104 protein-coding genes and 4 pseudogenes are annotated in these 112,589 nt (G+C 63.6%); 72 read left to right on the forward strand and 36 right to left on the reverse strand.

Features of this window, described 5'->3' with window-relative positions; all coding sequences use genetic code 11:
- Positions 1 to 1,185 precede the first annotated feature (1,185 nt).
- The 12 genes from IVA81_RS36940 to IVA81_RS36995 form a co-directional block, all read right to left on the reverse strand.
- On the reverse strand, positions 1,186 to 1,833 hold the full coding sequence (locus IVA81_RS36940) for a hypothetical protein (RefSeq protein WP_247327390.1): 648 nt from the start codon (positions 1,831 to 1,833) through the stop codon (positions 1,186 to 1,188).
- A gap of 57 nt (positions 1,834 to 1,890) precedes the next feature.
- A complete protein-coding gene (locus IVA81_RS36945) occupies positions 1,891 to 2,094 on the reverse strand; it encodes a hypothetical protein (protein WP_049814767.1) in 204 nt (67 codons plus the stop codon).
- Between the two features lie 282 nt (positions 2,095 to 2,376).
- A complete protein-coding gene (locus IVA81_RS36950; RefSeq protein WP_247327391.1) occupies positions 2,377 to 3,783 on the reverse strand; it encodes a hypothetical protein in 1,407 nt (468 codons plus the stop codon).
- A 395-nt stretch (positions 3,784 to 4,178) separates the two neighbouring features.
- A complete protein-coding gene (locus tag IVA81_RS36955; protein ID WP_247327392.1) occupies positions 4,179 to 4,964 on the reverse strand; it encodes a fumarylacetoacetate hydrolase family protein in 786 nt (261 codons plus the stop codon).
- Complete coding sequence (locus IVA81_RS36960; protein ID WP_247327394.1) at positions 4,964 to 5,983, reverse strand: 2-dehydropantoate 2-reductase; 1,020 nt, start codon at positions 5,981 to 5,983, stop codon at positions 4,964 to 4,966. Before IVA81_RS36960 ends, IVA81_RS36955 begins: the two co-directional genes overlap by 1 nt.
- A 226-nt stretch (positions 5,984 to 6,209) precedes the next feature.
- Entirely contained in the window at positions 6,210 to 6,638 is a 429-nt protein-coding gene (locus tag IVA81_RS36965; protein ID WP_247327397.1) for a CBS domain-containing protein, read from the reverse strand.
- Between the two features lie 176 nt (positions 6,639 to 6,814).
- On the reverse strand, positions 6,815 to 8,137 hold the full coding sequence (oxlT, locus tag IVA81_RS36970) for an oxalate/formate MFS antiporter (RefSeq protein ID WP_247327400.1): 1,323 nt from the start codon (positions 8,135 to 8,137) through the stop codon (positions 6,815 to 6,817).
- A gap of 250 nt (positions 8,138 to 8,387) precedes the next feature.
- Positions 8,388 to 9,677: an oxalate/formate MFS antiporter gene (gene oxlT, locus IVA81_RS36975; protein ID WP_247327401.1), complete on the reverse strand. Its 1,290-nt coding sequence runs from the start codon at positions 9,675 to 9,677 to the stop codon at positions 8,388 to 8,390.
- A gap of 402 nt (positions 9,678 to 10,079) precedes the next feature.
- On the reverse strand, positions 10,080 to 11,579 hold the full coding sequence (locus tag IVA81_RS36980; protein WP_247327402.1) for a tripartite tricarboxylate transporter permease: 1,500 nt from the start codon (positions 11,577 to 11,579) through the stop codon (positions 10,080 to 10,082).
- 43 nt (positions 11,580 to 11,622) lie between these two features.
- Positions 11,623 to 12,120, reverse strand: a complete 498-nt coding sequence (locus tag IVA81_RS36985; RefSeq protein WP_247327403.1) for a tripartite tricarboxylate transporter TctB family protein — start codon at positions 12,118 to 12,120, stop codon at positions 11,623 to 11,625.
- An 86-nt stretch (positions 12,121 to 12,206) separates the two neighbouring features.
- Positions 12,207 to 13,172 carry a tripartite tricarboxylate transporter substrate-binding protein gene (locus tag IVA81_RS36990; RefSeq protein ID WP_247327553.1) on the reverse strand — a complete coding sequence of 322 codons (966 nt, stop codon included), beginning with the start codon at positions 13,170 to 13,172 and terminating at the stop codon, positions 12,207 to 12,209.
- A 504-nt stretch (positions 13,173 to 13,676) separates the two neighbouring features.
- Entirely contained in the window at positions 13,677 to 13,814 is a 138-nt protein-coding gene (locus tag IVA81_RS36995) for a hypothetical protein (RefSeq protein ID WP_167406555.1), read from the reverse strand.
- A gap of 357 nt (positions 13,815 to 14,171) precedes the next feature.
- Here IVA81_RS36995 and IVA81_RS37000 point away from each other — a divergent pair, with 357 nt between their 5' ends.
- Complete coding sequence (locus tag IVA81_RS37000; RefSeq protein ID WP_247327404.1) at positions 14,172 to 15,503, forward strand: Hsp70 family protein; 1,332 nt, start codon at positions 14,172 to 14,174, stop codon at positions 15,501 to 15,503.
- A gap of 140 nt (positions 15,504 to 15,643) precedes the next feature.
- Here IVA81_RS37000 and IVA81_RS37005 read toward each other — a convergent pair whose 3' ends face one another.
- Positions 15,644 to 16,087, reverse strand: a complete 444-nt coding sequence (locus IVA81_RS37005; RefSeq protein WP_247327405.1) for an SRPBCC family protein — start codon at positions 16,085 to 16,087, stop codon at positions 15,644 to 15,646.
- Between the two features lie 210 nt (positions 16,088 to 16,297).
- On the opposite strand from IVA81_RS37005, the gene IVA81_RS37010 reads away from it, so the two are divergent.
- Positions 16,298 to 17,272: an alpha/beta hydrolase gene (locus tag IVA81_RS37010; RefSeq protein ID WP_247327406.1), complete on the forward strand. Its 975-nt coding sequence runs from the start codon at positions 16,298 to 16,300 to the stop codon at positions 17,270 to 17,272.
- A 253-nt stretch (positions 17,273 to 17,525) separates the two neighbouring features.
- Entirely contained in the window at positions 17,526 to 17,735 is a 210-nt protein-coding gene (locus IVA81_RS37015) for a cold-shock protein (protein WP_091953905.1), read from the forward strand.
- Positions 17,736 to 17,911: 176 nt separating this feature from the next.
- Here the strand turns inward: IVA81_RS37015 and IVA81_RS37020 are convergent, their stop codons facing one another.
- From IVA81_RS37020 to IVA81_RS37035, 4 genes are all read right to left on the reverse strand, one after another.
- Complete coding sequence (locus tag IVA81_RS37020; protein WP_247327408.1) at positions 17,912 to 18,109, reverse strand: hypothetical protein; 198 nt, start codon at positions 18,107 to 18,109, stop codon at positions 17,912 to 17,914.
- Between the two features lie 363 nt (positions 18,110 to 18,472).
- Entirely contained in the window at positions 18,473 to 19,750 is a 1,278-nt protein-coding gene (frc, locus tag IVA81_RS37025; protein WP_247327409.1) for a formyl-CoA transferase, read from the reverse strand.
- A gap of 61 nt (positions 19,751 to 19,811) precedes the next feature.
- Positions 19,812 to 21,545 (reverse strand): oxalyl-CoA decarboxylase, encoded by a 1,734-nt coding sequence (gene oxc, locus IVA81_RS37030; protein WP_247327410.1) that lies wholly within the window; start codon positions 21,543 to 21,545, stop codon positions 19,812 to 19,814.
- 61 nt (positions 21,546 to 21,606) lie between these two features.
- Positions 21,607 to 22,302 carry a GntR family transcriptional regulator gene (locus IVA81_RS37035; RefSeq protein ID WP_195799034.1) on the reverse strand — a complete coding sequence of 232 codons (696 nt, stop codon included), beginning with the start codon at positions 22,300 to 22,302 and terminating at the stop codon, positions 21,607 to 21,609.
- A gap of 351 nt (positions 22,303 to 22,653) precedes the next feature.
- Here IVA81_RS37035 and IVA81_RS37040 point away from each other — a divergent pair, with 351 nt between their 5' ends.
- The 11 genes from IVA81_RS37040 to IVA81_RS37090 all read left to right on the forward strand — a co-directional run bounded on the left by IVA81_RS37040 (position 22,654) and on the right by IVA81_RS37090 (position 35,878).
- Positions 22,654 to 24,783 (forward strand): acetate--CoA ligase family protein, encoded by a 2,130-nt coding sequence (locus IVA81_RS37040; RefSeq protein ID WP_247327411.1) that lies wholly within the window; start codon positions 22,654 to 22,656, stop codon positions 24,781 to 24,783.
- 99 nt (positions 24,784 to 24,882) lie between these two features.
- Positions 24,883 to 25,725, forward strand: a complete 843-nt coding sequence (locus tag IVA81_RS37045) for an IclR family transcriptional regulator (RefSeq protein ID WP_247327557.1) — start codon at positions 24,883 to 24,885, stop codon at positions 25,723 to 25,725.
- A 106-nt stretch (positions 25,726 to 25,831) separates the two neighbouring features.
- Positions 25,832 to 26,800, forward strand: a complete 969-nt coding sequence (locus IVA81_RS37050) for a tripartite tricarboxylate transporter substrate binding protein (RefSeq protein WP_247327412.1) — start codon at positions 25,832 to 25,834, stop codon at positions 26,798 to 26,800.
- Positions 26,797 to 27,282 carry a tripartite tricarboxylate transporter TctB family protein gene (locus IVA81_RS37055; protein ID WP_247327413.1) on the forward strand — a complete coding sequence of 162 codons (486 nt, stop codon included), beginning with the start codon at positions 26,797 to 26,799 and terminating at the stop codon, positions 27,280 to 27,282. The genes IVA81_RS37050 and IVA81_RS37055 overlap by 4 nt, the downstream gene beginning before the upstream one ends.
- Positions 27,282 to 28,781: a tripartite tricarboxylate transporter permease gene (locus tag IVA81_RS37060; RefSeq protein ID WP_247327559.1), complete on the forward strand. Its 1,500-nt coding sequence runs from the start codon at positions 27,282 to 27,284 to the stop codon at positions 28,779 to 28,781. Before IVA81_RS37055 ends, IVA81_RS37060 begins: the two co-directional genes overlap by 1 nt.
- A gap of 52 nt (positions 28,782 to 28,833) precedes the next feature.
- Entirely contained in the window at positions 28,834 to 29,628 is a 795-nt protein-coding gene (locus IVA81_RS37065) for an NYN domain-containing protein (RefSeq protein WP_247327414.1), read from the forward strand.
- Between the two features lie 85 nt (positions 29,629 to 29,713).
- Positions 29,714 to 31,516, forward strand: coding sequence for an adenine deaminase C-terminal domain-containing protein (locus IVA81_RS37070; RefSeq protein WP_247327415.1), 1,803 nt, complete (start codon positions 29,714 to 29,716; stop codon positions 31,514 to 31,516).
- A 152-nt stretch (positions 31,517 to 31,668) separates the two neighbouring features.
- On the forward strand, positions 31,669 to 33,453 hold the full coding sequence (gcl, locus tag IVA81_RS37075) for a glyoxylate carboligase (RefSeq protein ID WP_247327416.1): 1,785 nt from the start codon (positions 31,669 to 31,671) through the stop codon (positions 33,451 to 33,453).
- Positions 33,454 to 33,465: 12 nt separating this feature from the next.
- Positions 33,466 to 34,251, forward strand: a complete 786-nt coding sequence (gene hyi / locus IVA81_RS37080; RefSeq protein WP_247327419.1) for a hydroxypyruvate isomerase — start codon at positions 33,466 to 33,468, stop codon at positions 34,249 to 34,251.
- A gap of 243 nt (positions 34,252 to 34,494) precedes the next feature.
- A complete protein-coding gene (locus IVA81_RS37085) occupies positions 34,495 to 35,397 on the forward strand; it encodes a 2-hydroxy-3-oxopropionate reductase (protein WP_247327421.1) in 903 nt (300 codons plus the stop codon).
- Positions 35,398 to 35,494: 97 nt separating this feature from the next.
- Positions 35,495 to 35,878, forward strand: coding sequence for a DUF1236 domain-containing protein (locus tag IVA81_RS37090; protein ID WP_246922329.1), 384 nt, complete (start codon positions 35,495 to 35,497; stop codon positions 35,876 to 35,878).
- 45 nt (positions 35,879 to 35,923) lie between these two features.
- Here the strand turns inward: IVA81_RS37090 and IVA81_RS37095 are convergent, their stop codons facing one another.
- The 3 genes from IVA81_RS37095 to IVA81_RS37105 all read right to left on the reverse strand — a co-directional run bounded on the left by IVA81_RS37095 (position 35,924) and on the right by IVA81_RS37105 (position 37,551).
- Positions 35,924 to 36,301 (reverse strand): VanZ family protein, encoded by a 378-nt coding sequence (locus IVA81_RS37095; RefSeq protein ID WP_247327423.1) that lies wholly within the window; start codon positions 36,299 to 36,301, stop codon positions 35,924 to 35,926.
- A gap of 76 nt (positions 36,302 to 36,377) precedes the next feature.
- Complete coding sequence (locus IVA81_RS37100; protein WP_247327426.1) at positions 36,378 to 36,974, reverse strand: thiamine pyrophosphate-dependent enzyme; 597 nt, start codon at positions 36,972 to 36,974, stop codon at positions 36,378 to 36,380.
- A gap of 10 nt (positions 36,975 to 36,984) precedes the next feature.
- A complete protein-coding gene (locus IVA81_RS37105; RefSeq protein WP_247327429.1) occupies positions 36,985 to 37,551 on the reverse strand; it encodes a thiamine pyrophosphate-binding protein in 567 nt (188 codons plus the stop codon).
- A 239-nt stretch (positions 37,552 to 37,790) separates the two neighbouring features.
- Here IVA81_RS37105 and IVA81_RS37110 point away from each other — a divergent pair, with 239 nt between their 5' ends.
- Both IVA81_RS37110 and IVA81_RS37115 read left to right on the forward strand, forming a co-directional pair.
- A complete protein-coding gene (locus IVA81_RS37110) occupies positions 37,791 to 38,840 on the forward strand; it encodes a hydroxyacid dehydrogenase (RefSeq protein ID WP_247327430.1) in 1,050 nt (349 codons plus the stop codon).
- Between the two features lie 116 nt (positions 38,841 to 38,956).
- Positions 38,957 to 39,169: a hypothetical protein gene (locus IVA81_RS37115; RefSeq protein WP_247327431.1), complete on the forward strand. Its 213-nt coding sequence runs from the start codon at positions 38,957 to 38,959 to the stop codon at positions 39,167 to 39,169.
- Positions 39,170 to 39,172: 3 nt separating this feature from the next.
- Here IVA81_RS37115 and IVA81_RS37120 read toward each other — a convergent pair whose 3' ends face one another.
- The 3 genes from IVA81_RS37120 to IVA81_RS37130 all read right to left on the reverse strand — a co-directional run bounded on the left by IVA81_RS37120 (position 39,173) and on the right by IVA81_RS37130 (position 42,702).
- Positions 39,173 to 39,751, reverse strand: coding sequence for a GNAT family N-acetyltransferase (locus IVA81_RS37120; protein ID WP_247327432.1), 579 nt, complete (start codon positions 39,749 to 39,751; stop codon positions 39,173 to 39,175).
- 6 nt (positions 39,752 to 39,757) lie between these two features.
- Positions 39,758 to 42,115 (reverse strand): Orn/Lys/Arg decarboxylase N-terminal domain-containing protein, encoded by a 2,358-nt coding sequence (locus IVA81_RS37125; protein WP_247327433.1) that lies wholly within the window; start codon positions 42,113 to 42,115, stop codon positions 39,758 to 39,760.
- 107 nt (positions 42,116 to 42,222) lie between these two features.
- Positions 42,223 to 42,702 carry an Lrp/AsnC family transcriptional regulator gene (locus tag IVA81_RS37130; protein WP_247327434.1) on the reverse strand — a complete coding sequence of 160 codons (480 nt, stop codon included), beginning with the start codon at positions 42,700 to 42,702 and terminating at the stop codon, positions 42,223 to 42,225.
- A 145-nt stretch (positions 42,703 to 42,847) separates the two neighbouring features.
- On the opposite strand from IVA81_RS37130, the gene ald reads away from it, so the two are divergent.
- Positions 42,848 to 43,963, forward strand: coding sequence for an alanine dehydrogenase (gene ald, locus IVA81_RS37135; RefSeq protein ID WP_247327435.1), 1,116 nt, complete (start codon positions 42,848 to 42,850; stop codon positions 43,961 to 43,963).
- A 173-nt stretch (positions 43,964 to 44,136) separates the two neighbouring features.
- On the opposite strand, the gene IVA81_RS37140 is transcribed toward ald, so the two are convergent.
- Genes IVA81_RS37140 through IVA81_RS37150 form a run of 3 tightly spaced genes read right to left on the reverse strand, consistent with a single transcriptional unit; the run spans position 44,137 to position 48,181 of the window.
- Positions 44,137 to 46,047, reverse strand: a complete 1,911-nt coding sequence (locus IVA81_RS37140; RefSeq protein WP_247327436.1) for an NAD(P)/FAD-dependent oxidoreductase — start codon at positions 46,045 to 46,047, stop codon at positions 44,137 to 44,139.
- Positions 46,044 to 46,691 carry a TetR/AcrR family transcriptional regulator gene (locus tag IVA81_RS37145; protein ID WP_247327438.1) on the reverse strand — a complete coding sequence of 216 codons (648 nt, stop codon included), beginning with the start codon at positions 46,689 to 46,691 and terminating at the stop codon, positions 46,044 to 46,046. Before IVA81_RS37145 ends, IVA81_RS37140 begins: the two co-directional genes overlap by 4 nt.
- On the reverse strand, positions 46,688 to 48,181 hold the full coding sequence (locus IVA81_RS37150) for an AMP-binding protein (protein ID WP_247327440.1): 1,494 nt from the start codon (positions 48,179 to 48,181) through the stop codon (positions 46,688 to 46,690). Before IVA81_RS37150 ends, IVA81_RS37145 begins: the two co-directional genes overlap by 4 nt.
- A gap of 173 nt (positions 48,182 to 48,354) precedes the next feature.
- Between IVA81_RS37150 and IVA81_RS37155 the strand changes: the two genes are divergently transcribed.
- The 19 genes from IVA81_RS37155 to mmsB all read left to right on the forward strand — a co-directional run bounded on the left by IVA81_RS37155 (position 48,355) and on the right by mmsB (position 68,660).
- Positions 48,355 to 49,614 (forward strand): ABC transporter substrate-binding protein, encoded by a 1,260-nt coding sequence (locus IVA81_RS37155; RefSeq protein ID WP_247327444.1) that lies wholly within the window; start codon positions 48,355 to 48,357, stop codon positions 49,612 to 49,614.
- 90 nt (positions 49,615 to 49,704) lie between these two features.
- Positions 49,705 to 50,607 carry a branched-chain amino acid ABC transporter permease gene (locus tag IVA81_RS37160; protein ID WP_247327445.1) on the forward strand — a complete coding sequence of 301 codons (903 nt, stop codon included), beginning with the start codon at positions 49,705 to 49,707 and terminating at the stop codon, positions 50,605 to 50,607.
- Entirely contained in the window at positions 50,604 to 51,623 is a 1,020-nt protein-coding gene (locus IVA81_RS37165) for a branched-chain amino acid ABC transporter permease (protein WP_247327446.1), read from the forward strand. The genes IVA81_RS37160 and IVA81_RS37165 overlap by 4 nt, the downstream gene beginning before the upstream one ends.
- 2 nt (positions 51,624 to 51,625) lie before the next feature.
- Positions 51,626 to 52,381 carry an ABC transporter ATP-binding protein gene (locus tag IVA81_RS37170; protein ID WP_247327447.1) on the forward strand — a complete coding sequence of 252 codons (756 nt, stop codon included), beginning with the start codon at positions 51,626 to 51,628 and terminating at the stop codon, positions 52,379 to 52,381.
- Entirely contained in the window at positions 52,378 to 53,091 is a 714-nt protein-coding gene (locus tag IVA81_RS37175) for an ABC transporter ATP-binding protein (RefSeq protein ID WP_247327448.1), read from the forward strand. The genes IVA81_RS37170 and IVA81_RS37175 overlap by 4 nt, the downstream gene beginning before the upstream one ends.
- A 165-nt stretch (positions 53,092 to 53,256) precedes the next feature.
- Positions 53,257 to 53,475: a hypothetical protein gene (locus IVA81_RS37180; RefSeq protein ID WP_247327449.1), complete on the forward strand. Its 219-nt coding sequence runs from the start codon at positions 53,257 to 53,259 to the stop codon at positions 53,473 to 53,475.
- Between the two features lie 121 nt (positions 53,476 to 53,596).
- The gene (locus tag IVA81_RS37185; RefSeq protein WP_247327450.1) at positions 53,597 to 54,652 is read left to right on the forward strand and encodes a putative sulfate exporter family transporter; all 1,056 of its coding nucleotides are present in this window, start codon (positions 53,597 to 53,599) and stop codon (positions 54,650 to 54,652) included.
- 115 nt (positions 54,653 to 54,767) lie between these two features.
- Positions 54,768 to 55,940 carry a fumarylacetoacetate hydrolase family protein gene (locus IVA81_RS37190; RefSeq protein WP_247327451.1) on the forward strand — a complete coding sequence of 391 codons (1,173 nt, stop codon included), beginning with the start codon at positions 54,768 to 54,770 and terminating at the stop codon, positions 55,938 to 55,940.
- A gap of 378 nt (positions 55,941 to 56,318) precedes the next feature.
- Positions 56,319 to 57,284 carry a galactofuranose ABC transporter, galactofuranose-binding protein YtfQ gene (gene ytfQ / locus IVA81_RS37195; RefSeq protein ID WP_247327453.1) on the forward strand — a complete coding sequence of 322 codons (966 nt, stop codon included), beginning with the start codon at positions 56,319 to 56,321 and terminating at the stop codon, positions 57,282 to 57,284.
- Between the two features lie 114 nt (positions 57,285 to 57,398).
- Entirely contained in the window at positions 57,399 to 58,943 is a 1,545-nt protein-coding gene (locus IVA81_RS37200; RefSeq protein ID WP_247327561.1) for a sugar ABC transporter ATP-binding protein, read from the forward strand.
- A complete protein-coding gene (locus tag IVA81_RS37205) occupies positions 58,940 to 59,932 on the forward strand; it encodes an ABC transporter permease (RefSeq protein ID WP_247327455.1) in 993 nt (330 codons plus the stop codon). Before IVA81_RS37200 ends, IVA81_RS37205 begins: the two co-directional genes overlap by 4 nt.
- On the forward strand, positions 59,929 to 60,909 hold the full coding sequence (gene yjfF / locus IVA81_RS37210; RefSeq protein ID WP_247327459.1) for a galactofuranose ABC transporter, permease protein YjfF: 981 nt from the start codon (positions 59,929 to 59,931) through the stop codon (positions 60,907 to 60,909). The genes IVA81_RS37205 and yjfF overlap by 4 nt, the downstream gene beginning before the upstream one ends.
- Positions 60,906 to 61,682: a FadR/GntR family transcriptional regulator gene (locus IVA81_RS37215; protein ID WP_247327463.1), complete on the forward strand. Its 777-nt coding sequence runs from the start codon at positions 60,906 to 60,908 to the stop codon at positions 61,680 to 61,682. Before yjfF ends, IVA81_RS37215 begins: the two co-directional genes overlap by 4 nt.
- Positions 61,679 to 62,605 carry a Gfo/Idh/MocA family oxidoreductase gene (locus IVA81_RS37220; protein WP_247327465.1) on the forward strand — a complete coding sequence of 309 codons (927 nt, stop codon included), beginning with the start codon at positions 61,679 to 61,681 and terminating at the stop codon, positions 62,603 to 62,605. The genes IVA81_RS37215 and IVA81_RS37220 overlap by 4 nt, the downstream gene beginning before the upstream one ends.
- A 2-nt stretch (positions 62,606 to 62,607) precedes the next feature.
- The gene (locus IVA81_RS37225; RefSeq protein ID WP_247327467.1) at positions 62,608 to 63,684 is read left to right on the forward strand and encodes an aldose epimerase family protein; all 1,077 of its coding nucleotides are present in this window, start codon (positions 62,608 to 62,610) and stop codon (positions 63,682 to 63,684) included.
- Positions 63,684 to 64,562, forward strand: coding sequence for an SMP-30/gluconolactonase/LRE family protein (locus IVA81_RS37230; RefSeq protein WP_247327562.1), 879 nt, complete (start codon positions 63,684 to 63,686; stop codon positions 64,560 to 64,562). Before IVA81_RS37225 ends, IVA81_RS37230 begins: the two co-directional genes overlap by 1 nt.
- Positions 64,563 to 64,636: 74 nt before the next feature.
- On the forward strand, positions 64,637 to 65,710 hold the full coding sequence (gene chvE / locus IVA81_RS37235; RefSeq protein ID WP_247327469.1) for a multiple monosaccharide ABC transporter substrate-binding protein: 1,074 nt from the start codon (positions 64,637 to 64,639) through the stop codon (positions 65,708 to 65,710).
- Positions 65,711 to 65,895: 185 nt separating this feature from the next.
- Positions 65,896 to 67,473 carry a multiple monosaccharide ABC transporter ATP-binding protein gene (gene mmsA, locus IVA81_RS37240; RefSeq protein ID WP_247327470.1) on the forward strand — a complete coding sequence of 526 codons (1,578 nt, stop codon included), beginning with the start codon at positions 65,896 to 65,898 and terminating at the stop codon, positions 67,471 to 67,473.
- Positions 67,470 to 68,660, forward strand: a complete 1,191-nt coding sequence (gene mmsB / locus IVA81_RS37245; protein WP_247327471.1) for a multiple monosaccharide ABC transporter permease — start codon at positions 67,470 to 67,472, stop codon at positions 68,658 to 68,660. The genes mmsA and mmsB overlap by 4 nt, the downstream gene beginning before the upstream one ends.
- A 66-nt stretch (positions 68,661 to 68,726) precedes the next feature.
- Here the strand turns inward: mmsB and IVA81_RS37250 are convergent, their stop codons facing one another.
- Together IVA81_RS37250 and IVA81_RS37255 are read right to left on the reverse strand one after the other, a co-directional pair.
- Positions 68,727 to 69,152, reverse strand: coding sequence for a cupin domain-containing protein (locus IVA81_RS37250; protein WP_247327472.1), 426 nt, complete (start codon positions 69,150 to 69,152; stop codon positions 68,727 to 68,729).
- Between the two features lie 105 nt (positions 69,153 to 69,257).
- On the reverse strand, positions 69,258 to 69,413 hold the full coding sequence (locus tag IVA81_RS37255) for a hypothetical protein (protein ID WP_247327474.1): 156 nt from the start codon (positions 69,411 to 69,413) through the stop codon (positions 69,258 to 69,260).
- A 173-nt stretch (positions 69,414 to 69,586) separates the two neighbouring features.
- Here IVA81_RS37255 and IVA81_RS37260 point away from each other — a divergent pair, with 173 nt between their 5' ends.
- The 15 genes from IVA81_RS37260 (at position 69,587) to IVA81_RS37330 (ending at position 84,810) form a co-directional block, all read left to right on the forward strand.
- Positions 69,587 to 70,165: a cytochrome c oxidase subunit 3 family protein gene (locus IVA81_RS37260; RefSeq protein WP_247327476.1), complete on the forward strand. Its 579-nt coding sequence runs from the start codon at positions 69,587 to 69,589 to the stop codon at positions 70,163 to 70,165.
- On the forward strand, positions 70,162 to 70,425 hold the full coding sequence (locus tag IVA81_RS37265) for a cytochrome C oxidase subunit IV family protein (protein ID WP_247327478.1): 264 nt from the start codon (positions 70,162 to 70,164) through the stop codon (positions 70,423 to 70,425). The genes IVA81_RS37260 and IVA81_RS37265 overlap by 4 nt, the downstream gene beginning before the upstream one ends.
- 97 nt (positions 70,426 to 70,522) lie before the next feature.
- On the forward strand, positions 70,523 to 70,975 hold the full coding sequence (locus IVA81_RS37270; protein ID WP_247327479.1) for a cytochrome c: 453 nt from the start codon (positions 70,523 to 70,525) through the stop codon (positions 70,973 to 70,975).
- Between the two features lie 37 nt (positions 70,976 to 71,012).
- Entirely contained in the window at positions 71,013 to 72,359 is a 1,347-nt protein-coding gene (locus IVA81_RS37275; protein WP_247327480.1) for a cbb3-type cytochrome c oxidase subunit I, read from the forward strand.
- Positions 72,360 to 72,421: 62 nt separating this feature from the next.
- Entirely contained in the window at positions 72,422 to 73,231 is an 810-nt protein-coding gene (locus tag IVA81_RS37280) for a CbbQ/NirQ/NorQ/GpvN family protein (protein WP_247327482.1), read from the forward strand.
- 10 nt (positions 73,232 to 73,241) lie between these two features.
- Positions 73,242 to 75,161 (forward strand): VWA domain-containing protein, encoded by a 1,920-nt coding sequence (locus IVA81_RS37285; RefSeq protein WP_247327484.1) that lies wholly within the window; start codon positions 73,242 to 73,244, stop codon positions 75,159 to 75,161.
- Positions 75,162 to 75,235: 74 nt separating this feature from the next.
- Positions 75,236 to 75,898 (forward strand): HAD family hydrolase, encoded by a 663-nt coding sequence (locus IVA81_RS37290; protein ID WP_247327486.1) that lies wholly within the window; start codon positions 75,236 to 75,238, stop codon positions 75,896 to 75,898.
- A gap of 7 nt (positions 75,899 to 75,905) precedes the next feature.
- The gene (locus IVA81_RS37295) at positions 75,906 to 76,856 is read left to right on the forward strand and encodes a sugar-binding domain-containing protein (RefSeq protein ID WP_247327489.1); all 951 of its coding nucleotides are present in this window, start codon (positions 75,906 to 75,908) and stop codon (positions 76,854 to 76,856) included.
- A gap of 327 nt (positions 76,857 to 77,183) precedes the next feature.
- Positions 77,184 to 78,497: a sugar ABC transporter substrate-binding protein gene (locus tag IVA81_RS37300; RefSeq protein ID WP_247327492.1), complete on the forward strand. Its 1,314-nt coding sequence runs from the start codon at positions 77,184 to 77,186 to the stop codon at positions 78,495 to 78,497.
- A gap of 146 nt (positions 78,498 to 78,643) precedes the next feature.
- The gene (locus tag IVA81_RS37305) at positions 78,644 to 79,516 is read left to right on the forward strand and encodes a sugar ABC transporter permease (protein ID WP_247327495.1); all 873 of its coding nucleotides are present in this window, start codon (positions 78,644 to 78,646) and stop codon (positions 79,514 to 79,516) included.
- A gap of 4 nt (positions 79,517 to 79,520) precedes the next feature.
- Complete coding sequence (locus tag IVA81_RS37310) at positions 79,521 to 80,351, forward strand: carbohydrate ABC transporter permease (RefSeq protein WP_247327498.1); 831 nt, start codon at positions 79,521 to 79,523, stop codon at positions 80,349 to 80,351.
- A 15-nt stretch (positions 80,352 to 80,366) separates the two neighbouring features.
- Positions 80,367 to 81,374 carry an ABC transporter ATP-binding protein gene (locus tag IVA81_RS37315; protein WP_247327501.1) on the forward strand — a complete coding sequence of 336 codons (1,008 nt, stop codon included), beginning with the start codon at positions 80,367 to 80,369 and terminating at the stop codon, positions 81,372 to 81,374.
- 41 nt (positions 81,375 to 81,415) lie between these two features.
- On the forward strand, positions 81,416 to 82,189 hold the full coding sequence (locus tag IVA81_RS37320; protein ID WP_247327504.1) for an SDR family oxidoreductase: 774 nt from the start codon (positions 81,416 to 81,418) through the stop codon (positions 82,187 to 82,189).
- Positions 82,190 to 82,222: 33 nt separating this feature from the next.
- Positions 82,223 to 83,869 carry an FGGY-family carbohydrate kinase gene (locus tag IVA81_RS37325; protein WP_247327507.1) on the forward strand — a complete coding sequence of 549 codons (1,647 nt, stop codon included), beginning with the start codon at positions 82,223 to 82,225 and terminating at the stop codon, positions 83,867 to 83,869.
- 5 nt (positions 83,870 to 83,874) lie between these two features.
- Entirely contained in the window at positions 83,875 to 84,810 is a 936-nt protein-coding gene (locus IVA81_RS37330) for a carbohydrate kinase (RefSeq protein ID WP_247327509.1), read from the forward strand.
- Positions 84,811 to 84,814: 4 nt separating this feature from the next.
- Here IVA81_RS37330 and IVA81_RS37335 read toward each other — a convergent pair whose 3' ends face one another.
- On the reverse strand, positions 84,815 to 85,702 hold the full coding sequence (locus tag IVA81_RS37335) for a LysR substrate-binding domain-containing protein (protein WP_247327510.1): 888 nt from the start codon (positions 85,700 to 85,702) through the stop codon (positions 84,815 to 84,817).
- 122 nt (positions 85,703 to 85,824) lie between these two features.
- On the opposite strand from IVA81_RS37335, the gene IVA81_RS37340 reads away from it, so the two are divergent.
- The 14 genes and pseudogenes from IVA81_RS37340 (at position 85,825) to IVA81_RS37405 (ending at position 100,853) form a co-directional block, all read left to right on the forward strand.
- Complete coding sequence (locus IVA81_RS37340; RefSeq protein ID WP_247327563.1) at positions 85,825 to 87,246, forward strand: amidase; 1,422 nt, start codon at positions 85,825 to 85,827, stop codon at positions 87,244 to 87,246.
- Positions 87,247 to 87,330: 84 nt separating this feature from the next.
- Positions 87,331 to 88,281, forward strand: a complete 951-nt coding sequence (locus IVA81_RS37345; protein WP_247327511.1) for an ABC transporter permease — start codon at positions 87,331 to 87,333, stop codon at positions 88,279 to 88,281.
- Positions 88,278 to 89,165 (forward strand): ABC transporter permease, encoded by an 888-nt coding sequence (locus IVA81_RS37350; RefSeq protein ID WP_247327512.1) that lies wholly within the window; start codon positions 88,278 to 88,280, stop codon positions 89,163 to 89,165. Before IVA81_RS37345 ends, IVA81_RS37350 begins: the two co-directional genes overlap by 4 nt.
- Before the next feature lie 2 nt (positions 89,166 to 89,167).
- Positions 89,168 to 90,181 (forward strand): ABC transporter ATP-binding protein, encoded by a 1,014-nt coding sequence (locus tag IVA81_RS37355; protein WP_247327513.1) that lies wholly within the window; start codon positions 89,168 to 89,170, stop codon positions 90,179 to 90,181.
- The gene (locus tag IVA81_RS37360; protein WP_247327514.1) at positions 90,178 to 91,182 is read left to right on the forward strand and encodes an oligopeptide/dipeptide ABC transporter ATP-binding protein; all 1,005 of its coding nucleotides are present in this window, start codon (positions 90,178 to 90,180) and stop codon (positions 91,180 to 91,182) included. The genes IVA81_RS37355 and IVA81_RS37360 overlap by 4 nt, the downstream gene beginning before the upstream one ends.
- 56 nt (positions 91,183 to 91,238) lie before the next feature.
- A complete protein-coding gene (locus tag IVA81_RS37365) occupies positions 91,239 to 92,735 on the forward strand; it encodes an ABC transporter substrate-binding protein (RefSeq protein WP_247327515.1) in 1,497 nt (498 codons plus the stop codon).
- 204 nt (positions 92,736 to 92,939) lie between these two features.
- Entirely contained in the window at positions 92,940 to 94,580 is a 1,641-nt protein-coding gene (locus tag IVA81_RS37370) for an amidase family protein (RefSeq protein WP_247327516.1), read from the forward strand.
- A 174-nt stretch (positions 94,581 to 94,754) separates the two neighbouring features.
- A pseudogene (locus tag IVA81_RS37375) lies at positions 94,755 to 94,859 on the forward strand (alpha/beta hydrolase); the annotation flags it as partial.
- 143 nt (positions 94,860 to 95,002) lie between these two features.
- Positions 95,003 to 95,821: an alpha/beta hydrolase gene (locus IVA81_RS37380; RefSeq protein WP_247327519.1), complete on the forward strand. Its 819-nt coding sequence runs from the start codon at positions 95,003 to 95,005 to the stop codon at positions 95,819 to 95,821.
- Between the two features lie 294 nt (positions 95,822 to 96,115).
- Entirely contained in the window at positions 96,116 to 96,535 is a 420-nt protein-coding gene (locus IVA81_RS37385) for a CopG family transcriptional regulator (protein WP_247327522.1), read from the forward strand.
- 3 nt (positions 96,536 to 96,538) lie between these two features.
- Positions 96,539 to 97,735 (forward strand): PHB depolymerase family esterase, encoded by a 1,197-nt coding sequence (locus tag IVA81_RS37390; protein WP_247327524.1) that lies wholly within the window; start codon positions 96,539 to 96,541, stop codon positions 97,733 to 97,735.
- Positions 97,736 to 98,005: 270 nt separating this feature from the next.
- Positions 98,006 to 98,512, forward strand: a complete 507-nt coding sequence (locus IVA81_RS37395) for a phasin family protein (protein ID WP_247327527.1) — start codon at positions 98,006 to 98,008, stop codon at positions 98,510 to 98,512.
- A gap of 176 nt (positions 98,513 to 98,688) precedes the next feature.
- Positions 98,689 to 99,648 (forward strand): alpha/beta hydrolase, encoded by a 960-nt coding sequence (locus IVA81_RS37400; RefSeq protein WP_247327531.1) that lies wholly within the window; start codon positions 98,689 to 98,691, stop codon positions 99,646 to 99,648.
- A gap of 248 nt (positions 99,649 to 99,896) precedes the next feature.
- Positions 99,897 to 100,853 carry an ABC transporter substrate-binding protein gene (locus IVA81_RS37405; protein ID WP_247327534.1) on the forward strand — a complete coding sequence of 319 codons (957 nt, stop codon included), beginning with the start codon at positions 99,897 to 99,899 and terminating at the stop codon, positions 100,851 to 100,853.
- Positions 100,854 to 101,151: 298 nt separating this feature from the next.
- On the opposite strand, the gene IVA81_RS37410 is transcribed toward IVA81_RS37405, so the two are convergent.
- Positions 101,152 to 101,865 (reverse strand): Crp/Fnr family transcriptional regulator, encoded by a 714-nt coding sequence (locus tag IVA81_RS37410; RefSeq protein ID WP_247327536.1) that lies wholly within the window; start codon positions 101,863 to 101,865, stop codon positions 101,152 to 101,154.
- A gap of 1,174 nt (positions 101,866 to 103,039) precedes the next feature.
- Between IVA81_RS37410 and IVA81_RS37415 the strand changes: the two genes are divergently transcribed.
- From IVA81_RS37415 to IVA81_RS37425, 3 genes and pseudogenes are all read left to right on the forward strand, one after another.
- Positions 103,040 to 103,429: a phasin family protein gene (locus IVA81_RS37415; RefSeq protein WP_247327538.1), complete on the forward strand. Its 390-nt coding sequence runs from the start codon at positions 103,040 to 103,042 to the stop codon at positions 103,427 to 103,429.
- Between the two features lie 208 nt (positions 103,430 to 103,637).
- Positions 103,638 to 103,817: pseudogene (locus tag IVA81_RS37420) on the forward strand (hypothetical protein); the annotation flags it as partial.
- Between the two features lie 82 nt (positions 103,818 to 103,899).
- Positions 103,900 to 104,026 (forward strand): annotated as a pseudogene (locus IVA81_RS37425) (IS5/IS1182 family transposase); the annotation flags it as partial.
- A 196-nt stretch (positions 104,027 to 104,222) separates the two neighbouring features.
- Here the strand turns inward: IVA81_RS37425 and IVA81_RS37430 are convergent.
- Together IVA81_RS37430 and IVA81_RS37435 are read right to left on the reverse strand one after the other, a co-directional pair.
- The gene (locus IVA81_RS37430; protein ID WP_247327540.1) at positions 104,223 to 104,570 is read right to left on the reverse strand and encodes a nuclear transport factor 2 family protein; all 348 of its coding nucleotides are present in this window, start codon (positions 104,568 to 104,570) and stop codon (positions 104,223 to 104,225) included.
- A gap of 401 nt (positions 104,571 to 104,971) precedes the next feature.
- Positions 104,972 to 105,142, reverse strand: a complete 171-nt coding sequence (locus IVA81_RS37435) for a hypothetical protein (RefSeq protein ID WP_247327542.1) — start codon at positions 105,140 to 105,142, stop codon at positions 104,972 to 104,974.
- Positions 105,143 to 106,224: 1,082 nt separating this feature from the next.
- Here IVA81_RS37435 and IVA81_RS37440 point away from each other — a divergent pair.
- The 3 genes from IVA81_RS37440 to IVA81_RS37450 all read left to right on the forward strand — a co-directional run bounded on the left by IVA81_RS37440 (position 106,225) and on the right by IVA81_RS37450 (position 109,030).
- Positions 106,225 to 106,599: a hypothetical protein gene (locus IVA81_RS37440; RefSeq protein ID WP_247327543.1), complete on the forward strand. Its 375-nt coding sequence runs from the start codon at positions 106,225 to 106,227 to the stop codon at positions 106,597 to 106,599.
- 129 nt (positions 106,600 to 106,728) lie between these two features.
- Positions 106,729 to 107,358, forward strand: a complete 630-nt coding sequence (locus IVA81_RS37445; RefSeq protein WP_247327544.1) for a YjbE family putative metal transport protein — start codon at positions 106,729 to 106,731, stop codon at positions 107,356 to 107,358.
- A 208-nt stretch (positions 107,359 to 107,566) separates the two neighbouring features.
- Complete coding sequence (locus IVA81_RS37450) at positions 107,567 to 109,030, forward strand: CHASE3 domain-containing protein (protein ID WP_247327545.1); 1,464 nt, start codon at positions 107,567 to 107,569, stop codon at positions 109,028 to 109,030.
- 667 nt (positions 109,031 to 109,697) lie between these two features.
- Here the strand turns inward: IVA81_RS37450 and IVA81_RS37455 are convergent.
- The 4 genes and pseudogenes from IVA81_RS37455 to IVA81_RS37470 all read right to left on the reverse strand — a co-directional run bounded on the left by IVA81_RS37455 (position 109,698) and on the right by IVA81_RS37470 (position 111,095).
- Positions 109,698 to 110,027 carry a GcrA family cell cycle regulator gene (locus tag IVA81_RS37455; protein WP_247327546.1) on the reverse strand — a complete coding sequence of 110 codons (330 nt, stop codon included), beginning with the start codon at positions 110,025 to 110,027 and terminating at the stop codon, positions 109,698 to 109,700.
- Between the two features lie 34 nt (positions 110,028 to 110,061).
- Positions 110,062 to 110,265, reverse strand: a complete 204-nt coding sequence (locus tag IVA81_RS37460; protein ID WP_247327547.1) for a hypothetical protein — start codon at positions 110,263 to 110,265, stop codon at positions 110,062 to 110,064.
- Between the two features lie 144 nt (positions 110,266 to 110,409).
- Positions 110,410 to 110,719, reverse strand: a pseudogene (locus IVA81_RS37465) (hypothetical protein).
- A gap of 160 nt (positions 110,720 to 110,879) precedes the next feature.
- Entirely contained in the window at positions 110,880 to 111,095 is a 216-nt protein-coding gene (locus IVA81_RS37470; protein ID WP_247327549.1) for a dodecin domain-containing protein, read from the reverse strand.
- Between the two features lie 444 nt (positions 111,096 to 111,539).
- On the opposite strand from IVA81_RS37470, the gene IVA81_RS37475 reads away from it, so the two are divergent.
- Positions 111,540 to 112,352 carry a nickel-binding protein gene (locus IVA81_RS37475; RefSeq protein WP_247327551.1) on the forward strand — a complete coding sequence of 271 codons (813 nt, stop codon included), beginning with the start codon at positions 111,540 to 111,542 and terminating at the stop codon, positions 112,350 to 112,352.
- The last annotated feature ends 237 nt before the right edge of the window (positions 112,353 to 112,589 follow it).

The raw sequence follows: 112,589 nt of genomic DNA on the forward strand, positions 1-112,589 counted from the left end.
ATCATGCGGGGGTGAGGGGATTCCGTGGGGCGGATAATTGCGCTGCGGCGCGCGGAAGAGGCAGCGCCACTCGGTCTCGTGTCCCGGACGCGCTGCAACGCGTCGCTGCGCAGGGCCGGGACCCATGTCCCACGAGCGATCCCAGAGATGGGCCGCCGGCTCTGCAGCGCACCGTCCCGCTGGACGATGCTTCGCATCGCCAGGGAGACGCTGCGCTGCGTCCGGGGCACGGACAAACGATCCGCTGCTCATCTCGACAGCTTCCAAATCGCAGGCACACCTTCACCCTCTCGCGGCGCATTTCGCCCGAGTTTTGCTTGATCGCATCGCCCTTGCGGAGACAAAGGCGCAGGGAAGGCCGGGCGCCGGCTGGCACCCGCAGTCCGTGCGCGAAAAGATGCACACGGGGTGGACCACAGGTGAGCCGAACGCCCGGCCTTCCCTGCGCGATGGTTTACGGCGTACTTCGTGCTCTCCCCGGGGAGCGATGCACTATTGCCCCCGTCGCCATGCAGATGATCGATGCGCGCACCCGGTCGGGCCGCCACATCACCACAAGACTTGACGCACAGACCCCGGGCGTCAGGACCACACGACTTGGCCGTCCGCGCACGTCCTCGCATGTCGCTTCGAGTGCTGGCGTGTGCCCACGCCCGAAGCCACGCGAAGACGCTGTCGGCGCCGGGTCGTATGCGCGAAGCCCTTTGCTCACGGTTTCCCGCCCTGCAACGCTCTTCGCGCCCGACGCCGTCGCGTCCATCGCTGCCCAGCCCGCGGTTCGTGACGATCGCGATCCGCCCCTTGTCTCGGGCCGGGGTGTTTCGCTTGTACGACAAATCCGAATTTCGGTAAAGTGGAATATTTACGCGAGCGGGGCTTGACAGGCGGAGTGCGGGATTTGTGCGGGTGTGTTGCCCGACGGGCGAGGCGCCGCTTCGAACTCCGGCAAGCTATTCCGCGCGACTGCATCAACACCGTCATTGCGAGCAGTGAAGCATCCAGACCGTCTCCGAGGAGGGATTCTGGATTGCTTCGCTGCGCTCGCAATGACGGCGATGGAGGACGATCGAGGTTCGTAGCCCGGATGGAGCGAAGCGCAATCCGGGGCTGGCGCGACAAGCGAGGGCGGTCCCGGATTTCGCTGCGCTTCATCCGGGCTACAAGGCCGACGCTACAAGACTTCGTCTACTCCGCCGACAGCCGCACCATCTGGCGGCCGCCGTTCATTTCCTTGAGGCGGTTGACGAAGTTTTCCGGGCGCTGCCAGCGGTTGGGGACTTGCAAGCCCATGAACTCGGCGATGTCACCGATGAAGCCGGTGCAGTTGGCGGTCTCGGCGTTCCACACCGGCGAGCTCGCCTGCAATTTCTTGATATAGGCGAACACGCGCTTGGCGTCGGCCTCGTTGAGATAGACGCGATAGCTCGCGGTCAGATAGTCCGGATCGAGATCGCCGTAGCTCGCGCCGGTCTCCGACGGCACAAAGGTGATGTGGCCGAGCACGTAAGCGAGCGTGTCACCGGCAGGCGTCAGCCCTGCGACCTCCACGGCGCGCTCGCTGGTCTTGCCGTACCAGACGAAGGCGTGACCCCAGCTCGCGGCTGTGCGGGCGCGGAAGTCGACGTAATACGGACCCTTCTCCGCGCGCGCGACCGAGCGCCGCGTCGATGGCGGCGCCGGCCGTGATGTGGAGTCGGTCGTGGCAAGCGCATTGGCGTCAACGCGCTTGTTCGCTTCGTGCGCCGAAGCCGAGGGCATCAGGCATGCGATCATTGCCGCGAGCGCGAGCCCCGCAAGGATGCAGGATCCCGATCGATCAGATTTGTTCGTCACGCTGTGCCCCTCGACTGTCGGCCGCTTACGCTGGTTTTGCGCGTCTTGCGCGGCGCGTCAGTAGCGCGCTGCGACCGGGCCCGGCGCCTTACCGATCGGGGCCTTTCCGACCGGGCTCTTGCCAATTGGCATCTTGCCGATCGGGGCCTGCTCGGCCGGATAGACCGGCACGGGCTGGCGGCGCGGCAGATCCGCAGCGTTCGCAGCCGTCACCAGAGCAAGCGTGGCACCCAGAGCAATTACAATCTTCTTCACAGCGATACCCCTAGAAGGTTTGGTCCAAACACGGCAGTGCCGTGCCCCCAGACACGCCCCCCAGAAGGGCGTCCGAATACGTCCAAGTTGCGGCGCGCGCGGGGCATGTCGGCGGCATTGATCGGGCGCGCGGAGATGTGATGTGTCTGGATGTTTCGGAGGGGCGTGTGATGCGCTTTGCAGCGTGCGTTCTTGTAGCCCGCATGAGCGAAGCGATATGCGGGAGCTATTCGCGGAGCTTGCTTCCCGGATGTCGCTTCGCTCATCCGGGCTACGGCACCGATGTTCTCACCCGATTCGGTTGAGGCTATTCCTGATCGTCGCGAAGACGCCGCCGATGTCTTTGCGCAAGGCATCGAGAGCGTTGAAATTGTCGAAGATGCGGGCGAGGCGGTCTTCGACCTCGCGCTTGCTTTTGGTGAGCGCGTCGACGCGCGAGGCGAGGGTGACGTCGCCGTTGGCTTCGATCTCGCCGACGGTTTTGGCGAGGAGGTCCCGGGTGGTGCCGACGTCCGCGATCATGGCCTCGATGCCGAACACCGGGGCCTTCAGCGGGACGAGGTCGGCCTGCGACTTCGACAGCTCCGTCTTGAAGGCGTTCAGCGTCGCCAGCGTCTCCTGTAGCGCGCCGAGGCGCTGGCGCGACTGGAGGACGAAATCGTTCAGCGCGTTCTGGCGGTCAGCGAGGGTCTTGCCGTCAGCGTCCGTCTCGACGTCGGCGAGCGCGCGCTCGAGCTGGGCCCGGCGCTGGCCTAGCTCCTCGAAATCGAGCCGGATGCCTTTGAGAATGTTGAAGCTGTCGTCGATGCGGGCGAGGCGCTGCTCGATCTCGATCTTGTTCTTCGACAGCGTTTCGACGCGGGTGGGAAGCGGCGCTTCGCCGCCGGTCTCGAGCTCGTCGATGCTCTTCGCAAGGCGGTCGTGGCTGAGGCTGAGCTCGCCGATCAGGGCGTTGATACCGGCATCCGTTGATCGCAGCGGCACCAGCTCGGCGTGCGATTTCGCCAGATCCTCCTTGTACCGGTTCAGGGTCGCAAATGTCTCCTGCACCGCGTTCACCCGCCCCAGCAGTGCCGACACGTCGCGCGCGATGTCCCTCTGCCGGTCGGCGAGATTGTTCTTGCGGTCATCGGTCTCGAGGTCGTGCAGCGAGCGTTCGAGCTGGTTCTGGCGGTCGCGGATCTCGGTGAAGACGGGCTCGACCGCGCGGCGCTGATCGGCGACCTTGCCGACCATCTCGCGCAGCGCTTGCTGGCGGCGGCGGATCTCGGCGAGCTGGTCGTGCATGTCGGTGGATTCGTTGCGGCCCTGCTGGTGCCGCGCGCGCTGCTCGGTCTCGCCGAGCTTGTCGTGGAGGGCGGAGACCGCCTCCCGGGGATCGCTTTCGATCAGGTGCTGGACGGTGGCATCGAGGTGGTTTTGCAGGGCGTGGGCGACGACGACGTCCTCCCTGGTTTTCTTGAGGCGATTGCGCAAGGTGTCGAGGCGCCGGTCCTGGCGTGACAGCCGCCAGGCGGTTGCCCCGATCAGCGCCAGCGCAACGGCAAGGATCGCGCCGGTCGCGATGCGCTGCGGCACGGGCAGGCCGGCGAACCAGGCCGGCAGGTGACTGACGTCATAACCGAACGTTTGCTGGGTAAAGACCGCGATGACGGCGAGCAGCCCGAACCAGGCAATCAGGAAAAACAGCCACATCGTGAATCCTCACGCCGGCGCACATTTTTGCCATGATTGCGAAGAGCGAAACCGAGCGCAAGGGGCGGACGGAGGTGCCGGCTGTTTCCGGTAGCGCAATCCACCGCCGGTTGCGTCAGCCGGTCGGTGGTGGCTGCGGTGAGTGCCGGGTTTTCCCGACGAGCAGGGCTACCGCTCTCGCCGTCATTCCGGGGCGGCGCAAAGCGCCGAGCCCGGAATCCATCTATCGACCGTCACTGCCGCCAGATGGATTCCGGGTTCGCGCTCGGCGCGCCCCGGAATGACGGAGAAGGAAAGGTCGTAGCCCGCATGAGCGCAGCGACATGCGGGGTGCCACACGACAGGCCTCCCCGGATGTCGCTTCGCTCATCCGGGCTACTGCACCGTGTTCGCCGCTACAGCCGAAACTCGTTGGTCAGCTCGCCGATGCCGTCGATCGCAACCGTCACCGTGTTCACCGGCTCCTTCATCACGCCGACGCCGACCGAGGTGCCGACGGCGATGAGGTCGCCGGGGAGCAGGGTCATGTCGTGGGAGATTTTGCTGACCAGCTCCTGCGCGGTGAAGATCATGTCGGAGATCGGATAGTTCTGCCGCTCCGCGCCGTTGAGGATGGTGCGGACAACGAGCTTGGCCGGATCGAGGCCGGTTGCGATGATGGGGCCGAACGGGCCGTAATCGTCGATGCCCTTGGCGCGGGCCCATTGCGGGAAGGTGGGGTCGCTGGTGAGGATGTCGTTGGCGGTGATGTCGTTGACGCAGGTATAGCCGAAGATGAAGCTGTCGGCTTCGCCCGGGGAGACACGGGCGCAGGTCTTGCCGATGACGATGCCGAGCTCGCCCTCATAGGTGGTCTTGCCGTCGTAGTAAGAGGGACGGCGGATCACGGCGCCCGGCGTCGTGATGCTGGTGGTGGCCTTGAGCAGATAGAGCGGCTCCGGCGGCTCGGGCTGGTTCAGCTTGGCGGCCAGCGCGTGAAAATTGTTCCAGAGCGCGACGATCTTGCTGGGCGCGCATGGGGCCAGCAGCTCGACCTCCGAGAGCGCCAGGCTCTTGCCGGTCGCGGCGTTGCGGCCGAACATCTCGCCCTCATGCACGCTGATCCCCGATGGCGTCAGCGTGCCGAAACCGGTCGTGCCGGCATGGCGGAAGCGCAGCCAGTTTTTCACCTCGGTTGTCATCACGCCACCGCCAATGCGCGGGGATCTGATAGCGTCGAGAGGCCGTCATAGAGGCCGGCGATGCGGGCGCGCTGGGTCACCATCGCCAGCACCGAGTCGAGCGCGGGCGTGGCGATGCCGGTGAGGCGGCCCATCTCCTGCACGACGGTGACGAGCGGGTCGATCTCCATGGGGCGGCCACGCTCGAGATCCTGCAGCATCGAGGTCTTGTGAGCGCCGACCTTGCGGGCACCCTCGATGCGGCGCTCGACGTCGACGCGGAATTTGACCCCGAAGGTCTCGGCAATCGCTTGCGTCTCCACCATGATCGCGCGCGACAGCGAGCGCGTGGCCGGATCGGTGCAGATCACGTCGAGCGTTGCGTGCGTGAGCGCGCTGATCGGGTTGAAGCAGACATTGCCCCAGAGCTTCAGCCAGATCTCGTCGCGGATGCGGTCGAGCACCGGGGCCTTCAGCCCGGCGGCGACGAAGAGATCGGCGAGGCGCGTGACGTCCGAGGTGATCTCGCCCGAGGGCTCGCCGAGCGGGAAATTGTTGCCGTAGACGTGGCGGATCACGCCGGGCGCCTCGATCTCGGTCGCGGGATAGACGATGCAGCCGATGGCGCGCTCGGCGCCGATCTCGCGCCACTGCCGCCCGCCGGGATCGATGCTCTCCAGCGTCGCGTTCTCGTATTGGCCGCCGTGCTTGTAGAAGTACCAATAGGGGATGCCGTTGACGGCGGTGACGATGCGGGTGTGCGGGCCCAGGAGCGGCTGCATCCTCTCGATCACGCCGGTGATCGAATGCGCCTTCAGCGTGATGATGATGTAGTCCTGCACGCCGAGCTCGGCGGGATCGTCGGTGCAGCGCGGATGTACGGTGTGCTTCTCCTCGCCCGCGAGCAGCGTCAGGCCGCGCTCGCGCATCGCGGCAAGGTGGGCGCCGCGTGCGATGAGGCTGACATCGGCGCCTGCGCGCGCGAGCTGAACCCCGAGATATCCGCCGATCGCGCCGGCGCCGTAGATGCAGATCTTCATGAAGTCCTCGCGAAGGAGCCGAATTGGCAGTTGGTTCGATCGATGGGGCCACGGGGCCGCTGCACCTCTCCCGCTTGCGGGAGAGGTCGACGCGCTCGGAGAGCGCGGCGGGTGAGGGCTCTGTCCTCTTGGGGGAGTCTCCCCAGCGGAGACACCCTCTCCCCAACCCTCTCCCGCAAGCGGGAGAGGGGGCGCGTCCTTTCCGTGGCTGGAAGTGTGCGACGCTTTAGGCGGCTGCTTGCGGCTTGCCGTTGATGGCCTCGTCCATGGCAGCTGCGATGTCGCGCATGCTGATGACGGAGACGAGGCTGTAATCGTCGATCACAGGCAAATGGCGGATGTGATGAATGTTCATCAGATGACGGACGTGCTCGATCGTGTCGCCCGAGGTGCAGGACACGAGCTGCTGCACCGAGACGAGCTGCGAGACCTTGACGTTGACGGCGTTCGTGCCGTGATCGGCGACGGCGCGCACGACGTCGCGCTCGGTGAACATGCCGACCGCGGTGTTACCCTCGGAGCGGACCACGTCCTTGACCACCAGCGCGCTGATGTTGTTGGCGCGCATCAGCTTGGCGGCGATACCCACCGTTTCGTTCATTCGCACCGTGACAACGCGCGGCGTCTTCTTGCGCAGAATGTCTCCGACCAGCATTGCAACCTCCCTGGGTGAATGTTGGGAGAAGTGTGGTATACATAATGCCAATCGTCAAGCATTGGATTGGGTGATCCGAAAAATCTTGCGACAGCGATGCTGACGTTTGTCGCCGACACAAAAAGAAAGGGGCGCATTGCTGCGCCCCTTTTTCGTTGTGAGAGAGCATACGGCGGTTACGCCGTCTCGGTCTTGGCGCTGCCGGTCGCGGTCTCAGTGCTTTCGGCTTCCTTGCCGAGGATGAAGGAGCGGCGCAGCGGCTTGATCACGAACAGCGCCATCAGCGCCGCCGTCGCGTTCAAGGCCACCGCGACCACGAACACGGCTTTCCAGCCATAGGCCGCCGAGATCACGCTTGCGAGCGGAACGAGCAGGGAGGCAGTGCCCTTCGCGGTGTAGAGCATGCCGTTGTTGGTGGTTGCGAACTTCGAGCCGAAGGTGTCGCCGCAGGTCGCGGGGAATAGCGAGTAGATCTCGCCGAAAACGCCGAAGTAAACCGCGGTCGCCAGCACGAAGACCAGCGGGATGTGACCGTAGGCCGACAGCGTCAAGAGCATCAGCGCGGCGGTGCCGAAAGCGATGAACATGGTGTGCTCGCGGCCGATCGTGTCCGAGACGAAGCCGAAGAACGGGCGGCCGAAACCATCGAGGATGCGGTCGAGCGAGATCGCGAAGGTCAGCGCCGCCATCTGGAAGCCGGCAAGCGTGACCGGCGTGTCGGCGATCTTGAAGTCGTGCGCGATCGGGGCGATCTGGGCCGCCGTCATCAGGCCGCCCGAGGCGACCATGACGAAGACAAGATACATGACCCAGAAAATAGGGGTGCGCAGCACCTGCGGCGGGGTGAAGTCGATCTTGGTCTGCGGCAGATTAAGCTGCTTCTTCCTCGGCGGAATCGAGAGCCGCGGCGGCTGGATGAAGAAGGCGAGCGCGAACACGATCACGCCCTGGCCGATGCCGAAGGTGAGGAAGGCGTGCTGATAGCCGCTCGATGCGATCATGCTCGCGATCGGCACGATGGTGAGTGCGGCGCCGGCGCCGAAGCCGGCGGCGGTCGCGCCGGCGGCAAGGCCGCGGCGGTCGGGAAACCATTTCAGCGCGTTGCCGACGCAGGTGCCGTAGACCGCGCCCGCGCCCATGCCGCCGATGACCGCGGCCGTGTAGAGCAAAGTGAGCGAGTCGGCGTAAGAGTTGAGGATCCACGAGAGCGCGATCATCACGCCGCCGAACATGACGACGATGCGCGGGCCGTATTTGTCGACGAACCAGGCCTCGACCGGCACCAGCCAGGTCTCGGTGACGACGAAGATGGTGAAAGCGAGCTGGATCGCGGCGCGTCCCCAATGATGGGCCGCATCGATCGGATCGACGAACAGCGTCCAGCCATATTGCAGGTTGGCGATCATCGCCATGCAGACGATGCCCATGCCGAGCTGGAGCCAACGGAAATTGGTGCGAAGAGGCGCGGCCGTGACGGCGCCGTCCGAGCTGGAAATCATCAAGAACCTCCCAACGCGCTCGTCTGGTCGACATCGTTTGCCAAGATGACCTGATGTCGCAATGTTGTGGCTTATCGTCGCAAGCGCGTCGCCGAACTTGGTATACCATATTCCAGAAAGCAAGCTCTAACTTGACCCTCCATCCAAGAAAATCTGCGGTTCCATCGTGCCGGTAAAAGGCCTCGCGCAAACGAAAACGCCCGGCCGCGAGGCCGGGCGTCTGCTCGATGAAGAGCTGTGGTGGAGCGTGTCAGACGGTCGATTTCGCGACCACGACCTTGCGCCAGGGTTTCAGCACCGCGATCGCCAGCAGCGAAGCCAGGATGTTGGCGCCGGCTGCGATGATGAACACGCTGTCCCAGGTGCCCGACGATTGCTGCATGTAATTGCCGATCGGGACCAGCAGCGCGGCGGTGCCCTTCGCGGTGTAGAGCAGGCCGGCATTGGTGGTCGCGAACTTGGCGCCGAACGTGTCGGTGCAGGTCGAGGGGAACAGCGAGTAGATCTCACCCCAGGCGAAGAACACGAAGCCCGAGAGCAGCACGAACCAGATCGGATCGTGGCCCCAGAGGTAGAGCATCCAGATGCCGAACCCTTCCATGCCGAAGGCGATGAACATCGTGTTCTCGCGGCCGATCATGTCGGAGATCCAGCCGAAGAACGGACGCGTCAGGCCGTTGAGCACGCGGTCGATCGTGGCCGCGAAGGTCACCGCCGTCATCGTCACGGCCATCAGCGTGACCGGCACGTTGTCGACCTTCCAGTCGGCCGCGATCGGCTTCAGGTTAGCCGTCACCATCAAACCGCCGGCGCCGACGATCACGAACATGAAGTACATCAGCCAGAAGATCGGCTGACGCAGCACTTCGGTCGGCTGGTAGTTGCGCCGGGTCTGCAGCAGATTGGCATTCGCCACCACGTTCGGCACCTGGCCCGCTTTCGGCGCGAGCAGGAAGAAGGCGAGAATGCAGATGATGATGCCTTGGCCGAGGCCGAAATAGAGGAAGGTGGTCTGGAAGCCACTGTCCTTGATCATGGCCTGGATCGGCGCGACGGTCAGCGCGGAGCCTGCACCGAATCCCGCGGCCGTGATGCCCGCGGCAAGACCGCGCTTGTCCGGAAACCACTTCAGCGCGTTGCCGACGCAGGTGCCGTAGACGCCGCCGGCGCCGATACCCGCGATGATCATGCCGAGATAAAAGCCGTTGAGCGTGGTGGCCTGCGCGTTGATCGCCCAGCCGATGGCGCAGAGCACGCCGCCGACCAGCACGACGATGCGCGGACCGTATTTGTCGACGAACCATCCTTCGATCGGCACCAGCCAGGTCTCGAACAGCACGAACAGCGTAAAGGCCCATTGGATCGACGCGCGATCCCAGCCGAATTTCTTCTGGATGTCGGGGACGAAGAATGTCCAGCCGTATTGATAGTTGGCGATCATCACCATCGCCGCTACACCGACCGCCAATTGCGTCCAGCGATAAGCATCGCTTACGCGCGCGACACTAGGGGCCGCTGCCGACTGCACCATGTCCGTCATTAAAAACCCTCCCGAACGCGCCGATCATTTTTATGCATGCGCTGGCGGGCATCCTGGTATGCATTATGCCAAGATTCAAGCGACGGACGGGGAGGTGCGGCGAAATAACGCGGGTCTGTTCACATGTGTCATGGCGGCGCGCTTGTAAAGCCCTATCGCTGCCAGGGTGTCGGTGGCAGCAGTCGTTATGGCCACTCAAGCCACTGATTTTATAGGTATTTTTCAGCATGACGCCAGGCCGTGAGCGCGCTGGGGAAAGCCGGTGCGCGCGGGGATTTTCTCCCTCATGCGCTGCTCGCGCACGCCGACAGGGGGCGTTCGACGAGCGCCCTCCCGCTGGAATTCTTTATTCCAGAAGTTCGACCTGCGACCGTTTGGCAGGGGTGGCGGCGCGAATCTGCCTCACGCCATCGACGTGCGGAGCCGGCTGTAGCCTTCCTGGATCGCGGACCAGAACAAGGCGACCAGGCCGAGCACCATGATCGTGCTGACGAGGCCGTTGGAGAAGAACACGTTGAGCGAGCCCTGCGATCCCAGCAGCGACTGGCGGAAGGCTTCCTCCGCCTTGTCGCCGAGCACGATGGCGAGCACCAGCGGCGCAAGCGGGTAGTTGCACTTCTTCAGGAGATAGCCGAGCACGCCGAACACCAGCATCAGCATCACGTCGAAGGTGCTGTTGTGCACCGAATAGGCGCCGATCGCGCAGAGCACCAGGATCAGCGGCGCGATGATGCCGAAGGGCACGCGCAGGATCGCGGCGAAGATCGGCACGCAGGTGAGCACGACGATGAGGCCGGCGAGATTGCCGAGATACATCGACGCGATCAGGCCCCAGACGAATTCCTTCTGCTCGACGAACAGCATGGGGCCGGGCTGCAGGCCCCAGATCAGCAAGCCGCCCAGCAGAACGGCGGCGGTCGGGGAGCCGGGCACGCCGAGTGACAGCATCGGCAGCAGCGCCGAGGTGCCCGCGGCATGTGCGGCCGTCTCGGGCGCGATCACGCCCTCGATCTCGCCCTTGCCGAAATTGTTGCCGCGTCGGGCCAGGCGCTTGGCGATGCCGTAGCTCATGAAGGATGCCGGCGTTGCGCCGGCGGGCGTGACGCCCATCCAGCACCCGATCAGGCAGGAGCGCAGCGAGGTCATCCAGTAGGTAGGAAGCTCTCGCCAGGTCTGGATGACCACACGAAGGTTGATGGTGGCGTTGCCGCCGCGGAACGCCAGCCCTTCCTCCATGGTCAGCAGGATCTCGCCGATGCCGAACAGGCCGATCACGGCGATCAGGAAGTCGAACCCGTTGAGCAGCTCCGTGACGCCGAAGGTCAGCCGCAATTGTCCCGTGATCGAATCGAGGCCGACCGCCGCGAGTGCAAAGCCCATCATCATCGCCGCGATGGTCTTGAACGGTGGCTCCTTGCTCAAGCCGACAAAGCTGCAGAAGGCGAGGAAGTAGACCGCGAACTTCTCCGCCGGACCAAATCGCAGCGCAAAGCCCGCGACGAGGGGGGCGACCAGCGTGATCATGATGACGGCAAACAGCGCGCCGACGAAGGAAGAGGTGAAGGCGGCGGTCAGGGCTTCGCCGGGTTTGCCTTGTTGCGCCATCGGATAGCCGTCGAAGGTGGTCGCCACGGACCAGGGCTCGCCGGGTATGTTGAACAGGATCGAGGTGATGGCGCCGCCGAACAACGCGCCCCAATAGATGCAGGACAGCATGATGATCGCCGATGTCGGCGGCATGCTGAAGGTCAGAGGCAGGAGGATGGCGACGCCGTTGGCGCCCCCGAGCCCCGGCAGCACGCCGATGATGACGCCGAGCGTGATGCCGATGATCATCAGCATGATGTTGTAGGGCTGCAGGGCGACCGCGAAGCCGTGAAACAGATTGGCCAACTCTTCCATGTCGATACGTCCTGCAGCAATAACGGGGATGACGGCGCAGCTCTTACAGACCGAGCCATTCCTCGAGCGGCCCCTTGGGAAGCGGGACCAGGAACCAGCGCTCGAAAACGAGATAGGTCACGACCGGCATGCCGATCGCGACCGCGGCGACGGTCAGCCAGCGATAGCCGCCGAGCCAGCGCATGAACCAGGCGATGAAGACCATGGAGGCGACGTAGAGGCCGATGAACGGCATCGAGCCGACATAGATCGCAGTGGGCACGACGACGCTCATGACCTGGCGAAGCTGGCCCCATTCTGCGAACAGCCGGCCGTCATTGTCGCGTTGCGCGCTCCAGAGGTTGATGGCGCTTGCGACGACGATGGTGGCGCCGACATAGAAGGGGAAAAAGCCGGCGCGGGGGCCCTCCGCGCCCCAGTTGATGCCGGCCTTCAGGCTGCCGAAGATCACGACCAGGCCGAAGGCGCCGATCAGCAGCGCCATGCCGATTTCCAGCGTCTTGTGTGCCGGGCCAGATGCGGATCCGGATCGTTCAGTCATGGGACCTCCAGCGGCATTGCAATCCTTCGCGGTCGCGGCAGACGGGAGGACGGCCAGCGTCCTCAGCCGTCGTCGATATCCCCGGGTCAATTTGCCGATGCGAGGAAACCGGCGTCCTTCATCAAGCCCTCGTGGCGCTTCTCCTCCGCCTCGATCCACTTGGCGTAGTCGGCTCCAGTCAGGAAGGTCGTGTTGAAGGCGCCGCTCTTCATGAAATCCTGCCATTCCGGCGTGGCGCGGACCTTCTTGAACAGCTCGACAAAATATTCGATCTGATCCTTGGTGGCCTTGGGTGACATGAAGATGCCGCGCAGCATGAGATATTCCATTGCGAGGCCCTGCGACTTGCAGGTCGGAATATCCTTCCAGGCCTTGCCCTCGGCGATCGGCTCGTCATAGGCCATTGGCTGGGCGTCGAAGACGCAGAGCGGACGGAGCTTGCCGCCGCGCCATTGCGCGACCGCCTCGATCGGATTGTTGACGGTCGAATCGACGTGATTGCCGACGAGCTGAACGGCGACTTCGCCGCCGCCCTTGTAGGGAATGTAGGTGAACTTCGCCTCGATTGCCTTCTCGATGCCGACCGTGATGATCTGGTCTTCCTGCTTGGAGCCGGTGCCGCCCATCTTGAATGAGCCGCTCGGTGCCTTCTTCGCCGCGTCGACGTAGTCCTTGACGGTGGCGTACGGCTTCTCGGCATTCACCCAGAGCACGAATTCGTCGAGCGCCAGCATCGCCACCGGCGTCAAATCCTTCCAATTGAACGGAATCCCCGTCGCCAGCGGCGTCGTGAACAGGTTCGACAGGGTGATGATGATCTTGTGAGGATTGCCCGACGACGTCTTCACATCGAGGAAGCCTTCGCCGCCCGCGCCGCCCGCCTTGTTGATGACGACCAACGGCTGCTTCATCAGATTGTGCTTGGTGACGATGCCCTGGATGGTGCGTGCCATCTGATCGGCACCGCCGCCGGTGCCCGCGGGCACGATGAACTCGACCGGACGGACCGGCTCCCAGCCAGCACGGCTTGCGGTGCTGCTGGCGCACGACATCGCGATTGCCGCCAGAGCGACATTCAGAACGAATGGCTTCATTGTTTCTCTCCCTGTCGAACCTCGAACGCAGCCGCTCTTTGGCGGCTTGCGTCAGCCCATCTCAATTCACGTGCCTGGGGTCACCCTTGCGGCGGATCTCCCATGCCAGTTCCGATAGAAACTCTATGAGCAGGGACAAGGCGCGGCATCCGCTCCTTTCGGCTAAGGCTCCGCCAAGGTTCGCGGCAGATGTGCCCCTCGGCCGGTTCCCGTCCTGCGCTATTTTTCCCCGCATTACACCTTTGGTTGTGCAATCCATTCTTTGTTGTCGAATGGTATGCGAGATGCCAGCGTACAAACAATCGGATCGGCTGGGTACCCGGCGGACCAATCGTCGCAGTTGGGCGTCGTGGAGCCAGGCAAGCACGCAAAAGCAAATGGCCCCGATTTGGGGCCATTTGCTCGAACGTAGTGTGTGCGGGATCTGCCGGCCCGCCGCTCGGCGGGGAGGGCAAGGCCTTCTTACAGGCCGAAACGCGGCAGGTCGCCGTTGTGGTTGGAAATCTCGGCGCTCGCCATCAGAAAGCTGTCGATCGCGGCCATCAGGCGGGCGAACAGCGAGGAGGAGGGGGCGAGAGCGACGGAAGCGGTCTTGGACATCGGAAATCCCTTTCTTGAGACAGTCAGTCTTGCTGTCTCATTTCGAAGGGCAACCTATGTATACCAGATGCCACTGTCCACTTTCTTGTTTGCATAGCAGCATGTGATATCTCGCATTGCAGCATAACGTTGGGTTAACGAGGCCGCTTTCGGACATAAAGTTACCGGCGCCTGCGGATTGCGGGGTCGGTCGATCGCCGCAAGGCGCCAAAGGCAGGCTTTATTATCCGGTCCGAAGCGGGATCCCGCAGGCGATAGACCCAAGTTCCGGCCGCACTGCAACGAGCGGGCCTTGGCACGCACATGCAAAGCGGCTAGTGGTCCGCCCCCTTATCCAATCAACCGTCAGAGTGGTTCATGTCGAGCGCCTCGCCCGCCGTCTCGATCGGCATCGATTTTGGGACCAGCAATACGGTCGTAGCCATCGCGGCCGACGACCGCCGGGTCGAGGCCATCCGCTTCGACCATGGCGGACAGCGCCACAGCGTCTACGTCTCGGCGCTGTGCTTCTGGGAGGATCGGCCCGGCGCCGGCGCCCAGGCCGAGGGCGGCCCGTGGGCGATCGAGCAGTTCCTCGAAGGCCGCCACGTCTACCGCTTCCTCCAGTCGTTCAAGACGTTCGCGGCGAGCAGCAGCTTCAACACCACGCAAGTTTTCCGCCAGCGCTTCAAGTTCGAGGACATCCTGGCGGCGTTCCTGCGGACATTGGCGCGCCATGGCGGCGACAAATTCGGCTTCGAGACGTCGACCATCACGGTCGGCCGCCCCGTGCGCTTTGCCGGCGGCAATCCCGACGAGACGCTGGCGATGCAGCGCTACCGCGCCGCATTCGAGCGCCTTGGCGCCGGCCACGCCCGCTATGTCTACGAACCCGTGGGCGCGGCGTTCTCCTTTGCCCGTAGGCTGGAGCGCGATGCCACCGTGCTGGTCGCGGATTTCGGCGGCGGCACCAGCGATTTCTCCGTGATGCGCTTCTCGCGCGCGGGAGGTCACCTGCGCGCCGAACCGCTCGGCCATGCCGGCATCGGCATTGCCGGCGACACGTTCGACTACCGCATCGTCGACCACGTCGTCTCGCCGCGCTTGGGCAAAGGCTCGAGCTTCCGCTCCTTCGACAAGGTGCTTCCAGTCCCCAGCGGCCATTACACCAACCTCGCGCGCTGGCATCAGCTGGCGATGATGAAGAGCAACGGCGATCTGCGCGAGTTGCGGGAGCTTGCGCGCACCGCGCTGAAGCCGGAACTGCTCGAGGATTTCATCACCATCGTCGATCTCGACCTCGGCTTTTCGCTGTACCGTGCAGTGTCCAATGCCAAGGTGGCGCTGTCGGCGCAGGACGAGGTCGACTTCCGCTTCAAGGGCGGCGGCGTCGACATCGGCGCGGCCATCACACGGAAGAATTTCGAATCCTGGATCGCCGACGACATCGCCCGATTGGGAGCCACCGTCGACAAGGTGCTTGGCGAGGCCGGCATCACCGCGCGCGAGGTGGAGAAGGTGTTCTTGACCGGCGGCACTTCTTTTGTGCCCGCCGTCCGAAAATTGTTCGCCGAACGGTTCGGCAACGAACGGCTGATGTCGGGCGACCAGTTCGAGTCGATCGCCTATGGCTTGGCGCTGATCGGACACAGTCCTGATCCGGATCGATGGACCGCAGGCGGCGGGATCACGGCGAAGGCGGGCGGGTAGCGAACGACGACGGAGCGCGCTCTTACCGGCGCCGTAGGGTGGGCAAAGCGAAGCGTGCCCACGTCCTGTACGCGACTAGAGACGAATGGTGGGCACGGCGCAAGTGCGCCTTTGCCCACCCTACGAGACTGATGCCTTCGCTACTGATTGATCTCGGGCTCGACGAGCTTCGCCAGATTGCGCAGCGATTCCTGCCAGCCGAGATAACAGGCCTCCGGCGGGATGACGTCGGGGATGCCGGCCTGCGTGATGTCGATCTCGGTGCCGACCGAGACCTTCTTCAGGATCACGGTGACCTGGATCTCGCCCGGCAGATTGGGATCGTCGAACTTGTCGGTGTAGCGGAGACGTTCGCCCGGTACGAGCTCGAGATACTCGCCGCCGAACGAATGGCTGTTGCCCGTCGTGAAATTCCGGAACGACATCTTGAACGTGCCCCCGACCCTGGGCTCGAAATGGTGCACGGTGCAGGTGAAGCCGTTCGGCGGAAGCCATTTCGCCATCGCATCCGCTTCCAGGAAGGCGCGATAGACCTTCTCCGGGCTGGTGGTCAGGACGCGATGCAGGCGGACAGTGCTGGGCATGGTTGTTATCCTCAGTGTTTGATGAGCCCGAGATTGGCGTCTATGGCCCATTCATGTCACGAGGACGACCGGGGTGGCGCCGATCCGACAGGCATGTGGGGATTTTTTTGGGGGCTGGCCGACGGCCTGCAATGCACGTCTGGCGCGCCAAAGCCACAATTCCGCTGTCGTTCATCGTTCAACTCCTGCGCGAAATCAGGGGGACCTTCGTTGCGCAGCACGCTTTGGGCTTTCGCCGTCGCGCTTCTTTTTCTTGGCTCACCCGCCAAGGCCGCGGGCATTCAGCTTCTCCAATCCGATCCGGCGCTGTCGGGCGCGATCTGGTATCCGTGCGCGGCCGAGCCGACGCACGTGGCTCTCGGCAGTCTTTCGGTCGGCGCCGATTTCGGCTTGAAGGGCGCGAAGGATTGTCCCGTCGCAGGCGCAAAGCTGCCGCTGGTGATCTTCTCGCATGGCAGGGGCGGGTGGTTCGGCCAACACCATGACACAGTGGAGACACTCGCCGATGCCGGCTTCGTCGTCGCTGCGATCAATCATCCAGGCGATACCACCCACGACTCCTCGCGGCGCGATACGCTGTCGCTGTGGGGATCGCGTCCGGCGGACATGGTGCGCCTACTCGATTTCGTACTGAAGGACTGGAAAGACAAAGCGGTGATCGATGCGAACAAGGTCGGCTTCTTCGGCTTCTCGCTGGGCGGTGCGACCGGCTTCGTGCTGATGGGCACCAGGCCGGATTTCGCGAGGGTGGCCAGCTTCTGCAAGGAGACGACCGGCGCTTGCGCCCAGCTTCACAATGGCGAGACGCCGCCTGACCCGATACAGGATGCGCGTATCCGTACCGCCGTGATCGTCGACCCTGCGCCGGGCGTCCTAACGCGGGAGAACCTCGCCGTGGTCAAGGTGCCGTTCCAGTTTTGGCGCTCGCAGTTCGGCGGGCCCGGTGTCGGCGACGGTTCGGGTACCGAGCGCGTCGCGGAGGGCTTGCCGGGCAAGCCCGAGATTCATGTCGTGCCGGCCGGCCACTTTGCTTTCCTCGCACCTTGCTCGCCGGAGCTTGCGGCAGCCGTGCCGCGCATTTGCACCGACACGCCGGAAGGATTCGACAGGGTGGCCTTTCACCGCGAGTTCAACGCGGCGGTGGTGAAGTACTTTCGCGAGCAGCTTGCTGGCGGTGCTCGCTGAGTGTTTCGCCGGAGGTGACTTCGCGCAGTAGATGTCGCTTCAGACCTGGAAATGTTCCGCTGAGATCGCAGGCGCAATTAACTCTGGCCGAGCCTTGCATGTGAGGATGGTGAGGTGTACCTTAAAGTCGTTCGTTCAGCCGCTGTGCCTTGTTGAATGCGCCCGCGGGCTCCTTTTCCTGAGACATCGACGATTGAATTTTTTCTGCGTGACGATCACGCGGAACGTGCGCGCATGCGCTTTGGAGAAGACTATGACGACAGGTACTGTGAAGTGGTTCAACGGCCAAAAAGGCTTTGGATTCATTCAACCCGACGACGGCGGCAGCGATGTGTTCGTTCACATCAGCGCGGTCGAACGGGCTGGTCTTGCGGGTCTCGCGGAAGGCCAGAAGGTCAACTTCGAGGCCAAGACCGACAAGATGCGGGGCAAGGTCAGCGCCGAGAATCTCTCGCTGGCTTGAGCTCTTTAGCGCCGTTTCACGGATGTACTGAAACGGCCACGCTACCCGCTCGATCGTAAGGATTGAGCGGGTACGGCCTTGTCGTTCTCTCGATGCTCTAGGGCGAGGTCAGGCGTCGATTTCGGCGGCCTTCGTCGGTGCTGGGTGTCAGATCGTAACCAGCGACAGGACGTTTCCTATTCCGGCAGGTCTTTTCCGGGCAGCTTGTCCGACTTTGCCTCGCGGGCCAATCGCTCCGCCTTGAGTCGCTCGCGATTCTCATTGAAGGAGTGCTGGTCCTTCGCATAGTCATTCATCGGCTTCTGCGCTTTAACAGGCTTGAACGCCTTGTTGGCTTCGCGCTTGGCCCGATCAGAGGATTGATCTCTCAACATTTCAGCCTCACTTCGATCAATGGGCGCGGCCCGCGAGCGCCGGACGAGGCGCCTCCCGCCGGCAAGCCGAGATGGATTGCTTAGTCGCCCTCTGCGGGGAGGGTGGCTGCTTCTTCAGTGTTGGGCGGGTCTTTTGGCGCGACGCTTGGTCGGTCGCCGTGGAGACGGTACGCTCGCGTTTCCGAGAGCACACGGGTCGAAAGGATAACGGCGGGTTCTTGCGTCGGTTCCCCTGACTCGGTCTTTAATTTAGCGTGGGCCGGTTCGGCACAGGAAACGTGCCGACCGCGCGACGCCGTCCTTTCGATGCGCACGAAAAAGGCCGCCGAAACCGGCGGCCTTTCGTTGTCTTGATGCAACGCCTTACTCGGCGGCCTGTTTCTGCGGCGGGTCGAGGGCGCCGGACTTGTGGATCTCGGCGACCTGATGGTCGCTGAAGCCGAGCACCGAGCGCAGGATCTCGTCGGTGTGCTCGCCGAGCAGCGGGGAGCGCTCGACGTCGCTCGGGCTGTCCGACAGCTTGATCGGGTTGCCGACCGAGATGTACTTGCCGCGGGTGGGGTGGTCGACCTCGACCACGGTGCCGGTCGCGCGCAGCGACTGGTCCTCGGCGATCTCCTTCATCGACAGGATCGGGCCGCAGGGGATGTCGTCCTTGTTGAGGATTTCCATCGCCTCGAACTTGGTCTTGGTCATCGTCCACTGCTCGATGCGGGCGAAGATCTCGTTCAGGCGCGGCAGGCGGACGGCCGGCTTGGAATAGTTCGGATCGGTCTTCCAGGTGGGCTCGCCGATCACGTCGCAGATCTTCTCCCAGACCGGAGCCTGGGTGATGAAGTAGATGTAGGCGTTGGGATCGGTCTCCCAGCCCTTGCACTTCAGGATGCGGCCGGGCTGGCCGCCGCCGGAGTCGTTGCCGGCGCGCGGCACGGCGTCGCCGAACGGAATGCCTTCGCCGAACTGGCTGTATTCCTTCAGCGGGCCGTGGGCGAGACGCTGCTGGTCGCGCAGCTTGACGCGGGCGAGGTTGAGCACGCCGTCCTGCATCGCGGCGGTGACCTTCTGGCCCTTGCCCGAATGCGTACGCTGATAGAGCGCGGTGACGATGCCGAGCGCCAGGTGCAGGCCGGTGCCGCTGTCGCCGATCTGCGCGCCGGTGACGAGCGGCAGGCCATCGCGGAAGCCGGTGGTGGAGGCGGCGCCGCCGGTGCACTGCGCGACGTTCTCATAGACCTTGCAGTCTTCGTACGGTCCGGGACCGAAGCCCTTGATCGAGGCAACGATCATCTTCGGGTTGATCGCCTGGATCTTCTCCCAGGGAAAGCCCATGCGGTCGAGCACGCCGGGGCCGAAATTCTCGACCAGCACGTCGCACTTCTTGATGAGCTCGGTGAGGACTTCCTTGCCCTTGGGGTTCTTTGTGTCGAGCGTGATCGAGCGCTTGTTGTGGTTGAGCATGGTGAAATACAGGCTGTCCACGTTCGGGATGTCCTGCAACTGGCCGCGGGTGATGTCGCCCACGCCCGGACGTTCCACCTTGATCACGTCGGCACCGAACCAGGCCAGCAGCTGCGTGCAGGTGGGTCCTGATTGCACGTGGGTGAAGTCGAGAATGCGAACGCCCTCAAGCGCTTTGGTCATCATGTTGCTCCGTACTCTGTCTGCCCCGCCAACCGCAGGGATTAAGGGTTGAAGGGTGGACTTACTTCTTCTTCTGCAGGACGCTCTGCGGATTGAGGTTGCCGATACGGCCGCTCTCGGAACCTGCGGCCGGATCGATCACCGCGTTGATGAGCGTCGGCTTGCCCGAGGCCATCGCCTCGTTGACGGCGCGCTTGAGCTCGTCGGGCGAGGTGGCATTCACGCCGACGCCGCCGAAGGCTTCCATCATCTTGTCGTAGCGCGCGCCCTTGACGAACACCGTCGTCGCCGGATCGGCGTTGGCGCCGTTGACGTCGGTGCCGCGATAGATGCCGTCATTGTTGAAGATGACGACGCAGATCGGAAGATTGTAGCGGCAGATGGTCTCGACCTCCATGCCGGAGAAGCCGAACGCCGAGTCGCCTTCCACTGCGAGCACGGGGTGACCGGTCTCGAGTGCGGCGGCAATCGCCTGGCCCATGCCGATGCCCATCACGCCCCAGGTGCCGACGTCGAGACGCTTGCGCGGCTTGTACATGTCGATGACGCCGCGGGCGAGGTCGAGCGTGTTGGCGCCTTCGTTGACGAGGATCGCCTCGGGGTGCTCCTTGATGACATTCTTCAGCACGCCGAGTGCGCCGTGATAATCCATCGGCGACTTGTTGTTCATGAGCTTCGGCGCCATCTTGGCGACGTTCTCTTCGCGCTTGGACGAGATCGCCTTGGTCCATTCGGCGGGCGGAGTGGTCCAGCCCGTTGCCATCGCCTGGTTGAAGGCGGAGACGACCGAGCCGATGTCGCCGACGACGGGCGCGACGATCTCGACGTTGGAGTCCATCTCGCGCGGCTCGATGTCGACCTGGATGAACTTCTTGGGCGCTTCGCCCCAGCTCTTGCCCTTGCCGTGCGATAGCAGCCAATTCAGCCGGGCGCCGATCAACATGACGACGTCGGACTCTTTCAGCACCGTCGAGCGGGCAGCACCCGCGCATTGCGGATGCGTATCGGAGAGGAGGCCCTTGGCCATGCTCATCGGCAAGAAGGGGATGCCGCTCTTCTCGACGAAGCTCTTGATCTCCTCGTCGGCCTGCGCGTAGGCCGCGCCCTTGCCGAGGATGATCAGCGGACGCTTTGCGGCCTTGAGCACATCAAGCGCGCGCTTGACCGAAGCGGGCGAGGGGATCTGCGCGGGCGCCGCATCGATCACCTTGACCAGTGATTTCTGGCCGGCATCGGCGCTCATCACCTGGCCGAACAGCTTTGCCGGCAGATCGAGATAGACGCCGCCGGGACGACCCGAGACCGCGGCGCGGATCGCGCGGGCGAAACCGATGCCGATGTCCTGGGCGTGGAGCACGCGGAAGGCCGCCTTGCACAGCGGTTTGGCGATCGCGAGCTGATCCATCTCCTCATAGTCGCCCTGCTGCAGGTCGACGATCTCGCGCTCGGAGGAGCCCGAGACCAGGATCATCGGGTAGCAGTTGGTGGTGGCGTGGGCCAGCGCGGTGAGGCCGTTGAGGAAGCCGGGCGCCGACACCGTGAGGCAGACGCCGGGTTTCTTGGTGAGATAGCCGGCAATGCCGGCGGCGTAGCCGGCGTTCTGCTCGTGACGGAAGGAGATCACGCGAATACCGGCGGCCTGCGCCATGCGGCCCAAATCCGTGATCGGGATGCCCGGCACATTATAGATGGTGTTGATGCCGTTCAGCTTGAGCGCGTCGATGACGAGATGGAAGCCATCCGTCAGTTCCTGCTCGGTGCCCGGTGCCTCGGACTTGGTCGCGGTATTCAGCATGGGCCTTGTCTCCCTGGTCTCAAGTAGTGGGGCGAGTTTTTCGCCCTTCTGGTGAACGTTGCTAAGTGAAGAGTTCCTGACCATGCGCTTCGACGTAAGCGGCAAGGCCGAGGGTGTGGTCGCGGGCGCGCTTCTCGGCGAGCTCGGTGTCGCGCGCCTCCAGTGCTTCGATCATGCCGAGATGCTCGGGCAGCGAGGTCGCGGTGCGGTCCTTCCGTCCGATGGTCAGCTGGCGATAGCCGCGCACGTGCAGCAGGAGGTCGTTGGTGAGATCGACCAGCACCGGCGATTCCGACAGCGAGATCAGCGCCTGGTGGAAGGCGATGTTGGCCCGCGAATATTCCTCGACGTGATCTTCAGGCAGCCGGTCCTTGCTGAAGTCCTTGAAGTAGTCGCGCAGCGCCGTGATGTCTTTCTTGCGCGCGGTGGTGGTGATGAGGCGGGCGGCCATGCTCTCCAGTGCCGCCCAGGCGCGGATCATGTCGACGATCTCGCTCTTGGTCCTTCGCACCACCATGATGCCGCGGCGTGGCACGGTCTTCACGAAACCGTCCTGCTCGAGCATCGCGATGGCTTCGCGGATCGGGGTGCGGCTGACACCCAGGCGCTCGGACAGCGCGCGCTCGTCGAGCATCACCGGCTCGGGCGTCGAATAGATGTCCATCTTGAGGATGGCTTCTTTCAAGGCGTCATACGCCTTGTTCTTGAAGCTGCTCTCCGGGGCAATACGAACGATTGCGATATCTGCCTCGGCCATGTTCGGCAACGCCTTGGTTGGTTTCCGCAGTGACACGACGAATCTCCTCCAGTGGGAGTCGTCTTTTACAGGATTATTAACGGGAAAGTTTTTGGCATACCACATGCCAGAATGTCAAGCCGGCTATTTTTTGCGGCGTTCTAAGGTGTGCTCTGGCTTGACAAGTTGGCTTCTGGCATACCAAATGCCATCGCCAGCCATTTTTGATCCAAGTCGGCGGAGTAAACTCAGGCTTTAGGCCGCTTCGCTCCGCGAAATGGAACATAGCGCGGCGAATGGCAAGCATCACGGGCAGCCGCTAATCACGCGCGCGCTTTGAAAAGAACGAACTGAGGTCAAGGGAGAAGCCACATGTCCAATTCCAAAGATGCCGTCCGCAAGGTGCTTGACCAGGTCAAGGCGGACAACCGCACCAGCCTGACGGCGCCGGAAGGCAAGCTGGTCTGCGACGCCTACGGCATTCCGGTGCCGAAGGAGGGCGTGGCGAAGTCGGCCGGCGAGGCCGGCAAGATGGCCTCGTCGATGGGCTTCCCCGTCGTGATGAAGATCGTCTCGCCTGACATTCTCCACAAGACCGAAGCCGGCGGCGTCATCGTCGGCCTCAAGACGGTCGAGGATGCCGAGAAGGCCTACGAGACCATTCTCGGCAACGCCAAGAAGTACAAGGCCGACGCCAAGATCGAGGGCGTCCAGGTGCAGCAGATGCTGGCCGGCGGCACCGAAGTGATCGTCGGCTCGATCACCGACGGCTCGTTCGGCAAGCTGGTCGCCTTCGGCCTTGGCGGCGTGCTGGTCGAAGTCCTCAAGGACATCACTTTCCGCCTCGCGCCCGCGACCAAGGAAGACGCGCTCTCGATGCTCGACGGCATCCAGGCGCACGAGATCCTGAAGGGCGTGCGCGGCGGCGAGCCGGTGAACCGCAACGCCCTCGCCGAAATCATCGTCAAAGTCTCGCAGCTCGTCACCGATTTCCCTGAAATCGTCGAGCTCGACCTCAACCCGGTGTTCGCGACGGCGAAGGGCGCGACCGCCGCTGACGTGCGCATCGTCGTCGACTTCGCCTATGTGCCGAAGCCGAAGCCGCGCCCGACCGAAGAGATCGTCGCGGCGATGAACCGCATCATGCAGCCGAAGGCGGTCGCCGTGGTCGGCGCCTCCGCCGAGGACGGCAAGATCGGCAATTCCGTGATGAAGAACCTCATCAACGGCGGCTACAAGGGCGACATCTATCCGATCCATCCCAAGGCCGCCGAGATCCTCGGCTACAAGGCCTACAAAAGCGTCAAGGACGTGCCGGGCGTGATCGACACCGCGGTGTTCGCAATTCCCGCGAAGTTCGTGGCCGCAGCGCTCACCGAATGCGGCGAGAAGAAAATCCCGGGCGCGGTGCTGATCCCGTCGGGCTTCGCGGAAGCCGGCGCGCCGGAGCTGCAGGCGGAGATCGTCGAGGTCGGCAAGAAGTACGACATCCGCCTGATGGGGCCGAACATCTACGGCTTCTACTATACGCCCGCCAATCTCTGCGCGACCTTCTGCACGGCTTACGACGTCAAGGGCTCGGCCGCGCTATCGTCGCAGTCGGGCGGCATCGGCATGGCGATCATCGGATTCTCACGCTCGGCAAAGATGGGCGTCTCGGCGATCGTCGGCCTCGGCAACAAGTCCGATATCGACGAGGACGATCTGCTCGCATTCTTCGAGCAGGACCCGAACACCTCGATCATTGCCCAGCATTGCGAAGACCTCAAGGACGGCCGCGCTTTTGCGGAAGCCGCAAAACGCGTCTCCAAGAAGAAACCGGTCGTCGTGCTCAAGGCCGGCCGCACCTCGGCCGGCGCCAAGGCGGCGTCCTCGCATACCGGTGCGCTCGCCGGTAACGACAAGATCTACGAGGACGTTCTGGCGCAGTCCGGCGTGATCCGGGCCCGCAGCTTGCGGCAACTGCTCGAATTCGCCCGCGGCGTGCCGGTGCTGCCGACGCCGAAGGGCGAGAACGTGCTGATCATCACCGGTGCCGGCGGCTCCGGCGTGCTGCTGTCGGACTCCTGCGTCGACAACGGCCTGTCGCTGATGTCGATGCCGCCGGATCTCGACGCGGCGTTCCGCAAGTTCATCCCGCCGTTTGGAGCGGCCGGAAATCCTGTGGATATCACCGGCGGCGAGCCGCCGATCACCTACGTCAACACGGTGAAGCTCGGCCTCTCCGACGAGCGCATCCATTCGCTGATCCTCGGCTACTGGCACACCATCGTCACGCCGCCGATGGTGTTCGCTCGCAACATGGTCGAGGTGAAGAAGGAGATGGAGGCGAAGGGTTTTGTGAAGCCGATCGTCGCTTCGCTCGCCGGCGACGTCGAAGTCGAGGAGGCCGCTGAATATCTCTACCAGAACGGCATTCCGGCCTATGCCTATTCGACCGAGCTGCCGGTCGAGGTGCTTGGTGCCAAGTACAAATGGGCGCGCGGGGCAGGGCTGCTCTGAGCGCTGTCTCTCCTGTCATCCCGGAGCGTCGAACCCGGGATCTCGAGATTCCGGGTTCGCGCTTCGGCGCGCCCCGGAATGACGTTAGCCAAGGTCGCGATGAGCAAGAACGTGATCCGGCGCAAATCGCTTGAGCCCCGATCTCCATCGGAGGCCGAGCACGAGGCGCGTGACGGCGGCGTGCAGTCCGTCGACCGCGCGCTGTCGATTCTCGAAACGCTGGCCGAGGACGACGAGGGCTATCGCCTCAGCGATCTCGCCGTGCGCACCGGCCTGTCGGCCTCGACCGTGCACCGCCTGCTGGCGACGCTCGAAAGCCGACGCTTCGTGCAGTTCGACCGCGCCGAATCCAAATGGCATGTCGGCGTGCGCAGCTTTACGGTCGGCGCGAGCTTTGCGCGGCGGCGCAATTTTTCCGCGCAGGCGATTCCGTACCTGCGCAAGCTGCGCGATCTCACCCGCGAGACCGCCAACCTCGCCGTCGTCGACGACGAGTTCATCATCGTGCTGACCCGCATGGAGAGCCGCGAAATCATGCGCTCGCTGACCCAGGTCGGTGGCCGCGTCGCCATGGTGACATCAGGCGTCGGCAAGGCGGTGCTCGCGACCTATTCCGACGAGGACGTCGGCGCCGTCATCCGTCATCACGGCATGCCCCGCCTGACCGAGAAATCGATCGTGCGTCCGAGTGACCTGTTCAAGGAACTCGAAAAGATCCGCAAGCAGGGGTTTGCGGTCGACGATGAGGAGGCGCAGATTGGGCTGCGCTGCGTCGCTGCCGTGGTATACAATGCTCTGGCCGAACCGCTTGCCGCAATCTCCGTATCCGGCATGACCAGCCGCGTGACCGACGAACGATTACCTGAGATCGGGCAAATCGTGCGGGATGTCGCCGCCGGGCTGACGGCTGCGCTTGGCGGGGTGATCCCGCCGCCCCGCTAACCACGGGCGCCCGAGGGATGTCTCTGGACAGCATCGGCCGTTTTGGCTGATATGCGACCAAACGACACAATGCGGCAAACGTCCGCATGAGCCTGGAGATGCCCCCATGTTTCGATTTTCCGCGCGCCTTGCCGGCGCGGCCGTCGCGCTGACCCTTGCGGCAGCGACGCCTTCCCTTGCCCAGCAGTTCGAGCTCAAGCTGATGGCGCCGGCCGCGCCCGGCGGCGGCTGGGACCAGACCGCGCGCTCGATGCAGCAGGCGCTGGTGGCTTCGGGCGTCGCGCGCAGCGTGCAGGTCACCAACGTTCCCGGCGCCGGCGGCAGCGTCGGCATCGCGCAGTTCGTCAACGGCGCCAAGGGTGACGGCAACCAGATGATGGTCAACGGCTTCGTCATGGTGGGCGCGCTCGCCATGAACAAGTCGCCGGTAACGTTGGAGCAGGTCACGCCGATCGCGCGGCTGACCGAGGAAATCCAGGTGATCGTGGTGCCCGCGAATTCGCCGATCAAGAATGCGCAGGATCTGGCCGCTGCAGTGAAGGCCGATATCGCCAAGGTCACCTTTGCCGGCGGCTCGGCCGGCGGCGTCGATCATGTGATGGCGGCGTTGTTCGCCGGCGCGGTCGGTGCCGACGCCAAGAAGATCAACTACATCCCGTTCTCAGGCGGCGGCGAGTCGCTCGCCGCGATCCTCGGCGGCAAGGTCACCGCGGGCATTTCGGGCCTGAGCGAATATGAAGGGCAGATCAAATCCGGGAAGCTGCGCGCGATCGGCGTGACCTCGGAGAAGCGCATCCCGGGCAACGACATCCCGACCTTCAAGGAGCAAGGCATCGACCTCGTGATCGCCAATTGGCGCTCGGTGGTCGCGCCTCCCGGCATCACGCCGGAGCAGCGAAAGACCTTGAGCGATGCGGTCGAGAAGATGGTGAAGTCGGACGCCTGGAAGGAAATCCTCAAGCAGAAGGGCTGGGAGGACGCCTATCTCGGCGGCGACGCCTTCGCCGACTTCCTGAAGAAGGAAACCGTGCGCGTTACCGACGTGCTGAAATCGGTCGGCCTGGTCAAATCATGACCTCAGGCGATCCGGCCCAGCCGCCGCGGCGCGTCGATCGTGCCGGCATCGTCATCGCCGCCTTGCTCGCGGCGCTCGCCGCGGTGCTGGTCTTCGACGCGCGCGGCCTGCAATCCACCGCGATGTACGGCATGGGACCGGAGGCGATGCCGGTCGTGATCGCCATCGGCCTTGCGCTCCTCGCGATCGGCAATTTCGTCGACGCGCTACGCGGCAATCTGCCGGCGCGTGAGAGCGCCGATCCCGTGCCGGTGATCTTGATCCTCATCGGCCTTGCGCTGCTGATCGCCATCATCGGTTTCGGCGGCGGCTTCATCCTGGCGACGTCGGCGCTGTTCGTGACGACGTCGGCGGCGTTCGGGCGCCGCGCCGTTCTCGCCGATTCCGTCATCGCGCTCGTGATGTCGACCCTCATCTATCTCTCGTTCGACCGCCTGTTGACGCTGAGCCTTCCGGCCGGCCCCCTGGAGCGACTGCTGTGATGGACACTTTTGCGGCGCTGGCCCACGGCATGGCGGTCGCCGTTCAGCCCATGAACCTGCTTTACGCGTTGATCGGCGTGTTCCTCGGCACCGCCGTGGGCGTGCTGCCCGGCATCGGTCCGGCGCTGACGGTCGCGCTGCTGTTGCCGGTGACGTACAAGCTCGATCCCGGCGGCTCGCTGATCATGTTCGCCGGCATCTATTACGGCGGCATGTACGGCGGATCGACTACCGCGATCCTGATCAATACGCCCGGCGAGAGCGCCTCGATGGCGACCGCGCTCGAAGGCAACAAGATGGCCAAGGCCGGCCGCGGCGGGCCGGCGCTTGCGACCTCCGCGATCGGCTCCTTCGTCGCCGGCACCATCGCCACCATCGGTCTCGCCTTCCTCGCACCCTGGCTGGTCGATTTCGCCGTGCGCTTTGGCCCCGAGGATTATTTTGCACTGATGTGCGTTGCCTTCGTCACGGTTTCGGCGACCTTCGGCGATTCCCCGATCCGCGGCCTGACCAGCCTATTCATCGGTCTGACGCTCGGCCTCGTCGGCATCGACAAGCTGACCGGCCAGGCGCGGCTTGCGTTCGGCGTGCCCGAGCTGCTTGACGGTGTCGAGGTGACGACGCTTGCGGTCGGGCTGTTCGCGGTCGGCGAGGCGCTCTATGTCGCATCGCGCCGCCACCACAGCGAGGAGAAGCTCGAGCCGGTGCGCGGCTCGCTGTGGATGACAAAAGAGGATTGGAAGCGCTCGTGGAAGCCGTGGCTGCGCGGCACGATGTTCGGCTTCCCCATCGGTGCGCTGCCTGCAGGCGGCGCGGAGATCCCGACCTTCCTGTCCTATTCGACCGAGAAGCGTCTCACAAAACATCCCGAAGAATTCGGCAAGGGTGCCATCGAGGGCGTGGCCGGGCCGGAAGCGGCCAACAACGCCTCCGCCGCCGGCACGCTGGTGCCGCTGCTGACGCTGGGGCTGCCGACCTCGGCGACGGCCGCGATGATGCTGGCGGGTTTTCAGCAATACGGCCTCAACCCGGGACCGCTGCTGTTCGCCGAACGGCCTGACCTCGTGTGGGGACTGATCGCCAGCCTGTTCATCGCCAATTGCATGCTGCTGGTGCTCAATTTGCCGCTGGTCGGCCTGTGGGTGCGGCTGCTCGCGATCCCGCAGCCGTGGCTCTATGCCGGCATCCTCGTGTTCGCGACCATGGGCACCATCGCGGCGAAGCCGTCGGTGGTCGAATTGTCGATGCTGGCCGGTTTCGGCGTGCTCGGCTTTCTGATGCGCCGGTTCGATTTTCCGATCGCGCCCGTCGTCGTTGGCCTGATCCTGGGCCCGATCGCCGAGAGCCAGTTGCGCAGAGCGCTGGCGATCAGCCTCGGCGACCCCATGACGCTGGTGCAGAGCCCGATCTCGGCGATGCTGCTCGGCATCGCGCTGGTTGCGCTGTTGGCCCCCTTTGTGCTGAAGGGGATGGGACGGTTCAAGGCGAACGAGGACTAACCGTCCCGACGCACTTGTCTTCTCGTGTCGCGTCCATTCGTGGGGAACTGTCATGCCTTCTGAGCTCCGTTCGCCCCGTCTCGCGGTTCTGATCGACGCCGACAATGCCTCCGCGAAGATCGCGGACGGACTGTTCGAGGAGATTGCCAAGATCGGCGAGGCCAGCGTCCGCCGCATCTATGGCGACTTCTCCAACGCACGATCCAGGGGCTGGGCCGACATCCTGTCGAAGCATGCCATCATTCCGCAGCAGCAGTTTGCCTACACGACGGGAAAAAATGCCTCCGACATCACGCTGGTCATCGACGCGATGGACCTGCTTCACAGCGGCCGGTTCGACGGTTTCTGCCTGGTCTCTTCCGACAGCGACTTTACCCGCCTTGCTGCCCGCATCCGGGAGCAGGGCATCGACGTCTTCGGGTTCGGCGAGCAGAAGACGCCGGAAAGCTTCCGCCAAGCCTGCCGCAGGTTCGTCTACACGGAGAACCTGCTTGCCGTTCCGGCCAACACCCAGGACGCAAGTTCGAGGTCGACGCCGCTCCAGCCGCCCGATGCGGCTACGCCCATCATCAAGAAGGTCATCACCCAGATGGAGAGCGAGGACGGCTGGGTTGCCCTAGGTGAAGTCGGCCGGCAGCTTGCCAATCTCGCGTCCGATTTCGATCCGAGGACGTTCGGCTTTCGAAAGCTGAGCGATCTCGTGCGGAAGACCAATTCCTTCGAAATTGATGAGCAAAAAGGGCGGTCGATGCGGATTCGGGTCAAGCCCGCTGCCGCACCGACTTCGAGACCGCGGAACCCGCGCCGAAGGGCAGCAACGGCAGGCGGTTCGGCGCCTAAAGCGTAAGCAGGGCGTGCCGTTATATTTGAGCTTGCCCGGTCTGGCGCACGGCGTAACCATCGCTGGGCCGTAACGCGACGCGAGGGTCCCGATGCCCAAACTTACCCGCTTTGCCGTCGAACCGCTGCATGCGATGACCCGGCGCCTGGCCGATGTGGCCTCCGCGCGTCTCGCGCCCGATCTCGTCGTCACGGGCGCGCGGGTGCTCTCGACCTATTCGGAGCGCATCCATCCCGGTCGGGAGATATGGATCACCGGCGGCCGCATCGCCGCGGTGAAGCCGGCCGGCGCGGCGAAAAAGGCCTGGAGCGATGTCGCGACTTACGACGCGGCCGGCGGCATCATCGCGCCCGGCCTCGTCGATCCGCACATCCACATCGAATCCTCGATGGTGACGGCCTGCGCCTACGCCGAGGCCGCGCTGCTGAATGGCACCACCACGATCTTCTGCGACAGCCACGAGATCGGCAACGTCATGGATGTCGCCGGCGTCGAGGCGATGTTGGAGGACGCGCGGCAAGCGCCGCTCTCGATCTTCCTGACGGTGCCGAGCACGGTGCCGGCGACCTCGGCGGAACTGGAGACGGCTGGCGGCGACCTCACGCCGGACAAGATCGCCGGCCTGTTCGATCGCTGGCCAGAGGCTGTCGCGCTTGGCGAGAAGATGGACTTTGTGCCCGTCACGATGGGCGACGAGCGTAGTCACGCGATCCTTGCTGCCGCGTTGAAACGTGGCCGTCCCGTCTCTGGCCACGTCTACGGCCGCGAATTTGTTGCGGCCTATGCGGCATCCGGCGTGACCGATACGCATGAAGCGATCGACCGCGACATCGCCGACGACCTGCTCGATGCCGGCGTCTGGGTGTTCCTGCGCGGCGGCCCACCGACGACGCCCTGGCACTCGCTGCCGCAGGCGATCCGCACGGTCACCGAGTTAGGGGCCTCGCACAAGCGCACGGCCGTTTGCACCGACGACCGCGATGCCGACGATCTCCTGCTGTTCGGTCTCGACTGGGTGGTGCGGGAAGCCGTGAAGGCCGGCATGTCGCCGGAGCAGGCCTGGTCGATGGGCTCGCTGCACGGCGCAACCCGCTTCGGCATGGATAGCGATATCGGCGGGCTAGGCGGCGGCCGCCGCGCCGATCTCGTGCTGATGGACGATCAGCTCAAGCCGCAATGCACCTGGTATGGCGGCGAGCTGGTGGTCGAGGACGGCAAGATCACGCCGCTTCTCGATCAGGCGCTGTCGCAGCGCTATCAATATCCGAAGGCGGCTTACGCCACTGTCAAACTGCCGGAGACGATGAAGCTGACGCCGGAGCTGCCGGCGAAGGCCTGCACCGTCAACGCGATCAAGACGGCACTGCCGGGCATCACGCTGATCCACGAGAAGGTCGCGATCGAGCCGGCAAAGGACTGGCCGTCGCTGTTCGCGCGGTACGGCCTGTGCTTCGTCACGGTGGTCGAGCGTCACGGCAAATCGGCCGGCAACGTTGCCCATGGCCTGCTGAAGGGTTTTGGCCTCAAGCGCGGTGCAGTCGCCTCCAGCGTCGGGCACGACAGTCACAACATCATCGTCGCTGGAACCAACGAGGGCGACATGAAGGTGGCAATATCAGCCATCAAGGCGCAACAAGGTGGGGTCTGCGTGGTCGCCGACGGCCAGGTGAGGGCGCTGGTCCCGCTGCCGATCGCGGGCCTTCTCTCCGACAAGCGCGTCACGGAGGTCGCCGAAGAGGTCAAGGCGCTGAAGAAGGAATGGGCCGAGGCCGGCTGCACGATCCCCTACATGGGTTTCAATTTGATTCCGCTATCGGTCATTCCGGAAATTCGTATCACGGACAAAGGCCTCGTGCTGGTGCCGCAGATGGAGCTGGCGCCGCTGTTCGAGTGATCTGCTTTCACGTGCATCTCGATCTAACCGATTGAGACCGCCGCGTTTTTCTTGCGGCTGCCGCATCGTGGAAAATAAAATCGATCTCGTTGAGATCATATCTTCCACGCCCGATGATCTCGCTCGCTGACGCAACTTGAGCGAGGTCCGATATGGCGAAGATGCGAGCTATCGATGCTGCCGTCCGAATTCTGGAGAAAGAGGGTATCTCGACCGCCTTCGGGGTTCCCGGGGCCGCGATCAATCCGCTTTACTCGGCGCTGAAGAAGCGCGGCTCGATCCGCCACATCCTGGCGCGCCATGTCGAGGGCGCCTCGCACATGGCCGAGGGCTACACCCGCGCCAAGGCCGGCAATATCGGGGTCTGCATTGGAACCTCCGGGCCGGCCGGCACCGACATGATCACCGGGCTTTATTCGGCGATTGCCGATTCCATTCCGATCCTCTGCATCACCGGGCAGGCGCCGCGCGCGCGGCTCTACAAGGAGGATTTCCAGGCCGTCGACATCGAGTCGATCGCAAAGCCCGTGACCAAATGGGCGGTGACGGTCCGCGAGCCGGCGCTGGTGCCGCGCGTGTTCAGCCAGGCCTTTCATGTCATGCGCTCAGGCCGGCCGGGGCCGGTGCTGATCGACATGCCGCTCGATGTGCAGCTCGCCGAGATCGAGTTCGACGACGAGACCTATGAGCCGCTGCCGGTCTACAAGCCGAGCGCGACCCGCAAACAGGTCGAGAAGGCGCTGGAGATGCTCAACGCTGCCGAGCGTCCGCTGATCGTCGCGGGTGGCGGTATCATCAACGCTGACGCTTCCGATTTGCTGGTCGAGTTCGCCGAGATCGCCAATATACCCGTCGTGCCGACCCTGATGGGGTGGGGCGCGATCCCCGACGATCACGTGCTGATGGCCGGCATGGTCGGCCTTCAGACCAGCCACCGTTATGGCAATGCAACCATGCTCGAATCCGACTTCGTGCTCGGCATCGGCAACCGCTGGGCCAACCGCCACACCGGCTCGGTCGAGACTTACACCAAGGGCCGCACCTTCGTGCATGTCGACATCGAGCCGACCCAGATCGGGCGCGTGTTCAATCCCGATCTCGGCATCGTCTCGGACGCGAAAGCCGCGCTCGAGCTGTTCGTCACCGTCGCCAGGGAGTGGCGGCGGTCAGGCAAGCTCCGCGAGCGCCAGGCGTGGCCCGCGTCTTGCCGCGACCGCAAGAAGACGATGCTGCGCAAGAGCCATTTCGACAACGTCCCGATCAAGCCGCAGCGCGTCTATGAGGAAATGAACAAGGCGTTCGGCCGCGACACCACCTATGTCACCGTGATCGGCCTGTCGCAGATCGCCGGCGCGCAGTTCCTCGGCGTCTACAAGCCGCGCAACTGGATCAATGCCGGGCAGGCGGGGCCGCTCGGCTGGACATTGCCCGCCGCGCTTGGCGTGCGTGCCGCGTGTCCGGATCGCGAGATCGTGGCGCTCTCTGGCGATTACGACTTCCAGTTCCTGATCGAGGAGCTCGCGGTCGGGGCACAGTTCAATCTGCCCTACATCCACGTCGTCGTGAACAATTCCTATCTCGGCCTGATCCGCCAGGCCCAGCGTGGCTTCGACATGGACTATCACGTCCAGCTCTCGTTCGAGAACGTCAATGCGCCGGAGCTCAATGGATACGGCGTCGACCACGTCGCAGTCGCCGAAGGCCTCGGCTGCAAGGCGATCCGCGTCACCGATCCCAAGGACACGCAGGCGGCGTTCGCCACCGCACGCGAATTGATGGCCAAGCACCGCGTGCCCGTGGTGGTGGAGTTCATCCTCGAACGCGTCACCAACATCGCGATGGGCACGGAGATCGACAACATCGTCGAGTTCGAGGAGGTGCTGGACCTTCCGCTTGACGAGGTCGCAACCACACGCGTGTTGCAGCCGGCGGAATAGGGGAACAGAATAATGCCGAAGTTTGCCGCCAACCTCACCATGCTGTTCAACGAGATGCCGTTCCTCGACCGCTTCGCGGCGGCGAAGGCAGCGGGCTTTTCCGGGGTCGAATATCTCTTTCCCTATGATTTCGACAAGGCGCAGCTGCGCGAGCAGCTCGAGGCCCACGGGCTGACGCAGGTGCTGCACAATTTGCCGGCGGGCAATTGGGGGACGGGCGAGCGTGGCATCGCGATCCTGCCCGGTCGCACCGCCGAATTCCGCGACGGCGTATTCCGCGCGATCGACTACGCCAAGGCGCTGGATTGCGAACAGCTCAACTGTCTCGTCGGTATCGCGCCTGCCGATGCCGATCCGCGCGAGCTTCAGGAGACGCTGGTTGGAAATCTGCGCTTTGCAGCTTCGACGCTGGCGCGGGAGAACATCAAGCTGCTGGTCGAGCCGATTAACACGCTCGACATTCCCGGCTTCTTCCTCAACGGCACCGAGCAGGCGGTGCAGCTGATCTCGGACGTGCGGTCGAATAACCTCTTCATCCAATACGACATCTACCACATGCAGATCATGGAGGGCGATCTCGCCCGCACCATGCAGGAATATCTACCGCAGATCGCCCACATCCAGCTCGCCGACAATCCCGGCCGCCACGAGCCGGGCACCGGCGAGATCAACTATCCCTTCCTGTTCCGCCATCTCGACGCGATCGGCTATCGCGGCTGGATCGGCTGCGAATACAAGCCGCGCACCACGACGCTGGAAGGCCTGTCGTGGCACGCCGCGCAGACGTTCGAGACGTAAGGATATCGAAGTCACGATCGCGGTGCGCTCCCTCTCCCGCTTGCGGGAGAGGGTTGGGGAGAGGGTATCTCCACGATGGGAATCTCTGAGGCGCCTCGAGAAAGTCCCCAAGAGGAGAAAGCCCTCACTCGGCGCGCGGGACGATGCTTCGCATCGCCCGGACACGCCGACCTCTCCCGCAGGCGGGAAAGGTGCACCTAGCGCGCGGATGAATTTTGCCTATTCAACTGAGAGAAACCAGACATGATCGACATCGGCTTCATCGGACTTGGCACCATGGGACGGCCGATGGCCGGTCATCTCCTGGCCGCGGGCCATCGTGTTCTCCTGCACGACGTCGCGCCTGTTGCGCCGGAGCTGATCGCGGCCGGCGGCATTGCCTGCAAATCCAGCAAAGAGGTCGCGGAAGAAGCGGACGCGGTCATCATCATGGTGCCTGATACCCCGCATGTGGAGGCCGTGCTGTTCGGCAAGGACGGGGTCGCGAGCGGCATTTCCAAAGGCAAGATCGTCGTCGACATGAGCTCGATCTCGCCGCTGGCGACCAAGGAGTTCGCGAAGAAGATTGAGGCGCTGGGTGCTGACTATCTCGACGCGCCGGTGTCGGGCGGAGAGGTCGGCGCCAAGGCCGCGAGCCTCACCATCATGGTCGGCGGGCCGGAGCGGGCCTACAACACCATGAAGCAGGTGTTCGACAAGATGGGCAAGAACGTCACCCGAGTCGGCGCCAATGGCGACGGGCAGACGACGAAGGTCGCCAACCAGATCATCGTCGCGCTGACGATCGAGGCGGTGAGCGAGGCGCTGTTGTTTGCATCGAAGGCCGGAGCCGATCCGGCGCTGGTGCGGCAGGCGCTGATGGGCGGATTCGCCTCCTCGCGCATCCTCGAGGTCCATGGCGAGCGCATGGTGAAGCGCAATTTCGATCCCGGCTTCCGCATCGAGCTGCACCAGAAGGATCTCAACCTCGCGCTCGAAGGTGCGCGTGCGCTCGGCCTCTCGCTGCCGAGCACGGCGGTGGCGCAGCAATTGTTCTCGTCCTGCACCGCGCATGGCGGCAAGGGGTGGGATCATTCGGCGATGGTGCGGGCGCTGGAACTGATGGCGGGGCACGAGATCGCCGCAGCCTCAACTGTTACGCGGTAACAGTCTCCAGATCTGGTGTGTCTTTCGCCATGGGGAACCGGAACAATGGTCCGGCCCCGCGGTTGAAGGCGCATATCAATTACTGGAGGCATAAGTCATGAAAACCCGTCTTGCGATTACGTTGGCTGCCGCGTCGCTGCTGGCGTCGAGCGCAGCCTTTGCTCAGTCGACGACCGAACAGGGCGCCAGGGATGGCGCGCGCGCGGGCGGCGATATCGGTGGCCCGGTCGGCGCCATGGTCGGCGGCACCGTTGGTGCGGCCGTCGGCGCGGGTCTCGAAATTCCGAATGCGATTCTCGGCGGAATCCCGCGCAGTGACTCGGTTGTCGTGGAGGAGCGTGTCGTGGTCGGCGAGCCGCTGCCTCCGACCGTCGTGCTGCGCCCGGTGCCGAACTACACCGAGTATCGCTACGCGGTCGTGAATGATCGTCGCGTGATCGTCGAGCCGCGCACCCGCCGCGTCGTCAAGATCATCGACTGATCGGCGGCTAATCTTAAGCGTTGAGAATATGGGCCCTGCGGAGTGTCACTCCGCGGGGCCTTCGCTTGCCACGGCGGAGCTTGTGCGAAAGCGCGTGAGCAGCCAATCGGCCGCGGCCGCGAGCGCAAAGCCGATGCAAGCGGTGAGCGCGTCGACCAGAAAATCCTCCAGCCGGGCGTGGCGTCCGGGTGCCCAAAACTGCATCAGCTCGAGCACGCCGATCAGGGCGACCGCGGCCGCTACACTCAGCAGGCGCCGGCGCGGATAGGCGAAGCCGAAGGCCAGTCCCACCAGGATGAATGCAAGCGCATGTTCGCCGTCCTGGCCCAGGTCGGAATGGGGGCGCAGGCCGGGGGGACCGAGGGTGGCGAAAGTAACGGCGGCCGCGAGCAGCCAGGCAATGGAACGAACCAAAATGGACATCCGGCTCGCTTAGCACAGATTTGCAATGGGCCGTACAGTCCCCCCATCAGATCGACGTGTAGTTAATGACAAAATGTTAAAGTGGCTCGCGCACGCCGAGCCCGTGCATGAAGCGCTCCCGGATCTGCACGGGATCACGCCTGGTGGTGCCGACACCGGGCTTGTCGTCGATGCGGACCGCGATCAGGCTCGGTTCGGTGGCGGACATCGCCGCTTCGACCAGGCGTTCGAAATCCTCCTCGTCCGCAGCCCAGGCGCTGTTGGAAAGGCCGGAGCCGACGGCAATGGCAACGATGTCGGCGACGCTTGCCGCAGGTGTCGGCTGTGCGCCGGTAATCTGGTAGATGCCATTGTCCATCACGACCATGATGAGATTCTTCGGCTTCAGGCTTGCAATCGTCGAGAGCGCGCCGAGCTGCATCAACAGCGAGCCATCGCCTTCGAGTGCGAAGACGCGGCGGTCGGGCTGCGCCAGCGCGACGCCGAGCGCGATCGGGAAGGCGAGCCCCATGCTGCCCAGCATGTAGAAATTCTGCGGGCGGTGGCCGGCGGCCCAGAGGTCGAAATTGGTGTTGCCGATGCCGCCGATCACGGCTTCCTCGTGCTTGAGCCTGGCGATCAGGCGCGAGGTGATATCGAAGCGGTTCATCACCTTGGTGTTGCGCGTATTCATTTGGCCGACCTCACTTGTCGAAGGTCTTGCCGCCCGTGAGCAGCGGGTTGAGGATCAGCGCCACGGGCGCCTGTGTCGTGACGGCCTGCTTGATCGAGCGGTCGGCGATGAATTCGAGTTCGTCGAGCCGGGTGATGGTGTGGTGCTCGAGCGCCAGCGAGTCCAGCACCGGGCGCATGGTGCGGCAGACCAGCGATTGCCCGTAGTTGTACTCGCCGAGCGTGCCGCGCTCGGAGACGAACATGATCAGCGGGATCTGATAGGGCACCGCCAGCGAGGCAAGGACGTTGGCGAGCGTCGCAAAGCCGGAGGTCTGCATCAGCACCGCGCCGCGCCGACCGCCCATCCAGGCGCCCGAAACGATGCCGACCGCCTCCTCTTCGCGGGCGGTGGCGAAGGTGGTGAAGAAGGGGTCGGCGTGCAGGTTCTTGATCAGCGGGGTCAGCACGCGATCGGGCACGTAGGGGATGAGGCTGATCTCGTTCCGTTTCAGGGTCTGCAGGACGATGCCGTGCCAGCTGATTTCGCCGGCCCCCTGCGTCGCCTGGGGCGAAGTCTGCTGTCCCGCAATGGCCATTGCGTTCTCCCTCGCGCCGCGCATGCTTCTTGATCTTGACCGTTGCGGCAATCGGCCGAACTTGACGCAGCGGGCGGGATTGTCAACATGTCGCGGTCGGCACCGTGATCTGCGCCAGAAGACCTGCCGTGGCCGGCACCGCCGTGTCATATGTGTGCGACGAAAAAATGGGAGGACGCACGGAGGGGGGCGCGCGCCGCGCTGGCCTTGCTGATCCCTGGAAAGCCGGAAGGGTCCTGATGTCGGTCAACAGCAAGCGTGTCGTCTACTCCAATTATTTGGCCAATCCGATCTATATCGACATCCTCAAGGCGCGGCCCGACGTCCAGCTCGATCGCATCGAGAACGGGAGCCCCGAAGATTTCTATGCGCCGCTCCTCGGCGCTGCCCATGTCTACCAGGTCGGCGCCGCCCGGGACGAGCTCGCCTCGCATTTCCATGTCGATGCCGCCTTCCTGAAGCGTGCACCGAACCTGCTGCTCGTCTCCAGCAACGGCGCCGGCTTCGACCCGGTCGACGTCGAGGCCTGCACGGCAGCTGGCGTCGTGGTCGTCAACCAGTCCGGCGGCAACGCCCATTCGGTTGCCGAGCACGCGCTGGCGATGATGCTGACGCTGTCCAAGCGCATCATTCAGTCGGATCGCCGCCTGCGCCGCGACCGCGACGTCAACCGCAACGATCTCGTCGGCAACGAGGTCGAGCACAAGACCGTCGGCATCATCGGCCTCGGCAATGTCGGCCGCCGCATCGCCGCGCTGTGCATGGGTCTTCTTGGCATGAAGGTGCTGGCTTATGACCCGTATCTCACCGCCGAGGTGATGGCCGAGCGGGGCGGGGAGAAGGTGGAGCTGGACGAGCTGTTGCGCCGCGCCGATTTCGTCTCGATCTCCTGTCCGCTCAACAGGGGCAGCCGCAACATGATCAGCACGCGCGAGTTCGCCCTGATGCAGCCGCATGCGTACTTCATCACCACGGCGCGCGGCTTCATCCACGACGAGGACGCGCTGCTCCAGGCCTTGCGCGACAAGCGCATCGCCGGTGCCGGCCTCGACGTCTGGTCTAAGGAGCCCCCGCCACCGGAGCATCCGCTGCTCCAGCTCGACAACGTGCTGGCGAGCCCGCACACCGCAGGGGTCACCATCGAAGCGCGCCAGAACATGGGGCGGATTGCGGCCGAGCAGGTGCTGGACACGCTCGACGGCAAGCGCCCGCCGCGTATCATTAATCCCGAGGTCTGGCCGGTTTATGCGGAGCGTTTCAAGCAGGCGTTCGGGGTGATTCCAGGGTAGGAGCTCTCTCCTGGCGGAGCGACGGAAATCGTCAAGACTTTGATCCGCGTCAAAATCCCCCTCCCGCATCCGGCCTAAATGGGATTAGAGTGCCGCCGGGGCAGGCAGGAGGTCCCATGTCAACTTTTGTCGTCAGGTTCATGAAGGACGTGCTCGGCCAGTACGGCCGGCAGATCGAAGTGTGCCAGGGCACGCTCGAGATCGACGCCTGCGATGAGGACGAAGCCACAGAGCGGGCCAAGGCGAAGTTTTGCAAGGATCAAGCCTTGCATCATTGGTCGCTGCATGCCGACCGTATCCAGGTCAGACCGGCTGACTTTCCGTCCTGAGTTCTAGCGGCCGGGTGCCGCGACGGGCGGAGGCGCCGTCGTCCCGGCGCCGAGCGATCGCTGCACCATGACGGTGTCGGACCAGCGGCCGTGGCGATAGGCGACGCCGCAGAGCAGGCCGGCGCGCGCGAAGCCGAACTTTTCGTGCAGCGCGAGCGAGGGCGCATTGTCGGCGTCGATATAGCCGATCATCTGGCGGAAGCCGGCCGCCGCACAAGCATCGATCAATTCCTGCAGCAGCAGCCGTCCGACCCCGCGGCCGAGTTGCTCGTGGTGAACGTAGATCGAATGCTTGGCGGTGTAGCGATAGGCCGGCCTCTTGCGGAACTGCACGGCGTAGGCATAGCCAACCACCTCGCCGCGAAAGGTCGCGACCAGATGCGGCAGGCGGGTCTGCTTCAGGTTCTTGCGGCGGTCGCGCAAATCGTCCGGTTCGGGTGCGCCGGTTCCCTCGACATCGCGCGGCACGCCATTGCGGACGTGATGGCGGTAGATCGCCAGCATCGCCTCGACGTCGCTCTCACGTGAGGTGCGGACCAGGACCGGCTCGTCGTCTGGACGCGCAATTGCCGTTTCGTTCATTCGCGCCTACTCGGCAACGACGTAAGTGTAGAGCCCGATCCTTCCCTGAGCATCGACCTCCTTGTAGACGCCCTGGATCTCGACGTCGAAGCCCGGAAATGTGTTGAAGCAGGTTTCGAACATCTTGAGATAATCCACCATGGGCTTGGCCCGTTCGCTCAACCGCTCGCCGGGCACGATGGTGGCGATGCCGGGCGGATAGACCACGAAGGGCGTGGTGGCAATGCGGCCCGCGATCGCCTCGATCGGCAGATAGTCGACATCGTTCTTGAACAGGTAGCGCGCAGCGTCGCGGGGCGACATCGCGATCTCAGGCATGTGCTCGGGCATGAACTGCCGCGCCTGGAGCGCGCTGACGTCGGCGGCACGGAAGAAGCGGTGCATCTCGCCGCAGAGGTCGCGCAGGCGCACGCCGGCATAGCGCGCCTGCCGCCGCTGGTAGAATTCCGGAATGACGTCGGCCAGCAGCGCATTGTCATCGTGCAGTCTCTTGAATGCGACGAGACCGGAGATCAGCGTGCCGGCCTTGCTCGCCTCGACGCCGGGGGTGAGCAGGAAGAGCAGGGAGTTGAGGTCGTTCTTCTCGGGGACGATGCGGTTTTCGCGTAGGTACTGCGCGACGACCGGCGCGGGGATGCCGTGCTCGACATAGGCCCCCGTGGTGCGGTCGAAGCCGGGGGTCAGCAGCGTCAGCTTGTTCGGGTCGGTCATGGCAAAGCCCTCGGTGAGGCCGGGGAAGCCATGCCAGTTGCTGTCCGGGGAGAGCTGCCACAGCGTGGGATTGGTGGCGAGCTCGTCGGTGGAGAGCGTTTCCCAGGCGACGTTGTGTACGCCGCCGGGGCGGCTGACGTCGGGAATGGCGACCCGGTCGGGAACGAAGGGTTCGAAGAACCAGCGTCGATCGGAGGTCTGCTCCTTCTCCTCGAACTCCCGGCGCATCGCACGGATCTTCTTGCGCAGCTCGATGCCGAGGCGGATCGTGTCGTCCCACAGTACCTCGCCGGAGCGGCCCTTCATCATCTGCGCGCCGACGTCGAGGGAAGCGAACAGGGGATAGAACGGCGAGGTGGAAGCGTGCTGCATGAAGCTCTCGTTGAAGCGGCGATGCTCGACGCGCCGCTTCTGGCCCCGGATGTGGCGGTCCTTGATGTGAATCTGCGAGGCCTGCGAGAAGCTGGCGAGCTGCTTGTGGGTCGACTGCGTCGCGATGATGCCGGGCGCCTCGGGGGGAAGGTTGGACAGGCCCATGGCAAAGCGGCCAGCATAGAGCGGGTGGAACTTCATGAAGCCGGCCCAGGCCTCGTCGAACAGGATATATTCGCAGAGATGGCCGATACGCTTCAAAATCATCTCGGCGCTGTGGATCGTGCCGTCATAGGTACATTGCTCGACGACGGCTACGCGGAACGGCCGCTCCTTGCGCCAGGCGTCGCGATCCCCAACCAGCGGATGGTTACGGATCGCCTCGCGCAAGGCCTTCTCGTAGAGCATATCCCAGCGCATCGGGCCGATCAGGCCCCAGGCGTTGCGGATGGTCGGGACGTAGACCGGGACGCCGCCATTGATCATCAGCGCGCCGTGATGGGCGGCCTTGTGGTTGTTGCGGTCGAACAGCACGAGATCGCCGTCGGTGACGAGCGCGCCGAGCGCGACCTTGTTCGAGGTGGAGGTGCCGTTCAGCACGAAATAGGTCTTTTCCGCGCCGAAGATCTGCGCAGCCTCCTTCTGCGCCCTCAACGCCGGGCCTTCATGGGTGAGGAGGTCGCCGAGATCGAGCACGGAATTGTCGAGGTCGTCGCGGAACACGGATTCGCCGAGATGCTCGACGAAGACCCGGCCAATCGGGCTGCGGTTGTAGAACACGCCGCCATTGTGACCGGGGCAGGTCCAGAGCTGGTTGCCTTCCTCGGCATAGTCGACCAGCGCGCCGAAGAACGGCGTCTTCAGCGTCTCGGCATATTGCTTGAGCCTGCTGATCAGGTTCTTGGCGATGAAGGTCGGGGTCTCCTCGGACAGGAAGACATAGCCGTCGATGAAGTCGAGCACCTCGACCGGCAGGTCCTCGAAGCGCTTGCGCCGGATCAGCAGGATGATCGGAAAGTCGAGGCCGCGGCGCCGCATCAGGTTGATCAGCGCCGAGGTCTTGCCCTCCAGGCCCTTCTTGCCCCAGTCCACCACCATGCAGCCGATCGCGGCATCGGTCTGCACCGCCATCTCGGCGTCCTCGAGCTTGCGGGCCCGGACCACCTCGAAGCCGGAGCGCTGGATCTCCTCGATGATCTGGTTGAAGCGGACGCCCTCGAGGTCGTCGGCGTCGAACACAGGTGCGGCGAACAGGAAGTTGAAGCGCTTGAAATAGTCCATGTCGGGTCCCGAATGTGCGGAGAGACACAGCTCTCGGCACATTCGATGACAATTCGATGACAGCGGCCTGGGATGGGCTCGGTCGTGTTTGCGGAAGGGGAGAGCCGCTAGCGCTTCGCCTCGCCGAACACCACGGTCGGCACCGCGCGGTTGACGATTTCGCGCAGGGCGAAGCTCGATTGCACGCGCGCGACGCGTGGCAGTCGGGACAGCTCGGTGCGGTGGATACGCTCGAAATCCTGGATGTCGCGGGCAAGCACGATGAGGATGTAGTCGTCTGTCCCCGACATCAGGAAGCAACGCACGACGGAAGGGCATTTCACGACCTCCGCCTCGAACGCCTTCAGCGCTTCGTCGCTCTGGCTCTCCAGTGCGATGCGCACCAGCACGGTGGTGGTGAGGCCGAACTGGGCGAGGTCGAGCGCGGCGCGGTAGGCCTGGATGTAGCCCTCGTCCTCGAGCGCCTTCTGCCGCCGTGCCAGCGCAGTACTCGACAGGCCGACCTTGTTGGCAAGCTCGGCGTGGCTGGCACGCGCATTGGTCGTGAGTTCCGCGAGGATCGCGATGTCTTTCCGGTCGAGGGCCAAGGTTTCGTTTCCAGCGTGAAGGGGCGCTTCAGCGCCGGAAACCGGCGCGGGCCGACCGAAACTAGCGGATATTTGCACGAAACCAAACCGCCCCCGTCGTTACGATAAGGAGCAGAATCAAGGCGTCGGCAAAGGAGCCCGGAAGATGCGCATCGGCGTGCCCAAGGAGATCAAGGTGCAGGAATATCGCGTCGGGCTCACCCCGGGCGCCGTCCGTGAATATGTTGCAGTCGGGCACCAGGTGATGGTCGAGACCGGCGCCGGCGGCGGCATCGGCGCGTCCGATGAGGTGTATCGGCGGGCAGGGGCCGCCATTGCCGAGAGCGCCCGCGACATCTTTGCCAAGTCCGACATGATCGTGAAGGTGAAGGAGCCGCAGAAGAGCGAATGGGCCCAGCTCCGAGAAGGCCAGATTCTATTTACCTATCTTCATCTTGCGCCGGATCCGGAGCAGGCCAAGGGCCTGCTTGCCTCCGGCTGCACCGCGATCGCCTATGAAACCGTCACGGACGCGAACGGTCACCTCCCGCTGCTCGCGCCGATGAGCGAAGTCGCCGGGCGCCTCGCCATCGAGGCCGCCGGCGCCGCGCTCAGGCGGTCGGCCGGCGGCCGCGGCCTGCTGCTCGGCGGGGTGCCGGGCGTGCAGCCGGCGCGGGTCGTCGTGCTCGGCGGCGGCGTGGTGGGCACGCAGGCGGCACGCATGGCCGCAGGGCTCGGCGCGGAAGTGACGGTGATCGATCGCTCGATTCCTCGTCTGCGCCAGCTCGACGATCTCTTTGTCGGACGCGTGCGCACCCGCTTTTCGACGATCGAGGCGGTCGAGGAGGAGGTGTTCGCCGCCGACGTCGTGATCGGCGCGGTGCTGGTGCCGGGCGCAAGCGCGCCGAAGCTGGTCACGCGCGCGATGCTGAAATCGATGCGGCCCGGCGCCGTGCTGGTGGACGTCGCGATCGACCAGGGCGGCTGCTTCGAGACCTCGCATCCGACCACGCATACCGATCCGACCTATGAGGTGGATGGCGTCGTGCATTATTGCGTCGCCAATATGCCGGGCGCGGTGCCGGTGACGTCCAGCCAGGCGCTGAACAACGCGACTCTGCCGTTCGGTCTGATGCTGGCGAACAAAGGCTTTGCCGCGGTGCTGGAGAACCCGCATCTGCGCAACGGGCTGAACGTGCACCGCGGCCGGATTACCAACAAGGCGGTGGCGGATAGTCTGGGATTGGAGTTCGCTCCTGTCGGAAGTGGGCTTGCAGCGTAGTTTTCTTCCCTTCTCCCCTTGTGGGAGAAGGTGGCGCGAAGCGCCGGATGAGGGGTTCTGTCCGCTCGCAACACTCATTCGCGGGGATAGAACCCCTCACCCGGCTTCGCTTTGCGAAGCCACCCTCTCCCACAAGGGGAGAGGGTGCACTACCGCTGCGGCACGAGCAATTCCTACGCCTTCGTCAGCCTGTACTGCCCCAGATCGGGATCGTGAGTCATCCGCCAGTAGTCGACGAAGCGCCAGGGCATCGCCGAGAACACGCGGCCGCTTGAGTTGCGGTAGTAGGTGCTCATGCCTGGATGGGTCCAGATCATCGCCTCGTGCTCGGCATCGACCTTGCGGACGTAGTCGTCGAGCACATCCTGGCGGACGTCGATGGCGGCGACGTCGTGCTCGATCATGTCGGCAAGGCACGCTGAGATGTAGCGGCTCTGGCATTCCGACTGGAAGATGACGCTGCCGCCATGGGCCGGGCCGGAGTTCGGGCCGAGCATGCAGAAGAAGTTCGGAAAGCCCGGCACGGTGAGACCAAGATGCGCGGTCGGATTGTCGTTGCTCCAAGCCTCGCGCAAGTCCTTGCCGTCGCGGCCGCTGATGTTCAGCCGGGCCGCCATTTCCGTCACCTTGAAGCCGGTCGCGACCACGATGATATCGGCGGTACGGTGCTTGCCGTCGGCGGTAACGATGCCATCCTGATCGAAATGATCGATCGTCTCGGTGACGAGCTCGACATTGTCCCGCCTCAAGGTCTTGAACCAGTTGTTGTCGAGCAGGATGCGCTTGCCGTAGGGCGGATAGGTCGGCACGCATTTTTCGATCAGGTCGGGCCGGTCCTTCAACTCGGACAGGATGAAATCGGTCAGTTCCTGGCGATGCCGGTCATTGCCCTTGTTGACGGCGCGCTCCGGATGCGGCCACGTCGGGTCCTTGCGCAGGAAGGGCAAGAGACCATCGCCGTAGCGCCAGAACATGTTGAAGCGATACCACTGGACGTAGAACGGCAGATGGGCGAGCAGCCAGCGCGCGCCGTCACTGATCGGATCGGCATAACCCTTCACCGGCCGCGCCCATTGCGCGCTGCGTTGATAGACCGTGACCGAGGCAACGCGGCCGGCGATCGACGGCACCAACTGCATCGAGGTCGCCCCGGTGCCGATCACCGCGACTTGCTTGCCGTCGAGCTTGATGTCGTCGGACCACAGCGCCGAATGCAGGATCGTTCCCTTGAAGTCCTCCTCGCCTTTGAAGCGGGCGCGGGAGGGATCGTTGAGCTGGCCGATGGCCGAGACCAGCGCGGTGGATTCGAAGGTCTCCTCGCCGCTCTCGGTCTTGAGCGTGGAGATCCAGCGTCGCTTGCCTTCGTCCCAGCGCGACGAGGTCAGTTCGGTGTTAACGCGAAGATGCTTGCGAATGCCTTGCTCGTCGGCGACCTTCTGGAGATAGCCGAGCAGCTCCTCGCGCTGGCAGAAATAGCGGGTCCATGCGTTACCTGAGCCGAACGAATAGGAATAGGAATGGTTCGGCGTGTCGACGCCGCAGCCGGGATAGCGGTTGATCCACCAGGTCCCGCCCAGCTCGGCGTTCTTCTCGACGATGGTGTAGGGGATGCCGAGATGGCCGAGCGCGACGCCGAGCGCGATGGCGCAGACGCCGGCGCCGACGATCAGCACATGCTGGTCGGCGAGCTTTTCGTCGGAAGGACGCTTGGTCCAGCGCGCCTGGCGCGGCACAAAACCCATCTCCTCGCGCATCAGCGGGGCATATTCCGGCGCGACATTCTCGCCGAGGCAGGCGCGCATCATCTTCAGCAGCAGCTCTTCGCCGGGGTCGGCAATGATAGGCTTCGGTGTACCATTGGCGAAGAGCTTGACCACCGCGGCGCGGATCTCATCCTGGATGTCCCGGGGCACACCGGCCTCGGGATCGGGGATGAGGCGGATATCGCGCTTGGGCAGATACGGTGGCGCGAGCCATTTCTCGTCGCCGGTCATGTGCACCAGCACCATCAGGAGACAGCGGATGTCGCCTTCTGCGATGGTCGAGGCAAGGTCGAGCGGTCTGTGCGGAGATTCGATGTTCATGGCGTGTCCTGGTCTCCGGACGAATTGAAGAGGCCGCGCGTCATCAGCTTGCGATAGGCGGAGATGACGTGCTTGGGCACGGCGGTGACGCCGCCGGCTGAGTACGAGTAGCGACGGCTGAGATAGCCGCGCGCGCCCATCAGCATGTGGACAATGGCTTCGAATTCCTCGTCGCTGTAATCCTCGATGGCACCGGCAAGGCGCGCACGGCGGAGAATGCGGACATAGGCGAACGAGATGTTGTCGAGATGCTTCTGATAGCCGATGGGTGCGAAGAACTCAGCTTCGTTGAGGATACGCAAAAATTCCGGCACCTCGCGGATGAAGTCGAAGAAAGCGGCGAAGCGCTCGATCTCCTGCCGCGCCGCCTGCGCGGTGCCGGTGCGGGCGCGGATGAACTCGACCATGTCGAGGCCGATCTTCGGCAGCAGCTGGTCGAGCAGCTCCTGGCGGTTCTCGAAATGATTGTAGAAGGTGCCTTGCGCCACGCCGGCCTGTTCCGTGATGCGGGCGACGGAGGCCTCCGCATAGCCATGCTTGCCGACGACCTTGGTGGCGGCCTCGAAGATCTTCTGCTTGGTCCAGGCGTTGCGCTCGACGCGGTTGAGCTTTGTGACCTTCGCGGCGGCTGGGCCTTGATTCATGCCACGGTCTCCAGTTCGGCGCGCAGCACGCGCTTGAGAATTTTTCCGGATGGGTTACGCGGGAGGCTGTCGCGGAGGATCAGCTCTTTCGGCACCTTGAAGCTTGCGAGGCGCGTCCGGCAGTGCTCGGTGAGAGCAGGGAGCTCCAGCGCGGCGCCTTCCGCCAAGACGACGATGGCGACCGGCCGTTCGCCCCAGCGTGCGTCGCGCAGGCCAATTACTGCGACTTCGCGCACCTCGGGCAATTCATAAATGACGCGCTCGACCTCGGAGGAAGCGATGTTCTCGCCGCCGGAGATGATCATGTCCTTCTTGCGGTCGGTCAGGTACAGAAAGCCATCCTCGTCGAGATAGCCGACGTCGCCGCTGCGGAACCAGTCGCCGAAGAAGGCCGATGCCGTCTTCTGCGGGTCGTTCCAGTAGCCGCGCGTGATCTTCGGTCCGCGCAGGCAGATCTCGCCGTTGACGTTGGGCGGCAACGGCTTGCCGTCCTCGTCGCGGATCTCGATCTCGACATGGGCGATGGCGCGCCCGGTCGAGCCGATCTTCTCGATCTCGCGGCCGGCCTCCATGAAGGTGTCGCCGCCGACGGTTTCGGTGAGGCCATAGGCATCGATATAGCGCGCGTTTCGGAAAAATTCGGAGAAGGCGCGGATGCGCATCTCCGGCGTCTTCTCGCCGCCGCCGATCGCCCATCGCAGGCTGGAGACGTCGTAACGGTCGCGCGTCGGGCAGGTCAGCATCGCGGTGGTCATCACAGGCGCGAACCATGCCGCGTTGAGCTTGTCTTCTGCGATGGCGCTGAGCGCCGTCTCCGGCTCGAAATTGCGCTCGATGCGGATGAAGCCGCCATGCCAGAGCACGGCGATGCCGGGCAGGTCGAGCGCGCCGACGTGATAGAGCGGACCGACCACGAGCAGCCGCGTGTCGGCACTGATGCCGAGCGCGATCGTTTGATCCGCGGACTTCCAATAGAAATTATCGTAAGTGAGCATCACGCCCTTGGGGCGATCCGTCGTGCCCGAGGTGTACATCAGCCGCATCAGGTCGGATGGCGCGCGGACATGCATCGGCGCGGGCGGCGTGTCGCCCGCGAGATGCGTGACGCTCTGCTGCGCAGTCTCATCGAGCACGACAATGCTTGCGCCCGCTGCGTTCGCGGCCAATTCGTCATCGACGATCAGAAGCCGCGCGCCGGCATTGCCGGCGATGTAGCCGACTTCGTCGCGGGAGAGGCGGAAGTTGATCGGCAGGAACACCGCGCCGAGATGGCTGGCCGCGAAGACGAGCTCCAGGAACGCCGTGCTGTTCTTCATCAGCACCGCGACGACGTCGCCGGCGCCGATGCCTTGCGCGGCGAGCCAGCCTGCCGCGGTTCGGACCCGCGCATCGAACGCCGCGTAGGAAATCTCCTCGCCGCGATATTTCAGCGCGGGCCGGTCCGGCGTGCGGCGGGCATGAAAGGCGATGAAGCTCGAAAGATTGATCATTTTGCGTGTTTTGGGCCGTTTGTCGGCCTCACTTCCTCCCTGGGATGAATTCTGACTCGTAATTCATCTTCAGCTTGACGTCACCCCCCACCCTCTGAAATCCTTGGAAACACGGAGACGAGACGATCTCCGGCAGGGATCAGGAAACGCCGACCCGAAAGAGGGAGGGAAAAATGACGAGAACCCGCACGCCGGGCATCAGCCGCCGTTCAACATTGGCGCTGATGGGCGCCGGTGCGATGACGTTCGCCGCGCCGTGGGTGGCGCGTGCGCAAGCCAAGACCATCAAGATCGGCATGCCGACAATTCTGTCGGGCCGCGTCGCGCAGCTCGGTACGTCCTCGCGCAATGCGGTGATGCTCGAAGTCGAGAAGGTCAACGCCGCCGGCGGTCTCGCCGGCCGGCAGATCGAGATGGTGATCCGCGACTCCAAGGGTCAGCCGCAGGAAGCCGCCCGCGTCGCGCGCGAGCTCGTCAACACCGACGGCTGCGAGCTGATGATCGACGCCGAAGCCTCCTCCGGCGCCTTCGCGGTGCACGAGGTCGCGCGCGATCTCGGCGTGTTCTGCATCCACACCAATTCGGAGACCTCGGCGTTGACCGCGGATCCCAAGCAGCGCATCCCCAACGCGTTCCGTACCGCGCGGCAGGGCGTGCACGATTCCATCGTCGGCGGCAGCTATGCCGCCGCGATCGCCAAGGCGAAGGGCTTGAAGAAATGGGCGACCTGCTCGCCCGACTATGCCTATGGCCGCGACACCACTGGCGAGTTCACGCTGTACCTGAAGCGGTTTGCGCCCGACGTCGAAATCATCAGCGAGTCCTGGCCAAAGCTGTTCCAGCCCGACTACACCGAAGTGGTCACCAAAATCTTGCAGGCCAAACCGCAGGCACTGTATTCCTGCCTGTGGGGCGGCGATCTCACCTCCTACATCGACCAGGCCAACATCTACGCGATGTTCGGCCAGATGGAGGTGTTCGCGGTCAACATGGCCGACTACACCGCTCTCACCGTGGTGAAGAACCTGCCCAAGGGGATCCACTCCGGCAACCGCTACATCAAGTCCTTCCCGGCGACGCCGGAGAATGCCGCCTGGGGCGATGCCTACAAGGCGAAGTACAATGAATATCCGACCAACTGGTCGTGGGAGAACGCCACCGCAATCATGCTGATGGCGGAAGCCGCCAAGAAGGCAAACTCGGCCGACGGCAAGAAGATCGCGGAGGTGCTGAAGGGCCTCACCATCAAGTGTCCGTTCGGCGCCGACGGCACTGTAACCATGCGCGGCGACGACCACACGCTGGTCGGCTACGCCATCGGATGGGGCACCACGATCCCGCAGGAGCCCTATGTTCCCGAGATCAAGGCCGGCGACTGGAAGACCATCTTCGAGCTCGAGGCCGAGTGGAAGAAGAGCAAGGGCTATACCTGATCGCGCGCATGGCGGAGGCGGGCGACCGTCTCCGCCGGCTTCGTCTGGCTTCTCGCGCCGTGTCGGGCGCGCTGCAATGAAAGTGCTCCCGTGGATCTCGACGCGCTTGCCGGCTGCCTCTCCAGCTCCGCCTGTCTGGTGACGCAGACCACCAGCGGCCTCATCATCGGCATGCTTCTGTTCCTGGTTGCGGTTGGGCTAACGCTGATTTTTGGTGTGCTCAAGGTGGTCAATTTCAGCCACGGCGCCTTCTACATGTTCGGCGCCTATTTCGCGATGACGGCCTATCAGCTCACGGGAAGTTTCGCGCTCGCGATGCTGGCGGGCGCGGCCGGCACCGCCATTCTCGGCCTGATCTTCGAGCGCGTCTTCATGAGCCGCGTCTATGGCGCGGACGTGCTGATGCAGCTGCTCGTCTGCTACGCCTTCGTGCTGATCTTCGACGACGTCGTGCGCATCATTTGGGGGCCCGAATTCAGGTCGATGGGCATGCCGGCGGCGTTCCAGGTGATGCCGCTGTTCATCGCCGGCGGCGTGGTGCCGCCTTATTATCTGCTGCTGATCGGCGTCGCGCTGATCGCGGCGATCGTGCTCGGCATCGGATTGACGCGCAGCCGCATCGGCAAAGTGATCCGCGCCGCCGCACACAATCCCGGCATGGTCTCCGCGCTCGGCATCAACACCGGCCTGATCTATGGCGGCGTGTTCGCGCTCGGCGGCATGCTGGCGGGCCTCGCCGGCGCGCTCGCGGCACCCGTGCGCTCGCTGACGCCCGGCATGGGATTCTCGGTGCTGATCGAGTCCTTCATCGTCACCGTGATCGGCGGCATGGGCTCGATCCTGGGCGCGCTGATCGGCGCGCTGCTGCTCGGTCTCATCAGATCGTTCGGCTCGCTCGGCTTTCCCCTGTTCACGGAAGGCCTGATGTACCTCTTCATGGTGATCGTGCTGGTCTCAAAACCCACCGGCTTGTTCGGCAAGGAGGCGGCATGACCGAGCTGGAGGCCGGGCGCGCCGAGCGGTTGGCGCCGGTGCGCAATGGTATGGCGCTGCAACGCTATCGCGACGTCTTGATCGCGCTGATCGCCTTCGCGGTGCTGGCGAGCCTGCCCCTGTTCACGGGCAGCAAGGCGCTGCTCGATTTCGTCATCCGCTGCTCGGCTTACGGCCTGTTCGCGACCTCACTCAACCTGCTGGTCGGCTACACCGGCCTGACCTCGTTTGGGCACGGCATGTTCTTCGGCCTTGGCGCCTACAGCTTCGGCCTGATCATGCAGAAGCTCGGCGTGCCCATTCCGGTCGCCTTCGTCGCGACGCTGGCGATCACGGCGCTCATCGCGGCCGTCATCGGTGCGATCTGCGTGCGGCTGAAGGAGATCTATTTCGCCTTCGTCACGCTCGCCTTCCAGATGCTGATCCACTCGACGATCCTCTCCTGGGCCTCTTTCACCGGCGGCGACCAGGGCCTGCGTGGCGGCATTCCGCGGCCCGCGTTCTTCGGCATCGATCTCTCTAACCACGTCCATCTCTATGTCACGAGCTGCGCGCTTCTGATCCTCGGCCTGCTCGCGATGCGGCAGATCGCGCAATCGCCGTTCGGCTTTACCTTGCGCATGATCCGCGACAATGCGGCGCGCGCGAGCTTCCTCGGCATCGATGTCTGGCGCGCCAAGCTCACCGTGTTCGTTTTGGCGGCGCTGTTCGCGTCGATCGGCGGCATGGTGATGGCACTGTTCGTATCGGGCGCTTATCCGGAGTTCGCCTATTGGACGATCTCGGGCGAGGGCATTTTCATCAACATGCTCGGCGGCGTCTCGACCTTCCTCGGCCCGATGGTCGGCACCGTGCTGCTGCTCTTGCTCAACGACACCGTGACGCGGTTCACCGAGTATCACGGCATCGTACTCGGCGTGGTCATCCTGTTCTTCGCGCTGGGTCTGCGCAAAGGCCTGCTCGATTTCGTCGCCGAATGGTTTTCGCGCCGTCGCGATGCAGGCGAGGGACGCTAGCGATGCTGGAGATCCGCAACCTCGCAAAGTCCTTTGGCGGCGTGAAGGCGACCAACGACGTCTCGCTCGATTTCCCCGACGGCTCGCTGACCGCGGTGATCGGCCCGAACGGCGCGGGCAAGAGCACCTTCTTCAACCTGATCACCGGCGCCTTGAGGCCTGATTCCGGAGAGGTGCTGCTCGACGGCGTCGATCTCGCCGGCCGCTCGCCACCGGAAATCGTCCGCCACGGCATCGGCCGCGCCTTCCAGGTCGCCAGCATCTTCAAGTCGCTGACGGTGCAAGAAACCATGTTGGCCGCCGTCAGCGCGGATCAGCGCACGTCCGCGGTACTGCACAAGCGCTTTCCGTTGCCGGAGACGCGGGACCGCGCCGAGCACGTGATGGAGCTGCTGGGCCTCGCCGGCAAACGCCATCGTACCGCCGCGACGCTGTCGCACGGTGATCAGAAGCTGCTCGACATCGCACTGGCATTGGTGCTCGAACCGAAGGTGCTGCTGCTGGACGAACCTACCGCCGGCATGGGGCCGGAGGAGCGCTGGCGCATGATCGACAAGGTGCGCGAGCTCTGGGAGACTCAGAAGATCACCGTCGTCTTCATCGAGCACGACATGGACATCGTGTTCAAGATCGCGCCTAAGATTATCGTGCTTTGCTATGGCCGCATCCTGGCGACGGGCACGCCCGACGAGATCCGCAACAACAGTGCCGTGATCGAGGCTTATCTTGGCACCGAACATGCGGGAGCGGCGGCATGAGCGCTCCCGTCATCGACGTCGCGGATCTCGATGTCTACTACGGCACCAGCCAGATCCTGTTCGGCGTCGGCCTCTCGGTGCGTCAAGGCGAGACCATGGCGCTGCTTGGCCGCAATGGAGCCGGCAAATCCACGACCATGAAGGCGATCATGGGCCTGGCGCCGCCGCGGCGGGGCAGGGTGAGCCTGCGCGGGGCGGTGATCTCCGGCCTGAAGCCGCATACCATTGCCCGCGCCGGTCTCGGTTTCGTCCCGGAGGATCGCCAGATCTTCCCGGAGCATACGGTCGAGGACAATCTCGTCATCGGGAAGAAGAAGGGACCGGAAGGCCAGGACGAATGGCCGATCAAGCGCATCTATGATGTCTTCCCGCTTCTCGAGCCGCTGCGCCACCGTATCGCCGGGCGCCTCTCTGGCGGCGAGCAGCAGATGCTGGCGATCGCACGCACGCTGATGGGCAATCCCGCGCTGTTGCTGCTGGACGAGCCGAGCGAAGGACTCGCCCCAATCATCGTGCAGCGGATCGGCGAGCTGTTGCGGCAGCTCCGCCAACTCGGATCGACCGTGCTGATCGCCGAGCAGAACATGCATTTCTGCCTGGGCCTTGCGAGCCATGCCACGGTCATCGACAAGGGCCAGATCGTCTATGCCGCCGGTATAGACGAGCTGAAGGCCAACGAGGCGATCCGCCGGCGTTATCTGGCCCTGTAGCCCGGCGCCGGTGTCCGAATAGGCCGGAAGAAGAAAACCATTGTCCCGGGAGTATCCGCCGGAAGGACCTTCCCCTCCGGAGGACAAAAACGCCAATCGCTTCCATTGCCGTTTGGGCCCGAAACGACGACATTCCCATCAGAATTTGATGGATTGGCTAAGGTCATGGAACGCACTGGATTTGAGCCCTTCGGCGAGCAGCTGGTGTCCGCAACGGAGGTCCAGCCGAAATCGCGCGCGTCGAAGCTCCTGCTGCGGGCCGGCACCACGCTGTTCTGGTCGCTGGTCGCGGGCATCGTGCTCGCCCGTGCGGCCTTCTTCGAGCCGGGCATCTATGACGGCTTCAGCCGGATGGCGTCGCTCGCCAAGAACCTGATCTTCTAAGGCTTGCCTGAGCGGTTTATTCCGGCCTGAGGAGAGAACTTCCCTCGGCCCTGATATGCCGAAAACTTATTCCCCAATCGGACGCCGCTGCGTATAAATCCTTCTCCTCTGGGAGAGATTTGTGTCGCAGAATCAAGCATCCAGCCCGGCCGATTCCAAGCCGACTGCCATTAGCCGCGTCGTCGCGCTGATTCCCGGAATTCTCCTTTGTGTCGCCGTCGCCGGTGTCTCGGCCCTGCTGGAGCGGGCCGAATTGGGCGTTTTCGAGCATCCCTATGTCGAGGCGCTGGTGATGGCGATTCTGCTCGGCATGGTGCTCCGCAGTTTCTGGAAACCGGCGCCACGCTGGCAGGCCGGGATCGCCTTCAGCGCCAAGCAGCTCCTCGAAGTCGCCGTCATGCTGCTGGGAGCCTCGATCAGCTTCGCCGCCATCGCAGCCTCGGGGATCGCGCTGCTGGCATCGATCGCCGCCGTTGTCGTGATCGCGCTCTGCGTCTCCTTCGGCCTCAGCCGCATGCTGGGCCTGTCGACGCGGCTGTCGATCCTGATCGCCTGCGGCAACTCGATCTGCGGCAATTCCGCAATCGCTGCTGTGGCCCCGATCATCGGCGCCAACAACGACGAGATCGCATCCTCGATCTCCTTCACCGCGATCCTCGGCGTGATGATGGTGCTCGGCCTGCCGCTCTTGATCCCGCTGCTGCAATTGTCCGCCACGCAATACGGCATCCTTGCAGGCCTCACCGTCTATGCGGTGCCGCAGGTGCTGGCTGCGACGGTCCCGGCGGGTCTCGTCTCGACGCAGATCGGCACGCTCGTGAAATTGATGCGCGTCTTGATGCTCGGGCCGGTCGTCGTCGGCCTGTCGCTCGCCGCCTCGCGCTGGCAGAGTGACGCCAAGAAGACCAATGTCGGCTTCTTCCGCCTGGTGCCGTGGTTCATCCTCGGCTTCCTCGCGCTCGCGACCCTGCGGTCCCTGGAGATCGTGCCGGCCACGGTGGTGGGCCCGGTGACGAAGATCACCGGCTTTCTCACGGTGGTGTCGATGGCCGCGCTCGGCCTCGGCGTCGACGTGCGTGTGCTCGCCAATGTCGGAGGCCGGGTGACGGCCGCGGTCACGCTGTCACTGATGCTACTGCTCGGCATCAGCATCGCGCTGGTGCACTGGTTTAAGTGAGGGGCGGGGCTCTCGGCCCTGCTCTGGACTTCCCCTCCCAGACGTTTATTGGTCTTCGCCAATGCGATCGGCCGTTGCGAGAGCGGCCGATCCGAAAAGAACGAGGACGCCAGCCATGACCACATTGACGGTGAAGGACCTTCTCCCCGAGGACGGAACGCGGGGAACGCTGGCCGGCCGCGTCTGGCTGCCGCAGGTGAATGGTCCCGCCGTGGTCGCCGTGCGGGGCGACGGCGTGTTCGACGTCACCGCAAAATTTCCGACCATCAGCGCACTCTGCGAAGAGGACAATCCGGCCAAGGCACTTGCCGCGACCAAGGGCGAGCGCATCGGCGATCTCGAGGCGATCGTCGCCAACACGGTACCCGATGGGCGCGACCCGAAAAAGCCATGGCTGCTCGCGCCCGTCGATCTCCAGACGCTGAAGGCTGCCGGCGTCACCTTTGCCATCTCCATGCTGGAGCGCGTGATCGAGGAACGGGCCAAGGGCAATCCGGCCTCAGCCGAGGCGATCCGCAAAGAAGTGACGCGGCTGATCGGCGACGATCTCTCGAAGCTCAAGCCCGGCTCGGACCAGGCGATGCATCTGAAGCAGGTGCTGATCGACCAGAACGCCTGGAGCCAGTATCTCGAGGTCGGCATCGGTCCGGATGCCGAGGTCTTCACCAAGGCGCCGACCTTGTCTTCGGTCGGCACCGGCATGGATGCCGGGCTGCATCCGAAATCGACCTGGAACAATCCCGAGCCCGAACTGGTGCTGTTCGTCTCCAGCCGCGGCAAGATCGTTGGTGGCGCGCTCGGCAATGACGTGAATTTGCGCGACTTCGAAGGACGTTCGGCACTCCTGCTGTCGAAGGCGAAGGACAACAACGCCTCGTGTGCGATCGGCCCGCTGCTGCGCCTGTTCGACGACAGCTTTACGCTCGACGATGCGCGCAAGCTGGACATCAGCTTGAACGTGAAGGGCACGGACGGTTTCGTTCTCGACGGGCATTCCTCGATCAGCAAGATCAGCCGCGATCCGACCGATCTCGTTGCGCAGACCATCGGCAAGATCCATCAATATCCTGACGGCTTCGTGCTGTTCCTCGGCACCATGTTCGCGCCGGTCAAGGATCGCGACGCGCCCGGGCAGGGTTTTACGCACAAGCGCGACGACATCGTCACGATCGCAGCGCCGGAGCTCGGCAAGCTCGTCAACCGCATGCGCACCAGCGACGAGTGCGAGCCCTGGACCTTCGGCATCGGCGCGCTCATGAAGAACCTGGCGCAGCGCAAGGTGATTTAGTTCGCTCCAGCTCGCCAATCGAAGTTGCGGAAGGTCGTCATGCCCGGGCTTGTCCCGGGCATCCACTTTCTCCGTGCCGTGCGACAAGGCGTGGATGGCCGGGACAAGCCCGGCCATGACGGATGTGGTCCCACCCAGCCGCACAAATTTCTTTCATCTCCGCGTTGCATCGGCGGAACAAAATCGCGCTGAGCGTGTCTTAAAACCGCCCGCCGCCGCCTGCGTGCGTTTTCATCCAATAGTCAAATAATATGACTAGTCGGAACCTATCTTCCGTGAAATAGTGGCTCCTGCCGCCTCAAAGGGTCGGCCTGCGGGTGCCATGCTACCGATCGGCGCCCGAGATAACACAAGATGATTTCTTGGGAGACACGCCTGATGACCCTCAAAGCCCTCTTTGCGGCCAGTGCCACGGCCGCGTTGCTGCTCGCGCTGCCCGCCAATGCCGGCCAGCTCACCATCGGCTTTTCGCAGATCGGATCGGAATCCGGCTGGCGCGCGGCCGAGACCTCGGTCTCCAAGCAGGAAGCTGCCAAGCGAAAGGTCAATCTCAAGATTGCCGACGCGCAGCAGAAGCAGGAGAACCAGATCAAGGCGATCCGTTCCTTCATCGCCCAGAACGTCGATGCGATCTTCCTCGCGCCCGTCGTCTCGACTGGCTGGGACTCGGTGCTGAAGGAGGCCAAGGAGGCCAAGATCCCGGTCGTGCTGCTCGACCGTGACATCGATCCCTCCGGCAAGGAGCTCTATCTCACCGCCGTCACCTCCGACAGCGTGCATGAAGGCGAGGTCGCCGGCGACTGGCTCGCCAAGACCGTCGGAGCGAAAGCCTGCAACATCGTCGAGCTGCAAGGCACGGTCGGCGCCAGCGTCGCCACCAACCGCAAGAAGGGGTTTGACACCGCGATTGCCAAGCATGCGAACCTGAAGGTGGTGCGCAGCCAGACCGGCGACTTCACCCGCGCCAAGGGCAAGGAAGTGATGGAAAGCTTCATCAAGGCCGAAGGCGGCGGCAAGTCGATCTGCGCGGTCTACGCGCATAACGACGACATGATGGTCGGCGCGATCCAGGCGATGAAGGAGGCCGGTCTCAAGCCCGGCAAGGACGTGCTCACCGTCTCGATCGACGCGGTTCCTGATATCTTCAAGGCGATGGTCGCCGGCGAAGCCAATGCGACGGTCGAGCTGACGCCGAATATGGCAGGCCCCGCGCTCGATGTCGTCGCGGCCTTCAAGGACAAGGGCACGGTTCCGCCGAAGTGGATCCAGACCGAGTCCAAGCTCTATACCGCCGCCGACGATCCGCAGAAGATCTACGACAGCAAGAAGGGCCTCGGTTACTGAGGCGGGCTTCGCCGGACCGCGCTTTGCGGTCCGGCACCCTCTTCGAAGCCGCTGCGCGAAGGAATAGGCTGGGTGTCCGCAATGTCGGCGGGTGCCGGCGGGAGTGACGTCGCCATGGAGAACAGCCCCGATCCTGCTCCGCCTCTGCTGGAGGTGCGCGGCATCAGCAAAAGCTTCGGCGCTGTGCGCGCGTTGCAGGAGGTCGACTTCACGCTGCGCGCCGGCGAGATCCATGCGTTGCTCGGCGAGAACGGTGCCGGCAAGTCCACGCTGATCAAGGTGATCACGGGCGTGTTTCCGCGCGATGCCGGCATCGTCAGGCTCGGTGGCGACGATATCGCGCCGCGCTCGGCCAAGGCGGCGGTGGCAGCGGGCATCGCCACCGTCTACCAGGAGGTCAACCTCCTGCCGAATCTTTCGGTGGCGCAAAACCTGTTCCTCGACCGCCAGCCGATGCGCTTCGGCATCGTGCGCGAAGGTGAAATGCGCCGCCGCGCCAAAGCGCTGCTGGCGGATTTCGGCCTGAATATCGACGTCGCCGCACCGCTCGGGAGCTATTCCGTCGCCATCCAGCACGTCACCGCGATCGCCCGGGCGGTCGATCTTTCCGCCCGCGTGCTGATCCTGGACGAGCCGACCGCGAGCCTCGACCGCCACGAGGTCGAGATCCTGTTCGGCATCATGCGCCAGCTCGCAACGCGCGGTATCGGCATCGTCTTCGTCAGCCACTTCCTCGATCAGGTCTACGAGATCTCCGACCGCATCACGGTGCTGCGCAACGGCCGCCTGGTCGGCGAGCGCGAGACCGCCTCGCTGCCGCGGCTCGAGCTGATCCGGATGATGCTCGGCCGGGAGTTGGCAGAGACCACCAGTACACGAGCCTCGACAGGCGAGCACCGGGCACGCGAGGTCTGCGCCAGCTTCGAGAATTACGGCAAGGCCGGCTATGTCACGCCGTTCAATCTGGAGCTGCGTCATGGCGAGGTCGTCGGTCTCGCCGGCCTGCTCGGCTCGGGCCGCACCGAGACGGCGCGGCTGGTGTTTGGCGCAGAGCGAGCCGATGGCGGGCAGGCGAGAGTGGAGGGCGCGCCCGTGCGGCTGCAGTCGCCCCGCGACGGCGTGCGCCACGGCTTTGGCTATTGCCCGGAGGAGCGCAAGACCGACGGCATCGTCGCCGAGCTCACCGTGCGTGAGAACATCGTGCTCGCGCTCCAGGCCAAGCGCGGCCTGCATCGCCCGCTGTCGCGCCGCGAGCAGGACGAGATCGCGCGCCGCTACGTCAAGATGCTCGACATTCGTCCTGCCGATCCGGAACGCCCCGTCGGCCTGTTGTCCGGCGGCAATCAGCAGAAAGTGCTGCTGGCGCGCTGGCTCGCGACCTCGCCGCGGCTCCTCGTGCTGGACGAGCCGACCCGCGGCATCGACGTCGGCGCGCATGCCGAGATCATCCGCCTGATCCGCGAGCTCTGCGACGACGGGCTGGCGCTGCTCGTGATCTCCTCCGAGCTCGACGAGATCGTGACCTATTCGGACCGCGTGGTGGTGCTGCGTGACCGCGCCCATGTCGAGGACCTCGCGGGCGAGGCGATCGACGTCGGCAACATTCTCGCAGCCATTGCCGCCGATGCCGCCACCGTCGCGCTTGAGGCCCACACATGACAGCGCTGCTGCCGCGCCGCGGCCTTGCCCAGATCCTGGCGTTGATCGTCATCCTGGCGGTCGACCGTGTGGTGTCGCCGCAATTTTTCGATTTGCGGCTTCAGGACGGCCGGCTGTTCGGCAGCGTGATCGACGTGCTCAATCGCGGCACGCCGGTGGCGCTGCTCTCGCTTGGCATGGTGCTGGTGATCGCAACGCGCGGCATCGATCTGTCGGTTGGCGCGGTCATGGCCATTGCGGGCGCGATCGCGGCGAGCCTTGCCGACAGTCACGGCCTGCCCGTGGTGCTCGCGGCCGCGCTCGGTGCCGGGCTTGTCTGCGGATTGTGGAACGGATTTCTCGTTGCGGTGCTCGGGATGCAGCCGATCGTGGCGACGCTGATCCTCATGGTGGCAGGGCGCGGCATCGCCCAGCTCATCACCGAAGGGCGCATCGTCACCTTCTCGTCGCCGGATCTGGTTTGGCTCGGAAATGGCGCGGTGCTTGGCCTTCCGGTGCCGGTCGCGATTGCCCTTTGCATGCTGATCCTGACCGGCGTCGTGGTCCGCGGTTCCGCGCTCGGGCTGCTGATCGAGGCGACCGGCGGCAATGCGCGGGCGAGCGAGCTTGCCGGCGTCGGCACGCGCGCGATGATCCTGGCGGTCTATGTCTGGTGCGGCGTCTGCGCCGCGCTCGCCGGCGTGATCGCGGCGGCCGACATCATGGGGGCGGATGCCAACAATGCCGGCCTCTGGCTCGAGCTCGATGCGATCCTGGCCGTGGTGATCGGCGGCACCTCGCTGTTTGGCGGCCGCTTCAGCCTCGTGCTCGCCGTGCTCGGCGCACTGATCATCCAGACCATGAACACCGGAATTTTGCTGTCCGGCTATCCTCCGGAATTCAACTTGCTGGTCAAGGCAGTAGTGGTGCTCGCGGTGCTGCTGTTGCAGTCGCCGAAGCTGACCGGTTTTGCTGGCATCGTCGCGCGGCTGCGGAGGACCAAAGCATGAAAGGCCTGCCGCCCGTCCTGATCACGGCCATCGTGCTCGTCGCAGGCTTTGCGCTCTGCGCGGTGCAATTCCCCAACATCGCCTCGACCCGCGTGGTCGGCAATCTCCTCACCGACAACGCCTTCCTCGGCATCGTCGCGACCGGCATGACCTTCGTCATCATCTCCGGCGGCATCGATCTCTCGGTCGGCTCGGTGATCGGATTCACCACCGTCTTCGTCGCGCTCGCGATCGAGCGCTGGGGTATGCCGCCGCTGGTCGCTTTCGTTGCCATCCTCGCGCTCTCGGCGGCCTTCGGCGCGGCGATGGGCGCGGTGATCCATGTCTTCGACCTACCACCGTTCATCGTGACGCTCGCCGGCATGTTCCTTGCGCGCGGCGCGAGCTTCCTGCTGTCCACGGAATCGGTGCCGATCACGGCACCCGTCTATGCGACGGTCTCTGACTTCGCGCTGCGGATGCCCGGCGGCGGGCGATTGACCGCGATAGCGATCATCATGCTCGTGATCGTCATCGGCGGAGCCTTGTTGCTGCAGCTCACCCGGTTCGGCGCCAATGTCTATGCGCTCGGCGGCAGCCGGGCCGCCGCGAGCCTGATGGGCGTTGCTGTCGGCAAGATGACGATAAAGATCTACATGCTGTCGAGCCTGCTCGCAGGCATCGCCGGCATCGTGTTCTCCTTCTACACCAGCGCCGGTTACTCGCTCTCCGCCGTCGGCGTCGAGCTCGACAGCATCGCGGCCGTCGTGATCGGCGGCACGCTGCTCACGGGCGGGCAGGGCTCGGTGATCGGCACCTTCCTCGGCGTGCTGATCCAGGGGCTGATCCAGACCTACATCAATTTCGATGGTACGCTGTCGAGCTGGTGGACCAAGATCGCGACCGGAATCTTGCTGTTTGCCTTCATCGCCCTGCAGCAGGGGTTGGTCGCACTCGCGCGCCGGCCGGTGACGAAGAGCTTGGGAGCTGCGACATGACCTCGCGTATCGTCGTCATCCCGACGCGGCGGGCCCACTCCAACCATGCGGAGGTCGCCCGATCGATCGGCATCGACATCATCGCCGGCCGCTACGCGGAGGGGACGCGGTTGCCGGGCGACGCCGAGATGATCGCAATGTTCGGCGTATCGCGGCCGGTGCTGCGGGAGAGCGTGAAGACCCTGGTCGCCAAAGGTCTGCTCACCACCAAGGCGCGCGTCGGCACCGTCGTGCGCGAACGCGCGGCCTGGAACATGTTCGACGCCGACGTGCTGGCCTGGCACCTGGATGCCGGCATCGACAAGCGTTTCCTCAACGACCTCGCCGAGATTCGCCTCGCGGTCGAGCCGCGCGCGGCGATGCTGGCGGCCGCGCAGCGATCGGAGGAGGACCTCGTCGAGCTTCGCCGCTGTATGGACCGTATGCGTCTTGAAGCCTCCGATTCCGTCGGTTTCGCCGATGCCGATCTCGCGCTTCACGTCGCCGTGGCGCACGCCTCCGGCAATCTGTTCATGCGCTCGATCGGCCACGTCATCGAGGCGGCATTACGCGCCTCGTTCCTGCTCAGCGCACCGGTCGAGCTGGAGGACCGCGACACCGTGCTGCTCTGGCACCAGAAGATCGTCGATGCGATCGCAGGGGGTGATGCCGAGGCCGCTTCGGAGGCGATGGTCTTCGTCATTCACAACGGCATGCATCGCCACGAGGGCGCCGTGATCGAGACCACACCGGCCGAGGCGTTGCCATCGGTGGAATCTGGAGAGAGATCGTGACGCAACTTCGCATCGCCATCGTCGGCTTCGGCAAGATCGCGCGCGACCAGCATGTCGGCGCGATCGCCGCGGTGCCGGGCGCGACGCTGACCGCGGTTGCCAGCCGCAACGCCTCGCTGCCGGGACTGCCGCACTTCGCCACCATCGAGGAGTTGCTGGAGAGGGGGCCGGACGTCGATGCGATCTCGCTCTGCACGCCGCCGCAAGTGAGGCGCGCGCAGGCCGCCGCGGCGCTCAAAGCCGGCAAGCATGTCATGCTGGAGAAGCCGCCGGGCATCGGCGTTGCCGAGCTCGATCCGCTGATCGCGATGGCGGCGGAGGCAAAGCGAACGCTGTTTGCGACCTGGCATTCGCGACATGCGCCGGCGGTCGAACCCGCGCGACAATGGCTCACTGGGCGACGTATCACGTCGGTGCATATCGACTGGAAGGAAGACGTTCGCGTCTGGCATCCAGGGCAGGGATGGATCTGGGAGCCGGGCGGCCTCGGCGTGTTCGATCCCGGCATCAACGCGCTGTCGATCCTGACCAAAATCCTGCGCAAGCCGGTATTCGTCACCGCGGCCGAACTGGCCTTTCCCGCCAATTGCCAGGCGCCGATCGCTGCCAACCTGACACTGACCGATATCGACGGCCTGCCTGTGACCGCCGAGTTCGACTTTCGCCAGACCGGGCCGCAGAGCTGGGATATCCTCGTCGAAACCGATCAGGGCCGAATGACCTTGTCCCGTGGTGGTGCGCGAATGGCGGTCGACGGCAAGGTGCTTGCCGAGGCGCCCGATGAGGAATATCGCGGACTCTACCGGCGCTTCGTCGAGCTCGCGGCGACCGGCGCAAGCGACGTCGATCTGACGCCGCTTCGCCTCGTCGCCGACGCCTTCCTGCTCGGCCGGCGCACCGTCGTCGAACCGTTTGTGGATTAGACATGGCTGGCTCAAAAATCGAAAAAGATGTCTTCGGAACGCTGCCGGACGGCCGCAACGTCGAGCGCATCGTGCTGCGCGGTGAGGGCGGGTTCGAGGCGCGCGTCATCGCCCATGGTGCGGTGCTGCAAGCGCTGATCGCGCCGGACGCCAAGGGCGGATATGACGACGTCGTGCTCGGCCATGACGCCTTCGCCGGCTACCTCGCCGAGCGCAAGTTCCTGGGCGCCACCGTCGGCCGCTACGCCAACCGCATCGCCAAGGGACAGTTTTCGCTCGATGGTGAGACGGTGCAGCTTGCCGTCAACAACGGGCCGAATGCGCTGCATGGTGGCCTCGATGGGTTTGATCGCAAGCTGTGGGACATTGCGGAGATCGACGATGGTGCTGCACCCGCAGTGACGCTCACTTACAGGAGCCCGCATGGAGAAGAGAATTATCCCGGCCGGCTAGATGTCCGCCTGACCTATCGCATTACCGGGCCGACCGAGCTGTCGCTGAGCATGGAGGCGCGGACCGACCGGCCGACCATCGTCAACCTGACCAACCACAGCTTCTTCAATCTCGAGGGCGCGACGTCAGGCACGTCCATTCTCGACCACAAGCTGATTGTCGCCGCCGAGCATTTCCTCGCCATCGATCCCACCGCCATTCCGTTGCCGGAACCGCCGCGCAGCGTTGCCGGCACGCCGTTCGACTTCCGCGACGCCCAGGCTGTCGGCGCGCGTATCCGCGAGAGCCACGAGCAATTGCAGAACGGCAGGGGCTACGACCACACCTATTGCCTCGCCCGTGACGGCAAGCTGGCGTTCGCCGCGCGGCTGGAGGCACCGCGCTCGGGCCGGGTCATGGAGCTGTTCACCGACCAGCCCGGCCTTCAGGTCTATTCCGGCAACTATCTCGACGGCACGATTTCGGGGAAGGGCGGCAAGCTCATCCGTCAGTCGGACGCCATGTGCCTGGAGCCGCACATCTGGCCCGATGCGCCGAACCGGCCGGATTTTCCGAGCCCGCGCCTTGAGCCGGGCGAAGTCTACCGCCATCACACGGTCTATCGCTTCGGAGCGAGGATGCCATGATGGAACAGGTGCCGACCTCGGTTCTCTCTAGCGATCCCTGCCATCTCGGCGAGGGCCCGACCTATGACGCGACCACCGATACCGCGTGGTGGTTCGACATCCGCGAGGGACGGCTGTTCGAGGCGCAACTCGGTAGTGGCAGCATCCGCGTCCATGCGCTCGGGCGGATGGCGAGCGCGCTCGGGCGCATCGATGCCGAACGGCAGTTGATCGTTGCCGAGGACGGGCTTTACGTCCGCAAGCTTGCCGACGGCGCGATGACGCTGTTGCTTCCGCTCGAAGCCGACAATCCAGCCACGCGCTCCAATGATTGCCGCGTGCACCGGTCCGGCACGTTCTGGATCGGGACCATGGGCAAGAACGCCGAGCCGAAGGCCGGGGCGATCTACGCGCTCCATCGCGGCAAGATCTCGACGCTGTTTCCCGGCATCAGTATCCCCAATTCGATCTGCTTCTCGCCTGATGGCGCCACCGGCTATTTCACCGACACGCCGCATGCCGTGCTCTACGCCGTGCCGCTCAATCCCGCGACCGGCCTGCCGCGCGGCGAGCCGGAGGTGCTATTGCGCCACACCGGCATCGGCGGCCTCGACGGCTCGGTGTGCGATGCCGACGGGCAGATCTGGAACGCTTGCTGGGGCGCGAGCCGTATCGATGTCTATTCTCCGCATGGCGAGCGTCTGCGCTCACTGAGCGTGCCGGCAAAACAGGCGAGCTGCCCCGCTTTCGTCGGCCCCGATCTGTCGCGCCTCCTCGTCACGTCAGCCTGGCAGGATATGGACGCGGCCGCACGCGCCGCCGATCCGCAAGCCGGCTGCACTTTTTTACTGGAGGCATCCGCGCGCGGTCGCGCGGAGCCCGACGTCAAGCTCGCATAGGAGACCCGAAAGCAGCCCACGACGACGTTCTCGATGAAACAAAGAAAACAGTCTGACACCCAAGGGAGTAAAACATGCTGAAACTGAAGACGACATTCCTCGCGCTGGCGCTGGCCGGCGCGGCGTCCATGGCCATAGGCGTCACCGCGTCCGCCCAGGACAAGGCGACCGTCGGCATCGCGATGCCGACCAAATCGTCGGCGCGCTGGATCGACGACGGCAACAACATGGTCAAGGTGCTGAAGGAGCGCGGCTACAACACCGACCTGCAATATGCCGAAGACGATATCCCGAACCAGCTCTCGCAGGTCGAGAACATGGTGACCAAGGGCGCAAAAGCCCTGGTGATCGCCGCGATCGACGGCACCACGCTGTCCGACGTGCTCAAGCAGGCCAAGGCCAAAGGTATCACCGTGATCGCCTACGACCGCCTGATCCGCGGCACGCCGAACGTCGACTATTACGCGACCTTCGACAATTTCCAGGTCGGCGTGCTCCAGGCCGAGTCGATCGTACAGGGCCTCGGTCTCAAGGACGGCAAGGGCCCGTTCAACATCGAGCTGTTCGGCGGCTCGCCGGACGACAACAACGCCTACTTCTTCTACAACGGTGCGATGAGCGTGCTGAAGCCCTACATCGACAGCGGCAAGCTCGTCGTCGCCTCGGGCCAGATGGGCATGGACAAGGTCGCTACGCTGCGCTGGGATGGTGCCACCGCCCAGGCCCGCATGGACAATTTGCTCAGCGCCTATTACGGCAACAAGAAGCTCAATGCCGTGCTGTCGCCCTATGATGGCATCTCGATCGGCATCATTTCCTCGCTGAAGGGCGTCGGCTATGGCAGCGCCGATCAGCCGATGCCGATCATTTCGGGTCAGGATGCCGAGGTGCCCTCGATCAAGGCGATGCTGCGCGGCGATCAATATTCGACCATCTTCAAGGACACCCGCGACCTCGCCAAGGTGACCGCCGACATGGTCGACGCCGCGCTCGCCGGCAAGCAGGTCACGGTCAACGACACCAAGACCTATGAGAACGGCGTCAAGACCGTGCCGTCCTACCTGCTCAAGCCCGTCGTGGTCTACAAGGACAATTGGGAGAAGGTTCTGGTCGACAGCGGCTACTACAAGAAGGCGCAGTTCCAGTAGGCTCTTTCTTTCCCTCATCCCCTCCTGGGGAGAGGGAACTCTCCATGGGACGAAACGCATGTCCACATACTCGTCATGCCCGGGCTTGTCCCGGGCATCCACGTCCTTCCTTGCAGGCAGCGGCACGTGGATGGCCGGGACAAGCCCGGCCATGACGACGTCGATGAGTCTTGGAGTATGACACGATGACCGCCATGCTGGAGATGCGCAACGTCAGCAAGAGCTTTGCCGGTGTGCAGGCGCTGCGCGACGTCAATTTCTCGGTTCACGCCGGCCAGATCCACGCGCTCGTCGGCGAGAACGGCGCGGGCAAGTCGACCCTGATGAAGGTGCTGAGCGGGGTCTACCCGCATGGAAGCTACGAGGGCACCATTGTCTTCGACGGCGAGGAGCGGCGCTTTCGCGACATCAACGATTCCGAGGCACTCGGCATCATCATCATCCACCAGGAGCTGGCGCTGATCCCGCTGATGTCGATCGCGGAAAACATCTTCCTGTCGCATCCGCCGTCGAAGCTCGGCGTCATCGACCGCGACGAGGTGTACCGACGCACGCGTGAGCTGCTGGCGCAGGTGGGCCTGAAGGAATCTCCGGATACGCTGATCACCGATCTCGGCGTCGGCAAGCAGCAGCTGGTCGAGATCGCCAAGGCGCTGTCCAAGCGGGTGCGGATGCTGATCCTGGACGAGCCGACCGCCAGCCTCAACGAGGCCGACAGCGCCGCGCTGCTCGAACGCCTGATGGCGTTCCGCGAGCAGGGCATCGGTTCGATCCTGATCTCGCACAAGCTCAACGAGGTCGCCAAGGTCGCCGACCACATCACCGTGCTGCGCGACGGCCGCACCGTCGACAGCATCGACTGCCGCAGCGAGCCGATCCAGGAAGACCGCATCATCCGCAGCATGGTCAACCGCGATATGGCTCACCGCTTCCCGGAGCGCAACGCGACGATCGGTGACCCCGTGCTCACTGTCGAGAACTGGTCGGTGTACCATCCGATCCATCCCGAGCGGCAAGTGATCAAGAATGTCGATTTCAGCGTCAGGCGTGGCGAGGTCGTCGGTATTGCCGGCCTGATGGGCGCCGGCCGCACCGAGTTCGCCATGAGCCTGTTCGGCCGCTCCTGGGGCACCACGATTAGCGGCTCTCTCCGGCTCGAAGGCAGGGAGATGGTGCTGCCGAGTGTCGCTGCCGCGATCGACGCCGGCCTTGCCTATGTCACCGAAGATCGCAAGCAGCTCGGCCTGATCCTGGCCGACGACGTCCGCAAGAACATCACGCTCGCCAGCCTCGACCAGGTCGCCCCAGGCCGGGTGATCGACGACATCGCCGAGCTGAAGATCGCCAGCGATTATCGCACCCGCATGCGCATCCGCTGCTCCGACGTTTACCAGGAGACCGGCCAGCTCTCCGGCGGCAACCAGCAGAAGGTGGTGCTGTCGAAATGGCTGATGACCGACCCCAAGGTCTTGATCCTGGACGAACCGACGCGGGGCATCGACGTCGGCGCCAAGTACGAGATTTACTGTATCATCAACGAGCTGGCGGAAGCCGGCCGCGGCGTCGTGGTGATCTCCTCGGAGATGCCCGAGCTGCTCGGCATTTGCGACCGCATCTGTGTCATGAACGAGGGCGCCTTCGTCGGCGAGTTCAAGGGTCCTGACGCGACGCAGGAGAAGATTATGCGCGCCATCATGCGCAACGAACGAAACATTGGGAACGCCGCGCCAGCGGCCGCGGAGATGGGAGGATCGCAGCTATGACCGACAAGACGGTATCGCTGCCCGAGGAGCGCCGGCACGGCAGCTTCATCAAGAACAATTTGCGCAACTACGGCATGCTGATGTCGTTGATCGCGATCATGCTGTTCTTCCAGGTCATGACCGGCGGCACGCTGCTGCAGCCGCTCAATTTGACAAACCTGGTGCTGCAGAACAGCTACATCGTCATCATGGCGCTCGGCATGCTGCTGGTGATCGTCACCGGCCATATCGACCTGTCGGTCGGCTCGGTCGCCGGCTTCGTCGGCGCGGTGGCCGCCGTGCTGATGGTGACCTACAAGATCGACTACACGCTCGCTTTCATCGCCTGCCTGTTGCTGGGCGCGGCGATCGGCGCGGCGCAGGGCTATTGGGTGGCCTATTTCGGCATTCCGTCCTTTATCGTGACGCTGGCGGGCATGCTGGTGTTCAAGGGGCTCGCGCTTGCGGTGCTGCAGGGGCAGTCACTCGGCCCGTTCCCCGCGACGTTCCAGAAGCTGTCCTCCGGCTTCATTCCAGAACTGCTGCCCGAAGCCGGCACGCTGCATCCGACCTCCATGCTGATCGGTGCCGTGCTCGCGCTCGGCCTCGTCTATGCCAGCGCCAAGGGCCGGTCACGTGAGCAATCGCATGGCATCGAGGTCGAGCCTTATGCGTTCTTCCTGGGAAAGAGCGTTCTGCTCGCCTGTGCGGTGCTCTATTTCACCTATCTGATCGCCTCGCATCGCGGCTTGCCGAACGTGCTGGTCATCATGACGGCCCTGATCGCCCTGTACGGCTTCGTCACCCGGCGCACCGTGATTGGCCGGCAGGTCTATGCGGTGGGCGGCAATGCGAAAGCGGCAAAACTGTCGGGCATCAAGACGGAGCGGCTGACCTTCCTCACCTTCGTCAACATGGGCGTGCTCGCCGCGCTCGCCGGCCTCGTCTTCGCTGCGCGCCTCAACACCGCGACCCCGAAGGCCGGGCTCGGCTTCGAGCTCGACGTCATCGCCGCCTGCTTCATCGGCGGCGCTTCGGCCTATGGCGGTGTGGGCCGGGTCGGGGGGGCCGTGGTCGGCGCCATGATCATGGGCGTGATGAACAACGGCATGTCCATCCTCGGCATCGGCATCGACTATCAGCAGGTCATCAAGGGTCTGGTGCTGCTGGGGGCGGTCTGTATCGACGTGTACAATCAGCGGCGGTAGCTCGACGAGAACGTGGGGTGGGCAAAGGGCGCTAGAGCGCCCATGCCCACTAGCTCTCGCGGTCGCTTAGGACTGTAGCACCGGTACCAATCCGTAGCGCAGCATCGTCTCCTTCATCTTTGCCGGATCGGGCGTACCGGCGGCTAGTAGGACCGCCATTTCCTTGAAATATTGCGGACCAAGCGCGCCGGGGGTGAGTATGCACAGGCAGGTCGCCGGCCGGGGCGAACGATTTGTGAAGCCGTGCACCACGCCGCGTTTGATGAACGCGGTTTCGCCCGGCGCCACGTCGACGTCCGTTCCGTCGATCCGCCAGGTCGAGATGCCGCTTAGCCCATAGATCGCTTCGTCCCAGCGATCGTGATAGTGAGGGATCGGCATGCGCGCGTTCGGCTGGAGTGTCATCTCGAACAGATCGAGACTGCCGGCGGTGTCGTCCTTGCTCCGCAGAAAGGTCAGCTGCAGCGCACCAAGATTGATGATCTCTGGCATGGCGAACTCATTGGGTCGTGTGCGGTAGCGAACTTTACCGCGTTACGGCAATGGGCCAAAGCGTTCTGTTGTCGGAATGGGCTGCGACGCTTTCGCACCCGACAATTATTGCGTCGTAAAGAGCACCACGGCGATGGCAACCGAGAGGCTCGCCGCGGAGACCGTCGCCACGGTCGACAGCACCCCCATTCGACGGAGCGCGATGGCGAATGCGATGATGATGGGGGTCGCGGTCATCAGCCCGATTTGTGCATCGCTCATCGCATCGCTCGCCGTTTTGCGGAACCGCCGGATACATTCAACTTATGACGGCGGGACGGGCGGAACGTTGCGATAGCGCAAACGCCTCTCCGGCCGGTTGCACTATTTGTGCGGCGACAAAGTCGGAATCGCGCCGGTAGGATATCTGTTCGGCGTCTTGATACGGAAGTCAGATGTCGGCGACGGAATGCGAGCAACAGGGAACCGGCTGGGGAATTCTGGAAGATCTTCCCGGCGATCCCATGATCTGGGTGCTGATCTTCAGCGAGCTTGCCGCCTTCGGGCTGTTCCTCGGCGCTTTCGTCATCGCTCGCGCGCTTCACCCGGCGGTCTTCGCGGCCGGTCAAGCCACTCTTGATGCGCATTTGGCCGGGATCAACACCATCGTGCTCGTGACCAGTGGCTGGACCGCCGCGCGCGGGGCGGCTGCCGCAAGGGCGGGCGAGAGCCGGCGTGCGCGCGGTTGGCTCTTCGGCGCCATGGCTCTTGGCGCTCTCTTCATCGCGATCAAGCTGTTCGAATATGCCGGCGAGATCGCGTTGGGAAACGGCCTGGAGACCAGCCCGTTCTTCACGCTGTACTTCCTCCTGACCGGCTTCCATCTCCTGCACGTCGGCCTCGGTATCGTGATCCTGGCCGTAGTTTCCCGGGCTGCCGGGGCGGCGGGCGTCGAGACCGGGACCGCTTTCTGGCACATGGTCGATCTGCTCTGGATCGTCATGTTCCCCATCATCTATCTGGTGCACCCGTGATTCCGGATCGTCTCGACATCGCCTGGATCACGTTGATCGGGCTTGCGCTCGCGACCATTCTGATTCCGCCGCTGGTGTCGCGCCCCTTGTTCGCCAATGCGTTGCTGCTCACGTTTGCCGCGCTGAAGGGCCGCCGCATCGTGCTCGATTTCCTCGAACTTCGCTCTGCGCCGGCGCTCTGGCGGGGCCTTGTGAGCGCATGGGTCCTCGTCGTCGTGCTGTTTGCCTGGCTTGCTTCGGCCATCGTCGCGCTGATCTGACGCGCTCCTTGCGCTTCGTCAAAGAGCGATCCTCGGATCGGCAATAAATAGCATCACCGATTTTCTCTCTACGACTCAAACCGGAAAAGGATTGGCAATGGCTGAACGCCTGACCAAGTCGGCCGCTCGAAATGTCTTCTACGGCGGTTCGGCCTTCTTCTTCGCCATTTTCATAGGGCTGACGGCGCACAGCCATTACTACATGGCCACTACCTCCACCGACGCGTCGACGCTGACTTCGTCGGTCGCGCGCGGCAAGCATGTCTGGGAGAAGAATTCCTGCATCAACTGCCACACCCTGCTGGGCGAGGGCGCCTATTTCGCGCCCGAGGTCGGCAACGTCTGGGACCGCTGGGGCGGCAACGAGGATCCGGCCGCGGCGCGCGAGACGCTGAAGGCCTGGATGCAGTCGCAGCCCTCGGGCGCAGAGGGCCGGCGGCAGATGCCGCAGTTCAACCTGACCGACCAGGAGCTCAACGACCTCGCTGACTTCCTGCAATGGACCAGCACGATCAAGCGTCAGAGCTGGCCGCCGAACAAGGCCGGCTGAGAACGCTGCTTTCTTCTCAAGACAGAAAGAACCCGAGATGAAATATCAAACCCAGAAAGTCGCGATGCTGTATTTCTACGGCGCGCTGACCCTGTTCCTGGCCCAGGTCGTGTTCGGCCTTCTCGCCGGAACGATCTACGTCCTGCCGAACACGCTCTCGACCCTCCTGCCGTTCAACATCGTCCGGATGATCCACACCAACGCGCTGATCGTATGGTCGCTGATCGGCTTCATGGGCGCGACCTACTTCCTCCTCCCGGAAGAGACCGAAACCGAGCTCTATAGCCCGCTGCTGGCGAAGATCCAGTTCTGGATGTTCTTCGGCGCGGCCGGCATTGCCGTCGTCGGCTATCTCTTCCACTACCACGAGGGCCGCGAGTTCCTCGAACAGCCCTTCATCATCAAGGTCGGCATCGTCGTCGTCTGCCTGATGTTCTTGTTCAACGTCACGATGACGGCGCTGAAGGGCCGCAAGACCACGGTCACCAACATCCTGTTGTTCGGCCTGTGGGGCGTTGCGATCTTCTTCCTGTTCGCCTTCTACAACCCGGCGAACCTTGCCGTCGACAAGATGTACTGGTGGTACGTCGTCCATCTCTGGGTCGAAGGCGTCTGGGAGCTGATCATGGCCTCCATCCTCGCCTATCTCATGATCAAGCTCAACGGCATCGACCGCGAGGTCGTGGAGAAGTGGCTCTACGTCATCATCGGCCTTGCCCTGTTCTCGGGCATCCTCGGCACCGGCCACCATTTCTACTGGATCGGCGCGCCCGGCTACTGGCAGTGGATCGGCTCGCTGTTCTCCACGCTCGAGGTGGCGCCGTTCTTCACCATGGTGATCTTCACGGTGCAGATGACCTGGAAGGCCGGCCGCAAGCATCCGAACCGCGCCGCTCTGCTGTGGTCGGTCGGCTGCTCCGTGATGGCGTTCCTCGGCGCCGGCGTCTGGGGCTTCCTGCACACGCTGTCCTCGGTGAACTACTACACCCACGGCACCCAGGTCACCGCCGCGCACGGGCATCTCGCCTTCTTCGGCGCCTATGTGATGCTGAATTTGTCGGTGATGGCCTATGCAATCCCGCAGATCAAGGGACGTGCGCCCTACAATCAGTGGCTCTCCATGACGAGCTTCTGGATCATGTGCACGGCGATGATGACCATGACCTTCGCGCTGACCTTCGCCGGCGTGGTCCAGGTTCACCTGCAGCGCGTGCTCGGCCAGGGCTACATGGACGTGCAGGATCAGCTCGCGATGTTCTACTGGGTCCGGCTCGGCTCCGGTGTGTTCGTGGCGATCTCCGCGCTGATGTTCGTCTGGGCCGTGCTGGTGCCGGGCCGCGAGAAGCAGGCGACCATTCCCGCCGCGCTGCAGCCGGCCGAGTAAACGCAAATGGCGGCCGCGATTTGCCGCGGCCGCCCGCTTCCTGGAAAGTCCGGAGAGACATCATGAAAGCTGCCCTTCACACGGTGACCTCGGCGCCCGAGCTGCCGGCCTATGTTCCATCCGGAAACGAATGCGAGCTTTTCGAGCATGCCTGGCGACGTCGTCTGCCGGTTCTGCTCAAGGGGCCGACCGGCTGCGGCAAGACGCGCTTCGTCGCGCATATGGCGGCGCGGCTGGGACTGCCGCTTCACACCGTCGCCTGTCATGACGATCTGACCGCCGCCGATCTCACCGGCCGCTATCTGCTGAGGGGCGGCGACACCGTGTGGACCGACGGACCGCTGACGCGCGCCGTGCGCGAGGGCGGCATCTGCTATCTCGACGAGGTCGTGGAGGCCCGCAAGGACGTCACCGTCGTGCTGCATCCTCTGACCGACGATCGCCGCATCCTGCCGCTGGAACGCACCGGCGAGGAGCTGGTGGCGCCGAGTAGCTTCATGCTCGTCGTCTCTTACAATCCCGGCTACCAGACGCTGCTGAAGGCGCTGAAGCCCTCGACGCGGCAGCGCTTCGTCGCCATCGAATTCGATTTCCTGCCGCCAGAGCAGGAGATTGGCGTCGTGTCCGCCGAAAGCGGGCTGTCGCCGGAGCGCGTGCGGCCGCTGGTCGGGCTGGCTGGCCGGCTGCGCGCGCTTAGGGGACACGATTTGGAGGAGGGCGTTTCGACCCGCCTCGTGGTCTATTGCGCCACCCTGATTGCCGCGGGCACGCCGACCGCCGATGCCGTGCTGGCCGGCATGATCGAACCGCTCACCGACGATTCGGACGTGAAGGCGGCGCTGCTGGACGTCGCGCGCGCCGTCATCGGGTGAGGCCGCGCCCATGCTCGACTTCCTCGAACTGGAGGAGACCGTCGGCCGCGCCTGGCACCGGATGGTCGGGGGCACCGCGAGCTATCCGGTTCACGGCGATCAGGCCGTCGCACTTGCCGAGATGAGGGGCCGGCTCGCGGTGACGTTCCGCGCGCTCGGCGGCGAGACCGGGGTGCAGATCGCAAGCGCAGGTGCCCGGAAATCGGGGCACCGTCTCGGCTGGCGCCAGCGCATCGGCCTTGGAGACGAGCGAATAGAGCAGCCGGGCCGCGACGCGGCGACCATCTTCCTCCCCGATCGCATCTCGATCTTTCCCGACCGTGCCTTGAACGCGGCGCTCTATCGCTGGCTTGCGGCGTGGTTCGCAGCCGCGCCGATCGAGACCATCGCGGAAGCCGATCCGCTGCGGCGGGATCTTCTGGTGTTGCGCCGGGCGAGCGAGACGGCGGTCTGGGTGCTCACGCAATTTCCCGGGTTTGTCGCTGATTACGCGAAGCTCGCCGCAGCAACTGCCGAGGCCCGGCCTCGTCGCCCCTTGCCGCGCATCGAGCAGGAGGTCGAGCAGATCGTGCTGGCCTTGCTGGGAGCCGGCAAAGCGCCTGCGGGCAGACTGTGGCCGGCGATGATGGGAACGGGCCCGCTGCCGGACAAGGCGCCGCCGGGCTATCATTCGATCCTGCCGTGCCCGCTCTGGGGGGATTGCTGGACGCGCGAGCTCTCGCCCGCACATGCCGGCGAGGACGAGTGCGCACCGGGCGCGGAAGCCGCGACTGAGGACGATCGCAAGCGCTTTGCCGTCCGCGAGCGCGAGGACAATGCCAACCGCCGCGATCGTTTCGTGCTCAACCGCTTCGAGAAGATCCTCGCGATGGCCGAGATGGTCAATGTCGACCGTCCGGCCGACGACAGCGAGGACGAGGATGCGCAGAAAGCGGCCGACGATCTCGAGGAGATCACGCTCAGCCGCCGTAGCGGCAAGCCGGCGAGCCGGTTCAAGTTCGATCTCGACCTGCCGCCGGAAGCCCTCGATGCGTCGCGGCTGAACGCGGATCTCACCTATCCCGAATGGGACTATCGCAGCGGCTCCTATCTGCCGGATCATTGCCGCGTGCTCGCGGGTGCGGCCTCCGAGCAAGGTGAGGGTTGGACGCCCGACGATGCGATGCGCCGGCACATCCGCCAGGTGCGCCGCCGCTTCGAGGTGTTGCGGCCGCGCCACGAACTGATGCGCGCCCAGGCCGACGGACACGACCTCGATCTCGACGCGCTCGTGCGCGCGCGGTGCGACTTGCGCGCCGGCAGCGGCGGCAGCGGTCTCGATCGCATCCATGTCGCCATGCGCCCGCAAGGACACGATCTCGCCGTCACGTTGCTCGTCGACGTCTCGCTGTCCACAGACGCTTGGGTCGATGGCTACCGCGTGCTCGACGTCGAGAAGGAGGCGCTGCTGGTGCTCGCCCACGGGCTTTCGGCCTGCGGCGATCACCACAGCATCCTGGCCTTCACCTCGCGCCGGCGCTCCTGGGTGCGGCTCGAAACGGTCAAGGCCTTCGGCGAGCCGATGAGCGGGACGGTCGAGCGCCGCATCGGCGCGCTGAAGCCCGGTTATTACACGCGGATCGGCACGGCGGTGCGCCATGCCGCCGCCGAGCTTGCCCGCCAGCCGCAGCGTAAGAAACTGCTGATCGTCCTCACCGACGGCAAGCCGAACGACGTCGATCATTACGAGGGTCGCTTCGCGGTCGAGGACACCCGCAAGTCGGTCCAGGAGGCGCGCCGGCTCGGCATCGCCGCCTTCGGCGTCACGGTTGACGCAACTGCGCAATCCTATTTCCCGACCCTGTTCGGCCGCGGCGGCTATGCCATCGTCGGCAACATCAAGCGGCTGCCCGCGGCACTGCCGGCGATCTACCGGCAGGTCGCGCATTGATGTCGGAAGATCCCGAGGGTGACGGCGTTGAGTGAGCTATTGCTCATCAATTGGGTATATGATCGAATGGCTGGATGGACCACGGCCGGTCAAGACCCGATCTGATCATCTTCGATTGCGACGGCGTGCTCGTCGACAGCGAACTCTTGAGCTGCCGGTGCCTATCCGAAGTTCTCTCCGAGTTCGGCATCGTGCTCAGCCAGCAGCAGGCGCTGGAGCTCTTCCTGGGGCGCAGCACCAAGGCGGTCGAGCAGCATTATCGTGATCTCGGGCAGGTCGTGCCGGACGGCTTTCTGCCGCGCTTGAAATCGCAAGTGCTGACGACCTTCGCAGCTTCGCTTCAGCCGATCCCCGGCATTGCGGGCGTGATGTCCGACTTGTCCGTACCGTTTTGCGTGGCTTCATCCAGCGACATCGACCGCGTCGCGCTCTCGCTTGACGTCACCGGCCTGCGGGCGCATTTCGGCGACCGGATCTACTCCGCGCAAATGGTCAGGCACGGCAAGCCGGCGCCCGATCTCTTTCTCCTCGCGGCGGAGAAGATGGGGGTGCAACCTGCGCGCACGCTGGTGATCGAGGATAGCGTCAGCGGCGTGCAGGCGGGCAAGGCGGCTGGCATGACCGTCTGGGGATTTGTCGGCGGCAGCCATTATCGCGGACGCGAAGGCCGCGCTATATTGTCCGGCGCGGGGGCCGACCGGGTCTTCTCGCGCATGATCGACTTCTGGGAGGCGTGAGGCCCGCATGGCCGCCGAGAACGACAGATCGCGACTCGACGATGCCGCGCGCGCCGGCTGGCTTTATTTCATCGCCGGTCACACCCAGGACGAGATCGCAAAGATGCTTCAGGTCTCGCGCGCCTCGGCGCAGCGGCTGGTCTCGTTGTGCCTCGCGGAGCGCCTCATCACCTTCCGGCTCGAGCATCCCATTGCCGCCTGCATGGAGCTTGCGGCACGCCTGAAGGAACGCTTCGATCTCGTTCATTGCGAGGTGGTGCCAGCCGATCCAGCGGCGCCGCAAGCCACCGCAGGTATCGCCGAGCGCTGCGCCAATTTGCTCGACGCGACTCTGCGTTCGGAGACGCCGGTCATCGTCGCGCTCGGCACCGGCCGGGCGGTGCGCGCCGCGGTCGAGCGCGTCACGCCGATCGACCGGCCCAATCATCAGATCGTCTCGCTGGTCGGCAACATCTCCGCCGACGGTTCGGCGAGCTTTTACGACACCGTCGGCCGGCTCGCTGACCGCACCGGTGCGCGGCACTATCCGATGCCGCTGCCGTTCCTGATGTCGTCCGAGGACGAGCGCAACAAGATGGTCCGCATCGAGCCGATCGCCAAGGTGAAGGCGGTTGCCGCCAAGGCGGATTTGCGCCTCGTCGGTATCGGCCAGATGGACCAGAAGGCGCAGGTCCATGTCGACGGCTTCGTTACCCGCGACGAATTGTTCGAGATGATGCGGCTGGGTGCCATCGGCGAGATCACCGGCTGGGCCTATGATTCCAAGGGACGCCTGCTCAAGTCCGGCACCAACAAGCGGCTGACCAGCATCCCGCCGGAAGTGCCGGCGAAGAGCACGACGATCGCCGCGGCGATCGGCGCAGCCAAGGTGGCGGCGATCGCGGCGGCGCTGAGCGGGGGCCTGATCAACGGGTTGATCACCGACGAGACGACCGCAAAGGCGATCCTGGAGCGGTAGGTCGCCAGCTCCGCGGCCGCGGGACTCGGCTCCCTCTCCCGCTTGCGGGAGAGGGGTGGGGAGAGGGTCTCTCCCGCTGGCAAGACTTCTTCAAGAGGAGAAAGCCCTCACTCATATCGCATCTTCGATGCGATATGACCTCTCCCGCAAGCGGGAGAGGTGGAGCAAGCCGCCATGGCTGTGCGAGACATTTCAAACTTCCCGCACCGCAGCACTCATAAGTTGCGGGAACGCCTCTTCACCTGCTTGACAACCACCCTTGCTTGCGTTGAACATACGCCCAACGCGTGAGCATATGCTCAAAACGCGAGTTCGAGGGAGGTCACCGTGAAACATGTCTTGGGCGCCGTCGGCGGCGCGTCTGCACTTTTGCTGGCCGTCCCCGCGGTGGCCGAAACGACCCTGACGATCGCCACGGTCAACAATGGCGACATGATCCGCATGCAGGGGCTGACGGCCGAATTCACCAAGAAGAACCCCGACATTTCAGTGAAATGGGTGACGTTGGAGGAGAACGTGCTGCGCCAGCGCGTCACCACCGACATCGCCACCAAGGGCGGCCAGTTCGACGTGCTCACCATCGGCACCTATGAGGTGCCGATCTGGGCCAAGAAGGGCTGGCTGGTCCCGCTCGCCAATCTCGGCGGCGACTACGACATCGCCGACCTTCTGCCCAAGATCAAGGATGCGGTCTCTGTCGACGGCAAGCTCTATGCCGCGCCGTTCTATGGCGAGAGTTCGATGGTGATGTATCGCACCGATTTGTTCGAGAAGGCCGGCCTGAAGATGCCGGAGAAGCCGACCTGGGATTTCGTGATCGATGCGGCCAAGAAGCTGACCGACAAGAGCGCCGGCACCTACGGCATTTGCCTGCGCGGCAAGGCCGGCTGGGGCGAGAACATGGCGTTCCTCTCGGCCATGGCCAATTCCTACGGTGCACGCTGGTTCGACGAGAAGTGGCAGCCGCAATTCAACACGCCGGAATGGAAGTCGACGCTGACGACTTACGTCAATCTGATGAAGGAAGCGGGGCCTCCCGGCGCGAGCTCCAACGGGTTCAACGAGAATCTGGCGCTGTTCAATGCCGGCAAGTGCGCCATGTGGATCGACGCCACGGTCGCGGCGTCCTTCGTCACCAACCCGAAGGACTCCAAGGTCGCCGACAAGGTGGGCTTCGCGCTCGCGCCCAACACCGGGCTCGGCAAGAACGCCAACTGGCTGTGGGCCTGGAACCTTGCGATCCCCGCCGGCTCCAAGAAGACGGAAGCTGCCGAGAAGTTCATCGCCTGGGCGACGAGCAAGGACTACACCAAGCTCGTCGCGTCGAAAGAGGGCTGGGCCAACGTGCCGCCGGGCACGCGCACATCGCTCTACCAGAACCCCGACTATCTGAAGGTCGCCCCGTTCGCGAAGCTGACGCTGGCCTCGATCGACGCGGCCGATCCGAACAAGCCGACGGTGAAGCCGGTGCCTTATGTCGGCGTGCAATACGCCGCGATCCCCGAATTCCAGGGCATCGGCACCCAGGTCGGCCAGCAATTCTCGGCCGCGCTGGCGGGATCAATGACGGTCGATGCCGCGCTTACCGGGGCGCAATCGGCGACCGAGCGCGAGATGAAGCGCGCCGGCTACATCAAGTGAACCCGAGCTCTTCCTCCTGAGCTCAGACTTGCGGCCATCCAGCGTCATGGATGGCCGCCTTCTTCCCGAGGTTTCATTTTGACGCGTTTTCTTCCCGCGAACCGGGCTCCACTTCGCTCGAAAACGCTCTGAAGGAGAAGCCAACGATGGCAACCCGGCAGACGCAGTTCCTTGCGCGCTCGCTCCTGACGCCTGCGGTCGGGCTACTGTTCATCTGGATGATTGTCCCGCTCGCGCTGACGCTCTATTTCTCGACGCTGCATTACAGCCTGCTCGATCCCGGCTCCGAGTCGTTTGTCGGGCTGGAGAACTTCCGCTACTTCCTCACCGATCCCGCCTTCCTGGCCTCGCTTCAGAACACGCTGGTACTGGTCGGCTCGGTGCTGGCGCTGACGATCCTGCTCGGCATTCCGCTGGCGCTGTTGATGGATCAGCCGGTGATCGGACGCAATTTCGTGCGGCTGATGGTGATCGCGCCGTTTTTCGTGATGCCGACGGTCAGCGCGCTGGTCTGGAAGAATCTGTTGATGCACCCGGTCTCCGGCCTGTTCGCCTGGCTGGCCTCTCTGTTCGGCCTGACCCCGATCGACTGGTTCAACGACGTGCCGCTGTTTGCGGTGATTCTGATCGTGACGTGGCAATGGCTTCCGTTCGCGACGCTGATCCTGCTCACCGCACTGCAATCACTCGACGAGGAGCAGAAGGAGGCCGCCGAGATGGACGGCGCCAGCGCCGTCTCGACCTTCATCTACATCACGCTACCGCATCTGGCGCGCCCCATCACGGTGGTGATCCTGATCGAGACCATCTTCCTGCTCACAGTGTTTGCAGAGATCTACGTCACCACGGGCGGCGGCCCCGGACTGTCGACCACCAACATCGCTTTCCTGATCTATTCGCAGGCTTTGATTCAGTACGACGTCGGCACGGCCTCGGCGGGCGGCCTGGTTGCGGTCGTGATCGCGAACATCGTTGCCTTCTTCCTGGTCCGCATCGTCGGCCGTAACCTGGAGGCGTGAGACCATGGCACGGATGGCGACGAGGCAGCGGCTGGTGGTCTCGACGATCGGGGCTTGGTTTTTCGGCTTCCTGATCTTCTTCCCGATCCTCTGGATGGTGCTGGCTAGCTTCAAGACCGAGCTCGAGGCGTTCGCCGTGCCGCCATCCTTCCTGTTCTTTCACTGGACCACCGAGAATTACGCGACGGTGCAGGAGCGCAGCGACTATCTCCACCACGCGATGAACTCGATCATCATCGCCGGCGGCTCGACGCTCATCGCTCTCTTGATAGCCATCCCCGCGGCCTGGTCGATGGCGTTCTCGCCGACCAAGCGCACCAAGGACATCCTGCTCTGGATGCTCTCGACCAAGATGATGCCGCCGGTTGGCGTGCTGGTGCCGATCTACCTGATCTACAAGAGCTTCGGCCTGCTCGATTCCCGCATCGGTCTCGTCTTCATCCTGTGCCTCGGTAATCTGCCGATCGTGATCTGGATGCTCTTCACCTACTTCAAGGAGATCCCGCGCGACATCCTTGAAGCTGCGCGCATGGACGGCGCCACCATCGGCCGCGAGCTGGTCTACGTCTTGACGCCGATGGCGATCCCGGGGCTGGCCTCGACGATGCTGCTCAATTTGATCCTCGCCTGGAACGAGGCATTCTGGACGCTCAACCTGTCGACCTCGAACGCTGCGCCGCTCACCACGTTCATCGCGTCCTATTCCAGCCCGGAAGGGCTGTTTTGGGCAAAATTGTCGGCAGCCTCGACGCTGGCGATCGCGCCCATTCTCGTCCTCGGTTGGTTCAGCCAGAAGCAGCTCGTGCGCGGGCTCACCTTCGGCGCGGTGAAGTAAAGGGGCTGCCGGATCATGGGTCAGATCACACTACAGGACGTACAGAAGTCCTTCGGCCCCGTGCACATCATCAAAGGCGCCGATCTCGACATTGCCGACGGCTCCTTTGTGGTGTTCGTCGGTCCCTCCGGCTGCGGCAAGACCACGCTGCTGCGGCTGATCGCGGGGCTCGAAGATGTCTCTGGTGGCAAGATTCTGATCGACGGCAAGAACGTCGTCGACACGCCGCCCGCCAAGCGCGGTCTGTCGATGGTGTTCCAGTCCTACGCGCTCTATCCGCATATGAGCGTGCGCGGCAATATCGGCTTCGGCCTGAAGATGGCGGGCCTTGCCAAGGACGAGATCAACCGCAAGGTCGAGGCCGCGGCCGCGACGCTGAACCTCACGCCCTATCTCGATCGCAAGCCGCGCGAGCTTTCCGGCGGCCAGCGCCAGCGCGTCGCGATCGGCCGCGCGATCGTGCGCGAGCCCAAGGCGTTCCTGTTCGATGAGCCGCTGTCCAACCTCGATGCGGCGCTGCGCGTGCAGATGCGCATCGAGGTGACGCGGCTCCAGAAGCAGCTCGGCACCACCGCGATCTATGTCACCCACGACCAGGTCGAGGCCATGACCATGGCCGACAAGATCGTCGTACTCAATGGCGGCAAGATCGAGCAATATGGTTCGCCCCTGGAGCTCTATGAGCGGCCCGCCAATCTCTTCGTCGCCGGCTTCATCGGCTCGCCCAAGATGAATTTCGTCACCGGAGAGCTCGCCTTGCAACGTGGCGCCGCCACCATCGGCGTGCGGCCGGAGCATCTCAAGATCGAGCGCGAGGGCGACGGCGGCTGGCTGGGAACCATCGCCGTCGCCGAGCATCTCGGCAGTGACACCTTTCTTTACGTCGATGCCGGTCAGCTCGGCATGCTGACGGCGCGCTACATCGGCGAGTTGAGTTTGCACGCCGGCGATCGTGTGTCGCTGGCGCCGGACCCCGCGCGCATCCATCGCTTCGACGCGGGCGGCAACGCGCTTCGAGGCTGACAAGAGACGGCAAGAAAACGGCAAGAAACGGAAAGACCACCATGTACCTGGAAAAATTCAAGCTGAACGGCAAAACCGCGTTCATCACCGGCGGCGGGCAGGGCATTGGCCTTGGCTGCGCGGAAGCGCTGGCTGAGGCCGGCGCCAGGGTCATCGTCGGCGACCGCGACAGCAAGGTCGCCGACAGCGCGAAAGCCAGCCTGAAGGCGAAGGGCTTTGACATCGAGACCGCGATCATGGACGTGACCGACACCAAGCGCGTGGCGGAGGTCGCGAACGACCTCGTCGCCCGCCATGGCAAGGTCGACATTCTCGTCAACAATGCCGGCATCGCCCGCAGTGAGACGCCGGCGGAGACCGTCACCGACGAGCACTGGCTCAACGTCATCGACGTCAATCTCAACGGCACCTTCTGGTGCTGCCGCGAATTCGGCAAGCACATGCTCAAAGCCAAGAGCGGCGCCATCGTCAATGTCGGCTCGATGTCCGGCTTCATCGTCAACAAACCGCAGGAGCAGTGCTTCTACAACGCCTCCAAGGCGGGGGTGCATCATTTGACCAAATCACTGGCCGCCGAATGGGGCGCGCGCGGCATCCGCGTCAATGCGGTGGCGCCGACCTATATCGAGACGCCGCTCAATGCTTTCGTGAAGAGCAACGCCAAAATGTACGACGCCTGGATCGGTGGAACTCCGATGGCGCGGATGGGGCAGGTCGAAGAGATCGCCTCGGTCGTGCTGTTCCTGAGCTCGGAGGCCGCGAGCCTGATGACCGGCAGCATCGTGCTGGTGGATGGCGGCTACACTTGCTGGTAGGCTTGCGTCAAAACTGACGAAGCTGGAGCGACAATGCCGCGAGCGTATATCGGCGTCGACGTGGGGACCACGAGCACGCGGGCAGGGGTGTTTGACGAGGCCGGCACTCTGCTTGCGACCGCGCGGCACCCGATCAGGATCTGGCACGAGGCTGGCGACATCGTCGAGCAATCATCCCAGGATATCTGGGACGCCTGCACGACATCGGTGCGGGCGGCGATGGCGGAAGCGGCCATCGCGCCCGACAGCGTCGGCGGCATCGGCTTTGACGCCACCTGTTCGCTGGTTGTCCTCGATAAGCAGGGCGAGCCGCTCACCGTCAGCGCATCCGGCGACAGGCAACGCAATGTCATTGTCTGGATGGATCATCGTGCCATCGCCGAGGCGCGGTTGATCAACGAGACCGAGGATGCCGTGTTGCGCTATGTCGGCGGCTCGATCTCGCCCGAGATGGAGATGCCGAAGCTGCTGTGGCTGAAGCGGCACCTTCGTGGGAGCTTTGACGCCGCTGGCCACTTCTTCGATCTGGCGGATTATTTGACCTGGCGCGCGACTGACTCGCTGCAGCGCTCGACCTGCACTGTCACGTGCAAATGGAACTATCTCGCCCACGAGGGCGGCGGCTGGAGCGCGCAATTCTTCAAGCGCATCGGACTGTCGGACTTCGTCAACGAGAAATACGCCCGCATCGGCACCGAGATCGTTGCCCCCGGCACGCGGCTCGGCACCGGTCTCACCCACGCGGCTGCGGCAGAGCTTGGCCTGTCGCCGGGCATACCGGTTGGTGCCTCGCTGATCGACGCCCATGCCGGCGGCATCGGCGCGATCGGCGGACGCGACGGCTCGGGCGGGGCGAGCGATGTTTGCGACCGGCTCGCCTACATCATGGGAACGTCGGCCTGCATCATGGCGACGACCCGCGAGCCGGGCTTCGTACCCGGCGTGTGGGGGCCTTATTACTCCGGCATGGTCCCGGATTTCTGGCTCAACGAGGGCGGCCAATCGGCGGCAGGTGCGGCGATCGACCATCTCCTCAAGTCGCATCCGGGCCATGCCGAGGCGAGCGCGGCGGCGCGCAGCGAGGGCCTCGACCTCATCGACTTCCTCGAGCGCCGCATCATCGCGCGCGCGGGCAGCGTCAGCCGCGCCGCGCTGCTCGCTCGCGACCTTCATGTGCTTCCTGAGTTCATCGGCAACCGCTCGCCCCACGCCGACCCTGATACGCGCGCGGTGATCACGGGGCTCGATCTTGACACCGACATCGCCTCGATGGAGCGGCTGTTCGTCGCCGGCCTGTGCGGGCTCGCCTATGGGCTCGCCGAGGTGATCGAGGCCTTTGCCGCGCATGGCGTGCGCTCCAGCATCATGATCATGGGGGGCGGCGCCAGTCGAAGCCCGCTGGTGCGGCAGATCATGGCGGATACGACGGGGCTAACGGTCGCACTGCCGCAGACCAGGGAGCCGGTGCTACTGGGCGCGGCGATGCTGGGCGCGGTGGCCGGCGGCGCTTATGCTTCGATCGGCGAGACCATGGCCAAGATGTCGGCGCTGGGACAGAAGAGCGAGCCGACCGCGCCTGACATGGCCGCGTTTCACACGCGCAAGCGCGAGGTCTACAAGTTGCTGCGCGAAGTGGATCGCGGCAGCCGCGCGGCGATGAGCGACATCGCGAGAGGTTGAAAGACATGCTGATTGCGAGCGGCGATGCGCTGATCGATTTCGTGCCGACGCGAAACGCCGACGGGCGCGAGGCGGTGATGCCTGCGGTCGGCGGCTCGTGCCTTAACGTCGCGATCGGCATGGCGCGGCTCGGCGCGCCGACCGGGTTTGTCGGCGGCATCGCGACCGACCTGTTCGGGCGCATGATCGCGGATCACGCGGCCGCCTCGCATGTCGACCTCAGCCTCGCCACCCGCAGCGACCTTCAGACCACGCTCGCCTTTGTCCGCATCGTCGCGGGCGAGTCGCACTATGCCTTCTATGATGCCGAGACCGCGACGCGAAACTGGGCCTACCGGCGCGGGTCCATTCCCTTCGATACGGTTGAGGCCGTCCATGTCGGCTCGACCACGCTCGTCAACGACCAGGGAGCCGCCGAGACCAAAGCGCTGATCGTGGATGCGCAATCCTCTTCGACGATCTCCTTCGATCCGAACTGCCGGCCCAATCTGGTCAAGGACAAGCCGGCCTACCTGGCGCGCATGGCCGAGTTCGCCGGCGGCGCCGATCTCATCAAGATGTCGGACGTGGACTTCGCTTATCTCTTCGGCGACGAGCGTTACGAGCAGAGAGCGCGCGCGCTGCTGGGGCAGGGCGCGAGCCTCGTCGTCATCACCCGCGGCAACAACGGCGCGATCGCGTGGCACGCGGGGGCAGGAGCGATCGAGGTCACCGCGCCGAAGGTCGAGGTCGCCGACACCATCGGCGCCGGAGACAGCTTTCAGGCGGCGCTGCTGTTCGCGCTGCACAAGCAGGGGCGCCTTGCCCGGCCGCGATTGAAGGACATCGGAGCGGACGAGCTCCGCCGCGCGCTGTCCTTTGCTGCCAATTGCGCCGGCCTGACCTGCACCCGCCCGGGCGCCGACCCGCCCTGGAGCCGTGAGATCACCTGGCCCTTGTAGCCCGTCACAGCGGCGCGACGACTTTCTCGGCGCATTTGAGGAAGGTTCGGATCAGGGGGCTCTGAGAATCCCGCCGCCAGCAGACTGCGATATCGATGGAGTCGGTGGCGTCGCGCAGCGGCCTGAACACGATGCCGCGTGGCGCGCCGAGCTGCGCGCAAGCTGGCAGGATGGCGAGGCCTTCACCGGCCAGGACCAGGCTCATCGCCGAATGCACCGTCTCCACCCGGCTCGCAATCGGCATCACGATTTGATGCCGCCGGAGCAAGGCCGCGACCGCGGAGGAGGCGGGGTCGTGGTCCGGCCACGGCAGCGCGATCAGCGGGCGGCCCTGCAATTTCGCCATCGGCACTGCGCCAAGGCGGGCGAGCGGTGAGCGGATCGGCATCGCCAACATGAACGCTTGCGCGCCGACCCGCGCCACCTGGATTTCAGGGTGATGGATCGCCGGCATGCATAGCGCGACCGTGACGCTGCGGTCGAGCAGCCGCCCCTCGCGCGTCGAGGCGCTGAGCTCGGCGAAGTCGAGGTCGACGCCGGGAATCGAGCGGCGCAGCTCGGGGATCAGGCGCGGCAGCACCGCGTTGGCCAGCACGAACATGTAGCCAACCGACAGCCGGCCGCGTCGCCCGGATGCAACCGCACGCGCAGCTTCGGCGCCGTCGGCCGCAAGCGCCAGCGCCTCGCTGGCGCGCGCCAGCAGGGCCTGGCCCGCCTCGGTCAGGTCCATGCCGCGCGTGCCGCGGCGGAACAGCGGCGCGCCGATTTCGCCTTCCAGCTTGCGGATCTGGACGGAGAGCGGCGGCTGCGCCATCCGCAGCCGCTCGGCGGCCTTGCCGACGCTGCGCGCCTCGGCGACGGCGACGAAATAGCGGAGCCTGCGAAGATCCATTGGCATACCGAAAACATATGGGTTGACGACCAAAATGGTATTGGACGGCGAGTTAACAAAACTGTCATTCTGGCTGTCAATGGTCGGGCCAACGGAGGCCCGCTTCGGAGCGTGATGTGACGATGAACGGCGATCCCTGCCTCCTGTCGGCAACCGAACTGCGGGGACTCATCGCCGAAAAGCGGATTTCGCCCGTCGAGATCACCCGGGCCGTGCTCGCCCGCGCCGAGGCGCTGCAGCCGGAGCTGAACTGCTTCATCACGCTCTGTGGCGAGCAGGCGATGGCTGAGGCGCGCGCGGCGGAGCGCAAGGTGATGGCGGGCGAGCCGCTCGGCCTGCTCCATGGCATCCCCGCCACCGTCAAGGACATCGTCAACACCAAGGGCGTCAAGACCACCTTCGGCGCCGTTCCCTACAAGGACAATGTGCCGAATGAGGATGCCGTTGCGGTGGCGCGGCTGCGCAGCGAAGGCGCGATCCTGATCGGCAAGACCACGACGCCGGAATTCGGCAGCAAATGCCTGACGGACTCGCCCTTGTTCGGCCGCACCCGCAATGCGTGGAGCGCGGAGCGCTCCTCCGGCGGCTCCAGCGGCGGCGCGGCTGTTGCGGTTGCCAGTGGCATCGCTCCGCTCGCGATCGCCACCGACGGCGGCGGCTCGACGCGGATTCCCGCCGCCTGCAACGGCGTGGTGGGCCTAAAGCAGAGCAACGGTGTGATCCCGCACAGCCAGGCGCTGGACGTGTTCGGCAACCAGACCTATGTCACGCCGACCACCCGCACCGTCGCCGACACCGCGCTGATGATGCAGGCGATATCAGGCGAGGATCCCAGCGATCCGTGGTCGATCGGCGTTCCCGTGCCTGATTTCGTCGGCACGGCTGCCGCCCGCGGCGATCTGCACGGACAGCGGATACTGTATTGCCTGACGCCGCCGGGCCGTCCGGTGTCCGCCGACGTCGCCGCCAGCTTCAAGGCGAGCCTCGACCGGCTGGCGGGGCTCGGCGCCGAGCTCGAGGAATTCTCCGGCGAAGGTTTCGATATCGAGCCGATCTGGCGCGCCATCAACCACACCGTCTGGCGTACGCGCTTCGCAAAGCTCGCGGCCGAGCACAAGGACGAGCTGAGCGAGGCTTTCCTCAAGCAGCTCGCGCTCGCCACCGAGGTCAGCGGCGTCGACTACCAGGAGGCGATGTTCGCGCGCACCGCGCTGTTCCGCCGCGTGCAATCGCTGCTTGCGCGAGGGCACTTCCTGGCGATGCCGACCCTCACGCGCACCGCGTTGCCGATCAGCCAAGAGTTGTTCGGCAGCATCGAGATCGATGGTCGGCATTTCGACAGCGTTCGGCCGAACTGGTTCCCCTGGACTATGCCGTTCAATATGACCGGCCATCCCGCCGTCAGCCTGCCCTCGGGTTTCGGCCACGACGGCCTGCCGATCGGGCTCCAGCTCGTCGGCCGTTTCCGCGCCGACGCCGAATTGCTGCGCGTCAGCGCCCTGTTCGAAGCTTCGACCGACCTTCTGTCCCGCTGGCCGGCTTGAGGAGATGGGCATGCAGCAAAGAGCTTGCCTCGGGCGTCCGGACATGTTGATCGTGCTGCGGTTAAGCCCCGAAGCCGAGCGCGCATGAGCGTCTTTGTCCTCCGACGTGTCCTGACCTTGCTGGCGACGCTGGTCGGCGCCTCGCTGATCATCTTCCTGGTGCTCGATGCTCTTCCCGGCAACGCCGCGCAGATGCTGATGGGCGCCGACGCCTCGCCGGACGCGGTCCGCGCGCTCACCGTCAAGCTCGGGCTCGACCAGCCGCTGGCGGTTCGTTACTTGCACTGGATCAGGGGACTTCTCTCCGGCGATCTCGGCAATTCCTATGTCTACGGCACGCCAGTCGCCAGCCTGATCGCGGAGCGGCTCGTCCTGACGTTTCCGCTCGCCATCATGGCCATGACAATCACGGTGACGCTGGCGCTCTCGGCCGGCATCTACACCGCCGCCAACCACAACAAGCTTGGCGACGTCGGTGTGATGTCGCTGACGCAGGTCGGCATCGCGTTGCCGAATTTCTGGTTTGCGATCCTGCTGGTCCTGTTGTTCTCGGTGCGGCTGCAATGGCTCTCGGCGGGCGGCTTTGCGGGCTGGGAGGACGGCATCTGGTCCGGCGTGAAGTCGCTGCTGCTGCCGGCAATCTCGCTCGCGGTGGTGCAGGCCGCGATCCTGGCGCGCGTCACCCGTTCGGCCGTGCTGGAAGTGCTGCGTGAGGATTTCGTCCGCACCGCGCGTGCGAAGGGGCTCGGCAAGCGCGAAGTGCTGTGGGGCCACGTGCTGCGCAATGCGATGATTCCGGTGATGACCGTGATGGGGTTGCAATTCGCCAACCTGCTTGCCGGCACCATCGTGATCGAGAACGTGTTCTATCTGCCGGGCCTCGGCCGCCTGATCTTCCAGTCGATCGCCAACCGCGACCTCATCGTGGTGCGCAATTGCGTGATGCTGCTCGCGACCATGGTCGTCATCGTCAATTTCGTGGTCGACGTGCTCTATGCCTTCATCGATCCCCGCATCAAGGTCCACGACCTGTGAGCGAGCCCCTGACCATTGACCTGCCGCTCGCAACGCGCCCGCTGCCGGCCCGGACATTCTGGCGCCGCGCGCTGCGCCACCGCAGCTTCGTGATCGGCGGTGCGCTGAGCTTGCTGGTGCTCGCCTCCGCGCTGCTCTCGCTGCTGTGGACGCCGTGGTCGCCCTACGAGATCGACATCGCTTCAAAGCTCCGGCCGCCCTCGGCAGCGCACTGGCTCGGCACCGATTCCTTCGGCCGGGATATCGTCTCGCTGCTGCTCGCCGGCGCCCGCTCCACCATCATGGTTGGTATCATCGCCGTCAGCATCGGTCTCACCTTTGGCGTCACGCTCGGCTTGATCGCGTCGGCCCGGCGCGGCTGGACCGAAGAGATCATCATGCGCTTCTCAGACTTCACCTTCGCCTTTCCGGCCGTGCTGTCCGCGATCATGCTCGCCGCGGTCGCGGGACCGGGCATGGTGACCTCGATCGTCGCGATCGGCATCTTCCAGATTCCGACGCTGACCCGGCTGACGCGCGGCTCGGCCAACGCGATCTGGGCGCGCGAATTCGTGCTGGCCGCGCGTGCCGCGGGCAAGGGACGCTTCCGCATCACCATCGAGCACGTCCTGCCCAACATCCTGTCGATCCTGATCGTGCAGGTCACCATCCAGTTCGCGCTTGCCATCCTTGCCGAGGCGGCCTTGTCCTATCTCGGCCTTGGCACGCAGCCGCCGCAGCCGTCCTGGGGGCGGATGCTGAACGATGCGCAGACGCTGCTGTTCCAGTCGCCGATGCTCGCAGTCTATCCGGGCGCTGCGATTGCCATCGCGGTGCTCGGTCTCAATCTTCTCGGCGACGGATTGCGCGACCTGCTCGATCCCAGACTGGCACGGGAGCGATGATGATGGGTGATCGCTCCAACATGTCGCTGATCGAGGTTGCCAATCTCGGCGTGCGGCTCAATACCAGCCGCGGGCCGGCACAAGCCGTGCGCGGCGTCAGCTTCTCCCTGAAGCGCGGTGAGACGCTGGGGCTGGTTGGTGAGTCCGGCTGCGGCAAGTCGGTCACCGCGATGTCGCTGATGGGGCTGCTGCCTGACAGCGCCGTGGTCTCGGGCAGCATCAAGCTTGACGGCAACGAGATCGCGCGATTACCGGACGCGGATTATTGCCGCCTGCGCGGCAACCGCATCAGCATGATCTTCCAGGAGCCGATGAGCGCGCTCAATCCGATGCACACGATCGGGCATCAGGTTGCCGAGCCGCTGCGGCGTCACAAGAGGCATTCGGCGGCGCAGGCGCGCAAGGAAGCGATCGCCTTGCTCGATCGCGTCGGGCTGCCCGACCCGGCCCGGCGCATCGATGCCTATCCGCACCAATTTTCCGGCGGCCAGCGCCAGCGTATCACCATCGCCATGGCGCTCGCCTGCGAGCCGGACCTCCTGATTGCGGACGAGCCGACCACCGCGCTCGACGTCACCATCCAGGGCCAGATCCTCGACCTCATCGCCGATCTCGTCGAGGAGCGCGGCATGTCGATGATCCTGATCTCGCATGATCTCGGCGTCATCGCCGAAAACGTGCAGCGCATGATGGTGATGTATGGCGGCACCGTCGTCGAGAGCGGTCCGACCGACGAGGTATTCCGCCGCATGGGCCATCCCTATACGCAGGGCCTGTTTCGCGCCCGGCCGAAGCTCGGCGCGCGCAAGGGGACGCGGTTGAAGACGATCTCGGGCACCGTGCCGGAGCTTGCCGATCTGCCTTCCGGCTGCACCTTCTCCGACCGATGTCCGCTCGTGATCGGTCAGTGCCGCGCCGCGCTTCCACCGATGGTCGACGTCGGACCTGGGCACTTCGTGCGTTGCATCAGGACTGATGTCGCGATGGCAGAACGCGTCGGAGCGCTGATCGCATGAGCACCGCGCCGCTTCTCGACGTGAAGGATCTCGAACAGCGCTACGCCCTGCCGCGGGAAAGCCTGTTTCGCCCGCCGGGGCAGGTGCGCGCGCTCAATGGCGTGAGTGTGCAGGTTGCCGCCGGCAAGAGCCTCGGCGTCGTCGGCGAATCCGGTTCGGGCAAGTCGACATTCGCGCGGCTGGTGATGGCGCTGGAGCGGCCGACATCGGGGCAGGTCGCGCTGCTCGGCCGCGATCTCAATCGCATCTCCGCCGACGAGCTGCGTCGTGCCCGCCGCGATTTCCAGATGGTGTTCCAGGACCCTTACGGCTCGCTCGATCCGCGTCAGACCATCGCCCGCATCGTCGCCGAGCCGCTGACGGTGCTGGAGGGGGTCGATCGGGCCACGTTCGGCGAACGTGTCGCCGACGCGCTGCGCCAGGTCGGCTTGCGCGACGCGGACATGGACAAATATCCGCACGAATTCTCAGGCGGTCAGCGTCAGCGCATCGCCATTGCGCGCGCGCTGATCACCCAGCCCAAGCTGATCGTCGCCGACGAGCCGGTCTCCGCGCTCGACGTCTCCGTGCAGGCGCAGGTGCTGAACCTGATGCAGGACCTCCAGGAGCAGTTCGGCCTGAGCTTTATCCTGATCAGCCATGACCTCGCCGTCGTCGACTATCTCTGCGACGAGGTCGCGGTGATGTATCTCGGCCGCATCGTCGAGCAGGGCCGGCCCGAAGATCTGTTCGAGCATTGCGCCCATCCCTACACGCGGGCGCTGCTGGACGCGGTGCCGCGGGCGCGCGCCGGCGGTGGTCGGCGGCGACGCGGGGGCCAGGCGATCGCCTCGCAATCGGCGGCCACGACCGGATGCCCCTATGTCGCGCGCTGTCCGCTCGCCGACCAGCATTGCCGCGAGGTTCCGCCTGAGTTACGCAAGATGGGCGAGGGACACCTTGCCGCCTGCCACAGGGCGGAGGCCGTGATGGCGTTGCCGCAGGCGGCCATGGAAGGTTAGTGTCCGGCGCGGGATTGGCGTAGGCTTGGAACGGAACAGGGCCGGGGAGTTACGAGATGTTCAGGAAACTATCGATCGTCGCCTTTGCCGCCGCGCTCATCGCGGCGCCTTTGCCCGTGCTGGCGCAGAGCAAGAAGGACAGCGTCGTCATGGCGATGGCGCTGGAGCCCCCGGGGCTCGATCCGACCAATGCCGCCGCTGCCGCGATCGCCGAGGTCACGCTCTACAACATCTACGAGACCCTGACCAAGATCAACGAGGATGGCTCCGTCTCGCCGCTGCTGGCCGAGAGCTGGACCGCATCGCCCGACCTGAAGACCTATACGTTCAAGCTGCGCAAGGGCGTCAAATTCCACAATGGCGAGCCGTTCGATTCCGCCGCGGTGAAGTTCTCGTTCGAGCGCAACGCCGCGCCGACCAGCACCAACAAGGACAAGAGCCTGTACCAGGCTTTCGAGAAGGTCGAGGCGCCGGATGCCGATACGGTCGTGATCACCCTGAAATATGGCGAGCCGAACCTGCCGTTCCTGCTGGGGCAGGCGGGCGGCTCGATCGTCGAGCCGAAGAGCGCTGCCACCAACATCACGCAGCCGGTCGGCACCGGGCCCTATCAGCTCGGGGCCTGGGCCAAGGGCTCCTCCATCACGCTGACCAAATGGGCCGACTACCGGAACGCCGCCGCGGTCAAGCTGTCCAAGGTGACGATCCGCTTCATCTCGGAGCCGGCGGCGCAGACCGCCGCGCTGCTCTCGGGCGACGTCGACGCCTTTCCGCGGGTCGCCGCACAGCGCGCCATGGCGCAGTTCAAGGCCGATCCGCGCTTCACGGTGCTGGTCGGGGGCTCCAGGGCCAAGACCATCGTCGCGATCAACCACCGCAAGAAGCCGCTCGACGACGTCCGCGTCCGCCGCGCCATCCTCGCCGCGATCGACCGCAAGGCGATGATCGACGGCGCCGTCGACGGTTTCGGCACGCCGATTGGCAGCTTCTACGTGCCGGGCGCGCTCGGCTATGTCGACACCACCGGCATCAACCCCTACGACCCCGAGAAGGCCAAGAAGCTGCTCGCAGAGGCCGGCGTCACCACGCCGCTCGAATTGTCGCTGAAGCTGCCGCCTCCGTCCTATGCGCGGCAGGGCGGCGAGATCGCCGCGGCCCAGCTCGCCAAGGTCGGCATCATCGCCAAGATCGAGAACGTCGAATGGGCGCAATGGCTGTCGCAGGTGTTCGCCGGCAATGGTCCGCACAATTTCGATCTGACCATCGTCAGCCATGTCGAGCCGTTCGATCTCGTCAAGATCACCGAGGCGGACTATTATCTCGGCTACAACAACGAGGCGTTCAACGCGCTCTACAAGAAGATCGTGTCGACGCCGGATGAGGCCGCCCGCGCAAAGCTGCTGGGCGACGCCCAGCGTATGCTCGCGACCGACGCCGTCTCCGCCTACCTGTACCAGCCGCAGCTGATCACCATCACCAACAAGAAGCTGAAGGGCGTCTGGAAGGACGTGCCGCAATACGAGAACGATTTCTCGACGTGGTATTGGGAGTAGGGCGGGGTCAGCACGTGCCCTAAAACAAAACCTGAAAAACAACCCCATGCACAGTAGCCGGGTGTAGTCATTTCAATGGCTTGCGCGTTGCATGCTGCCATGGCTGGCGCGATGCGCTCCGACGTTGACCCGTCGGGCAACACGCTGGCATGATGCCATCATCGCGGTCTCATGGTGAGGGACGCGTCGTCAGGTGAGGCAGCCGTGAACAAGCCACCGCGCCGCGATGCCGGCATCGTCGCAGCGGCCGTTAGCGCCGAGCCGCCGGTCACCCTGAAACTCGACAATGCATCGATGAGCGATATCGCTCAGGCCCTGGCCAGTGGGCAGATCGATGCGACGGCGCTGACCAAGACCTACCTTGCGCGCATCGAGGCCTATGATCGCGGCGGGCCTGCGCTCAACGCCGTGCGCGTGCTCAATCCCGACGCGCTTGGGATCGCGGGCAAGCTCGACGGCACAAAACTATCGGCCAAGCAGCCGCTGGCCGGAATCCCGGTCCTGGTGAAGGACAACATCGCCACCGGCGACAAGCAGCCGACGACCGCGGGCTCGCTGGCGCTGGAAGGCGCGCATGCAAGGGACGACGCCACAATCGTCAAGCTGCTGCGCGATGCCGGCGCGGTGATCCTGGGCAAGGCGAACCTGACCGAGTTTTCCAACATGCTCGCGGTCGACATGCCCGCGGGCTACTCCTCGCTCGGCGGCCAGGTGAAGAACCCCTATGCGCCGACGCTGATGGACGATCGCGGCATCCCGGTCGTGCCGCCGGGCGGATCGAGCGCGGGTTCGGCGGTCGCCGTGGCGGCCGGCCTGTGCGCGGCCTCTGTTGGCACCGAGACCTCGGGCTCGCTGCTGTACCCCGCCAGCCAGAATGGCCTCGTTACCGTCAAGCCGACGGTCGGACTCGTCAGCCGCGCCGGCATCGTGCCGATCGCGCACAGCCAGGACACGGCAGGGCCGATGACGCGTACCGTGCGCGATGCGGCCATACTGCTGAACGTGCTGGCCGCCAGGGATCCGCTCGACCCCGTGACGGAGCGGCAAAGGCGGCCGGCCGATTACACGGCCGGCCTCACGCGCGATGCGAAGAAGGGTGCGCGCATCGGCGTGCCGAGCGACCCGGCCGACCCGCTGAACGATCCCTACTACGGCAAGCTGCCGCCGAGGTCGGCCAAGGTGCTCGCTGACGCGATTACGGTGCTGGAAGATCTCGGCGCCGTCATCGTGCGCGCCAATATGCCGACGCCCGGCTGGATCGGCGGGCCGGGTACGACGATGGCCGTGCTGAACCGCAATCCGCTGAGTCGCCACAAGGGCACTGTCGCGAGGCCGCCGGTGGTCTTCCTTTACGAGCTGAAACGCGATCTCGACCTCTACCTCAGGGATTGGGCGACCAACACCGAGATCAGAAGCATTGCCGATATCGTGACCTTCAACGTCGCGCATGCGGAGAAGGCGCTGCGCTTTGGCCAGGACCACTTCCTCGCCGCCAACATGACCAGAGGCGATTTGAGCGAGCGCGAATACAAGTCGGCACGCGCCATGGATTTGCTTTCCGCCAGGACGCGCGGCATGGACGCCTACATGAACCAGCACAAGCTCGACGCGGTGCTATTCCCCGGAAGTGAGGGCTGCGGGATCGCCGCCAAGGCGGGCTATCCCAGCGTCATGGTGCCGGCCGGCTTCATCTCGGGAGCAGACGGCAAGGACACGCCCGACTACCCTCTCGGCATCACCTTCGCAGGCCGGGCCTGGAGCGAGCACAAGCTGCTGCGTCTGGCCTACGCGTATGAGCAGGCCTCCAACATGCGCAAACCGCCGCCGGGTCTGCCGGGCGTTTAGATCGAACCCCTCGAGGTGAGCCATAGGACCTGCACGACCAAATCCGGATGTCTGTTCTGGATGGTAAAGCGGACCTGCGCGCAAGCTTCTACTTCGGGCTTTTTCGAAAGACGTAGCTGTGTCCTTCCACCATCATCATGATGAGGTTTGTAGTCGCGACCGTGCTTCGGCAAGGTGATCCCGACCTTGCAAGCCGATGGCCATGAAGTGATCGCCGTTCAATACGGACTCAACAGCTACGCGGACGACGTCGAGACCGTGAAGCGCACGTTGGGTCGGCGGTCGGGTGTTGCCCAGGCAATGGCTCTCCGGGGCCGCAATTCTAAAACTCTGCCCGCGAAATTGAGTAACGCGTGGCTCAATGGATCAATTAGTCGCTGTCCTTTCAATAAAACGTCTGACAGCGCAGATGGAGCGACTCGATGTCCACGATCACTACTAACGACGGTGTAAACATCTTCTACAAGGATTGGGGATCAGGGCAGCCGATCGTCTTCAGCCACGGTTGGCCGCTGACAGCGGACGACTGGGATGCCCAGATGACGTTCTTCCTTCATCACGGGTATCGGGTGATCGCCCACGACCGGCGCGGCCACGGCCGGTCCGACCAGCCCAGCACCGGCAACGACATGGACCATTGGGTTGACGACCTCGCGGCCCTGACTGAACACCTCAACCTGCGCGACGCGATCCACATCGGGCACTCGACAGGTGGCGGTGAGGTGGCTCGCTATGTCGCTCGCCACCAGGAGCGCGTCGCGAAGGCGGTTCTGGTCGCTTCACTGACGCCGAACATGTACCGGAGCGAGAACAACGCTTCCGGTCAACCGCCGGAGTGGTTCGAAGCGATCCGGGCAGGCGTGCTGGGCAACCGGTCGGAATTTTACCGTTTCGTCCCTGAGAATCCGTTCTACGGGTACAACCTCGATGGGGCCAAGCCTTCGGAGGCAATCATTGCGAACTGGTGGCGCCAAGGCATGGCCGGCGGTGCTCTCGCTCACTACGCGACTGTCGACTCTTGGCTCGAAGATTATACTGAAGACCTCAAGAAGATCACCGTGCCGGTGCTGGTGATGCATGGCGAGGCTGATCAAGTCGTCCCGTTCGCAAGTTCCGTGCCGCGTGCAGTTGACTTGCTCAGGAACGGGTCGCTGAAGACCTATCCCGGCTACCCCCATGGCATGCTAACCACGCATGCGGATGTCCTCAACCCCGACCTGCTCTCGTTCATCAGATCTTGACGACATCTCTCATCCATCATCGCCTTCCCGCACGAAGGAGATGCCGTTTGCAAGGCGGCCTCTCCTTCCAGTTCAAGTGACGGTATGCGACAGCCGCTTTTGGGCCCTTAGCTGAATAAGGCTGAGCCGATTTGGGTGTCTGCTGTTGGAAGGAGACCGGACGCGCAGCCTCACTTGCCCCGACCGCCGATTTTGACCCAAAGCCGTCCTTCGCCACGCCCTTGAAAGGAGCTTGGAAGTATCTAGATGACATCCATACACCATCCAGGAGGATGGTAAGAATGGATGTTATCTATGGCCGATAATGTGCGCGAGCTGCGACCCAAGGTCCCCGACACCGAGAAGATCACGATCAACCTTGGCTATGTCGACCTCGGTCATGTCGATCTCATGGTGCAGGAAGGGTTCTATTCGAACCGGACCGATTTCATCCGGACAGCAATCCGGAACCAGCTCGAGCGCCACGTAGAGGTCGTCAGACAATCCACGGCCCGGAAGAACCTGGACCTCGGGCTGCGCAACTACACTCGCGAGGATCTCGAAGCGGTGCGGCGCGCCGGCGAAATGCTGCAGATCAATGTTTTGGGCTTAGCCACCATCGCCCAGGACGTCACTCCCGAGTTGGCTCGCGCCACAATCGCGTCGGTCTCGGTGCTGGGGGCCCTTCACGCCACTCCCGCGGTCAAGGCCGCTCTCGCCGACAGAATGAGGTGAACGATGCTGAATCAAGACATAGTCCGCGAAGCAACCCGCCTCACGCGTGCCGGCCAACTGGTCGAGGCCACCGCGCTCCTGCAGCGCATGCTCCACGGCGGTAGCGCTCCAAAACCAGAGCATCGCAACGCCGCTCAGGCTCGCTTCCCGCGGCTCGATCCGCTTACCATCGACGCCACGGCCGACGTCGTCGAGGAGCGGGAAGCTCCGCAGATCTCGCCGGCCCGCTCTGCTCAGGGACGCAGACGCTCCTTACCGCTCGACGGCATGGGGGATTTTTCCGGGCTCGGCCTGCGAAGTCCGATCACGCGCGCTCCTCTGTCCCCATCGGACATCATGCCCGAGGGCACACGGTTTATTGCCGGTACTTTCAGTAACGCCGCGGGAAGCCGGACCTACAAGCTGTTCATCCCAAGCCGCTGTGAGGGACGACGGCTTCCGCTGATCGTGATGCTTCATGGCTGCACCCAGTCGCCGGACGATTTCGCGGCCGGCACCCGGATGAACTTCTTGGCGGAAGAGCAGAATTGCTTCGTGGTCTATCCTGAGCAGCCGAGCGGAGCCAACCAGTCGAAGTGCTGGAACTGGTTTCGCACCGGTGACCAGCGCCGCGGCGGGGGCGAGCCCTCGATAATCGCCGGCATTACCCGCCAGATCATGCGCGACCATGCGATCGATCCGAAGCGCGTATACGTCGCGGGTCTGTCGGCCGGCGGGGCCGCCGCCGCCATCATGGGCGCAACGTATGGCGACCTGTATGCGGCGGTCGGCATTCATTCAGGCCTCGCGTGCGGAGCCGCGAGCGATCTTCCCTCCGCGTTCGTCGCCATGCGGCAGGGAGGCGGCTCCAAGGCAATTGCGGATGGCAAAACTTCTGTGCCGACCATCGTTTTCCATGGAAATCGCGACACGACGGTGCATCCCAAGAATGGCGACCAGATTATCGAGCAGTCCGCCGGAGCAATGAGACCGACGACGAAGGTACTTCGCGGACGCGTACCCCACGGCCATGCCTATACTCGCACGGTCCTAACCGACGGGGCCGGTCGGGCGATCTCCGAACACTGGAACATCGATGGCGCCGGACACGCGTGGTCAGGCGGCAGTCCCGCCGGGTCCTACACTGATCCGCAGGGCCCGGATGCGACGAGGGAAATGCTGCGCTTCTTCCTCGAGCATTCGCTCGCGATCAAGGCATGAATGCTTGCGGAGTCGCCGCAAAGCACAACGCGCGGAGAGCTAATTGTTCTCAGGCCGACGTCCGTTGAGCACAGGTCTGGAAGATCGCCAGCTAGACGTTTGTTGGTTGGAGTTGCTACCTGAAATCATCGTCCACATCGCAGAACGTGCGATTGATCTCAGTTCATGCGGGACTCCAACAATGCGCGGGTTTGGAACGCCACATCGCAAAGCCTGTTGTCCGTTCAGAAATGACCGTGTGGTCGCACCCCCATATTCTTGGAGCGTCAGATGAGCAAACGCAAACCGGCACCAGCGTCAAAGCGCGCTCGCAATCCGAAAATTGCCGCGCGGGCCCAACGGAACAAGCAGGCCATTGTTAAAAGCTCGACAGAGAATCTACTTCGCTCTGTTGCGGCAGCCTCAATTGAACCACCTCTTAAGTTTCAGGATGATCCTAAACACGAGGTTCCTATCATTGAGCCTCGGGTGGATGCCTTGCCAGGTGACCTCAGAATGATTGTTAGCGATCCAATGAAGGGCTTTGCTTTAGCCACGGCAAACACGCAGGCGTACCAAGCAAAGCTTCTTGAGATGGCCCAGGCCAACGTGCAATTTGCCTTTGATTTCGGCCTGAGACTCGCGACGATCAGGTCACCAACTGAATTTTTCGCCGTCATTACCGAGTTTACAAGCAGACGGGTCGATATGTTCGGGCAGCATTCGAAAGAATTGGCGGCATATCCGTTCTGGCGCATCGAGCCGCCCCGAGAGCTCACGGCTCTGCCGGGACGATAACTGCAAGCCGTACCCGCTGCGGCAAAGGATGGACGCAAACGCGGATCACGTACGCGCCGATCACGGTTCTTTCGGCTGGGAGAGCGGCTCACAACGAGGGAGCGAAATCAGCAGCCCTTAGCGGGCTAGATGCCACCAATCCGAGGGACCCGCGATCAGGAATGGAGGTTGACACCATGTCCATAACTGAAGCCGTTATGCTGATCGTTTTGGCGGGACTTGTCGTTCTGATCCTAGGCAACATCGCGTTTCAGGTGGCAGCGGAGCGAAAGAATCCGCCGATCGGCGTCTTTACCGAGTGCGACGGAGTGCGCCTTCACTATATCGAACGGGGCGATGCCGCCGCGCCTTGCGTGGTCCTGTTTCACGGGAACGGCACCATGATTCAGGATCTCGTCCTAAGCGGTTTGGTCGACCACCTGGCCCACAACTATCGCGTCGTTTGCTTCGACCGGCCAGGGTTTGGCTACAGCGACCGTCCGCGCACGCGCATCTGGACGCCCACAACGCAAGCTTCCTTGTTCGCGAAGGCTCTTGATCAGCTTGGAGTGCGCAATCCCGTGGTGGTCGGCCACTCCTGGGGAACGCTGGTGGCAATCGCGCTGGCGCTGAGAAGCGGTTATGCCGTGAGTGGGCTCGTGCTTGTGTCCGGCTACTATTTTCCAACCTCTCGGATGGACTTTTGGCTCATGTCAGGTCCGGCACTGCCGCTGCTCGGGGATCTGATGCGCTACACTATCTCGCCGATCATATCGTGGGCTATTGCGCCGAAGCTGATGCGCACGCTGTTCGCGCCGCGTGCCATTCCGCCGAAATTCAAGAATGAATTTCCGATCTCGTTGGCTCTCCGGCCCAAGCAGTTGAGGGCGGCCGCCGAGGAGAGCGCGTTCCTTATTCCAGCTGCCGCGCAATTGCAGCTTCAGTATCAGGGTATCCGGTGCCCCGTTAGGATCCTTCATGGGAAGGGTGACCGGCTCATCGAGCCCGACCAGTCGCGCCGCATGCATGAGGCGGTGCCCCGCTCCTTGCTACATCTGGTCGAGGATGCCGGTCACATGGTCACCTATGCAGATTCGCCGGGAATAGCGGATGCCGTCGCGGCGCTGGCGCACACCGCACCGCCGAGGACCGCATAGGGTTTCCTGTTGCAATGCGGGCGTCCGGAAGTGGCCCTTAGCTGAATAAGGCTGAGCCGATGTGGGTGTTCTGCTGTTGGTAGTAGACCGGACGCGCAGCCTCACTTGCCCCGACCGCCGCTTTTGGACCCATAACCGACCTGCGCCACGCGCATTTGCGACGCAGCACTTGCACCCGCAATGAGTGCGACGACCATCAAGGCGTGATACTCTCGCGACCGTCGTCCTCAAGCTGCGATGAGGATCGAATGAAGCGGCGGGAGTTCATAGCGGGCACTGCGGCGCTGCTCGCTTCGCCAAGGCGTTTGCGGGCGCAAGGGCCGCCTCGGCGAATCGGTTTGTTCGGTTTCTTGGATCCGATAGCTCGCGAAGCGTGGCGCACCGGCTTGCGCGAAAGGGGTTGGATTGAGGGCAAGAACCTGCTCATCGAATATCGTCCTTATGCCGAAACCCCGGATCGCACGCCAGCTTTAGCTGCGGAATTGGTGGCGCTAACTCCCGATCTGATAGTCGCCGCCGCGCCGCAAGGAGCCGTAGCCATGAAATCGGCAACCACTACCATTCCGATCGTGTTCGTGGCTGTGGCCGATCCTGTGGGGCTTGGCCTCGTGCAAAGCCTGTCGCGGCCGGGCGGCAACATGACCGGTTTTACGACGTGGGTGCCGGGAGATTTCATCGGAAAACAAATCGAAATCCTCCGGGAACTCGTACCGGGTGCTACGAAAATTGCGCTCTTAGTCAATCGGGACAACCAAATGCACAGGCTGCTGTTAGCCGAGGAGGTACCCCGGAAGCGCACCGTGGCCCTGCCTATAGTCGAGGCGACCAAGGCCGAGGAACTCGACACCGCCTTTGCTTCGGCAGCCGCCCAGCGCGCCGACGCAATGATTGTTTTTGGCGACTATCTGACCATTCGCCAAGCCCCGCGAGTTGTCGCGCTCGCGGCGGAGTATCATTTGCCCGCGATTTATTTCTTCCGACAATTCGCCAATGGCGGATTGGTCGTCTACGGCCCCGATATAGCCGATCTGTTCCGCCGTGCAGGCGGCTACGTCGACAAGATCCTCAAGGGCACCAAGCCCTCCGATCTGCCAGTAGAGCAACCGACCAAGTTCGAGCTTGTGATCAACATGAAGACTGCCAAAGCTCTCGGCCTCACCGTGCCGCCCTCGTTACTCGTCCGTGCCGACGAGGTGATCGAATAGGGACTAGTTGCTGTACTGCATGAGTCCGGTTGTGGCCCCGCCCTGACCTTAGCTCTGAGTGCAGCGAGGTCTGCTTCCTGAAGGTAACCCGAACAGGGCGATGCGAGCGGACCAAGGCAACCTTTGACCCGAAGCGGACATTAGGTGGGGAGGTCCTGGTCAGGGCATTGGGCCGCGGCCTGATACCTGGCGAAGGGGCGACGATTTCAGGTTCGGTCTTCGCCAGCTTCACTGGGCCACGCCGAAGTGGGTCGCATCGCCCGTTTCATTTAACGCGTCGGCAGAACCAAACGCGAGTTCAGGCTGGATCGATAGAAAAGATATCGTCGACTTCGAGGCGCATGGTGTCGCGGCATTCGCACGCCACCGCTGCGAGCCGCGATGGGTCGATCTCGATTTCCCCTCGCCGTTCAGATCTGATCGCTCCGGAAGCGCGCAGATTGCGCATCAGGAGCGTCACCGTCGTCCGTCGCACACCCAGTATTTGCGAAAGCGTCTCCTGGGTGAGCGGGAGGACGTCGTGGTCGACGCGGTCGCGAAGCTGGAGCAGCCAGCGTGCCATGCGGGCTTGGACCGGATGCAGCGCATTGCAGGCTCCGCCGATTTGTAGCTGTATCAGCATCGCCTTGAAGTGAAGCTGGACAGCGTGGCGGATCGCGGGGCTCCGGCTAAAAGCCGCGTGGAATCGCGATGCGGGGATCCGCGAGGCGGTGCCGGCGGCACGAACGATGGCGGTAACGGCCGCAGGGGACGGCCCCAGCACGGAAAGAGTGCCGACTGCTCCCTCGCGCCCTATCGCAGCGCTGGCGACCGTCTGCCCGTTCGCCATGTCGATCATCACCGAAATGGCGCCACTATGAGGGAAGAGGACGTGCTCGGTCTGGTCACCCGCCCGCGAGATGACCGCGTCCCGATCGAGCGCGACCATCTCCAGCTCGGATACTAGCAGACCGAGATCTGCCACCGGTAGTGCTGCGAGAAGTCGGTTCCCAATTCCGCTGTGATGCGTCACCCTAGCCTACCGCGAACCGCATTTCGAGCGGCATAGGACGAACTCGAACTTTGTTTGAAACCGCGTACGCTTCGCGCTGCGAAATCCAATTCGGCTGCGGAAGCTCTCAATCTCAAAAATAAAACTCCAAACACACGCGACCGTAAGGCGACGTTTTGTCTTGCGCCATCATTGAGGACTTAGATTCAAGCGCTACGCGACACAATTGCAAAATGCGTATGGGTAACACCATAGGGGGTTCCAATTTCCGGAGCGCGGCAAACGCGGTGGTGAGAGAGTTGCCCTCCTCAAAATTGAAGTATGCTTTTGAGCAAAGCGCCGCGGTTAAACACGTCCTGCGACTTCACCTCGGCACAGAGCTCTTGCAGCTCCAGAACGTGGCGGCCTGCAACGCAGTGCATCCGGTCGAATGCCCGGATGGCTCGGTGGTTGCTCGAACTGCACGATCGGGTTGCAGGCGACGTAACTCAGCTGACGCAGGAGACGCTTGCACAGCTGTTGGGGTGCGACGAACCACGGTGACACTAACAATGACCAAGCTTCGCTTAGCTGGCTGCATCAAACCCGATCGTCGCGGCCTGCTGAACATCGAGCGAACTCAACCGGAGGATATTGCCTGCGAGTGCTATGGTGTCATGCGAGGCCGAATTGATCGCAGAGCTATCATGCGAAGCGGGTGGAAAACGGGAAAGTTTCAATTAGGCAGAGTGAAGGGCAGGCGGCTTGAGGCATGCAAGCTAGCGTTGCCGGCACGTCGCGTGATGTCCGTTCCTGTGCAAACGTAGCGCATCCCAACGCAGCTAGCGCCGGGCTCCTTTGCAATGCTTACGCTAAGGAAGGAACTTCCCACCCCTTGCGATATCCCTGTTATTCACCGTCACTCCCCGACATACCTTCGTCTGTGTTGACAATCTCAAAAAAAATTTGAGCGAGAGTCACAAACCGAACCGACATTCCGGCTTCTCGCAGCACAAAGTCGTATGGGGTCGGGGCTAGATCAAGGCTCATCCAAAATCTGATCGAACACAGAGCGTGAGCTCTCGTGACGCAAGCGAGCGTTGCGAGGAATGCTTTCGCTTGAGAAAGGATATGTTGCGTGACTGAAAGCCAAATGAAATTGCCGCCGAATGGAACGAACGTTTTCGCGATGCCATGGTTGGATTTCTCGAAGGTCATGTTTCCTGGCGTGGGGCGCGAGCTTGCCGAGCAAGGCCTCGCCCGCGCACGGGAAGGCTGCGAGAAGATCAAGGCCGCATCGGAAGAGATGACGCAGGCGCTGCGTGAGACCTATTCGAGCAATGCGAGATGCACGACCGACTATGGGCTCAAGGTGTTCGAAATCTCAAACGCCAATGCCGCTTCTGCGCTCGATTTCTTCGTCCATCTGTTCGGCAGCAAGTCCGCGACCGACGCCTATACATTGTCGGCGGCGCAAGCGCGCAAGGCGTTCGACACCGCCTCTGACCAGAACAGGGAATTGTGGGCGCTTGCCCAGAAGCTCGCGACGGAAACGGGTGAGCCGATCAGGAAGCACTTCACCAGGGTCCTCCACCCAGGTGGCTAAAAGAGCGTTCAATCTCACATTCGGATTCGTTTGAAGAGGACATCCGGCCGGTTGGAACACGCCCAACTGAGCGAGCACGCCCCATTGCCCATGCTCGACCAACAAGGTGCGCGATGCCTCTCAGGCCTCGCACCGACGAGAGGCGCATTCCAACCGGCCGGTGCTTTTCTGCAAACTACAACAAAGACAAATCGCAAGGGAGGGCAATATGGGAATGGTCATGGTCAAATGTCCACAAACCGGACACGCGATTCCCACCGGCATCAAGACTGATAGCGAGAGCTTTGGACGCCGCGCGGTGTTTTTCTCGCGCACCCGTTGTCCGATCTGCCGCACCGATCACGCATGGTTCGCGCGGGAAGCCTGGGTCGACGAGCCGGGCATCCGCGCCGCGAGCTGGCGTGTGGCACCGGATATGGATGCAATGGCGGCCGGTCATGACGCGGCGGTACAGATAATCGACACCTGCGCGCAACCTGATCGAACGGTTCTTCAACAAGATCACGCAATGTCGTCGTGTCGCGACCCGATATGACAAGCTTGCAGCCAACTATGTGGGCGTTCGTCAAACTTGCATCAATGCGAATTTGGCTGCGGCAGTCGGCCCAACGTTCCAACGCGAACGGTCCCGGGCATCCCCGGGGCTGGACCGAGACGCACCGAGACCGCCCGACGCGCCGACTCAACGCCGGACGCCAGTCGATATCGTGGGCCCGGGATTCAAGCGCGGGATCTCAAATGATACAGTGTCTTGGATTGTAGTTCGCAGGCGACCTTCATGAAAGGCACCGCGTCAAAGACGACATGACGCATGAGTTGGTGCTGGCGGACCACAGCTCAGGGTCTTGATCTTTCCAGCAGCGTTAAAAGCCAAGACCGCGTTCACTACATTTTGCCCGCTGATGTACGAGATCACTGTCCCACCGTGCGAAGGCTGAAGATCGTCCAACTCGGCAGCGGGGTGTTTCCGCATACGAGCAGCCCAGTATGCTCGGAGGCCTTCTCTGCCGGTGATAGTCAGTTCGTCACAACCGCAGTAGACCACCGCATCTTCGGCGTACATTTCGAGTATCGCTTCGATATCGCCGGCACGGTAGGCATCGAGCCAGTCGACGGCAGTGGCCATCGGGTCAAAGGACATACAAGCACCTCCCACCGCCCAAGAATCCGAGATTGGCCGGGGTAACCAGCTAAGTCTCTTCCAATCGATTCTTGAATTTTGATGCTCTCGCTCGGCTAGGGCTATATGCCGAAGGTCATAAGGCGGTTACTTGCCCGCCTGCCGCTGATGCCAGCATGTGCCGGCCTCATTTCAGCTCGTGGCCAGCGGGAGGTGAGCCGAGCAGGCCATCTAGCGCGCGCGGGCTTGTTCTCTTTCTTGTATTGTAGGTTGGCGATCTCGAATGCAGAGTTTGCCGCCGCCGTGCATGCCCCTAAGGGCGGACACATGCCAGCCGGGCCTCGTGTAGTGTCGTTGTGCCATCGGATCGGAAAATATGACCCACGGTACACGGGGGTTGCCGCCAACAAAGCCTGTCAGGCCTAGGTAGGGCGCTGATCAACTACGCCTTCGGTCGGCTGTTGGAGTTGCGCAAGGCGCTTTTCGAGCTCTGCCTTTTTAGCGACTATTCTTGCGGCGAGGATCTCATCGACGTCTGTGTGGAGGGCCCACAATTCATCGATGGACATGCTGGTGAGCTGCTCTTTGTCCATGATCGCACCCGAACCAGCGCCCCGTTGGTCCGTTGACGCGAGGTCGGCAAGCAATTGCCGGTCCTCAAATACCCCCTATGCCTGTTTTCGTGCCGCCAGATTCAGCCGATCTCTCGTCAAGCTGGCTCCCTGCTTCGTGCGAGCCTCATCTTCGGCTTGGGCTACTTTCTGTCGAATCTCTTCCAATTCGGAGAGCTTGGAAGCAAGCGCTTCGAGACGTTGGCGCAAGTCAGCAACGCGACTATACATCCGGCCTCCCGGCAGTACGGTATAATTGTGAACACTACGACGGCCTCGGCATCTGGAGGTTCTGGGTCGATGCCGAGGCCGCTTTTCCGCACCGGATCGAAACCAGAGCGGCCGATCAGAATTACGTTCATCTTCAGTTCCCGCGATTGCAAATGTGAATCGCGGAAACGGCGATCAATCTTTTAGCCGATGCGTTACCGCATGAATCGCGGCTCGGCGACACGGCAAGCAGGTCGCCGGAGCGCCCTCGCGAGCCTTCGCAGTAGCTTGGGCTTTCTTGACCGGTCAGCACCAGGAGGGATTGTTCCCCGTTCCACTTTCCAATGGCCGGCCGGCGAGATTACTGGCTACAGGGAATCGAGGTATTTGCGGCATCTCAAGGTGTTTTCATCGCGCCGACCGCCAGCGGTTTATCGGGAAAGTCGCTCGGGCGGACCAGCTAACCAAATCGATCTTGATCACTGCGGCGTGGAAGGTGGGGGGCTGCGTAGCTGTGCCGCATAAGTCATGTTGACGCGCGGTGAAAACGCGCGCGGCGATGGGTAGCATTGTTTTTCTAACTGAAAGGGTTTCGACGTTTTGAGTGTCGATCATGGGTGCGCTCTCGAGGAGATCAGCACATGATTGAGCTTTGGAATAGTTGGTGCGAGAGCTTGGCCTCGGTCGAGGCGCTCGCAGCCGTCGTCGTTGTTGCCGTGGTGTCGTCCGGCGTTATTACGCTAATTGAGAGTCGACGGCACAGGTGATTAGGCAGACATCAGAAGGCGGCAGGCGGACTAGCGCTAGTTCAGCAAGTGAGGGGGCGCTTGAATGCTCCTATGAAGGAGGATCAGATGATCACTTCTCATGCAAGTTGGACAAAATGGAATGCTTATTGGCGGGACACGTTCTGCATATTCGCTCTCTTGAGCATCTTGGTCGCAGCGCCCGCCCTCTTGATGATGCTCCTGCTGGATTCCGCACTCGTCTTACCAGCGCTCAGTATTCTGTTTTTCTCAGACGCGATGATCACCGCGTTCCTGGCCTGGGCAAAATCAGGAAACGCAACTTGGGAAAATGTTACGCTGTGGGATATTGCAGGTGCCTTGACAATGATGGGTTGCGCCGCAGCGATTTTTGGTGAACCAGATCAAGTCGCACTGCTCCTCGGGCAGCCGGTCGGACAGCATTCGGACGCAGCTTTAGGAGATAGTCACCCAGCGCCCTGACAGCCGGCGACTTCGGACTAGAGTTGAATTGGCGGCTCTGTTTGGATGCGGCGCGTTTCGGTCAACCCATCAGACGTAAACGACCATCGCTCGGACTTGCCGTTTCCCTGGCATTGGGGACCACGATCCGTGTTAGATTTTTTCAATACGGATGTTCTTGGCGTACTCTTGCAGGTCGTTCTAATCGACCTTGTGCTCGCGGGCGATAATGCCATCGTCATCGGTCTTGCCGCAGCGGGACTTCCTCAGGCCCAACGAAGCAAGGCGATTTTGATCGGCATCTTCGCCGCGACGATACTGCGCCTTCTGTTGGCCGCGCTGGCAACGCAAATCCTGCAGATCGTCGGCCTCCTGCTTGCTGGCGGTATCCTGTTGTTGTGGGTATGCTGGAAAATGTGGCGAGAGCTGCGCGCGTCCTCCACGGACCCAAACGTCAGGAACGGGGCCATTGGACAAATCGCAGAACGCAAATCTCGCAAAACACTCATGCAAGCGAGTTGTCAGATTATCGTGGCCGACGCTTCCATGTCTCTCGATAATGTCCTGGCCGTCGCAGGGGCGGCGCGCGAGCACCCAATGGTCTTGATTTTCGGCTTGGGGCTTTCCATCGCGATGATGGGCATGGCCGCTTCTTTCATTGCCGGCCTTCTGCAAACGCATCGATGGATCGCTTATGTCGGCTTGGCCGTCATTTTCTATGTGGCAGCTGAGATGATCTTTCGCGGAACGTTTGATATCATGAAGGTCGCATCGATATGACGGCCCTGCCGGTAGCAACGGCACGGCAAGGCCTATAATTTTCCGGTGTCCGACGAGACACTGACGGCGTTACTCCGAAGAAGGCGGCGCCGCTTTGCCCTATGACCATCCCCTGTCAAATTCTGAGGGTCAGGTGCCCACTTTCTCGAATTTACTCATCTTGCATAAACTGACGGCCGCGTTTGCAGCCGTGATAGCAGTCATATTCGTGAGCGGCGCAATCGTATACGACAGACTTGGCGTGATCGAAGAGGCCAAAAACTGGCGGGTCCATACCACGGACGTGTTGGACACCCTAGAGATGGCTGTGGCCGCAGCCCTTGATCAAGAAACGAGTCTGCGCGGCTATTTGATCAGCGGCGACGAGAAATTCTTGGACCCATACCGCAGGGGCGGTGACAACTTCATCGTGGCGATCCGGAAACTTAGAGCACAGACTTCGGACAACCAAGACCAGCAAAACCGGCTCGATGAATTGAACAAGCTGGCGACCACTTGGCGCATCGAGACCGCCGAGCGCGAGATCGCGCTGATGACGAACCCCGCGACTCGCGAGGAGGCTCGCACGTTGGAGGGGTCGAGCGGCAAAGCTGCCATGGACGCAATCCGCGCCAAGGCGAGCGAAATCGAGAAGGTTGAGCGCGATCTATTGGCAAGGCGCGACGCCGTGCAGAAGCAGGCGTACGCCACTGCATACACGGCGACCGCGCTGGGCGCTGCAGTCTCGCTCATGATCGCGATGCTGATGGGCATTCTACTCACGAGGGCTATCGCTACGCCGATCACCCGAATGACCGGCGCCATGACCGCACTCGCCAAGGGCGACACTAGCATCGACGTGCCCGGGATTGATCGGCATGACGAAATCGGCGCGATGGCGGGTGCAGTCGAAATCTTCAAGAAGGCTGTCATTGAACGCCAAAAGACCCAGGTCGAACTCGCTCATGTCAGTCGTGTCGCGACCATGGGGCAGCTGACGGCCTCGATCGCCCATGAAGTCAATCAGCCGATCTCGGCCGTGCTCACCAATGCGGACGCCGCCTTGAACTGGCTGGGCGCCAACCCGCCTAATCTAAATAGGGCCCGCGAGTCCCTCGAGCACATTGTCACAGATAGCCAACGAGCTGGCGAGATCGTCCACCGGATCCGCGCTATGGTCAGGAAAGCGCCGGTACCCAGAAGCCGGCTTGACCTCAACGAAGCCGTCCTGGACGTCGTCGCCATGGTCCGAAGCGAGGCGGTGAGGCATAAAATTTCGCTACAGACGCATCTGGCGGAGGACCTGCCGCAGATCGAAGGTGAGCGCATTCAGCTGCAGCAGGTGCTCCTGAATCTGATCCTCAATGCCATCGACGCCGTGAGCAGCGTTCCGGAGGGCACGCGGGAGCTGCAGATCAGTACCGAAAGGGACGTTGCGGGCGATGTACGTGTCGCGGTGCGAGACTCGGGGCCGGGGCTCGACCCGACGATTGAGGAACGCGTTTTCGATGCGTTCTACACGACCAAGTCGCACGGCTTAGGTATGGGCCTGGCCATCTGTCGGTCAATCATCGCAGCTCATGGCGGACGGTTGTGGGTCACGAGGAACAAGCCTCGGGGCGCTGTCTTCCAATTCACCCTCGTTCCCCACCAGGACCAGATGGCTCCACTTGGCCAAAAGCCGGTGGGGTGAACTTGCCGGGCGCGGAACGTGCTAGGGCCCGGGCGAACTTGGGTTTGGCTCAGGTATGGTCAGCAGCTCGGGGCAAACCGGAAGCGATACGGCTCCAGTCAAACCGGCGCTGTTGACCCAAGGCGGACCATGGCCCCGCGCGTCGGTGTCAGTGGCGCCTGGTGGAGACGGCGCATACACCCGCCTCAGGAGAGGTCACCGAGTCGAATAAGCGCGCACTACGCCGACGAGAACATCATAATTCCTGCGCGCTTTTGGTAGCGGCGCGGACGAGTGAAGATCGTTCAGATCGTTCCAACAAAGGCCCAGCCAGGCAAACCGAAAGGATGGTGTTGTGGGTCAAAAGAAAGAGGATGAGAAACAAGAATGTCGAGGCTAAGTCGAGAAGCAGCAATTTGGCTGCTGTAAGAAAGTCTTTCATTGAAACCTCAGCTTGCCGCTATGCGGTTTCATTGACTATCAAAGGTAGTCTTATATCAAGGAACTCGCCTCAAAGCTTCCGGTTCAAACCGTCAGCTGTTGGGCCCTTAGCCGACCTCGCAAGTATTGCCCGTTGAGGACTGCTTGTGACCCGATGCAGACGAACTTGGGAAGGGGGCACGACAATCGACCCCCATCGAGCCGAGCCAGGCACTGCGCGGAAGCGCAACGACGTTCGCGGTGATTCCTAGCCAGTATTTTTGACCGCATCAGCCAGCATGTCGTAAAGCTGCTGCCTGCTGAACTCCTTGGGCTGCTGCCTCTCCGCTTTGTTTCGCGACACCTTCTTTGCCACTGGAAGGGCGCAAGCTGCCGACGACGCCGGCCTCAGCTTCGGGGGCGGCCGTATCTTGGGCCTTGCCGTAGGCGGCTTGTGGCCGCGCTTCAGGCCCTGACGGGTTAGCATGCCGCAGACCGCGTTACGACTGCATCCGAGACGACGCGCTATCTGCGCCGCGCTCTGTCCTGCGGACCAGAGCCTAGTGAGGAGCTCTACGTCTTTCGCATCCCAGCCCATGGGAGATACTATAGCGCCGACTGCCGACCACGCACTAGCCTAATCTTCGTCCGGCTCGCGCACGACCGCCGGTTTCGTCAGCGTCATCTTCCCCTTCATCATCTTCATCTTCGTCCTCCTCATCTTCTTCCTCGTCCTCTTCATCAGGATCTCTTGGCGGCATCGCAGTGCCCATAAGCATGAGCGCTGTCCAGCAGATCGCTGTGATGGAAAATCTTTCGAAGGTGTGTTGCTTCATGGCGTTGCTGCTCCTCGAAAAGCACCCGCGATCTAATTCCTGATCGGAGGCACGCGTAGATCCAGGGCGCGATCGTCGCAAATGCGGGGTGACATCAGGTCGATGACACGAGCAAGGGCAGCACCCGCCGCGCAACTGGCGACGCTACTTTATGCCCGTAGACCCATTCGACTCTATGTCCACCGAAACCTCACCGCTGGTGGCTTCGGCAGCCCCAAGGTCGAGGTCATGTAGGCTCGCCTGAACAAACGCCATTATCTTGGCGTTCTCTGCGTTGGCGCTTTCGCGGTCATCAAATATCATGACGGCGATGCCGACACCGTCGCCCGCATCCAGCACATGGCAAGATCTAAATCCCTGCGATTGCCTTAAGATCTCACGACGCCGCTCTTGGCGCGACGAGCGGGGTCGCTACCGAACGAACCTTCGTGTACTTGCGAATGACCATGTACATGGGGCCACCACGCGCCATACGCTACCTCGCATCAGATCATATCGTCCCAGCCGGACTAGTGCCGACTTCCGGGATGTGGCAGCAGCCTTTGGTTGGCGGGCTGCGCAACGCGCTTTTTCAATGAGCCATCCTCGCCCGCAGAGGGGCGAGGTGCTGAGGCTCAGGAGCCCTCGAACTTGAACGATACGTTGAGCTTGGCGCGATAGACCTCGACTTTTCCCTTGTCATCCAGTTGAATATCGAGCTTGACGACCTCTGCGATGCGAAGATCTCGGAGAGATTTGGCGGCTTGCTCGACCGCATTGGCGGCGGCCTTCTCCCAGGAATCTTTGCTGGTGCCGATCAGTTCAATGACCTTGTAGACGCTCTCGGGCATGTCGTCCTCCTATTCGGTAGGGGCCTGAAATCTAGCATCTGAATTTCGATGCTGATACGTGTCCGGGAGATGTCGCGGAAAAGGGTCCGATTGGCTGTCACTTTTCCTGTTCGAGCCAAAGAAGAGCTCGGGGAAGCGATGGCACCGCGTAAGAATCAGCAGCATGGTTATCGCCGCGAGTCTGGTGTGTGCCCTGTGTATCGCCTAATTGGCCCTTAGCCGAACAAGGCGGAGGCCATTGCGACGTCAGCTATCGCGGGGCCGTGCTGACTTCGACCGCCGTTCGTTTCCCGAATGGGACATCAGGGCGCAGGGAATTACCCTCAGCGAGGGCTTACTTCACTTCCAAAGCCTTCCCAAGGTGTTACATTAAATTGCTGTCGGCGAACCATGTTTAGTGCAGATTTGATCGACACCGGCAGAAGAAGCGTTGGAGAAACGCCAGTGCCAATTTTCCTCGACCGACACGATCTCTCGGGCCTGACAGCTTCCGATATCGCGGAGGCGCATCGAAAAGACCTGGAAGTGCAAGATCAGTACGGAGTTCGTTTCTTGACGTATTGGTTTGATGAATCGCGCGGCACGGGCTTCTGTCTCATTGACGCACCGGATATCGAAACGGCGATGCGGGTTCATGACGAAGCTCACGGCGCGGTAGCGAAAGATGTGATCGAAGTCGACCTCTCAGCCGTCCAGGCATTTCTGGGGAGAGTGTCTGATCCGGAACCGTGCGGCGAGGCAAACAACGTCAGAATTGATTCTGCCTTGCGGGCGATATTGTTCACCGACATCGTTGGCTCTACCAGCATGACAGAGCGTCTTGGCGACGCTCGATCTGTCGAGATGGTTCGGGCACATGACGCGCTGGTTCGTCGCGCATTGAAGGACAAGGGTGGGCATGTAGTGAAGCACACTGGAGACGGCATCATGGCATCCTTCGCCGACGCCGCCGCCTCCGTGCAATGCGCCCGCTCTATCCAGCAAGCGTTTGAAGCCTTCAATCTGGCCAGCAAGGAGAAGCTTCAGGTGCGAATTGGTATTGACGTCGGAGAGCCGATTGCCGACAGCAATGACCTTTTTGGTGCGACCGTTCAACTCGCTGCTCGATTGTGTCAGTTGGCCGAGCCGGATGCCATTCTTGTGTCAAGTGCCGTTCAGGATCGCATCCGGGATCGTTTCCAAGGGACAAACATCGGTCCCTGCCATCTCAAAGGCTTCCTGCAGCCTGTCGACGTATACGGGATCGAATGGCGCTAGCTGTCGCGACTGCCGAGGATATCGATTGAGGCGACGATGGTCTGCCGTTGGCCGATTTCGTTGAAAAAGGCGGCGGTTGCGACTCAGAGGTAGCAGTGATTCAGTCTGTTTAGTTGGCAGGACTGATGATCATGATGGGGCATCGGCAAGTCGAACAGGCTGCGTTATTCTATGAGTTCTCGCTCGAAAGGCATATCCCCGCAGACCACTTGCTCCGGTCGATCGACAGATTTGTCG

This window comes from Bradyrhizobium sp. 141, from assembly GCF_023074055.1.
In the GTDB taxonomy this organism is placed as follows: domain Bacteria; phylum Pseudomonadota; class Alphaproteobacteria; order Rhizobiales; family Xanthobacteraceae; genus Bradyrhizobium.

Excerpts from the sequence above, each read along its gene's own strand:
- IVA81_RS36950 (WP_247327391.1), bottom strand. The coding sequence starts at position 3,783 with ATGTGGCTGTTTTTCCTGATTGCCTGGTTCGGGCTGCTCGCCGTCATC.
- IVA81_RS36955 (WP_247327392.1), bottom strand. The coding sequence starts at position 4,964 with ATGACAACCGAGGTGAAAAACTGGCTGCGCTTCCGCCATGCCGGCACG.
- IVA81_RS36960 (WP_247327394.1), bottom strand. The coding sequence starts at position 5,983 with ATGAAGATCTGCATCTACGGCGCCGGCGCGATCGGCGGATATCTCGGG.
- IVA81_RS36965 (WP_247327397.1), bottom strand. The coding sequence starts at position 6,638 with ATGCTGGTCGGAGACATTCTGCGCAAGAAGACGCCGCGCGTTGTCACG.
- oxlT (WP_247327400.1), bottom strand. The coding sequence starts at position 8,137 with ATGATTTCCAGCTCGGACGGCGCCGTCACGGCCGCGCCTCTTCGCACC.
- oxlT (WP_247327401.1), bottom strand. The coding sequence starts at position 9,677 with ATGACGGACATGGTGCAGTCGGCAGCGGCCCCTAGTGTCGCGCGCGTA.
- IVA81_RS36980 (WP_247327402.1), bottom strand. The coding sequence starts at position 11,579 with ATGGAAGAGTTGGCCAATCTGTTTCACGGCTTCGCGGTCGCCCTGCAG.
- IVA81_RS36985 (WP_247327403.1), bottom strand. The coding sequence starts at position 12,120 with ATGACTGAACGATCCGGATCCGCATCTGGCCCGGCACACAAGACGCTG.
- IVA81_RS36990 (WP_247327553.1), bottom strand. The coding sequence starts at position 13,172 with ATGTCGTGCGCCAGCAGCACCGCAAGCCGTGCTGGCTGGGAGCCGGTC.
- IVA81_RS36995 (WP_167406555.1), bottom strand. The coding sequence starts at position 13,814 with ATGTCCAAGACCGCTTCCGTCGCTCTCGCCCCCTCCTCCTCGCTGTTC.
- IVA81_RS37000 (WP_247327404.1), top strand. The coding sequence starts at position 14,172 with ATGTCGAGCGCCTCGCCCGCCGTCTCGATCGGCATCGATTTTGGGACC.
- IVA81_RS37005 (WP_247327405.1), bottom strand. The coding sequence starts at position 16,087 with ATGCCCAGCACTGTCCGCCTGCATCGCGTCCTGACCACCAGCCCGGAG.
- IVA81_RS37015 (WP_091953905.1), top strand. The coding sequence starts at position 17,526 with ATGACGACAGGTACTGTGAAGTGGTTCAACGGCCAAAAAGGCTTTGGA.
- IVA81_RS37020 (WP_247327408.1), bottom strand. The coding sequence starts at position 18,109 with ATGTTGAGAGATCAATCCTCTGATCGGGCCAAGCGCGAAGCCAACAAG.
- frc (WP_247327409.1), bottom strand. The coding sequence starts at position 19,750 with ATGACCAAAGCGCTTGAGGGCGTTCGCATTCTCGACTTCACCCACGTG.
- oxc (WP_247327410.1), bottom strand. The coding sequence starts at position 21,545 with ATGCTGAATACCGCGACCAAGTCCGAGGCACCGGGCACCGAGCAGGAA.
- IVA81_RS37035 (WP_195799034.1), bottom strand. The coding sequence starts at position 22,302 with ATGGCCGAGGCAGATATCGCAATCGTTCGTATTGCCCCGGAGAGCAGC.
- IVA81_RS37040 (WP_247327411.1), top strand. The coding sequence starts at position 22,654 with ATGTCCAATTCCAAAGATGCCGTCCGCAAGGTGCTTGACCAGGTCAAG.
- IVA81_RS37045 (WP_247327557.1), top strand. The coding sequence starts at position 24,883 with ATGAGCAAGAACGTGATCCGGCGCAAATCGCTTGAGCCCCGATCTCCA.
- IVA81_RS37050 (WP_247327412.1), top strand. The coding sequence starts at position 25,832 with ATGTTTCGATTTTCCGCGCGCCTTGCCGGCGCGGCCGTCGCGCTGACC.
- IVA81_RS37055 (WP_247327413.1), top strand. The coding sequence starts at position 26,797 with ATGACCTCAGGCGATCCGGCCCAGCCGCCGCGGCGCGTCGATCGTGCC.
- IVA81_RS37060 (WP_247327559.1), top strand. The coding sequence starts at position 27,282 with ATGGACACTTTTGCGGCGCTGGCCCACGGCATGGCGGTCGCCGTTCAG.
- IVA81_RS37065 (WP_247327414.1), top strand. The coding sequence starts at position 28,834 with ATGCCTTCTGAGCTCCGTTCGCCCCGTCTCGCGGTTCTGATCGACGCC.
- IVA81_RS37070 (WP_247327415.1), top strand. The coding sequence starts at position 29,714 with ATGCCCAAACTTACCCGCTTTGCCGTCGAACCGCTGCATGCGATGACC.
- gcl (WP_247327416.1), top strand. The coding sequence starts at position 31,669 with ATGGCGAAGATGCGAGCTATCGATGCTGCCGTCCGAATTCTGGAGAAA.
- hyi (WP_247327419.1), top strand. The coding sequence starts at position 33,466 with ATGCCGAAGTTTGCCGCCAACCTCACCATGCTGTTCAACGAGATGCCG.
- IVA81_RS37085 (WP_247327421.1), top strand. The coding sequence starts at position 34,495 with ATGATCGACATCGGCTTCATCGGACTTGGCACCATGGGACGGCCGATG.
- IVA81_RS37090 (WP_246922329.1), top strand. The coding sequence starts at position 35,495 with ATGAAAACCCGTCTTGCGATTACGTTGGCTGCCGCGTCGCTGCTGGCG.
- IVA81_RS37095 (WP_247327423.1), bottom strand. The coding sequence starts at position 36,301 with ATGTCCATTTTGGTTCGTTCCATTGCCTGGCTGCTCGCGGCCGCCGTT.
- IVA81_RS37100 (WP_247327426.1), bottom strand. The coding sequence starts at position 36,974 with ATGAATACGCGCAACACCAAGGTGATGAACCGCTTCGATATCACCTCG.
- IVA81_RS37105 (WP_247327429.1), bottom strand. The coding sequence starts at position 37,551 with ATGGCCATTGCGGGACAGCAGACTTCGCCCCAGGCGACGCAGGGGGCC.
- IVA81_RS37110 (WP_247327430.1), top strand. The coding sequence starts at position 37,791 with ATGTCGGTCAACAGCAAGCGTGTCGTCTACTCCAATTATTTGGCCAAT.
- IVA81_RS37115 (WP_247327431.1), top strand. The coding sequence starts at position 38,957 with ATGTCAACTTTTGTCGTCAGGTTCATGAAGGACGTGCTCGGCCAGTAC.
- IVA81_RS37120 (WP_247327432.1), bottom strand. The coding sequence starts at position 39,751 with ATGAACGAAACGGCAATTGCGCGTCCAGACGACGAGCCGGTCCTGGTC.
- IVA81_RS37125 (WP_247327433.1), bottom strand. The coding sequence starts at position 42,115 with ATGGACTATTTCAAGCGCTTCAACTTCCTGTTCGCCGCACCTGTGTTC.
- ald (WP_247327435.1), top strand. The coding sequence starts at position 42,848 with ATGCGCATCGGCGTGCCCAAGGAGATCAAGGTGCAGGAATATCGCGTC.
- IVA81_RS37140 (WP_247327436.1), bottom strand. The coding sequence starts at position 46,047 with ATGAACATCGAATCTCCGCACAGACCGCTCGACCTTGCCTCGACCATC.
- IVA81_RS37145 (WP_247327438.1), bottom strand. The coding sequence starts at position 46,691 with ATGAATCAAGGCCCAGCCGCCGCGAAGGTCACAAAGCTCAACCGCGTC.
- IVA81_RS37150 (WP_247327440.1), bottom strand. The coding sequence starts at position 48,181 with ATGATCAATCTTTCGAGCTTCATCGCCTTTCATGCCCGCCGCACGCCG.
- IVA81_RS37155 (WP_247327444.1), top strand. The coding sequence starts at position 48,355 with ATGACGAGAACCCGCACGCCGGGCATCAGCCGCCGTTCAACATTGGCG.
- IVA81_RS37165 (WP_247327446.1), top strand. The coding sequence starts at position 50,604 with ATGACCGAGCTGGAGGCCGGGCGCGCCGAGCGGTTGGCGCCGGTGCGC.
- IVA81_RS37170 (WP_247327447.1), top strand. The coding sequence starts at position 51,626 with ATGCTGGAGATCCGCAACCTCGCAAAGTCCTTTGGCGGCGTGAAGGCG.
- IVA81_RS37175 (WP_247327448.1), top strand. The coding sequence starts at position 52,378 with ATGAGCGCTCCCGTCATCGACGTCGCGGATCTCGATGTCTACTACGGC.
- IVA81_RS37180 (WP_247327449.1), top strand. The coding sequence starts at position 53,257 with ATGGAACGCACTGGATTTGAGCCCTTCGGCGAGCAGCTGGTGTCCGCA.
- IVA81_RS37190 (WP_247327451.1), top strand. The coding sequence starts at position 54,768 with ATGACCACATTGACGGTGAAGGACCTTCTCCCCGAGGACGGAACGCGG.
- ytfQ (WP_247327453.1), top strand. The coding sequence starts at position 56,319 with ATGACCCTCAAAGCCCTCTTTGCGGCCAGTGCCACGGCCGCGTTGCTG.
- IVA81_RS37200 (WP_247327561.1), top strand. The coding sequence starts at position 57,399 with ATGGAGAACAGCCCCGATCCTGCTCCGCCTCTGCTGGAGGTGCGCGGC.
- IVA81_RS37205 (WP_247327455.1), top strand. The coding sequence starts at position 58,940 with ATGACAGCGCTGCTGCCGCGCCGCGGCCTTGCCCAGATCCTGGCGTTG.
- yjfF (WP_247327459.1), top strand. The coding sequence starts at position 59,929 with ATGAAAGGCCTGCCGCCCGTCCTGATCACGGCCATCGTGCTCGTCGCA.
- IVA81_RS37215 (WP_247327463.1), top strand. The coding sequence starts at position 60,906 with ATGACCTCGCGTATCGTCGTCATCCCGACGCGGCGGGCCCACTCCAAC.
- IVA81_RS37225 (WP_247327467.1), top strand. The coding sequence starts at position 62,608 with ATGGCTGGCTCAAAAATCGAAAAAGATGTCTTCGGAACGCTGCCGGAC.
- IVA81_RS37230 (WP_247327562.1), top strand. The coding sequence starts at position 63,684 with ATGGAACAGGTGCCGACCTCGGTTCTCTCTAGCGATCCCTGCCATCTC.
- chvE (WP_247327469.1), top strand. The coding sequence starts at position 64,637 with ATGCTGAAACTGAAGACGACATTCCTCGCGCTGGCGCTGGCCGGCGCG.
- mmsA (WP_247327470.1), top strand. The coding sequence starts at position 65,896 with ATGACCGCCATGCTGGAGATGCGCAACGTCAGCAAGAGCTTTGCCGGT.
- mmsB (WP_247327471.1), top strand. The coding sequence starts at position 67,470 with ATGACCGACAAGACGGTATCGCTGCCCGAGGAGCGCCGGCACGGCAGC.
- IVA81_RS37250 (WP_247327472.1), bottom strand. The coding sequence starts at position 69,152 with ATGCCAGAGATCATCAATCTTGGTGCGCTGCAGCTGACCTTTCTGCGG.
- IVA81_RS37255 (WP_247327474.1), bottom strand. The coding sequence starts at position 69,413 with ATGAGCGATGCACAAATCGGGCTGATGACCGCGACCCCCATCATCATC.
- IVA81_RS37260 (WP_247327476.1), top strand. The coding sequence starts at position 69,587 with ATGTCGGCGACGGAATGCGAGCAACAGGGAACCGGCTGGGGAATTCTG.
- IVA81_RS37270 (WP_247327479.1), top strand. The coding sequence starts at position 70,523 with ATGGCTGAACGCCTGACCAAGTCGGCCGCTCGAAATGTCTTCTACGGC.
- IVA81_RS37275 (WP_247327480.1), top strand. The coding sequence starts at position 71,013 with ATGAAATATCAAACCCAGAAAGTCGCGATGCTGTATTTCTACGGCGCG.
- IVA81_RS37280 (WP_247327482.1), top strand. The coding sequence starts at position 72,422 with ATGAAAGCTGCCCTTCACACGGTGACCTCGGCGCCCGAGCTGCCGGCC.
- IVA81_RS37285 (WP_247327484.1), top strand. The coding sequence starts at position 73,242 with ATGCTCGACTTCCTCGAACTGGAGGAGACCGTCGGCCGCGCCTGGCAC.
- IVA81_RS37290 (WP_247327486.1), top strand. The coding sequence starts at position 75,236 with ATGGACCACGGCCGGTCAAGACCCGATCTGATCATCTTCGATTGCGAC.
- IVA81_RS37295 (WP_247327489.1), top strand. The coding sequence starts at position 75,906 with ATGGCCGCCGAGAACGACAGATCGCGACTCGACGATGCCGCGCGCGCC.
- IVA81_RS37305 (WP_247327495.1), top strand. The coding sequence starts at position 78,644 with ATGGCAACCCGGCAGACGCAGTTCCTTGCGCGCTCGCTCCTGACGCCT.
- IVA81_RS37310 (WP_247327498.1), top strand. The coding sequence starts at position 79,521 with ATGGCACGGATGGCGACGAGGCAGCGGCTGGTGGTCTCGACGATCGGG.
- IVA81_RS37315 (WP_247327501.1), top strand. The coding sequence starts at position 80,367 with ATGGGTCAGATCACACTACAGGACGTACAGAAGTCCTTCGGCCCCGTG.
- IVA81_RS37320 (WP_247327504.1), top strand. The coding sequence starts at position 81,416 with ATGTACCTGGAAAAATTCAAGCTGAACGGCAAAACCGCGTTCATCACC.
- IVA81_RS37325 (WP_247327507.1), top strand. The coding sequence starts at position 82,223 with ATGCCGCGAGCGTATATCGGCGTCGACGTGGGGACCACGAGCACGCGG.
- IVA81_RS37330 (WP_247327509.1), top strand. The coding sequence starts at position 83,875 with ATGCTGATTGCGAGCGGCGATGCGCTGATCGATTTCGTGCCGACGCGA.
- IVA81_RS37335 (WP_247327510.1), bottom strand. The coding sequence starts at position 85,702 with ATGGATCTTCGCAGGCTCCGCTATTTCGTCGCCGTCGCCGAGGCGCGC.
- IVA81_RS37340 (WP_247327563.1), top strand. The coding sequence starts at position 85,825 with ATGAACGGCGATCCCTGCCTCCTGTCGGCAACCGAACTGCGGGGACTC.
- IVA81_RS37345 (WP_247327511.1), top strand. The coding sequence starts at position 87,331 with ATGAGCGTCTTTGTCCTCCGACGTGTCCTGACCTTGCTGGCGACGCTG.
- IVA81_RS37355 (WP_247327513.1), top strand. The coding sequence starts at position 89,168 with ATGGGTGATCGCTCCAACATGTCGCTGATCGAGGTTGCCAATCTCGGC.
- IVA81_RS37360 (WP_247327514.1), top strand. The coding sequence starts at position 90,178 with ATGAGCACCGCGCCGCTTCTCGACGTGAAGGATCTCGAACAGCGCTAC.
- IVA81_RS37365 (WP_247327515.1), top strand. The coding sequence starts at position 91,239 with ATGTTCAGGAAACTATCGATCGTCGCCTTTGCCGCCGCGCTCATCGCG.
- IVA81_RS37380 (WP_247327519.1), top strand. The coding sequence starts at position 95,003 with ATGTCCACGATCACTACTAACGACGGTGTAAACATCTTCTACAAGGAT.
- IVA81_RS37385 (WP_247327522.1), top strand. The coding sequence starts at position 96,116 with ATGGCCGATAATGTGCGCGAGCTGCGACCCAAGGTCCCCGACACCGAG.
- IVA81_RS37390 (WP_247327524.1), top strand. The coding sequence starts at position 96,539 with ATGCTGAATCAAGACATAGTCCGCGAAGCAACCCGCCTCACGCGTGCC.
- IVA81_RS37395 (WP_247327527.1), top strand. The coding sequence starts at position 98,006 with ATGAGCAAACGCAAACCGGCACCAGCGTCAAAGCGCGCTCGCAATCCG.
- IVA81_RS37400 (WP_247327531.1), top strand. The coding sequence starts at position 98,689 with ATGTCCATAACTGAAGCCGTTATGCTGATCGTTTTGGCGGGACTTGTC.
- IVA81_RS37405 (WP_247327534.1), top strand. The coding sequence starts at position 99,897 with ATGAAGCGGCGGGAGTTCATAGCGGGCACTGCGGCGCTGCTCGCTTCG.
- IVA81_RS37415 (WP_247327538.1), top strand. The coding sequence starts at position 103,040 with ATGTTTCCTGGCGTGGGGCGCGAGCTTGCCGAGCAAGGCCTCGCCCGC.
- IVA81_RS37430 (WP_247327540.1), bottom strand. The coding sequence starts at position 104,570 with ATGTCCTTTGACCCGATGGCCACTGCCGTCGACTGGCTCGATGCCTAC.
- IVA81_RS37435 (WP_247327542.1), bottom strand. The coding sequence starts at position 105,142 with ATGGACAAAGAGCAGCTCACCAGCATGTCCATCGATGAATTGTGGGCC.
- IVA81_RS37440 (WP_247327543.1), top strand. The coding sequence starts at position 106,225 with ATGATCACTTCTCATGCAAGTTGGACAAAATGGAATGCTTATTGGCGG.
- IVA81_RS37455 (WP_247327546.1), bottom strand. The coding sequence starts at position 110,027 with ATGGGCTGGGATGCGAAAGACGTAGAGCTCCTCACTAGGCTCTGGTCC.
- IVA81_RS37460 (WP_247327547.1), bottom strand. The coding sequence starts at position 110,265 with ATGAAGCAACACACCTTCGAAAGATTTTCCATCACAGCGATCTGCTGG.
- IVA81_RS37470 (WP_247327549.1), bottom strand. The coding sequence starts at position 111,095 with ATGCCCGAGAGCGTCTACAAGGTCATTGAACTGATCGGCACCAGCAAA.